The sequence below is a fragment of the Streptacidiphilus sp. EB129 genome, from assembly GCF_041262645.1.
Lineage (GTDB): Bacteria > Actinomycetota > Actinomycetes > Streptomycetales > Streptomycetaceae > Streptacidiphilus.
On record NZ_JBGCCS010000007.1, the window covers coordinates 57,213 to 170,400 of the forward strand.

Annotated in this window: 106 protein-coding genes (2 of these 106 only partly in view); 43 read left to right on the forward strand and 63 right to left on the reverse strand. The window is 71.5% G+C overall.

Annotated elements, in window-relative coordinates; all coding sequences use genetic code 11:
• Positions 1 to 168 carry the final stretch of a PHP domain-containing protein gene (locus tag ABH925_RS11000; RefSeq protein ID WP_370147186.1) on the forward strand. 681 nt of this gene lie to the left of the window's left edge, so only the last 168 of its 849 coding nucleotides appear in the window; the start codon falls outside the window, past its left edge; the stop codon is at positions 166 to 168.
• Between the two features lie 96 nt (positions 169 to 264).
• Here the strand turns inward: ABH925_RS11000 and ABH925_RS11005 are convergent, their stop codons facing one another.
• Together ABH925_RS11005 and ABH925_RS11010 are read right to left on the reverse strand one after the other, a co-directional pair.
• Complete coding sequence (locus tag ABH925_RS11005) at positions 265 to 858, reverse strand: suppressor of fused domain protein (RefSeq protein WP_370147187.1); 594 nt, start codon at positions 856 to 858, stop codon at positions 265 to 267.
• 11 nt (positions 859 to 869) lie between these two features.
• A complete protein-coding gene (locus ABH925_RS11010; protein ID WP_370147188.1) occupies positions 870 to 1,829 on the reverse strand; it encodes a DMT family transporter in 960 nt (319 codons plus the stop codon).
• Between the two features lie 131 nt (positions 1,830 to 1,960).
• Between ABH925_RS11010 and ABH925_RS11015 the strand changes: the two genes are divergently transcribed.
• From ABH925_RS11015 to ABH925_RS11030, 4 genes are all read left to right on the forward strand, one after another.
• Positions 1,961 to 2,539: a hypothetical protein gene (locus ABH925_RS11015; protein ID WP_370147441.1), complete on the forward strand. Its 579-nt coding sequence runs from the start codon at positions 1,961 to 1,963 to the stop codon at positions 2,537 to 2,539.
• Between the two features lie 162 nt (positions 2,540 to 2,701).
• Positions 2,702 to 4,003, forward strand: a complete 1,302-nt coding sequence (locus ABH925_RS11020) for a magnesium transporter MgtE N-terminal domain-containing protein (RefSeq protein WP_370147189.1) — start codon at positions 2,702 to 2,704, stop codon at positions 4,001 to 4,003.
• Positions 3,993 to 4,601, forward strand: a complete 609-nt coding sequence (locus tag ABH925_RS11025; RefSeq protein WP_370147190.1) for a DUF1003 domain-containing protein — start codon at positions 3,993 to 3,995, stop codon at positions 4,599 to 4,601. Before ABH925_RS11020 ends, ABH925_RS11025 begins: the two co-directional genes overlap by 11 nt.
• A 102-nt stretch (positions 4,602 to 4,703) precedes the next feature.
• Complete coding sequence (locus ABH925_RS11030) at positions 4,704 to 5,858, forward strand: Mrp/NBP35 family ATP-binding protein (protein ID WP_370147191.1); 1,155 nt, start codon at positions 4,704 to 4,706, stop codon at positions 5,856 to 5,858.
• Positions 5,859 to 5,889: 31 nt separating this feature from the next.
• On the opposite strand, the gene ABH925_RS11035 is transcribed toward ABH925_RS11030, so the two are convergent.
• The 4 genes from ABH925_RS11035 to sigE form a co-directional block, all read right to left on the reverse strand.
• Positions 5,890 to 6,552: a hypothetical protein gene (locus tag ABH925_RS11035; protein ID WP_370147192.1), complete on the reverse strand. Its 663-nt coding sequence runs from the start codon at positions 6,550 to 6,552 to the stop codon at positions 5,890 to 5,892.
• A gap of 143 nt (positions 6,553 to 6,695) precedes the next feature.
• Positions 6,696 to 7,145 carry a sec-independent translocase gene (locus ABH925_RS11040; RefSeq protein ID WP_370147193.1) on the reverse strand — a complete coding sequence of 150 codons (450 nt, stop codon included), beginning with the start codon at positions 7,143 to 7,145 and terminating at the stop codon, positions 6,696 to 6,698.
• A 185-nt stretch (positions 7,146 to 7,330) separates the two neighbouring features.
• A complete protein-coding gene (locus ABH925_RS11045) occupies positions 7,331 to 8,350 on the reverse strand; it encodes a zf-HC2 domain-containing protein (protein WP_370147194.1) in 1,020 nt (339 codons plus the stop codon).
• On the reverse strand, positions 8,347 to 9,045 hold the full coding sequence (sigE, locus tag ABH925_RS11050; RefSeq protein ID WP_370147195.1) for an RNA polymerase sigma factor SigE: 699 nt from the start codon (positions 9,043 to 9,045) through the stop codon (positions 8,347 to 8,349). Before sigE ends, ABH925_RS11045 begins: the two co-directional genes overlap by 4 nt.
• 318 nt (positions 9,046 to 9,363) lie before the next feature.
• Here sigE and ABH925_RS11055 point away from each other — a divergent pair, with 318 nt between their 5' ends.
• The gene (locus tag ABH925_RS11055; RefSeq protein ID WP_370147442.1) at positions 9,364 to 10,038 is read left to right on the forward strand and encodes an O-methyltransferase; all 675 of its coding nucleotides are present in this window, start codon (positions 9,364 to 9,366) and stop codon (positions 10,036 to 10,038) included.
• A 122-nt stretch (positions 10,039 to 10,160) separates the two neighbouring features.
• Here ABH925_RS11055 and ABH925_RS11060 read toward each other — a convergent pair whose 3' ends face one another.
• Positions 10,161 to 10,328 (reverse strand): DUF3117 domain-containing protein, encoded by a 168-nt coding sequence (locus ABH925_RS11060; protein WP_107101321.1) that lies wholly within the window; start codon positions 10,326 to 10,328, stop codon positions 10,161 to 10,163.
• Between the two features lie 333 nt (positions 10,329 to 10,661).
• Here ABH925_RS11060 and ABH925_RS11065 point away from each other — a divergent pair, with 333 nt between their 5' ends.
• Positions 10,662 to 11,465 (forward strand): enoyl-CoA hydratase-related protein, encoded by an 804-nt coding sequence (locus ABH925_RS11065; protein WP_370147196.1) that lies wholly within the window; start codon positions 10,662 to 10,664, stop codon positions 11,463 to 11,465.
• A gap of 67 nt (positions 11,466 to 11,532) precedes the next feature.
• Here ABH925_RS11065 and ABH925_RS11070 read toward each other — a convergent pair whose 3' ends face one another.
• Together ABH925_RS11070 and ABH925_RS11075 are read right to left on the reverse strand one after the other, a co-directional pair.
• Positions 11,533 to 12,102, reverse strand: coding sequence for a DNA-3-methyladenine glycosylase I (locus ABH925_RS11070; protein ID WP_370147197.1), 570 nt, complete (start codon positions 12,100 to 12,102; stop codon positions 11,533 to 11,535).
• A complete protein-coding gene (locus ABH925_RS11075; RefSeq protein WP_370147198.1) occupies positions 12,099 to 12,554 on the reverse strand; it encodes a DivIVA domain-containing protein in 456 nt (151 codons plus the stop codon). The genes ABH925_RS11070 and ABH925_RS11075 overlap by 4 nt, the downstream gene beginning before the upstream one ends.
• Before the next feature lie 91 nt (positions 12,555 to 12,645).
• Here ABH925_RS11075 and folP point away from each other — a divergent pair, with 91 nt between their 5' ends.
• Complete coding sequence (folP, locus tag ABH925_RS11080; RefSeq protein ID WP_370147199.1) at positions 12,646 to 13,509, forward strand: dihydropteroate synthase; 864 nt, start codon at positions 12,646 to 12,648, stop codon at positions 13,507 to 13,509.
• A 68-nt stretch (positions 13,510 to 13,577) separates the two neighbouring features.
• Here folP and ABH925_RS11085 read toward each other — a convergent pair whose 3' ends face one another.
• On the reverse strand, positions 13,578 to 14,354 hold the full coding sequence (locus ABH925_RS11085) for a TIGR00730 family Rossman fold protein (protein WP_370147200.1): 777 nt from the start codon (positions 14,352 to 14,354) through the stop codon (positions 13,578 to 13,580).
• 56 nt (positions 14,355 to 14,410) lie between these two features.
• Positions 14,411 to 15,514: a succinyl-diaminopimelate desuccinylase gene (gene dapE, locus ABH925_RS11090; protein ID WP_370147201.1), complete on the reverse strand. Its 1,104-nt coding sequence runs from the start codon at positions 15,512 to 15,514 to the stop codon at positions 14,411 to 14,413.
• Between the two features lie 200 nt (positions 15,515 to 15,714).
• Between dapE and ABH925_RS11095 the strand changes: the two genes are divergently transcribed.
• Together ABH925_RS11095 and ABH925_RS11100 are read left to right on the forward strand one after the other, a co-directional pair.
• Complete coding sequence (locus ABH925_RS11095) at positions 15,715 to 16,650, forward strand: hypothetical protein (protein ID WP_370147202.1); 936 nt, start codon at positions 15,715 to 15,717, stop codon at positions 16,648 to 16,650.
• Positions 16,651 to 16,977: 327 nt separating this feature from the next.
• The gene (locus tag ABH925_RS11100) at positions 16,978 to 17,694 is read left to right on the forward strand and encodes a hypothetical protein (protein WP_370147203.1); all 717 of its coding nucleotides are present in this window, start codon (positions 16,978 to 16,980) and stop codon (positions 17,692 to 17,694) included.
• Between the two features lie 304 nt (positions 17,695 to 17,998).
• Here the strand turns inward: ABH925_RS11100 and dapC are convergent, their stop codons facing one another.
• Positions 17,999 to 19,084 (reverse strand): succinyldiaminopimelate transaminase, encoded by a 1,086-nt coding sequence (gene dapC, locus ABH925_RS11105; RefSeq protein WP_370147443.1) that lies wholly within the window; start codon positions 19,082 to 19,084, stop codon positions 17,999 to 18,001.
• Positions 19,085 to 19,172: 88 nt separating this feature from the next.
• Positions 19,173 to 19,493 carry a ferredoxin gene (fdxA, locus tag ABH925_RS11110; RefSeq protein ID WP_370147204.1) on the reverse strand — a complete coding sequence of 107 codons (321 nt, stop codon included), beginning with the start codon at positions 19,491 to 19,493 and terminating at the stop codon, positions 19,173 to 19,175.
• A gap of 112 nt (positions 19,494 to 19,605) precedes the next feature.
• Between fdxA and ABH925_RS11115 the strand changes: the two genes are divergently transcribed.
• Positions 19,606 to 20,658 carry a GNAT family N-acetyltransferase gene (locus tag ABH925_RS11115; protein ID WP_370147205.1) on the forward strand — a complete coding sequence of 351 codons (1,053 nt, stop codon included), beginning with the start codon at positions 19,606 to 19,608 and terminating at the stop codon, positions 20,656 to 20,658.
• Between the two features lie 72 nt (positions 20,659 to 20,730).
• A complete protein-coding gene (locus ABH925_RS11120) occupies positions 20,731 to 21,603 on the forward strand; it encodes a transglutaminase family protein (protein ID WP_370147206.1) in 873 nt (290 codons plus the stop codon).
• 78 nt (positions 21,604 to 21,681) lie between these two features.
• On the opposite strand, the gene ABH925_RS11125 is transcribed toward ABH925_RS11120, so the two are convergent.
• From ABH925_RS11125 to ABH925_RS11150, 6 genes are all read right to left on the reverse strand, one after another.
• A complete protein-coding gene (locus ABH925_RS11125) occupies positions 21,682 to 23,079 on the reverse strand; it encodes a glycosyltransferase 87 family protein (RefSeq protein ID WP_370147207.1) in 1,398 nt (465 codons plus the stop codon).
• Positions 23,080 to 23,158: 79 nt separating this feature from the next.
• Complete coding sequence (locus ABH925_RS11130) at positions 23,159 to 23,731, reverse strand: response regulator (protein WP_370147444.1); 573 nt, start codon at positions 23,729 to 23,731, stop codon at positions 23,159 to 23,161.
• 29 nt (positions 23,732 to 23,760) lie between these two features.
• Positions 23,761 to 25,053, reverse strand: a complete 1,293-nt coding sequence (locus ABH925_RS11135; protein WP_370147208.1) for a sensor histidine kinase — start codon at positions 25,051 to 25,053, stop codon at positions 23,761 to 23,763.
• Between the two features lie 33 nt (positions 25,054 to 25,086).
• Positions 25,087 to 25,806: an ABC transporter permease gene (locus tag ABH925_RS11140; RefSeq protein ID WP_370147209.1), complete on the reverse strand. Its 720-nt coding sequence runs from the start codon at positions 25,804 to 25,806 to the stop codon at positions 25,087 to 25,089.
• Positions 25,803 to 26,795, reverse strand: a complete 993-nt coding sequence (locus tag ABH925_RS11145) for an ABC transporter ATP-binding protein (protein WP_370147210.1) — start codon at positions 26,793 to 26,795, stop codon at positions 25,803 to 25,805. The genes ABH925_RS11140 and ABH925_RS11145 overlap by 4 nt, the downstream gene beginning before the upstream one ends.
• A 179-nt stretch (positions 26,796 to 26,974) precedes the next feature.
• Positions 26,975 to 29,200 carry an alpha/beta fold hydrolase gene (locus ABH925_RS11150; protein ID WP_370147211.1) on the reverse strand — a complete coding sequence of 742 codons (2,226 nt, stop codon included), beginning with the start codon at positions 29,198 to 29,200 and terminating at the stop codon, positions 26,975 to 26,977.
• A 269-nt stretch (positions 29,201 to 29,469) separates the two neighbouring features.
• Here ABH925_RS11150 and ABH925_RS11155 point away from each other — a divergent pair, with 269 nt between their 5' ends.
• The 4 genes from ABH925_RS11155 (at position 29,470) to ABH925_RS11170 (ending at position 33,729) form a co-directional block, all read left to right on the forward strand.
• Complete coding sequence (locus ABH925_RS11155) at positions 29,470 to 29,664, forward strand: hypothetical protein (protein WP_370147212.1); 195 nt, start codon at positions 29,470 to 29,472, stop codon at positions 29,662 to 29,664.
• Between the two features lie 79 nt (positions 29,665 to 29,743).
• Positions 29,744 to 30,742 carry an N-acetyl-1-D-myo-inositol-2-amino-2-deoxy-alpha-D-glucopyranoside deacetylase gene (gene mshB, locus ABH925_RS11160; RefSeq protein WP_370147213.1) on the forward strand — a complete coding sequence of 333 codons (999 nt, stop codon included), beginning with the start codon at positions 29,744 to 29,746 and terminating at the stop codon, positions 30,740 to 30,742.
• Complete coding sequence (locus tag ABH925_RS11165) at positions 30,742 to 31,227, forward strand: DUF6113 family protein (protein WP_370147214.1); 486 nt, start codon at positions 30,742 to 30,744, stop codon at positions 31,225 to 31,227. Before mshB ends, ABH925_RS11165 begins: the two co-directional genes overlap by 1 nt.
• Before the next feature lie 303 nt (positions 31,228 to 31,530).
• Complete coding sequence (locus ABH925_RS11170; protein ID WP_370147215.1) at positions 31,531 to 33,729, forward strand: hypothetical protein; 2,199 nt, start codon at positions 31,531 to 31,533, stop codon at positions 33,727 to 33,729.
• Between the two features lie 103 nt (positions 33,730 to 33,832).
• On the opposite strand, the gene ABH925_RS11175 is transcribed toward ABH925_RS11170, so the two are convergent.
• From ABH925_RS11175 to ABH925_RS11225, 11 genes are all read right to left on the reverse strand, one after another.
• Positions 33,833 to 35,530, reverse strand: coding sequence for an ABC transporter family substrate-binding protein (locus ABH925_RS11175; RefSeq protein WP_370147217.1), 1,698 nt, complete (start codon positions 35,528 to 35,530; stop codon positions 33,833 to 33,835).
• A 67-nt stretch (positions 35,531 to 35,597) separates the two neighbouring features.
• Entirely contained in the window at positions 35,598 to 37,670 is a 2,073-nt protein-coding gene (locus ABH925_RS11180) for a dipeptide ABC transporter ATP-binding protein (RefSeq protein WP_370147218.1), read from the reverse strand.
• Positions 37,667 to 38,674, reverse strand: a complete 1,008-nt coding sequence (locus ABH925_RS11185) for an ABC transporter permease (RefSeq protein ID WP_370147220.1) — start codon at positions 38,672 to 38,674, stop codon at positions 37,667 to 37,669. Before ABH925_RS11185 ends, ABH925_RS11180 begins: the two co-directional genes overlap by 4 nt.
• Before the next feature lie 51 nt (positions 38,675 to 38,725).
• On the reverse strand, positions 38,726 to 39,691 hold the full coding sequence (locus ABH925_RS11190; protein ID WP_370147221.1) for an ABC transporter permease: 966 nt from the start codon (positions 39,689 to 39,691) through the stop codon (positions 38,726 to 38,728).
• A 573-nt stretch (positions 39,692 to 40,264) separates the two neighbouring features.
• Positions 40,265 to 41,350, reverse strand: a complete 1,086-nt coding sequence (locus ABH925_RS11195) for an ABC transporter ATP-binding protein (RefSeq protein ID WP_370147222.1) — start codon at positions 41,348 to 41,350, stop codon at positions 40,265 to 40,267.
• A complete protein-coding gene (locus tag ABH925_RS11200) occupies positions 41,343 to 42,362 on the reverse strand; it encodes an ABC transporter ATP-binding protein (protein ID WP_370147445.1) in 1,020 nt (339 codons plus the stop codon). Before ABH925_RS11200 ends, ABH925_RS11195 begins: the two co-directional genes overlap by 8 nt.
• Positions 42,363 to 42,418: 56 nt before the next feature.
• Positions 42,419 to 43,447: an ABC transporter permease gene (locus ABH925_RS11205; RefSeq protein WP_370147224.1), complete on the reverse strand. Its 1,029-nt coding sequence runs from the start codon at positions 43,445 to 43,447 to the stop codon at positions 42,419 to 42,421.
• The gene (locus tag ABH925_RS11210) at positions 43,440 to 44,363 is read right to left on the reverse strand and encodes an ABC transporter permease (protein ID WP_370147225.1); all 924 of its coding nucleotides are present in this window, start codon (positions 44,361 to 44,363) and stop codon (positions 43,440 to 43,442) included. The genes ABH925_RS11205 and ABH925_RS11210 overlap by 8 nt, the downstream gene beginning before the upstream one ends.
• Before the next feature lie 89 nt (positions 44,364 to 44,452).
• A complete protein-coding gene (locus ABH925_RS11215) occupies positions 44,453 to 46,093 on the reverse strand; it encodes an ABC transporter substrate-binding protein (protein WP_370147226.1) in 1,641 nt (546 codons plus the stop codon).
• A gap of 459 nt (positions 46,094 to 46,552) precedes the next feature.
• A complete protein-coding gene (typA, locus tag ABH925_RS11220; protein ID WP_370147228.1) occupies positions 46,553 to 48,418 on the reverse strand; it encodes a translational GTPase TypA in 1,866 nt (621 codons plus the stop codon).
• A 175-nt stretch (positions 48,419 to 48,593) separates the two neighbouring features.
• Entirely contained in the window at positions 48,594 to 50,342 is a 1,749-nt protein-coding gene (locus tag ABH925_RS11225) for an ABC transporter family substrate-binding protein (RefSeq protein WP_370147230.1), read from the reverse strand.
• A gap of 334 nt (positions 50,343 to 50,676) precedes the next feature.
• On the opposite strand from ABH925_RS11225, the gene ABH925_RS11230 reads away from it, so the two are divergent.
• From ABH925_RS11230 to ABH925_RS11245, 4 genes are all read left to right on the forward strand, one after another.
• Positions 50,677 to 51,042 (forward strand): hypothetical protein, encoded by a 366-nt coding sequence (locus ABH925_RS11230; RefSeq protein WP_370147232.1) that lies wholly within the window; start codon positions 50,677 to 50,679, stop codon positions 51,040 to 51,042.
• A gap of 76 nt (positions 51,043 to 51,118) precedes the next feature.
• The gene (locus tag ABH925_RS11235) at positions 51,119 to 51,949 is read left to right on the forward strand and encodes a hypothetical protein (protein ID WP_370147446.1); all 831 of its coding nucleotides are present in this window, start codon (positions 51,119 to 51,121) and stop codon (positions 51,947 to 51,949) included.
• 36 nt (positions 51,950 to 51,985) lie between these two features.
• Complete coding sequence (locus tag ABH925_RS11240) at positions 51,986 to 53,950, forward strand: fumarate reductase/succinate dehydrogenase flavoprotein subunit (RefSeq protein ID WP_370147233.1); 1,965 nt, start codon at positions 51,986 to 51,988, stop codon at positions 53,948 to 53,950.
• Entirely contained in the window at positions 53,947 to 54,711 is a 765-nt protein-coding gene (locus ABH925_RS11245; protein WP_370147234.1) for a succinate dehydrogenase/fumarate reductase iron-sulfur subunit, read from the forward strand. The genes ABH925_RS11240 and ABH925_RS11245 overlap by 4 nt, the downstream gene beginning before the upstream one ends.
• Positions 54,712 to 54,816: 105 nt before the next feature.
• On the opposite strand, the gene ABH925_RS11250 is transcribed toward ABH925_RS11245, so the two are convergent.
• The 3 genes from ABH925_RS11250 to ABH925_RS11260 all read right to left on the reverse strand — a co-directional run bounded on the left by ABH925_RS11250 (position 54,817) and on the right by ABH925_RS11260 (position 60,882).
• Positions 54,817 to 57,432 (reverse strand): SpoIIE family protein phosphatase, encoded by a 2,616-nt coding sequence (locus tag ABH925_RS11250; RefSeq protein ID WP_370147447.1) that lies wholly within the window; start codon positions 57,430 to 57,432, stop codon positions 54,817 to 54,819.
• Between the two features lie 242 nt (positions 57,433 to 57,674).
• On the reverse strand, positions 57,675 to 60,269 hold the full coding sequence (locus ABH925_RS11255; RefSeq protein WP_370147235.1) for a SpoIIE family protein phosphatase: 2,595 nt from the start codon (positions 60,267 to 60,269) through the stop codon (positions 57,675 to 57,677).
• A gap of 196 nt (positions 60,270 to 60,465) precedes the next feature.
• Entirely contained in the window at positions 60,466 to 60,882 is a 417-nt protein-coding gene (locus tag ABH925_RS11260) for a (deoxy)nucleoside triphosphate pyrophosphohydrolase (protein WP_370147448.1), read from the reverse strand.
• 179 nt (positions 60,883 to 61,061) lie between these two features.
• On the opposite strand from ABH925_RS11260, the gene ABH925_RS11265 reads away from it, so the two are divergent.
• The 4 genes from ABH925_RS11265 to ABH925_RS11280 all read left to right on the forward strand — a co-directional run bounded on the left by ABH925_RS11265 (position 61,062) and on the right by ABH925_RS11280 (position 65,074).
• Positions 61,062 to 61,886, forward strand: coding sequence for an isocitrate lyase/phosphoenolpyruvate mutase family protein (locus tag ABH925_RS11265; protein ID WP_370147237.1), 825 nt, complete (start codon positions 61,062 to 61,064; stop codon positions 61,884 to 61,886).
• A gap of 137 nt (positions 61,887 to 62,023) precedes the next feature.
• Positions 62,024 to 63,364 (forward strand): cytochrome P450, encoded by a 1,341-nt coding sequence (locus ABH925_RS11270; protein ID WP_370147238.1) that lies wholly within the window; start codon positions 62,024 to 62,026, stop codon positions 63,362 to 63,364.
• A gap of 144 nt (positions 63,365 to 63,508) precedes the next feature.
• Positions 63,509 to 64,429 carry a glutaminase gene (locus tag ABH925_RS11275; RefSeq protein WP_370147239.1) on the forward strand — a complete coding sequence of 307 codons (921 nt, stop codon included), beginning with the start codon at positions 63,509 to 63,511 and terminating at the stop codon, positions 64,427 to 64,429.
• Between the two features lie 63 nt (positions 64,430 to 64,492).
• The gene (locus tag ABH925_RS11280; protein WP_370147241.1) at positions 64,493 to 65,074 is read left to right on the forward strand and encodes a Uma2 family endonuclease; all 582 of its coding nucleotides are present in this window, start codon (positions 64,493 to 64,495) and stop codon (positions 65,072 to 65,074) included.
• A 21-nt stretch (positions 65,075 to 65,095) separates the two neighbouring features.
• On the opposite strand, the gene ABH925_RS11285 is transcribed toward ABH925_RS11280, so the two are convergent.
• The gene (locus ABH925_RS11285; RefSeq protein ID WP_370147242.1) at positions 65,096 to 65,797 is read right to left on the reverse strand and encodes a TetR/AcrR family transcriptional regulator; all 702 of its coding nucleotides are present in this window, start codon (positions 65,795 to 65,797) and stop codon (positions 65,096 to 65,098) included.
• Between the two features lie 123 nt (positions 65,798 to 65,920).
• On the opposite strand from ABH925_RS11285, the gene ABH925_RS11290 reads away from it, so the two are divergent.
• Positions 65,921 to 66,844 (forward strand): NAD-dependent epimerase/dehydratase family protein, encoded by a 924-nt coding sequence (locus ABH925_RS11290; RefSeq protein WP_370147243.1) that lies wholly within the window; start codon positions 65,921 to 65,923, stop codon positions 66,842 to 66,844.
• 140 nt (positions 66,845 to 66,984) lie between these two features.
• Here the strand turns inward: ABH925_RS11290 and ABH925_RS11295 are convergent, their stop codons facing one another.
• Positions 66,985 to 67,890, reverse strand: a complete 906-nt coding sequence (locus ABH925_RS11295; RefSeq protein WP_370147245.1) for a MerR family transcriptional regulator — start codon at positions 67,888 to 67,890, stop codon at positions 66,985 to 66,987.
• Between the two features lie 40 nt (positions 67,891 to 67,930).
• On the opposite strand from ABH925_RS11295, the gene ABH925_RS11300 reads away from it, so the two are divergent.
• Positions 67,931 to 69,460 carry an alpha/beta fold hydrolase gene (locus ABH925_RS11300; RefSeq protein WP_370147246.1) on the forward strand — a complete coding sequence of 510 codons (1,530 nt, stop codon included), beginning with the start codon at positions 67,931 to 67,933 and terminating at the stop codon, positions 69,458 to 69,460.
• Between the two features lie 617 nt (positions 69,461 to 70,077).
• Here ABH925_RS11300 and ABH925_RS11305 read toward each other — a convergent pair.
• The 6 genes from ABH925_RS11305 to ABH925_RS11330 all read right to left on the reverse strand — a co-directional run bounded on the left by ABH925_RS11305 (position 70,078) and on the right by ABH925_RS11330 (position 72,590).
• The gene (locus tag ABH925_RS11305) at positions 70,078 to 70,338 is read right to left on the reverse strand and encodes a hypothetical protein (protein WP_370147247.1); all 261 of its coding nucleotides are present in this window, start codon (positions 70,336 to 70,338) and stop codon (positions 70,078 to 70,080) included.
• The gene (locus ABH925_RS11310) at positions 70,335 to 70,526 is read right to left on the reverse strand and encodes a hypothetical protein (protein ID WP_370147248.1); all 192 of its coding nucleotides are present in this window, start codon (positions 70,524 to 70,526) and stop codon (positions 70,335 to 70,337) included. The genes ABH925_RS11305 and ABH925_RS11310 overlap by 4 nt, the downstream gene beginning before the upstream one ends.
• Positions 70,523 to 70,936, reverse strand: coding sequence for a hypothetical protein (locus tag ABH925_RS11315; RefSeq protein ID WP_370147249.1), 414 nt, complete (start codon positions 70,934 to 70,936; stop codon positions 70,523 to 70,525). The genes ABH925_RS11310 and ABH925_RS11315 overlap by 4 nt, the downstream gene beginning before the upstream one ends.
• Before the next feature lie 62 nt (positions 70,937 to 70,998).
• Positions 70,999 to 71,853: a helix-turn-helix domain-containing protein gene (locus ABH925_RS11320; protein ID WP_370147250.1), complete on the reverse strand. Its 855-nt coding sequence runs from the start codon at positions 71,851 to 71,853 to the stop codon at positions 70,999 to 71,001.
• A gap of 16 nt (positions 71,854 to 71,869) precedes the next feature.
• Positions 71,870 to 72,385: a DUF6879 family protein gene (locus ABH925_RS11325; RefSeq protein ID WP_370147251.1), complete on the reverse strand. Its 516-nt coding sequence runs from the start codon at positions 72,383 to 72,385 to the stop codon at positions 71,870 to 71,872.
• On the reverse strand, positions 72,366 to 72,590 hold the full coding sequence (locus tag ABH925_RS11330; protein WP_370147252.1) for a hypothetical protein: 225 nt from the start codon (positions 72,588 to 72,590) through the stop codon (positions 72,366 to 72,368). Before ABH925_RS11330 ends, ABH925_RS11325 begins: the two co-directional genes overlap by 20 nt.
• A 238-nt stretch (positions 72,591 to 72,828) precedes the next feature.
• Between ABH925_RS11330 and ABH925_RS11335 the strand changes: the two genes are divergently transcribed.
• Positions 72,829 to 73,146, forward strand: coding sequence for a DUF4236 domain-containing protein (locus ABH925_RS11335; protein ID WP_370147253.1), 318 nt, complete (start codon positions 72,829 to 72,831; stop codon positions 73,144 to 73,146).
• 411 nt (positions 73,147 to 73,557) lie between these two features.
• On the opposite strand, the gene ABH925_RS11340 is transcribed toward ABH925_RS11335, so the two are convergent.
• The 4 genes from ABH925_RS11340 to ABH925_RS11355 all read right to left on the reverse strand — a co-directional run bounded on the left by ABH925_RS11340 (position 73,558) and on the right by ABH925_RS11355 (position 74,903).
• Positions 73,558 to 73,899: a hypothetical protein gene (locus tag ABH925_RS11340; RefSeq protein WP_370147254.1), complete on the reverse strand. Its 342-nt coding sequence runs from the start codon at positions 73,897 to 73,899 to the stop codon at positions 73,558 to 73,560.
• A gap of 54 nt (positions 73,900 to 73,953) precedes the next feature.
• A complete protein-coding gene (locus tag ABH925_RS11345; protein WP_370147255.1) occupies positions 73,954 to 74,223 on the reverse strand; it encodes a Txe/YoeB family addiction module toxin in 270 nt (89 codons plus the stop codon).
• Positions 74,220 to 74,483 (reverse strand): type II toxin-antitoxin system Phd/YefM family antitoxin, encoded by a 264-nt coding sequence (locus tag ABH925_RS11350; protein WP_370147256.1) that lies wholly within the window; start codon positions 74,481 to 74,483, stop codon positions 74,220 to 74,222. Before ABH925_RS11350 ends, ABH925_RS11345 begins: the two co-directional genes overlap by 4 nt.
• A 111-nt stretch (positions 74,484 to 74,594) precedes the next feature.
• Entirely contained in the window at positions 74,595 to 74,903 is a 309-nt protein-coding gene (locus ABH925_RS11355; protein ID WP_370147257.1) for a hypothetical protein, read from the reverse strand.
• Between the two features lie 16 nt (positions 74,904 to 74,919).
• Between ABH925_RS11355 and ABH925_RS11360 the strand changes: the two genes are divergently transcribed.
• Positions 74,920 to 76,017: an integrase core domain-containing protein gene (locus ABH925_RS11360; protein WP_370147258.1), complete on the forward strand. Its 1,098-nt coding sequence runs from the start codon at positions 74,920 to 74,922 to the stop codon at positions 76,015 to 76,017.
• 226 nt (positions 76,018 to 76,243) lie between these two features.
• Here ABH925_RS11360 and ychF read toward each other — a convergent pair whose 3' ends face one another.
• Positions 76,244 to 77,317, reverse strand: coding sequence for a redox-regulated ATPase YchF (gene ychF / locus ABH925_RS11365; protein WP_370147259.1), 1,074 nt, complete (start codon positions 77,315 to 77,317; stop codon positions 76,244 to 76,246).
• A gap of 203 nt (positions 77,318 to 77,520) precedes the next feature.
• Between ychF and ABH925_RS11370 the strand changes: the two genes are divergently transcribed.
• A complete protein-coding gene (locus tag ABH925_RS11370) occupies positions 77,521 to 78,045 on the forward strand; it encodes a DUF6542 domain-containing protein (protein WP_370147260.1) in 525 nt (174 codons plus the stop codon).
• On the opposite strand, the gene ppgK is transcribed toward ABH925_RS11370, so the two are convergent.
• Positions 78,042 to 78,824 carry a polyphosphate--glucose phosphotransferase gene (ppgK, locus tag ABH925_RS11375; RefSeq protein WP_370147261.1) on the reverse strand — a complete coding sequence of 261 codons (783 nt, stop codon included), beginning with the start codon at positions 78,822 to 78,824 and terminating at the stop codon, positions 78,042 to 78,044. The genes ABH925_RS11370 and ppgK overlap by 4 nt on opposite strands.
• A 92-nt stretch (positions 78,825 to 78,916) precedes the next feature.
• Positions 78,917 to 79,900, reverse strand: coding sequence for a 4-hydroxy-3-methylbut-2-enyl diphosphate reductase (locus ABH925_RS11380; protein WP_370147262.1), 984 nt, complete (start codon positions 79,898 to 79,900; stop codon positions 78,917 to 78,919).
• Between the two features lie 173 nt (positions 79,901 to 80,073).
• Here ABH925_RS11380 and xseA point away from each other — a divergent pair, with 173 nt between their 5' ends.
• The 3 genes from xseA to ABH925_RS11395 all read left to right on the forward strand — a co-directional run bounded on the left by xseA (position 80,074) and on the right by ABH925_RS11395 (position 82,371).
• On the forward strand, positions 80,074 to 81,282 hold the full coding sequence (gene xseA / locus ABH925_RS11385) for an exodeoxyribonuclease VII large subunit (RefSeq protein ID WP_370147263.1): 1,209 nt from the start codon (positions 80,074 to 80,076) through the stop codon (positions 81,280 to 81,282).
• Positions 81,283 to 81,347: 65 nt separating this feature from the next.
• Positions 81,348 to 81,662 (forward strand): exodeoxyribonuclease VII small subunit, encoded by a 315-nt coding sequence (locus ABH925_RS11390; protein WP_370147264.1) that lies wholly within the window; start codon positions 81,348 to 81,350, stop codon positions 81,660 to 81,662.
• Positions 81,663 to 81,771: 109 nt separating this feature from the next.
• The gene (locus tag ABH925_RS11395; protein ID WP_370147265.1) at positions 81,772 to 82,371 is read left to right on the forward strand and encodes a malonic semialdehyde reductase; all 600 of its coding nucleotides are present in this window, start codon (positions 81,772 to 81,774) and stop codon (positions 82,369 to 82,371) included.
• 136 nt (positions 82,372 to 82,507) lie between these two features.
• Here the strand turns inward: ABH925_RS11395 and ABH925_RS11400 are convergent, their stop codons facing one another.
• Positions 82,508 to 83,077, reverse strand: coding sequence for a DUF4245 domain-containing protein (locus tag ABH925_RS11400; protein WP_370147266.1), 570 nt, complete (start codon positions 83,075 to 83,077; stop codon positions 82,508 to 82,510).
• Positions 83,078 to 83,216: 139 nt separating this feature from the next.
• On the opposite strand from ABH925_RS11400, the gene glpX reads away from it, so the two are divergent.
• Complete coding sequence (gene glpX / locus ABH925_RS11405) at positions 83,217 to 84,257, forward strand: class II fructose-bisphosphatase (RefSeq protein ID WP_370147267.1); 1,041 nt, start codon at positions 83,217 to 83,219, stop codon at positions 84,255 to 84,257.
• 24 nt (positions 84,258 to 84,281) lie between these two features.
• Here glpX and ABH925_RS11410 read toward each other — a convergent pair whose 3' ends face one another.
• Positions 84,282 to 84,653, reverse strand: a complete 372-nt coding sequence (locus ABH925_RS11410) for a WhiB family transcriptional regulator (RefSeq protein WP_370147269.1) — start codon at positions 84,651 to 84,653, stop codon at positions 84,282 to 84,284.
• Positions 84,654 to 84,785: 132 nt separating this feature from the next.
• The gene (locus tag ABH925_RS11415; RefSeq protein WP_370147270.1) at positions 84,786 to 85,472 is read right to left on the reverse strand and encodes a DUF1707 domain-containing protein; all 687 of its coding nucleotides are present in this window, start codon (positions 85,470 to 85,472) and stop codon (positions 84,786 to 84,788) included.
• Between the two features lie 107 nt (positions 85,473 to 85,579).
• On the opposite strand from ABH925_RS11415, the gene ABH925_RS11420 reads away from it, so the two are divergent.
• Positions 85,580 to 87,238: a fumarate hydratase gene (locus ABH925_RS11420; protein ID WP_370147271.1), complete on the forward strand. Its 1,659-nt coding sequence runs from the start codon at positions 85,580 to 85,582 to the stop codon at positions 87,236 to 87,238.
• Between the two features lie 96 nt (positions 87,239 to 87,334).
• Positions 87,335 to 88,738, forward strand: a complete 1,404-nt coding sequence (locus ABH925_RS11425; RefSeq protein ID WP_370147272.1) for a class II fumarate hydratase — start codon at positions 87,335 to 87,337, stop codon at positions 88,736 to 88,738.
• An 80-nt stretch (positions 88,739 to 88,818) separates the two neighbouring features.
• On the opposite strand, the gene ABH925_RS11430 is transcribed toward ABH925_RS11425, so the two are convergent.
• From ABH925_RS11430 to ABH925_RS11440, 3 genes are all read right to left on the reverse strand, one after another.
• The gene (locus tag ABH925_RS11430) at positions 88,819 to 90,882 is read right to left on the reverse strand and encodes a glycosyl hydrolase family 18 protein (RefSeq protein ID WP_370147273.1); all 2,064 of its coding nucleotides are present in this window, start codon (positions 90,880 to 90,882) and stop codon (positions 88,819 to 88,821) included.
• Positions 90,883 to 91,016: 134 nt separating this feature from the next.
• Positions 91,017 to 92,459, reverse strand: a complete 1,443-nt coding sequence (locus ABH925_RS11435) for an MFS transporter (protein WP_370147274.1) — start codon at positions 92,457 to 92,459, stop codon at positions 91,017 to 91,019.
• A gap of 180 nt (positions 92,460 to 92,639) precedes the next feature.
• A complete protein-coding gene (locus ABH925_RS11440) occupies positions 92,640 to 94,565 on the reverse strand; it encodes a putative Ig domain-containing protein (RefSeq protein WP_370147275.1) in 1,926 nt (641 codons plus the stop codon).
• 666 nt (positions 94,566 to 95,231) lie between these two features.
• Here ABH925_RS11440 and ABH925_RS11445 point away from each other — a divergent pair.
• Entirely contained in the window at positions 95,232 to 96,869 is a 1,638-nt protein-coding gene (locus ABH925_RS11445) for a multicopper oxidase family protein (protein ID WP_370147276.1), read from the forward strand.
• An 84-nt stretch (positions 96,870 to 96,953) separates the two neighbouring features.
• On the opposite strand, the gene ABH925_RS11450 is transcribed toward ABH925_RS11445, so the two are convergent.
• On the reverse strand, positions 96,954 to 97,403 hold the full coding sequence (locus ABH925_RS11450) for a MarR family winged helix-turn-helix transcriptional regulator (protein WP_370147277.1): 450 nt from the start codon (positions 97,401 to 97,403) through the stop codon (positions 96,954 to 96,956).
• Positions 97,404 to 97,454: 51 nt separating this feature from the next.
• On the opposite strand from ABH925_RS11450, the gene ABH925_RS11455 reads away from it, so the two are divergent.
• Positions 97,455 to 98,078, forward strand: a complete 624-nt coding sequence (locus tag ABH925_RS11455) for a TIGR03086 family metal-binding protein (protein WP_370147278.1) — start codon at positions 97,455 to 97,457, stop codon at positions 98,076 to 98,078.
• Between the two features lie 21 nt (positions 98,079 to 98,099).
• On the opposite strand, the gene ABH925_RS11460 is transcribed toward ABH925_RS11455, so the two are convergent.
• Both ABH925_RS11460 and ABH925_RS11465 read right to left on the reverse strand, forming a co-directional pair.
• A complete protein-coding gene (locus ABH925_RS11460) occupies positions 98,100 to 99,065 on the reverse strand; it encodes a pirin family protein (RefSeq protein ID WP_370147279.1) in 966 nt (321 codons plus the stop codon).
• A gap of 82 nt (positions 99,066 to 99,147) precedes the next feature.
• Positions 99,148 to 100,083, reverse strand: a complete 936-nt coding sequence (locus ABH925_RS11465; protein ID WP_370147280.1) for a LysR substrate-binding domain-containing protein — start codon at positions 100,081 to 100,083, stop codon at positions 99,148 to 99,150.
• A gap of 127 nt (positions 100,084 to 100,210) precedes the next feature.
• Between ABH925_RS11465 and ABH925_RS11470 the strand changes: the two genes are divergently transcribed.
• Positions 100,211 to 100,765, forward strand: coding sequence for a peroxiredoxin (locus tag ABH925_RS11470; protein ID WP_370147281.1), 555 nt, complete (start codon positions 100,211 to 100,213; stop codon positions 100,763 to 100,765).
• 4 nt (positions 100,766 to 100,769) lie between these two features.
• Positions 100,770 to 101,297, forward strand: a complete 528-nt coding sequence (locus ABH925_RS11475; RefSeq protein WP_370147282.1) for an alkyl hydroperoxide reductase — start codon at positions 100,770 to 100,772, stop codon at positions 101,295 to 101,297.
• Between the two features lie 57 nt (positions 101,298 to 101,354).
• Here ABH925_RS11475 and ABH925_RS11480 read toward each other — a convergent pair whose 3' ends face one another.
• From ABH925_RS11480 to ABH925_RS11495, 4 genes are all read right to left on the reverse strand, one after another.
• Entirely contained in the window at positions 101,355 to 102,659 is a 1,305-nt protein-coding gene (locus ABH925_RS11480; protein ID WP_370147283.1) for an AI-2E family transporter, read from the reverse strand.
• A 349-nt stretch (positions 102,660 to 103,008) separates the two neighbouring features.
• Complete coding sequence (locus tag ABH925_RS11485; protein ID WP_370147284.1) at positions 103,009 to 103,698, reverse strand: lytic transglycosylase domain-containing protein; 690 nt, start codon at positions 103,696 to 103,698, stop codon at positions 103,009 to 103,011.
• A gap of 468 nt (positions 103,699 to 104,166) precedes the next feature.
• Positions 104,167 to 105,498, reverse strand: a complete 1,332-nt coding sequence (locus ABH925_RS11490; RefSeq protein ID WP_370147285.1) for a PhoH family protein — start codon at positions 105,496 to 105,498, stop codon at positions 104,167 to 104,169.
• A gap of 182 nt (positions 105,499 to 105,680) precedes the next feature.
• A complete protein-coding gene (locus tag ABH925_RS11495; protein WP_370147286.1) occupies positions 105,681 to 106,472 on the reverse strand; it encodes an isoprenyl transferase in 792 nt (263 codons plus the stop codon).
• Positions 106,473 to 106,602: 130 nt separating this feature from the next.
• Here ABH925_RS11495 and mgrA point away from each other — a divergent pair, with 130 nt between their 5' ends.
• Complete coding sequence (gene mgrA, locus ABH925_RS11500; protein ID WP_370147287.1) at positions 106,603 to 107,640, forward strand: L-glyceraldehyde 3-phosphate reductase; 1,038 nt, start codon at positions 106,603 to 106,605, stop codon at positions 107,638 to 107,640.
• Positions 107,641 to 107,852: 212 nt separating this feature from the next.
• Positions 107,853 to 109,382: a chitinase gene (locus tag ABH925_RS11505; RefSeq protein WP_370147288.1), complete on the forward strand. Its 1,530-nt coding sequence runs from the start codon at positions 107,853 to 107,855 to the stop codon at positions 109,380 to 109,382.
• Between the two features lie 6 nt (positions 109,383 to 109,388).
• Here ABH925_RS11505 and ABH925_RS11510 read toward each other — a convergent pair whose 3' ends face one another.
• Together ABH925_RS11510 and ABH925_RS11515 are read right to left on the reverse strand one after the other, a co-directional pair.
• Positions 109,389 to 110,048, reverse strand: a complete 660-nt coding sequence (locus tag ABH925_RS11510; RefSeq protein ID WP_370147289.1) for a prepilin peptidase — start codon at positions 110,046 to 110,048, stop codon at positions 109,389 to 109,391.
• A 56-nt stretch (positions 110,049 to 110,104) separates the two neighbouring features.
• The gene (locus ABH925_RS11515) at positions 110,105 to 110,503 is read right to left on the reverse strand and encodes a RidA family protein (protein ID WP_370147449.1); all 399 of its coding nucleotides are present in this window, start codon (positions 110,501 to 110,503) and stop codon (positions 110,105 to 110,107) included.
• Positions 110,504 to 110,611: 108 nt separating this feature from the next.
• Here ABH925_RS11515 and ABH925_RS11520 point away from each other — a divergent pair, with 108 nt between their 5' ends.
• Both ABH925_RS11520 and ABH925_RS11525 read left to right on the forward strand, forming a co-directional pair.
• Complete coding sequence (locus ABH925_RS11520; protein ID WP_370147290.1) at positions 110,612 to 111,871, forward strand: alanine racemase; 1,260 nt, start codon at positions 110,612 to 110,614, stop codon at positions 111,869 to 111,871.
• On the forward strand, positions 111,871 to 113,188 hold the 5' portion of the coding sequence (locus tag ABH925_RS11525) for an amidohydrolase family protein (protein ID WP_370147291.1). Its footprint extends 317 nt past the window's final position; the window shows 1,318 of its 1,635 coding nt (coding positions 1-1,318); the start codon lies at positions 111,871 to 111,873; its stop codon lies off the right edge, out of view. The genes ABH925_RS11520 and ABH925_RS11525 overlap by 1 nt, the downstream gene beginning before the upstream one ends.

Here is a 113,188-nt window from a genome sequence, read left to right on the forward strand (position 1 = left end):
CGTGCGCGACTGCGCGGACTCGCGGACGAGCTGGGGCTGCTGGCCACCGGCTCCAGCGACTACCACGGCGCACGAAAGTCGGTCCGGCTGGGCGCGAACACCACTCCCCCGGCCGTCTACGAGGCCCTGGTCGCCCAGGCCACCGGCCGCGCGCCGATCACCGGCTGACCCCGCCCGGCCCGGACGCCGACCGCAGCCGCGCACACAACGGGGCCGCGTACACAACGAGGCCGCACAGAAGCTGATGCCCGGAGCGGCGCGCCGTCAGCCGAGCGGGACGGTGCGGCGCAGCGGGTCGCGGAGGTCGGTGCCGTGCCGGAGCCAGCGCTCCTGGAGTTCGGCCGCGCCGTGCACCCGCTTGTGCGCGGCCTCGTTCGGCGTCATCGGCAGCAGCGGCAGGAACCGTACCGGCTCGGCGGGCTCCGGCAGCTCCAGGTCCTCGACCAGGCCGCCCGGCTCGGCCACCAGGAAGGCGGTGAACGGCGCGTCCGGCCACAGCGGCTGCCCCAGGTCCAGTGACGCCCCCGGGGCCACCACCAGGCCCTCGACCTGCGGTGACGCGGCCAGTGTGGCCAGCGTCCTGAGCACCTCGTCACGGCCGCCGCGCACGGTGAACACCAGCTCGGCGCGGGGGCCGCGGAGCGGGTCGACGACGACGGCGGTCGGGTCGGCCATCGGTGCGGCGGACATGCCCAGCGTGGCGTAGCGGACCAGCCCGTCGGAGCCGGGGAAGCGCAGCACCTCGATCCGGTCCGCCCCCAGGAAGGTCACCGAGGCACGGCCCTCCGGCTCTCCGAAGGTGCTGATCAGGCGTGCCTCGACGGCGGCGAGGACTTCGTCGGTGGGAACGTGGGCCATGAGGCAGAAGCCTACGACCTGCGCTGGCCCCGGATCACAAAGGCCAGCCCGAGCAGCACGATGGCCACCGCCGGGTACACCGCGACCGGCGGCGTCTGCCCCAGCCAGACCGCCGCGATCAGGGTCGCGCCGGGGGTCTCCAGCAGGATCGCGCTGGAGACCAGCGAGGGGCCGAGGGTGCGCACCACCCGGTTGCTGAGGGAGTGGCCGAGGAACTGCGCCGCCGCGGTGAGGAGTGCGATCTGCCACCAGGCGGTGCTGCTCCAGCCGCCGAGGGCGGTGCCGGTGCCGAGGCAGACGACCAGCAGCACCAGGGCCGTGGTCGCGTAGCAGACGAAGGTGTAGGCCGTGGTGCTGACGGTCCGTCGGACCGAGCTGCCGAGCAGGAAGTAGACCGAGGCGGCGAGGCCCGCGCCGAGCGCCAGCGCGTCCCCGGCGAGGGCGCGCGGCGAGAGGCTGAAGTCGACGCCGGTGAGCAGCAGCACCCCGGCGAAGGCGATACCGGTACCGAACCAGACCGCCTTGGGCGCGCGCTGGCCGCGCATCCGCAGGATCAGCGTGGTCCACAGCGGCGTGGTGGTGCAGAGCGCGGTGGAGGAGGCGATCGAGGTCATCCGCAGGCTGGGCAGCCACAGGGCGAAGTGCAGCGCCAGGAACGCCCCGGCGGCCAGGCTGGTCAGCAGGGTGCGGCGGCCGGCCCGGGACAGCAGCGCGCGGAGTTCCTCGCGCTGGCGCAGCAGGGCGATCGGCGAGAGCAGCCCGGTGGCGATGCAGTTGCGCCAGAACGCGATGGCCAGCACCGGCGCGGCGGTGGCGCTGATCAGCGGTGCGGAGAAGGCGACCCCGCTGACGGCGAGCGCCAGGAACAGGAAGTCGATCCGGGGAACGGTGCTGAGGTCCGGATGCGCGGAGCCGGCCGTCGGGGTCGCGGCGGACGGCGCGTCCGGCGCGGTGGCGGTGGTCTGCTGCATGGCGCTCCTCGGCGGGATCACTCCCCTCAGCGTCATGCCGGTAAGGGGCGCTCTGATGGTACGGGACTGACGACTGCGGAAGCGAGCACGGTCCGAGGCGCGGACGCCGTACGCTTCGGGCCATGAGCGAGGTGAGCGGGGAGCTGCTGGACCGGGCCCTGGTGCAGGAGGCAGCGCAGAAGTCGGGACTGCTGTGGGTGCGGGTCGCCCAGGAGCAGGGCGGCACTGACCAGCGCGGGCCGGCGTCGGGCGGGACGGTCTCGGACCGGGCGCTGTGGCAGGTGTGGCACGACGGCGCCGTCCTGGTGGTCGGCGAGGGCGCCGAACAGCCGCTGTACGGGCTGGCCGACGGACAGTCGACGGTGCTCACCGCGCGCAGCAAGGACAAGGGCGGACGCCTGGTCAGCTGGCCGGCCAGGGTCGAGGAGCTGGCCCCGGGCAGCGAGGCCTGGACCGCCGCGGTGGCCGAGCTGAAGGCCAAGCGGCTGAACTCGCCGGACCACGAGAAGGTCGCCGAGCGCTGGGCCCGGGAGTCCCGGGTGCTGCGGCTGGTGCCGGCGGGCGGCAGCGAGCAGAGCGCGGTGCGCCCGGGGTCGATGCCGGAGGGCTCGCACGCGGCGGCCCCGGTGCCGACCGGCGCCACCACCCGGCAGCCGATGCCGGCCGCACTGCCCCGGCTGCTGTTCGGCCGCCGCAAGCGCCGCGGCTGATTTCTCCCGACGGGGGCGTCGGCACCGGAACGGCCGCGGTCACATCGCCGCTGCCTGCAGCGCCGCCCTTGCGGTATGACTGTCATATCCATCAGCATCACGCTGCCCGGTAACCTGAGCGGGTCCGGCCATGGCAACGACAGGCAGCAAGGAAAGGTCGGAATGACCGGAGCGTCCTCTCGCGTGTTCGTCTCCCACCTCGCCGTGATGGCGGTCTTCGACCCCTCCGGCGACCAGGTGGGCCGGGTCCGCGATCTCGTGGTGAGCCTGCGGCTCGGCGGCAGGCCGCCGCGCGTGCTGGGCTTCGTCGTCGAGGTGGTCAGCAAGCGACGGGTGTTCCTGCCGATGAACCGGGTCACCAGCCTGGAGTCCGGCCAGGTCATCACGACCGGTGTGATCAACATGCGGCGCTTCGAGCAGCGCCCCGGTGAGACCCTGGTGCTGGCCGAGCTGCTGGACCGCAGGGTCGCCCTGGCCGCGAGCGGACCGCACGGTGAGGCCGGCGAGACGGTCACCGTGCTGGACGTGGCGATGGTGCAGACCCGGGCGCACGAGTGGGAGATCGACAAGGTCTTCGTGGAGAAGGGCGCACGGGCCCGGCTGCGCCGCAAGGGCGAGACGCTGACCCTGGACTGGTCCGCCGTCACCGGCTTCGCGCTGCGCGAGGAGGACCAGGGCGCGGCCAACCTGCTGGCCACCTTCGAGCAGCTGCGCCCCGCCGACCTGGCCAACGTGCTGCACCACCTCTCGCCCAAGCGGCGCGCCGAGGTCGCCGCCGCACTGGACGACGAGCGGCTCGCGGACGTCATGGAGGAACTGCCCGAGGACGACCAGGTGGCGATCCTCGGCGGGCTGCACCAGGAACGGGCCGCCGACGTGCTGGAGGCGATGGACCCCGACGACGCCGCCGACCTGCTCTCCGAGCTGCTCCCCGACGACGCCGAGCGGCTGCTTCAGCTGATGGAGCCGGACGAGGCCGCGCCGGTCCGACGGCTGCTCAGCTACGAGGAGCACACGGCCGGCGGGCTGATGACCACCGAGCCGATCGTGCTGGAGCCCGGCGCCACCGTCGCCGAGGCGCTGGCCCGGGTCCGGGTGGCCGACCTCAAGCCGGCCCAGGCCGCGCAGGTGTACGTCTGCCGCCCGCCGACCGAGACGCCGACCGGCATCTACCTGGGCCTGGTGCACTTCCAGCGGCTGCTGCGGGAGCCCCCGTACACGCTGCTCGGCGCGATCGTGGACGGCGACCTGGACCCGCTGTCACCGGACACCGAACTGCCCCGGATCACCAGCTACCTGGCGACCTACAACATGGTCGCCGCGCCGGTGGTGGACGCCGACGACCGGCTGCTCGGCGCGGTCACGGTCGACGACGTACTCGACCACATCCTGCCGGAGGACTGGCGCGAGGCCGCGCTGCACGGCGGGGACGCTCACGAGGGGGTGGCCGCCGATGGCCGTTGACCGTCAGCTGCGCGAACCGCGGATCCGCGAACCGCGCGAACGCCGCGAAGGCCGTCCCCGGGAGTCGGGCGGCCAGCGCACCCCCGAGCGCGACGACCGTCGCCGCGGCCGGCTCGACCAGCCGCAGCGCCGCCGCCCCCGGATGACCCTGCCCAACCCCGACTCGGAGGCCTTCGGCCGGCTGTCCGAGCGGATCGCCCGCTTCCTGGGCACCGGCCGCTTCCTGGTCTGGATGACGGTGCTCATCCTGCTCTGGGTGGTCTGGAATATCGCGGCCCCGGCGAGCTGGCGGTTCGACGAGTACCCCTTCATCTTCCTGACCCTGGTGCTGTCGCTGCAGGCCTCCTACGCCGCCCCGCTGATCCTGCTGGCGCAGAACAGGCAGGACGACCGGGACAAGGTCAACATGGAGCAGGACCGGGCCAGGGCCGACCGCACCGTCGCCGACACCGAGTACCTGACCCGGGAGGTCGCGTCGCTGCGGCAGGGCCTGGGCGAGGTCGCCACCCGCGACTTCCTCCGCTCGGAACTGCAGGTGCTGCTCAAGGAGCTGGACAACCGCTCGGCCGCGGCCGTGGACGAGGACCCGGCCGCCTGACCGGGACCACCCGCACGACCTCCGGCCGCGGCCGGTCCGCTGTGACCGGCCGCACGTCGGCAGCCGGTCTGGGCGAGCCGCACCGCGCCGTACCATCAGTGCATGGCTTCTGACACGCAGGCGACCGCTTTCGAGGAGTCCGTGCGCACGGCCCTCGGGACGGTGCAGGACCCGGAGATCCACCGGCCCATCACCGAGTTGGGGATGGTCAAGTCGGTGGAGATCGACGACGACGGCGCGGCCCGGGTCGCCGTCTACCTCACCGTCTCCGGCTGTCCCATGCGGGAGACCATCACCAGCCGGGTCACCGAGGCCGTCGGCGCCGTCCCCGGGATCACCTCGGTGGCCGTCGAGCTGGACGTGATGAGCGCCGAGCAGCGCCAGGAGCTGACCTCGATGCTGCGCGGCGGCCAGGCCGAGAAGGAGATCCCGTTCGCCAAGCCCGGCTCGCTGACCCGCGTCTACGCGGTGGCGTCCGGCAAGGGCGGGGTGGGCAAGTCCTCGGTGACGGTCAACCTCGCTGCGGCGCTGGCCGCCGACGGGCTGAAGGTCGCGGTCGTGGACGCCGACATCTACGGCCACAGCGTGCCCCGGATGCTGGGCGTGGACGGCCGTCCCACCCAGGTCGAGAACATGATCATGCCGCCGTCGGCGCACGGCGTGAAGGTCATCTCCATCGGCATGTTCACCCCCGGCAACGCCCCCGTGGTGTGGCGCGGGCCGATGCTGCACCGCGCGCTGCAGCAGTTCCTGGCCGACGTCTACTGGGGCGACCTGGACGTGCTGCTGCTCGACCTGCCCCCGGGCACCGGCGACATCGCCATCTCGGTGGCGCAGCTGGTCCCCAACGCCGAGATCCTGATCGTCACCACCCCGCAGCAGGCCGCGGCCGAGGTCGCCGAGCGCGCCGGGACGATCGCGCTGCAGACGCACCAGACCATCGTCGGCGTCATCGAGAACATGTCCGGCATGCCGTGCCCGCACTGCGGCGAGATGGTCGACGTCTTCGGCACCGGCGGCGGCCAGACCGTCTCCGACGCGCTGACCAAGGCCACCGGTACCCGGGTCCCGGTGCTGGGCAGCATCCCGATCGACGTCCGGCTCCGGCAGGGCGGCGACGAGGGGAAGCCGGTCGTGCTCTCCGACCCGGACTCCCCCGCCGGTGCGGCGCTGCGCGGCATCGCCGCCAAGCTGGGGAACCGTCAGCGCGGGCTCTCCGGCCTGTCCCTGGGCATCACCCCGCGCAACAAGTTCTGACCGCCGGAGGACCCGGACCGGGACCCGCCGCCTACTCCTCGTAGGCGGCGAGGTCGGTCACGGTGGTGAAGCCGAGGCCGTAGGCGCTGACGCCGCGTCCGTAGGCGCCCAGGTGGACCCCGGGGGCGTCACCGGCCAGCACCCAGCCGTACTCGGACTCGCGGTAGCGGAACGGCTGCGGGGTGCCGTTCACCGGCAGCGTCAGTGACGACCAGCAGGGCCCCTGCAGGTCGTCCGCCAGATCCCAGGCCAGCGCCGTCTGCTGGTCCAGCCAGTTCTGCCGGTGCTCGCGGGCCAGCGGGGTCTGCTCGGTCGCGGCCAGCAGCCCGGCCCCGGCCAGCCACGCGGCCGAGGACACCGACGTGGCCTCAAGTATCCCGGTCCCGTCGCCCAGTCGGCGGCCCGGTCGGCGGGCCACGGTGATCACCACCGCGTAGCGCCGTCCCTCCGTCTCCTCCGACTGGATCGCGGCGTAGCTGCGCACCGCGGTGTCGCCGTGGCCGATCGATCCGTAGTCCACCGCGCCGTCCGGGGAGGTGCCGACGGTGCCCAGCCAGCGGCGGCCGCTCCAGCCCTCGTCGAGGCTGTACCAGGGGAAGTCGGCGCGCAGGAACCCGTCGATCGGCACGCGGGGCGCGGGCGCGGGACGTCCCGGTTCGGTGGTGGCCGCCCCCGAGTGGCTTCTGGTGTCCATCCCGGCCCTCCTGCTTCCTGTCGGCACTGCGCAGTCGTCCGGTCGCGATCGGATCGGTGCGATCGGATCGGTGCGACCAGAACAGTCAGACCAGAACAATAGCGGGGGCGGGGGCGGCACTCCCTGAGGCGCCCTCCGCCCGGTCAGGTGGCGTCGAGATCGTACGGGGGACGCTCGTCCGCCGCGAGAGTCGGCGACTTGGCGAGCGAGGGGCCCGCCGCGGCCGGCTGGTCGGTCGCGACCTGCCCCAGCGGGTCGGCCTTGACGGCCTTCACCGCGGCCGCGGCGTCGGCGGCGTCCTTGCCGAAGCCGTTCCGCAGCTCCTTGATCTCGGACAGGCCGAACTCGTCCCCGTGCACGGCGAGCTGCTTGCGGACGAAGGTCTTGGGGTTGAGGTCCTCGAACTCGAAGTCCTTGAACTCGGGCCCCAGCTCCTTGCGGATGTCCTCCTTGGCGCTGTCCGAGAACTCGCGCACCTTGCGGACGAACCCCATCACCTCGGAGACCAGCTTGGGGAGCTTGTCCGGGCCGAAGATGACCACGGCCAGGACGATCAGCGCCACCAGCTTGAATGGGCCTATGTCGAAGAACACCGCGAAAGCTCCCCTGGGAGGTGAGTGACGACCGTCAGCGGGCACGTTGAGCGGCGCGTACCGGACCAGAGTAATCGCCAGGAGGCCCGCCGCGGGAGTCGGACGCGGTGCGGCGCCCGGACCGGCTGCGGCAGTGCGGTCGGCCGGGCAGGCGACCGGACCGCCGCACGGAACCGCGGGCCCGGCTACCGGAGCAGCGAGTGGCCGTTCCCCGCGGCGCCGACCGCGCTCGGGGTCGGTACGGCCGTCGCCGAGGCGGCCCCGGACGGGGCGTACGGGCGGCCGGAGCTGAGCTGGCTGAACGAGCCGGGCGCGTTCGCCGGGACGCCCAGCGCCAGCTGGCCGGAGCCCGCGTAGCCCGCCCTGACGCCGGCGAAACCGGCCACGGCGCCCGAGGTGTCGGCCACCGGGGTGACGTTGCCGTAGGGCTCCTCCACCGGCTGGTCCGCCGTGGTCACACCGGTGATCGCGCTGCCGAGCGCGACCGCCGCGACCGAGAACGCTCCGGCCGCGGCGAAGGCGAAGCGCCGCCCCCGGGCCGCGGACGGGCGGGAGGGTTCGCGCGCCGGGAGACCCGGCGCGCCCGGTCTACTCGGCGCCGCGCCGTCGACCGGGGCGCCGGGGGCGCGGCCGGCCCGCAGCCGGGCCGCGATCGGCGTCGGCTCGACGGCCGAGGCACCCCGCTCCGCGCGCGGGTCGACCCCGGGCACCGGGCGCTCCGCGCCCAGCGCGCCGCGGCCGAATCCGCTGCCGTGGCCGAAGGTCGCGGTCTCGCCGCCGCCGAAGACGCTGCCGCCGAACGCGCTGCCGCCGAAGGCACCGGCGCCGAAGCCGCGCCGGGGCGGGCGACCGCCCGGGGTGTTCCGCTCGTCGTCGTCCAGGGAGTCGCCGGAGTCGCCGCCGCTCCCGGCGATGGCCATCAGCCGGGACATGAACAGCATGCTGGGATCCGGCGGCAGGGCCGCCGCGAGGCGGCGCTTGATCCGGCGCTCCTCCTCGGCCCGGGCCAGGCAGGCGGCGCAGCCGGCCAGGTGCGACTGCACCCGCTCGCGGGCGTCGTGGTCCAGTTCGCCGTCGACGAAGGCGGCCATCCGGTCGCCGAGGTGCTGCTCCTCGGCCGCGACGGCCGTTCGGGCCACCCGCAGCTCCCGGAGCTCGACGACACCCTCCAGCGGCCGGGCCGCGCGGCGGGGCTGCTCGCTCACAGCGACCGCCTCCGCTCAGCGGACTCGTCGGCACTGCCGCCCGCCGGGACGAACGCGGTGTCGCCCGACTCGGCCGCCTCCGCACCCGCACGGCGCTCGCGGCCCTCGGCCGCGCCCGGGGCACGGTGCTGCAGCGCGGCACGCAGATGCGCCCGGCCGCGGTGGATCCGGCTGCGGACCGTACCGAGCTTCACGCCCAGCGTCGCGGCGATCTCCTCGTAGGAGAGCCCCTCGATGTCGCAGAGCACCACGGCGGCCCGGAACTCGGGCGCCAGGGTGTCCAGGGCCTGCTGCACGTCGGCGTCGAAGTGGGTGTCGTGGAAGTGCTGGGCCGGCGAGGGCTCACGGCTGGGCAGCCGCTCGGCGGCGTCCTCGGCCAGGGCGTCGAAGCGGATCCGCTGCTTGCGACGCACCATGTCCAGGAAGAGGTTGGTGGTGATCCGGTGCAGCCAGCCCTCGAAGGTGCCGGGGGTGTAGGTGGACAGCGAACGGAACACCCGGACGAAGACCTCCTGGGTGAGGTCCTCGGCGTCGTGCTGGTTGCCCGTCAGCCGGTAGGCGAGGCGGTACACCCTGGCGCTGTGCGTCTGGACGATCTCCTCCCAGCTGGGGGGAGTCCAGGCGGTGACCGCGCCGTCCGCGTCGAAGGAGGCGGTCTGGCTGCTCTGCGCGTTCTCGGGCGTCGACTCACTCATCACGGGCTTCGGCATCAGGGCCGGCGCGTGACCGCGAACGAGCCGCGAACGAGCGCCCCCCTCAGCCACACCTCCTCGATCGGCTCTTCTGCCAAGCAGGGCCACCACCATATCCGCCTCACCCGTCAGTACCGGATAAAAGCCAATCACCATACGACCCGCCTGCGGCGATTCGCCGGGTCACAGCGGTCGGATCCGGTCCTTCCGCGCGCCGCGCCCATTCCTCACAACGGCCCGCACCCATCTCGGGTTCCACCATGACCCACTAACCTGTGGCCAGAAATACCAGCAGCCCAGAATGACCAGCAGCCCAGAATCATCAGCGGCGGGGAACCGCAGCGCAGGGGCAGACCCAGGGAGGGACCGACCATCACCGGCTACGGGCCGTCGGATCCGGGCCTCGCCGACGCCTATGCCGTCGAGGACGAGGTGCTGCTGCGTGCCCGCAGGCAGTCCGAGCTGGCCACGGTGCGGCCGGTGTCGCCGGCCAGCGGCGCGGCGCTGCAGTTGCTGGCCGCCGCGCTCGACGCCCGGTCGGTGGCCGAGATCGGGACCGGCGCGGGCGTGTCGGGGATCTGCCTGCTGCGCGGCATGCGCCCGGACGGCATCCTCACCACCGTCGACGTCCAGCCCGGTCTGCAGCGGATGGCCCGGGAGATGTTCGCCGGCGCCGGCTTCGCCGCCAGCCGGGCCCGCTGCATCCCCGGCGCGGCGCTGGACGTCCTGCCGCGACTCGCCGACGGCCAGTACGACCTGGTCTTCTGCGACGGCGATCCGGCCGAGTCGCCGGAATATCTTGCTGAATCGTTGCGCCTACTGCGACCTGGGGGAATGGTCTGCTTCGAAGGCGCCGTCAGCGCCCTGGACACGGCGGTGTTCGAGGCGCAGAGCCATGCCGCGCGGGAGCTGGTGCGCACCGTCCGGGAGCACCGGGCCCTGCTGAGCGCGCTGCTGCCGGTCGGCGACGGGCTGCTCTGCGCGGTGCGCCGCTAGCCTGCTCGGGCCGGTCCCCCGGGAGCGCGCCGGTGCCGCGGAACGCAACTGTGGCCCTGGTTCCGTACCCACACCGGGTACGAGGCCAGAGCCACAGTCGCCTACACAGAGTCAAGGAGTCGTCAGCCGCAGGCCTTCTTCAGAGCCTCGCCGAGGGCGTCGGCCTCGTCCGGCGTCAGTTCGACCACCAGCCGTCCGCCGCCTTCGAGCGGTACTCGCATGACGATGCCCCGCCCCTCCTTGGTCACCTCGAGCGGGCCGTCGCCCGTCCGCGGCTTCATGGCCGCCATGCTCGTTCCCCTTCCTGCAACCTGCTCACCGACGCACCCACGGCCCGTCCACCGCAGGTATCGAACGCATTGATCGGAGTCCAGTATCCCGCATCGGAGGGCCCGATGACCAACATCACTGCTCTCTCCCGCCCCGGCCGACCCGCCGGGGCACTCCGAGCGCGTCGCCCGCCGTCACTCAGTTCCCTTGGCCCGGACGGCGCGCCCCGCTTCCGGCACGCGGTACGGACAACTCCGCCACGCCCTGAGACAGTGCCCTACGTCACATCCGCCAAGCGCCCGCAGATCCGTCATGCTGGCCTGGGACTACTGATCAGTAACGAGGAGATTCGCATGGCCGACACCGTGCTCTACGAGCTGCAGGACGGGCTCGCCACCGTCACCATCAACCGGCCCGAGGCGATGAACGCGCTCGACACCGCGACCAAGGTCGCCCTGCGGGACGCCATGGTCACCGCCAAGGAGGACCCCGCCGTCCGCGCGGTGCTGCTCACCGGCGCGGGCGACCGGGCCTTCTGCGTGGGCCAGGACCTCAAGGAGCACCTCGGCAAGCTGTCCGAGGCCCGCGAGTCGGGCCAGGGCCAGGCGCTCTCCACCGTGCACGAGCACTACAACCCGCTGGTCACCGCCATCGCCACGATGCCCAAGCCGGTGGTCGCCGCGATCAACGGGGTGGCCGCGGGCGCCGGTGCGGGCCTGGCCTGGGCCTGCGACTTCCGGATCCTGGCCGACCACGGCGGGTTCAACACCTCGTTCGCCGGCGTCGCGCTGACCGCCGACTCCGGGGCGTCCTGGACCCTGCCCCGGCTGGTCGGCCAGGCCAGGGCCGCCGAGCTGCTGATGTTCCCGCAGACCGTACCGGCGGCCGAGGCGCTGACGCTGGGCCTGGCGCACCGGGTGGTACCGGCCGCCGAGCTGGCCGCGACCGCGCTGGCCTTCGCCCGTACCCTCGCGGCCGGGCCGACCGTCGCCTACGCCGCGATCAAGGAGTCGCTGGCCTTCTCCTCCTCGCACTCGCTGGTCGAGACGCTGGAGAAGGAGGACGAGCTGCAGACCCGCGCGGGCGCCTCGGCGGACCACTGGATCGCGGTGCAGGCCTTCATCGCCAAGGAGAAGCCCAAGTACACCGGATCCTGAGCCATTGGAGCCTGAGCCATCGGGGCCTGAGTCACCGGGGCCTGAGTCACCGAAGCCCGAACCGCCGTCACGCGCCCCGGGCGTGACAGTCCGCCAGGTGGTCGTCGACCAGGCCGCAGGCCTGCATCAGCGCGTAGGCCGTGGTCGGGCCGACGAACCGGAAGCCGCGGCGCTTGAGCTCCTTGGCCAGCGCCGTGGACTCCGGGGTGACCGCGGGGACGTCGGCCAGGGTGCGCGGGGCCGGGCCCGGCTCCGGGGCGAACGACCAGACCAGCGTGTCCAGGCCGCCGTCCAGCGCCAGCACCGCCGTGGCGTTGGCGATGGCCGCCAGCACCTTGGCGCGGTTGCGGATGATGCCGGGGTCGGCCATCAGCCGCTCGATGTCGGCGTCCCCGTAGCGGGCCACCACGGCGGGGTCGAAGTCGGCGAAGGCCTTACGGAAGGTCTCCCGGCGGCGCAGGATGGTGATCCAGGACAGCCCGGACTGGAACGCCTCCAGGCACAGCCGCTCGTAGAGCGGCTGCTCGCCGTGGACCGGGCGGCCCCACTCCTCGTCGTGGTACGCCAGGTAGTCGGGCGCGGACAGCCCCCAGGGGCAGCGCAGCAGGCCGTCCGGGCCGGGCAGGGCCGCGCTCACCGGGGGTCCGTCCCGGCGTCGGTGACGTCCTCGGTGCCGGGCAGCACGTCCTGTCCCGGCGTCGCCGGGGGGCCGGACGCCGGCTCGAAGCCCATCCGCAGCGCCTCGAACACCGCGCTCGGCGGTGCCCCGGGCTCGGACGGCGCGGCGGCCAGCGCGGCGGAGAGGGCGGACTCCAGCTCGGCCAGCCGGATGTCACGGTGCGTCAGCTCCGCTCCGAGGCGGTCCAGCACGTCGTCCACCTCGTCCATCCGGTAGCCGCGCAGCGCCATCGGGAACCGCAGCGTGTCGACGTCCTCGCGGTGCAGCGGCCGGTGCAGCGGAAGGTGCGCGGCCAGCCGGTCCCGCTCGGCCTCCGGCAGGGCCCCGCCGCCGCCCAGCGCGACCAGCGCCGCCGCGCCGACGACCAGCACCATGACGACGACGATCAACCAGAACACAAGCCCCACCACTCCCGGCTCCCGGTGGGGGATCATGGAGACGCCCCACAGCGCCGCACCGACGGCGCTGGCCCCATCATGGCGTACGGACCTTGGAGGACGCATGGCTCTCGCGCTCGGACCGCGGGTTTTCGGTGAGGACGAGCCGGTGATCATGGCCATCGTCAACCGCACCCCGGACTCCTTCTTCGACCGGGGGGCGACCTTCGCCGACGACGCGGCCTTCGCCGCGGCGGAGCGGGCGGTGGCGGAGGGCGCGGCGATCCTGGACATCGGCGGGGTCAAGGCCGGACCGGGCGACGAGGTGACCACCGAGGAGGAGCTGCGCCGGATCGTGCCCTTCGTCGCGGAGCTGCGCAGGCGCCACCCGTCCACCGTGATCAGCGTGGACACCTGGCGGCACGAGGTCGGCGAGGCCGTCTGCGGGGTCGGCGCCGACCTGCTGAACGACGCCTGGGGCGGGGTCGACCCCCGGCTGGCCGAGGTCGCCGGCCGCTACGGCGTCGGCATCGTCTGCACCCACGCCGGCGGGGCGGAGCCGCGTACCCGGCCGCACCGGGTGGCCTACCCGGACGTGATGGGCGACATCCTGGAGCGGACCGTCGCCCTGGCCGAGCGCGCGGTGTCCCTGGGGGTCCCCAGGGACCGGGTGCTGATCGACCCGGGCCACGACTTCGGCAAGAACACCCGGCACTCGCTGGAGGCGACCCGGCGGCTGCCGGAGATGACGGCCACCGGCTGGCCGGTGCTGGTCTCGCTGTCCAACAAGGACTTCGTCGGCGAGACCCTGGACAAGCCGGTGGGCGAGCGGCTGCTGGGCACGCTGGCCACCACCGCGGTCTCGGCCTGGCTCGGTGCCCAGGTCTACCGGGTGCACCAGGTCGCCGAGACCAAGCAGGTCCTCGACATGGTCGCCGCCATCCGCGGCACCCGCCCCCCGGCGGTCGCCCGCCGCGGCCTGGCCTGACGGCGCGCCCGCACCCCGTGCGGGAGCCCCGGGGCGCGGTACGCCCCCGGGGCTCCCGCACGGCCGGGCTACTCCGGGTTGTGGGCGGGGTTCTGCACCCCGTTGCGGCGTGCGGCGTCGTCGAGGATCTTCATGGCCTCGTCGACCGAGTCGGTCAGCTGGATCAGCTCCAGGTCGGACGGCGAGGCCTTGCCCTCCCTGATCACGGTGTTGCGGACCCAGTCGACCAGGCCGGACCAGTAGTCCACGCCGAAGAGGATCACCGGGAACCGGGTCACCTTGTGCGTCTGCACCAGCGTCAGCGCCTCGAACAGCTCGTCCAGGGTGCCGAAGCCGCCCGGCAGCACCACGAAGCCCTGGGAGTACTTCACGAACATCGTCTTGCGGACGAAGAAGTACCGGAAGTTGAGTCCCAGGTCGACGTACTGGTTCAGCCCCTGCTCGAACGGCAGCTCGATGCCGAGGCCCACCGAGGTGCCCCCGGCCTCGTGCGCGCCCCGGTTCGCGGACTCCATCGCCCCCGGGCCGCCCCCGGTGATCACCGCATAGCCGGCCTCGACCAGGGCGCGTCCGATCTGCACCCCGGCGGCGTACTCCGCGGAGTCCACCGGCGTCCGGGCCGAGCCGAACACGCTGACGGCCGGCCCGAGCTCGGCCAGCGCGCCGAAACCCTCGACGAACTCGGACTGGATCCGCATGACCCGCCAGGGGTCGGTGTGCAGCCAGTCCGCGTTCTGCGCCGAGTCCAGCAGTCGCTGATCGGTGGTGCTGCTGTCGATCTGCTCACCGCGCAGCAGCACCGGGCCCCGGCGCTTCTCTGCGATCTTCTTCGGTTCAATCGTCATACCTACGGAGGGTACGACGGACGGATGACCGCCGGTGGGATCTCAGGTGACGGGCGTCAGTCCTGCAGCCAGGCCCGGATCCGCTTCTCGCACTCGGTGATCGCCGACAGCGAGCAGTGCTCCTCGCGGGTGTGGGCCAGGTTGGGGTCGCCGGGGCCGTAGTTGACCGCCGGAACGCCGAGCGCGGAGAACCGGGCCACGTCCGTCCAGCCGTACTTGGCCTGCGGGGTGGCCGAGGTGGCCTCGACGAACGCGGCGGCGGCCGGGTGCGAGAGCCCGGGCAGCGCGCCGGGGGCGGAGTCGGTGACGCGCACGTCGTAGCCCGCGAAGACCTCCCGGATGTGCGCCTCGGCCTGGGCCTCGTCGAGGTCGGGGGCGAAGCGGAAGTTGACCGTCACCGTGCAGGCGTCCGGGATGACGTTGCCGGCCACCCCGCCCTCGATCAGCACCGCGTTGAGACCCTCGTGGTACTCCAGGCCGTCGATCTCGACCAGCCTGGCCCGGTACCCCGCCAGCCGCTCCAGGATCGGGGCGGCCTTGTGGATGGCGTTGTCGCCGAGCCAGCTGCGGGCGGAGTGGGCCCGGTGGCCGCTGGTGCTGACGGTGGCCCGCATGGTGCCCTGGCAGCCGCCCTCGACCTGCGCGTTGCTGGGCTCCATCAGCACCGCGAAGTCCGCGGCGAGCCACTCGGGGTGGTTCCGGGCCAGCCGGCCGAGGCCGTTGCGGGTCGCCTCGACCTCCTCGCAGTCGTAGAAGACGAAGGTCAGGTCGCGGTTGGGGTCGGTCACACCGGCGGCGATCTTCAGCTGGACGGCGACCCCGGCCTTCATGTCGGAGGTGCCGCAGCCGTAGAGCAGGTCGCCGTCCAGCCGCGAGGGCAGGTTGTCGGCGATCGGCACGGTGTCCAGGTGGCCGGCCAGCAGTACCCGCTCGCCGCGGCCCAGCTGGGTGCGGGCGACGACGGCGTCGCCGTCCCGGTCCACGGTGAGGTGCGGCAGGGCCCGGAGGGCGGCCTCCACGGCGTCGGCGAGGGACCGCTCGTTCCCGCTCACGGAGGGCATGTCGACCAGCTGGGCGGTGAGCTCACCACCCGGCAGGGACAGGTCGAGGACCGCTCCGGGCGTCGTGGCGGAGTCGTTGGTGACGAGGCTGCGAGTCATGAGCAGCCAGGGTACGTGGTGCGCCGCACACCGGTGCCGAGAAACCGCGCCTGACGAGCCGGTCGTCGGACTCGGTAGGGTGCATCGAACACGCGAGGAGGAACCCGCCGGTGAGCCTGCAGGCGATGATGGACCAGCCCAGCCCGCCCTCTCGGAGGAGGCGCCGCGGGCGCCGTTTGGGGTGCCTCTCGTTCGCACTGATGCTGGCCGTGGTGGTCGGGGTCGGCGTGTACCTGGGCACGCACCGCGACCTGCTGCCGATCCCGGTACCCGAGGGCTGCACGGTCGACTCCGCGGACGGGACCATCGGCCTGTCGATCGAGCAGATGGACAACGCCGGCACCATCGCCGCCGTCGGCATGTCCCGCAGCCTGCCCGAGCGGGCGGTGACGATCTCGCTGGCCACCGCGATGCAGGAGTCCAAACTCATCAACCTGACCGGCGGCGACCGGGACTCGATCGGCCTGTTCCAGCAGCGCCCGTCGATGGGCTGGGGCACCCCGGACCAGATCGGCGACCCGGTCTACGCGACCAACAAGTTCCTGGACAAGCTGGTGCAGATCCAGGGCTACACCCAGCTGCCGCTGACGGTGGCGGCCCAGGACGTCCAGCACAGCGGCTTCCCGGACGCCTACGCCACGCACGAGACCGACGCCACGGTGCTGTCCGGCGCGCTCACCGGGCGGGTCCCGGCCGCGCTGAACTGCACGGTGAACAGTGTGGGAACAACCACCACCGGCTCCGTGAGCTCGGACGGGCTGCAGCCCGGGGCGAGCGCGGTGGTCCAGCGGATGCAGAAGGAGTTCGGCCGGGTGGTCGGCACGGTCCGGGCCGTCCCCAACGCCGACCCGACCGCGGCGGGAACGGCGGGGACCGGGACGGCGACGCCGGCCCGGTCGTCCTCGGCCACCCCGGCACCGGCCGGGCTGGCCCTGGACGTGACGCCGCGCGCCGGGACCGCGGCCGGCGGCTGGGCGATGGCCCAGTGGGCCGTGGCGCACTGCCAGGACCTGCACATCGCGGACGTGGAGTACGCCGGCAAGGCCTGGACCAGCAGCGACTCCACCAAGGGCTGGCAGGCCAGCACGGACGGCGCCCCGACCGGCTCGGTCCGGATCACCGTGGCGGGCCAGTAGCCCGGCGCCCTCGCGGCAGGCCTTCGCGGGCCTTCCCCGCCCGGGTTAACGACGGTGTGGCGGGTTGACCCGAACCGCCCTCGTTCGGCCCAGTGGCCCGCCGATTGCGAAGATCGCGTGTGCATGGCCGAAGGCCTGGAAACTCCGCGAGGAAACATTTCTGCACTGGCAGGGGAAATGTCCAGAATATGCAGATATTTCCCGAAAAAGATAATGCGATGCTTGGGAATTCTTTACCCGGGCCGACCGCAACCTTCTGGCTCCTGGAGCGGTATTCACCACGTCCGCCCGGCGGACTGGTCCTGTCCTCACCTCACTAGGAGCACCATGTCTCTCCCCCTCACGCGCCGGATCGTCCAGGCCGCGTTCATCGTCGCGGCCGGTGCGGTCCCCGCCGTCGCGGCGGGCGCGGCCTCCGCCATGCCGGCGCTGCCGGCGAGCGTCCCGGACCTGGGTGGGCTCAGCAGCCATCTCGACAGCGCCACCCTGGGCACCGGCGTCCAGGACGCCGCGCACCAGACCGGCATGCTGACCGGCGCCGGTGCCGCGAGCGCGGTGGGCACCGCGGTGCCCGGCGTCGCGGACACCACCGGCGGCGCGGCGGGCAAGGCCATCCCGGAGACCAACCAGCTGGCCGCCGCCACCACCGCGCAGCTGGCCGAGCTGGCGGGCTCCACCGCCAGCGCGACCGGCCCGCTGGCCGGCGCGACCGGCGGCGCGACCCGCGCGATGCCGTCCGCCCAGACGGCGAGCGGCGCGGTGCAGTCGTTCGCCCCGGAGGCCGTCCCGGCCACGGCCCCCGCCGCCGCGCCCGCCCCCGCGAGCGTGGTGCCGAACCTGCCGCTGAACTCCGCGCTTCCGGTGCAGTCGCTGCCGCTGGGCCAGGCCCAGTCCGCGCTGAACGGGGTCACCTCGGCGGCTGCCCCGGCCCCCGCGCAGCGCCTCGGCGGTCTGCCCGCTCTCGGCGGCAGCGGCGCGAGCGACCCGCTGAGCACCGTGACCCAGCTGCTGCCGCTCGGCGGCGGCCTCCCCGGTATCGGCTGAGAGCGGGCATCGGCTGAACGGACGAGGGGGTGGGGGGGGGGGGGGGGCCCCCCCCCCCCCCGGCCGGGGGGGGGGGGGGGGCCGGCCCCCCCCCCGGCGGCCCCGGGGGCGCCCCCCGGGCCCCGGGGGGGGGTGGGGGGGAGGGGCGCCCGCCCCGGGAGGACCCCCGGCCCCCTGGGCCGCCCCGGCGGGGGGGCCACCCCCTTGCGGGGGCGGGGGGGGGGGCGGGGGCGGGGGCGGGGGGGGGGGGGGCCCCGGCCCCCCCCCCACCCCCTCGTCCGTCTTGCCGCGTGCGGCCTGCCGCTCAGCCGGCGAGCCGCTGGACCGCCGCGCGGACCCGTTCGTCGGTGGCGGTGAAGGCGACCCGGACATGCGCCCGGCCCGCCTCGCCGTAGAACTCGCCCGGGGCCACCAGCACCCCGCGCTTGGCCAGGTCGGCGACGGTGTCCCAGCAGGGCTCGTCGCGGGTGGCCCAGAGGTAGAGGCTGGCCTCGGAGTGCTCGATCCGGAAGCCGTACGCCTCCAGCGCCCCGCGCAGCGCGGTACGGCGGCGGGCGTAGCGCTCGCGCTGCACGGCCACGTGCTCGCCGTCACCCAGCGCCGCGACGGTGGCCGCCTGCACCGGGGCGGGGACCATCAGGCCGCTGTGCTTGCGGATCTCCAGCAGCTCGCCCAGCACGGCCGGGTCGCCCACCAGGAACGCCGCCCGGTAGCCGGCCAGGTTGGACCGCTTGGACAGCGAGTGGACCGCCACCAGCCCCTCGTACGAGCCGCCGCAGACGTCCGGGTGCAGCACCGAGACCGGTTCGGCGTCCGGCTCCCAGCCCAGCTCCAGGTAGCACTCGTCGCTGACCACCAGCACCCCGTGCTCCCGCGCCCAGGCGACCGTGCGGCGCAGCTCGTCCACGCCGAGCACCCGTCCGGTGGGGTTGGACGGCGAGTTCAGCCAGAGCAGCCGCAGGCCGTCCGGGTCGAGCTCGCGGGGGTCGTCGTAGACCGCGTAGTCCGCGCGTGCGAGCCGGGCGCCGACCTCGTAGGTCGGGTAGGCCAGCCGCGGGTAACCGACCCGGTCACCGGGGCCCAGACCCAGCTGGGTGGGCAGCGAGGCGACCAGTTCCTTGGAGCCGACCAGCGGCAGCACATGGTGGTGCGTCAGGCCGCCTGCGCCCAGCCGCCGCTCCGCCCAGCCGACCAGGGCGTCGCGCAGCGCCGGGGTCCCCCAGACGGTCGGATAGCCGGGGCTGTCGGAGGCGGCCGCCAGGGCCGCCTGGACCAGCTCGGGCACCGGGTCCACCGGGGTGCCGACGGAGAGGTCCACGATGCCGTCCGGGTGGGCGGCGGCGGTGGCCTTGTAGGGCTCCAGCCGGTCCCAGGGGAAGGCGGGCAGCAGCCGGGAGACGCGGCGCGCCGCCCCTCCGGAGAGGGACGGCGCGGCGGCGGTGCTGTGGGGCACGTGGTTCACAGGACCAGGCCCGGAATCACTGGTTCTGCGGCGGGAGCGCCGCGATGAACGGGTGGTCCTTGTCGATCAGGCCGAGCTTGGAGGCACCGCCGGGCGAGCCGAGGTCGTCGAAGAAGTCGACGTTCGCCTTGTAGTAGTCCTTCCACTCGTCCGGGGTGTCGTCCTCGTAGAAGATGGCCTCGACCGGGCACACGGGCTCGCACGCACCGCAGTCCACGCACTCGTCGGGGTGGATGTACAAGGACCGCTTGCCCTCGTAGATGCAGTCGACGGGGCATTCCTCGATGCAGGCCTTGTCCTTCACGTCGACACAAGGCTGCGCGATGACGTAGGTCACGCTGACGTTCCTCCTCGTAGGGGCTGGCATTCGCGCAGGGAAGCGCGGCGTCGTCGATGCCCGCCCCTAGTATCGCCGTTTCAGGACGACGGTTGCACCGGAGGTAGCGGGTATGGCTGACAACACTATCGGACAAGGACGCTCGAAGATCCAGATCACCGCCGCTGACCTGGGCCGACGCGTTTCGGTGCGGCGAATTTCCGGGGTCGTCGAAGGCCGTCCGGAGTTCCGCGACGTGATCGGCGTGCTCACATCGTGGGACGAAGGGGTGCTCACCGTGGTGAATCGGGCCGGCGAGGAGGTCCACATCATGGAGAAGCTGCTGGTGGCGGGCAAGGCGGTGCCTCCGGCTCCGGTTCGCGCCGGGCGCGGGGCGGTGGCCGCGCACCGGGCGGTGGGCAGCGTGGAACTGCAGCGGATCGCCGGTCGCGGCTGGCCGCCGGTGGAGACCGCGCCGCTGGGCGGCTGGACCCTGCGGGCCTCGGCGGGCTTCACCCGGCGCGCCAACTCGGTGCTGGTGGACGGCGGCCCCGGACTGCCGCTGGAGCGGGCCCTGGAGCGGACCACCGAGTGGTACGCCGAGCGCGGCCTGTCGGCGTACCTGCAGCTCACCACCGGCGGCCCGGGCGGCGACACCGACGACTCCCTGGCCGCCGAACTGGCCGGGCGCGGCTGGACCGTCGAGGCGGAGGCGCTGCTGCAGACCGCGCCGCTGGCCCCGCTGGTGGGCTGCGCCCCGACCGACGCGGTCGTGCTGAGCCGGACCCCCGGGCCGGACTGGCTGGCGCGCTACCACCACTCCGCCGACCCGGCCACGGCCGGACCGGCACTGGCGGTGCTCTCCGGCGGACCGTCGGTCTGGTTCGCCGTCATCCCCGGCCCCGAGGGCGGTCCGGCGGGCGCCGCCGCGATCGGCCGCTGCGTGGTGGACGGCCGCTGGGCGGGCTTGGGCGCGGTCGAGGTCGCCCCCGAGCAGCGCCGCCGCGGGCTGGCCACGGCCGTCCTGGCGGCGCTCGCCAGGGCTGCCGCCGACGAGGGCGCGGACCTGGCATACCTGCAGGTGGAGGCGGACAACGAGGCCGCACTGAGGCTCTACGGGCGCTTCGGTTTCAGCACCCACCACCGCTACCACTACCGCCGCGCCCCGCAGCCGCCGGCGCGCTAGTCCACGCGGCGGACCGCGCGCCGCGGGCTGATGCCGCCGCACCCGTCCGCCGTCCGCATAGAATCCCCCGCGATGACCGAGGACAGCAGAGAGCGGTTCAGCGCCGAGGCTCGGGGCGCCGCGCCCGATCTCGCTCTGCTGTGCCTGCTGATGGGCTTCGAGGTGGACCTGGCCGTCCCGGACGCCGACGAGGCCGGTATCGACGCCTGCCTGGCGCCCGCGCGGCTGGCACTGGACCGGCTGGCGGCGCTGGCCGGGACCGCGCTGCGCGGCAGCGACAACCGCTCCCCCGCCGAGACCGCCGCGCTGCTGGCCGGCGCGCTGGCCGGGTCGGCGGACCTGCGCGGCGGGCCCGGCGTCTACCGGCGACTGGAGTCCTCGCTGCTGCACCAGGTGCTGCGCCGGGGACGCGGGCTGCCGATCACCGTCTCGGTGGTCTGGATCACCGTCGCCCGCATGCTCGACCTGCCCGTCTACGGGGTGGCCCTGCCGGGCCACTTCGTGGTCGGCGTGGGCGATCCGGACGGCGAGCATGTGCTCGCGGACCCGTTCCACGGCGGCCGGGTGCTGTCCTACCAGGACGCCGAGGCCATCACCGCCGAGGCGCGTGCTTTTGACCCCGGAGCCCGGCTGGCGCCCGAACTGCTGCGCCCCGCCGAACCGCTGGAGATGGTGCTGCGGGTGCTGGGCAACATCCGCAGCTGGGCGGCGGCCCGGCCGGAGCACGCCAGGACCCAGCTGTGGGCGACCGAGCTGTCGCTGCTGCTGCCCCGGCACCCGGCCCAGCTCCGGCTGGAGCGGGCCGAACTGATGGTGAAGACCGGCAGGTTCGTGGAGGGTGCGGCGGAGATGGACTCCTACGCGACGATCCTGGACGCCTTCGACCCGGAGTCGGCGGCCCGGGTCCGGCTGGAGGCCAAGGCCGCCCGGCACCGCCTCAACTGACCGGGCCGGGCCGGAACCGGGCAGACCAGGCCAGCCAGGCCGGCATCGAGCAGGCCGGACGACCCGGGTCGCCCGGCCTCAGCCGGAGCGCTCGCCGGCCCCGGCCAGCACCGGCTCCGAGCGGCGCCGCTGCGCCGGGATCCGTACCAGCATCGGCGAGGCGCGCCGCCTGCGGACCACCCGTACCAGCGCCGCGGCCAGCAGCAGCACTCCGAACAGCACATAGGGCGACGCCGGCGGCTGCTCCCAGGCGGGCAGCACCAGTGCCTCCCGGGGCGAGTGCGGCGCGATCCACATGCTGTAGCCGAGGAACACCGCCAGCGCCGCGGCCAGCAGCAGCCGCCAGCGCAGATGCCGCCGGGCGCGCGGGCGGCGGATCTCGGTCGCCGTCTCGGCGGCGAGCAGCACCAGCAGCGGTACGCACCAGACCCAGTGGTGGGTCCAGCTGATCGGGGAGATCAGCAACGCGGTGACCGCCGTGCAGACCACCCCCCAGGCCTCGGCGTGCGGGACGCAGCGGGCGGCCCGCGAGGTCCAGGCGGCGATGGAGAGACCGGCCACCGCGGTGACCGCCGCCAGCACCGCCCAGGACAGACCCGGGTCGGGCTCGTGCAGCAGCCTGGCCAGGGCGCCGCGCAGTGACTGGTTGTCGGAGATCTGGGTCACCCCGACCCGGTGCGAGTCGTAGAGGTAGTGCGTCCAGAAGCTCACCGAGGCGCCGGGGAGCGCGATCCAGCCGAGCAGCGCGGTGCCGAGGAAGCCGGCGAAGGAGACCAGCGCCGCCCGGGGGCGGCCGGTCAGCAGCAGGTAGACGCCGAAGACCCCGGGGGTGAGCTTGAGCCCGGTGGCGATGCCGATCAGCAGGCCCTTGCCGCGGGCGTGGTCCGGGCGGGTCAGGTCGGCCAGCACCAGGCAGGCGATGAGCAGGTTGATCTGCCCGTACTTGAGCGTGGTCCAGATCGGTTCCAGCCAGACCCCGGCGCCGACCAGCCCTATCACCGCGAGCGGTCGCACCGACCGGCGCGGCCAGTCCGCGAGCCGGAACGAGAGCCAGGCCAGCAGCCCCAGCAGTCCCAGATTGGCGCCGGTGACCAGGATCCGCAGCAGCCCGATCGAAAGGAACGATGTCGGCACGAACAGCAGGGCCGCGAAAGGCGGATAGGTGGCCGCGAGGTTGAAATGCGGAACGATCATGGTGTAAAGATTCTGGCCGTTTCGGACGGTGGCCCCCTCCGCCCGATAAACGATCATGTCGACCATGTCCACCCGGGTGGCGTGCCGCACCATCGCGTACATCGCCAGTGACATCGCCGCACCCGTGATGACCAGGGCATACACCGCGTAGGCGGGAATTCTCCGGCGCTTCACCGAGAGCAGTCCGACGCCTCGCCCTCTATTACCGAACTCTTTGCTTCGGCCGCTGGTCTGGCCTTTTACCGGCTCCAGTGCTGTCGCACCGGGTTTCTCGCGATCCACGACCCGTGCCCCCGCATCGTTTTGTGATCCGTCGTCCGCTGGATTCTAGACCAGCGGTCCCGGACGGCCCGGGCCGCGTTCAGAGCCAGCCCTTCTCGCGGGCGATCCGGACCGCCTCGGTGCGGTTGCGGGCGCCGGTCTTCTGGATGGCCGCCGACAGGTAGTTGCGCACCGTTCCCTCCGACAGGTGCAGCGCCTTCGCCACGTCCGTGTTGGCCGATCCGTCCGACGCCGCCGCGAGCACATCGCGTTCCCGCGAGGTCAGCGGGTTGGCGCCCTCGGCCAGCGCGGCCGCGGCCAGGGTCGGGTCGATCACCCGCTCGCCACGCAGCACCCGGCGTACCGCCTCCGCCAGCTGGGCCGCCGGGGCGTCCTTCACCAGGAACGCGTCCGCGCCGGCTTCCATGGCCCGGCGCAGATAGCCAGGCCGGCCGAACGTGGTGAGAATCACGATCCTGGTCGCCGGGCGCTTACGGTGCAGCTCCGCCGCGGCCTCGATCCCGGTCATTCCCGGCATCTCGATGTCCAGCAGCGCGACGTCGACCTCGTGCTCCAGCGCGGCCGCCACCACCTCGTCCCCCCGTGCCACCTGCGCGACGACGTCGATGTCACCCTCAAGCCCGAGCAGCGCGGCCAGCGCCTCCCGGACCATGCCCTGGTCTTCCGCCAGCAGAACTCTGATCACGTGTGCACGGTACCGGTCGCCGCCTCCGCCCGGTCGGGGGTGCGGCGCAGCGGCACCGAGGCGCAGAGCCGGAACCCGTGGTGCCGCGGGCCCGGGCCGGTCTCCAGCCGGCCGTCGGCGAGTTCGAGGCGCTCGGCGAGGCCGGTGAGGCCGTTTCCCGGGCTGGTGGAGCGACGGGGCCCGGCGCCGTCGTCGACGATCTCCAGCCGGAGCGAGCGGCGGCCGCCGTCCTCCAGGTACTCGGCCAGGCGGATGGTGCAGCGGTCGGCGCCGCTGTGCCGGACCACGTTGGTGACCGCCTCGCGCAGCGCCCAGCCGAGCGCGCCCTCCTCGTCCGGGCCCAGCCCCGGATGCGGGTCGGCGATGGTCGGGTCGGTGTCCGCCTCGATGTCGGCGGCGGCCAGCGCGGTGCGGGCGGCGGCGATCTCCACCGCCAGCTTGGGCCTGCGGTAGCCGCCGATGGCCTCGCGGACGTCGACCAGGGACTGCCGGCTGACCGTCTCGATGTCGGCCACCTGGGCCCGGGCCTCCTCGTAGCGCTCCTGGTCCAGGAAGCGCGAGGTGAGCTCGGACTTGAGGGTGATCAGCGAGAGCGAGTGGCCCAGCAGGTCGTGCAGGTCCCTGGCCATCCGCAGCCGCTCGTCGGAGGCGGCCAGCGCCGCCACCGCCTGCCGGGCCTCGCGCAGCTCCTGCATGGTGCGCACCAGCCGCTGCAGCCCGGTCATCCCGGCGCCGCCGAGGAAGGCGGAGACCGTGATCGGGATCAGCGCGGCCTCGTTGGTGTGCAGCAGCAGGCCGGTGACCACCACGGTCCCGGTCACCAGGCCGACCCCGTAGATGGCGAAGCGCGGGGGCAGTACCACCCCGGCCGCGACCGAGGTGTAGCTGAACAGCGCCAGCCAGTTGTCACTCAGCCCGAAGCAGCTGACCAGCGCGATCACCAGCATGGAGGCCAGCAGCACGCCGGCCGTCGGGCTCCAGCGGGCCACCTCCCCGGCGGCCTGGCGGCGCAGCACCAGGACGACGTAGCAGCCGAGGAAGGCCACCAGGCAGGTCCAGCCGGCCACCCGGGCGGCCAGGCTGTGCGGATTGACGATCAGATCGCTGACCGGATAGGCCAGGTAGATCATCCACAGCGACATCCAGCAGAGCTTCACGAACTGCTGGCGGCGGTTCTCCGGACGCATCCCGATCCGGATCTCACCGCCCCCGGACCCGCGCCCGGCCCGGGTACCGACGCCGGTCTCGCCGCCGCACAGGTCGTCCGTCGCGGACGGCTCCTGCCTCATCTCGTGGTCTCCCTTCGCACCGCGGTCGGGTCGTCAGGCCGCCTTGCGGTCCCGCTGGTACAGCCAGGCGGCCAGGGCGGCGAAGGCCACCAGGTACCCGGCCAGGCCGACGACCTGGGACAGCTGGGCCGTGGAGCCGGTCTCGATGACCTTGCCGAGCTGGTTGTAGAGGCCGACCGGAGTGTACTGGCCGATGCTCTGCATGGTGCCGGTGAGCGGGAACCAGGTACCGCCCAGGACCGCCATCAGCATGTAGCAGACCATCATCACCGGCTGCACCGAGTCGGGCGCGGCGGAGTAGCCGAGCGCCACACCCAGGGCCGAGAACACGAAGCTGCCGATCCAGATCGCGGCGACCAGGCCGATCCACTCGGTCGCGGAGAGCGAGACGCCTTCGGCGATCCCGGCCGCGAAGACCGCCAGGATGGCCAGCAGAGTGGCCGCGGAGGAGGCCAGGATCTTCGCGGTGACGTAGCCCCAGCCGGGCAGCGCGGTCAGCCGCAGCTGCCGGGTCCAGCCGCTCTTGCGCTCCAGCGAGATCCGCATCGCGGTGCTCAGCGCCGCGCCGACGGTGCCGAAGGTCGCCATCGAGACCATGAAGTAGGTCTTCGCCGACAGGCCCGGCGCCGGGGCGTTGTTCCCCCAGATCGAGACGAACATCAGGTACATCACGACCGGGTACAGCAGGGTGAAGAACAGGAAGCGCTTGTTGCGCAGGATCCGCAGGACCTCGACCTTGATCAGGGTGATCATCGTGCGTTCTCCTTCGCCAGCGCGGCGGACTCGTCGGCGGCGTCCTGCTCGCCGGTGATGGCGATGAAGGCCTGCTCCAGGCCCACGCCGGTGACTTCGAGGCCGCGCGGGTAGAACCCGGCGCGGTACAGCGCGGCGACGGTGGCGTCCGCGTCGTTGCTGCGGATCCGGACCGTGTGGCCGCTGACGTCCAGCCCGGACAGGGACGGCAGCCGGCTCAGCAGTCCCAGGTCGGGGACGCCGTCCTCCGGGTGCAGGTCGAAGGCGATCTTGCGCAGTCCGGCCCTGGCCTTGATCTCGGCGGCGGTGCCGTCGGCGATCAGGCGGCCCCGGTGCACCACCAGCACCCGGTCGGCGATGGAGTCCGCCTCCTCCAGGTAGTGGGTGGCGAAGAGCACCGTGCGGCCGGCGTCAGCCTGGGCGCGCATCACCGACCAGAAGGCCTGCCGGGCCGTCACGTCCATGCCGGTGGTGGGCTCGTCCAGGATGATCAGATCGCTGTCGCCGACGGTGGCGAGCGCGAAGCGGACCCGCTGCTCCTGGCCGCCGGAGAGCTTGTCGACCTTGCGGTCGGCGATGTCGGTGATCCCGGCGGTCTTCATGACGTCCTCGACGTCGTAGCCGCGCGGGTGGATGTCGCTGGCGAACTTCAGCATCTCGCGGACCTTGACGTCGGGCATCAGGCCGCCGCTCTGCAGCATCACCCCGACCCGGCCGTCCATGATGGCCTGCCGCGGGGTGCCGCCGAACAGGGTGATGCTGCCGGCGTCCGGGTCCTTCAGGCCGAGCAGCATGTCGATGCTGGTGGACTTGCCGGCACCGTTGGGGCCGAGGAAGGCGACGGTCTCCCCCGGGTGCAGGGTGAGGCTGATGTCGTTGACGGCCTTCACCGGGCCGAAGCTCTTGCTGACGTTGCGGAAGGCCGCGACCTCCCCGGAGCCGGGTCCCCTCAGACCCGCCCCCGTGACCTGCTCCACCGACGTGCTCATCGCCTGGCCTGCTCCCTGTCGTGCCGTTCCCGCTGACACCACCAAGACTGGCGGAGCGGCACACCCCCGGGGCAGTGCCGCGCCTCCTGACCGCGGCATGACGGATGTCATGGGCGGCACCGTGACGGCGCGGCACTTCCCCCCTGCCGGGATCCCCTCGGATCCCGGCAGATCCCCCCTCAGATCCCCAGGGACCGGCGCAGGAAGGCGACCTGAAGCAGCAGCAGGTTCTCCGCCACCTCCTCCTGCGGCGTCATATGGGTCACCCCGGACAGCGGCAGCAGCTCGTGCGGCCGTCCCGCGGCCAACAGCGCCGAGGACAGCCGCAGCGTGTGCGCGACCACCACGTTGTCGTCCGCGAGACCGTGGATCAGCTGCAGCGGGCGGGTCAGCTTCGGCGCGTCCGCCAGCAGCGAGTTCTCCGCGTACACCTCGGGACGCCGGTCCGGGTGGCCGAGGTAGCGCTCGGTGTAATGGGTGTCGTAGAGACGCCAGTCGGTCACCGGGGCGCCGGCCACGGCCGCGTGGAACACGTCCGGGCGGCGCAGCACCGCCAGCGCGGCCAGGTAGCCGCCGTAGGACCAGCCCCGGATGCCGACCCGGCCGAGGTCCAGCGGGTGCTCCTCGGCCAGCGCCTGCAGGGCCTCGACCTGGTCGTCCAGGGTGGCGCCGGCGAAGTCGAAGGCGATCGCCTTCTCCCAGCCGGGGCTGCGCCCCGGGGTGCCCCGGCCGTCCGCGACCACCACCGCGAAGCCCTGGTCGGCGAACCACTGCGAGGTGAGGTGGGCGTTCTGCGCGGCCAGCACCATCTGCCCGTGCGGGCCGCCGTAGGGGTTCATCAGCACCGGCAGCAGGCCGTCCCGGTCCCGGTCGTAGCCGGTCGGCAGCAGCACCGCGGCGGGGATGCGGCGCTTCCCGGCCAGGGTCAGCACCGGCCGGGCGGTGAGCACCGGGGTCTGCGCGAGCGAGGCGATCGTGATCGGCCCCGCACCGGCCCCGCCGCCCTCGCCGACCCCGCCGCCCTCGCCGCCCTCGCCGCCCTCGCCGCCCTCGCGGACCACGGTGACCCGCGGTCCCGGGCGGTCGAGCGCGGCGGCGGAGACCACGGTGACCGCCCCGGAGCGCACCGCCGAGTGGTACCCCGGCCGGTCGGTCACCCGGACCGGACCGGCGCCGGGGTCCTGATAGGAGATCCGGTACAGGTGCACCTCGCCCAGCTCCGGGTCGGCCGCCTGCTCGCCCGCCGCGGCGGAGACCAGCACGTCCTGCTCGCCCACGTCCAGCACGGCCCGCAACTGCAGCGCCGCCGTGCTCAGCACGGCGTCCCCCACTGCCAGCACCCGAGCGCCGTCGAGGTCCTCGATCCGGATCAGCCGCCCGTCCGGGGTCCAGGCCGGGACGCCCTGGTACGGCTCGACCCAGACCGGGTCCTGCTCGGTGTGCACGGTCGTGGTGCCACCGGTGTCGGGGTCCAGCGCCAGGGTGAGCTGCCTGCGCTGGTCCCTGGCCTGCACCAGCAGCAGCGGAGGCCCGCCCGCCGACCAGTGCACCCGGGCCAGGTACGGGTACGCCTCGCGGTCCCAGAGCGCCTCGACCCGGGAGCCGTCCAGGCCCAGCACGAAGAGCGTCACCTCGGCGTTGGCGGTGCCCGCCCGGGGGTAGGCGATCTCGGTGGCCGGGCGCTCGGGGTTCGCCGGGTCGGCGATCCACCAGCGCTGCACCGGGGTGGTGTCGGCCCGGGTGGCGAGCAGCCGGTCGCCCTCCGGGGCCCACCAGTAGCCGCGGCCGCGGTCCATCTCCTCCTGGGCGATGAACTCGGCCTGGCCCCAGGTCACCTCGCCGTCCTCGGCGCCGGAGGGACCCGCCAGGGCGCGGTCCCCGGTACCGTCCGCGCCGACGACCCGCAACTGGCCGTCGGCGGTCGCGTAGGCGATGTTGGCGCCGTCCGGCGAGGGGCGGGGGTCCAGCACCGACCCGCCGGCCTGCAGTTCACGGGTGCCGCCCCCGGCGTCCGCCGCCGCTCCGGTCAGCTCGGCCGTGAACAGCCGGCCGGACAGCGCGAAGGCCGCCAGCCGCACCTCGGCGTCGGTGGCGTAGCCGACGATGCCGGCCGACCCCTCCCGGCTGCGCTCGCGCCGGGCCCGCTCCTCGGCCGACAGTTCCTCCTCGCCGCTGTCGAGCAGCGTCGCCGGGTCGGCCGCGATCCGCTCCCCGGTTCGCCCGGACGGAGTATCGGCCGGTGGAAGATCCACCACTTGGAGCAGGTTCGCCCGTTCGGTCCCCCCGGCGGAGCGCAGGAAGACGACCCGGAGTCCGTCCGGGGACACCGTGAAGGAGCGGGGCGCACCCAGGGTGAAACGCAGGGTCCGGGAGTACTGGCGCGGGAAGCTGATCTCCGTGGTCATGACCCGACCCTAAGGGCACCCCGAGGCCCGTGGTGGGGCGCAAACGCACCTCGGCCCTCGCTCGCCCGTTCGGGCGCGTCCGCCGGTCGCCACGCCCGCGGACTTCGGCGGACATGTGCGCCCCGCTCATGCACCGATGCCCCGGCATATGCATGATGACGGAAAGTGACACCGTAGTCACTCGCCGGGTATCACCCAGGTGTACCGATACCCGCCCCGTCCTCCGGTGCGGCAGTCCCCGCCGTATCGCTGTCGAGAGGTGCGTCGCCGTGATTCTGCCCATTTCCGCCGCTGTCCTGATGCTGATCATCGTCATCCTGCTGATCAGGCGTTCCGGACTGAAGACCGTCCACGCCGTCACCTGCGCGCTGCTGGGCTTCTATCTCGCCTCCACCTCGATCGCGCAGCCGATCCACACCCTGACCACGAACGTGGCGGGGATGATCTCCGGTATCAAGCTCTGAGGCCCCGGACCGCAGCCGTTCGGCCGCCGCTCCCGGTGCCGACCGGCCGGCCGTCAGCGCCTCCCCGTACGCTGGCGCCATGACAGTCCTGCCTGACGCCCCCTCGGCGGCACGCCGCCTGCTGCTCGTCCACGCCCACCCCGACGACGAGTCCATCGGCAACGGCGCCACCATGGCCCGCTACGCCGCCGAGGGCGCCGACCGTTCCCTGGTCACCCTGGTCACCTGCACGCTGGGTGAGGAGGGCGAGGTCATCGGCGCCGAGCTGGCGCACCTCGCCGCCGACCGTGAGGACAGCCTCGGCGAGCACCGTGTCGGCGAGCTCGCGGCGGCCATGCGCGAGCTCGGGGTGACGGACCATCGCTTCCTGGGCGGGCCGGGCCGCTACCGCGACTCCGGGATGATGGGCGTGGACAGCAACCAGCGCCCCGACAGCTTCTGGCAGGCCGACCTGGACGAGGCGGCCGGCCATCTGGTCGGCGTGATCCGCGAGGTCCGCCCGCAGGTACTGGTCACCTACGACGAGAACGGCGGCTACGGCCACCCCGACCACATCCAGGCGCACCGGGTCGCGATGCGCGGCTACGAGCTGGCCGCCGACCCCGCGTTCCGGCCCGAGCTCGGCCCGGCACACGCCATCGCCAAGGTGTACTGGAACTGCGTGCCGCGCTCGGTGATCGAGGCCGGCTTCGCGGCCCTCCGCGCGGCCGGCAAGGAGTCCCCGTTCCCCGGCATCGCCAGTGCCGACGACGTACCCGGAGTGGTGGCCGACGCGGAGGTCGACGCCGCGGTCGACGGCAGCGCCTTCGTCGCGCGCAAGGCCGCCGCGATGCGCGCGCACGCCACCCAGATCGCGGTGGACGGCCCGTTCTTCGCGCTCTCCAACGACCTCGGCCAGCCGATGCCGGCCGTCGAGTACTACCGGCTGGTGCGCGGCGAGGCCGGGCCCCGGGGGGCCGACGGCCGGGAGCACGACCTCTTCGCCGGCCTGAACGGCACCGCTCCGGCCGGCACCGCACCCCTCGACGCCGCATCCGTCGGCACCGTTCCCGTCGGCACCGAAGGAGGTGTGGCGTGATGAGCACCCCTCAGGACCGGCCCCCGCAGCGGCCGGGGCGGGCGCACGTGCCCGCACCGCGCTCCGGCACCGGCGGTGTCCCGGTCGCCCCGGCCCGGCCAGGCCGGGCGGTGCGGATCGCCGCCTATCCGCTGCTCGCTGTGCTGGGCGTGCTGGTCGGACTGGCCGGCTGCTTCGTCCAGGGCCTCTGGTTCCCCGGTGGCCTGCTGCTCTCGCTCGGCGGCGCGGCGGCGCTGTTCTGCGGCGGCCGGCTGTTCACCGGCACCCGGGTGGGCGCGGCGCTGCCCGCCGTCGGCTGGTTCGCGGTGCTGCTGGTCGCCAACACCCAGCGTCCGGAGGGCGACTTCCTGCTCGCCGCGAACCTCGGCTCCTACGTCTTCCTGCTGGGCGGCATGGCCCTCGCGGTGCTGTGCGCGGCGATGCCCTCGCCGCTGCCGTTCCAGCTCGGCCGGGACACGGTCCCGGGTGACGCGGTACGGCGCTGACCCGGTAGGGTCCGTCCACCGCGGCAGGTGCCCGGGCGATGTGCCCAGGCACATACCCGGGCAAGGGGGACGACATCTGTTCACGGTGGGCGCACCGGAGCCGGGGCGACCCCAGTAAGGTGGTGCCGCAACACACGGGGGTGGTGTCGGCGGGGTGATCGAGCCCGTTGGCATCGGCCCCTTCAGGTGGCGGAAGCTCAGGTCTTTTCGAGTGCTGCCCGCCCACCGCGCCCCGGCGCGGGACCGACGATCCACAACCGCACCCTCGTCCCACAGGCGGCGGAGCGAACCGGAGCAGACGCAGTGAGCCGAGAATCTGACAATCCGTCGTCGAACCCTCCTCGCCCCGGCGCGGACGCCTACCCCTCGGGAACGCCCCCGTACGGGATTCCCAGCGACCCCTCGTTCTCCCGGGCCGGTCAGACGGGCCAGCCGCAGCAGCCGGGACAGCCCGGCCAGCCGCCGCGCCCCGCGCAGCCGCCGGCCGAGGAGACGCGTACCGAGACCACGCTGACGACCCGGATCCGGATCAACATCCCGGGCTCCCGTCCGATCCCGCCGGTGGTCGTGCGCAGCCCGATGCCCGGAGCCAACGGCGCCGAGACCGACCAGGACGGCGAGGCCGCCGGGCAGTCGGAGGCGTCCGCCCCCGGAGCGACCCGGCACCGGCACCGCTCGGACACCAGCAGCTCGCCGGTGCTCGGCGTGATGGAGTCCAGCAGCGGTACTCGCCCCTCGCTGCCGGACCTGCCCCCCGAGTGGCGTACCGACGGGGCCGCTCCGGCGTCCGCCGAGCCGGAGGCGCCCAGCACCTGGTTCGCCCCGCGCAAGAAGGCCCCCGTGGCCGCACCGGATCCCGCCCCGCAGCCGGGCGCTCAGCCCGGCACGCAGGCGGCTCCCGAACCGGCCCCCGAGCCGTACCGCTTCGGACCCACCGGCACCTCGCCCGAGCCCGCCCCGCGGCGCGCCTTCGAGCCACCGGCCTTCGAGCCGCCCGCCTTCGAGCCACCGGCCTTTGACCAGCGGAGCTTCGAGCAGCCGACGCCGCGTCAGCCCGGATACGAGCAGCCGACGTACGAGCAGCCCGGTTACGGCCAGCAGCCCTACGGCCGGCCGCCGTTCGAACAGCCGGGCTACGAGCGGCCGGCCCGCTCCCCCTTCGCTCCCCCGGTCGCGGCCGCCGCTCCGGCCGCGCCGCAGCCGGTCTACCAGCAGCAGCCCTACGGCCGGCCCGAGCAGCCGCCCGCCGCCGCAGCCCCCACCGCGCCGCCGGCCACCGCACCGCGACCGAAGCCGGCCGCGCGTCCCGCCGCCAACGGCAGCCGCCCGTCCGGGCTCAGCAGCGGCCTGGACTCCACCGCCGCGATGCCCTCGGTGCAGGCGTCACCGTCCGCGGCTCCGTCGGCCGCGCCCCCCGCGCCGCGTCCCTCGGCCGGTGACGGCTTCGCCGGCGGCACCGGCGGGGCGGGTGCGCCGCCGCGCAAGCCCCCGGCCGACGGCACCGCGGACGGCTCCGCCGCGACGTCCGGGGCCAAGGGCGCGACCAAGGGCACGACCAAGGCCAAGTCGGGCGGCCGTGCCCGGAAGCTCGCGGTCACCGGCATCGGCGTCCTGGTCATGATCTCCGGAGTGGCCTACGGGGCGGGCCTGATGCTCAATCAGTCCGACGTCCCCAAGGGCACCACCGTGCTCGGCCAGAACATCGGCGGGGACACCCGCGACGCCGCCGTGCACACCCTCGACGGCACCGTCGGCAAGCTCGCCAAGCTGCCGCTGCAACTGGTGGTCGGGGGCAGGACGGTACCGCTCGACCCCTCGGTGGCCGGGCTGACCATCGACACCAGCGCCACCGTGCAGAACGTCGCCCAGAAGAGCTACAACCCGGTCTCGGTGCTGGAGTCGCTGCGCGGCGGTGACCACCCGGCCGCCCCGGTGGTGCGGATCGACACCGACAAGCTGCGCTCCGCGCTGCAGCAGCTGGTCTCCGGCAGCGCCGGCGGCACCCGCGAGGGCAGCGTCCACTTCACCGCCGACGGCAGCGTGGTCACGGTGATGCCGCAGACCGGCCAGAGCCTGGACGTGGACGCCGCGATGACGCTGGTGGAGCAGGCCTACCAGAACCGCGCCGCGGGACGCCCGGACCAGCCGGTCACCATCCCGGTGACCACCGCCGCGCCCAAGGTCTCCGCCGCCGCGGTCACCGCTGCGGCCGACTCGATCGGCAAGTGGGCGATGAAGAACACCTTCACCATCAGGATCCACGGGGTCTCCTACTTCTACGGCAAGAAGACCTTCAGCAAGTCGCTGACCCTGCAACCGGACGCCAACGGCACGATGGTGCCGGTCTTCGACCTCGGGGCGCTGCAGAGCGCCTACGACTTCAAGAACGTCAAGATCAAGCACAACGGCACGCTCGGCCCGGTGACCCCGCAGGACATCGCCACCGCCCTGGTCCAGCTGCTGAGCAAGCCCGACGGCGACCACAGCATCACCCTCAGCTGACCCCGCTGACCCCGCTCGGCGCGCTGTCCGCCGGACAACGAGGCGCCCCCCGGACCAGGAAGGTCCGGGGGGCGCCTCGTTGCTACAACGGGTGCTGCTCAGCTCACTTGGTCCAGCCGACCTTGGTCCAGTCGGTGGTCTGGTTGCCGAAGGCACCGAAGTTGGCCAGACCGGCCTTCGCGGCGAAGATCTGCGGACGCTGGTAGAGCGGCAGGTTGACCGCCTCCTGCCAGATCATCGCGTCCGCGGCGTTGATGTCCGCGTAGTACTGGGTGGTGTCGGTGTCGCCACCGGCCTTGGCCAGCTGGGCGTCCAGCGCCGGCGAACCGAGCTGGGAGATGTTGGCGCCCGCGTTGCCCTTGTTCGGGGCCTGGTAGCTCGCCTCGGCGTTGTTCAGCGGCAGGAACGGCGGCAGCGCCGTGGCAGAGAAGATCGTCATGTCGAACTTCTCGGCGTTCAGGTCGTTGAAGAACTGCACGCCGTCCACGGAGTCGGTCGCCATCTTGACGCCGATGGCCTTGTACATGGCCGTCATCGCGGCGGCCTCCTGGGTGGCCACCGGGGTACCGGACGGGATCTTCAGCGTGAACGCCAGGTCCTGGCCGTTCTTCTGACGGAAGCCGTCGGAGCCCATCTTCCAGCCCGCCGCGTCCAGCTTGGCGCCGGCCGCGGTCTGGTCGAACTTGCCGAGGTCACCGGAGTTGTCCTGGTATCCGGCGGCGCTGGCGACCAGGAAGTGGTTGTTCAGCGGCTTGATGACCCAGGGCAGCGCGGACAGGTCGCCCTTGGCGATGGCGTTGCGGTCGATCGCCTGGAAGAGCGCCTGACGGACGTTGGGGTCGGTCAGGTTGGGGCTCTTGGCGTTGATCCAGGCCTGGCGCCAGTTGGAGCCGTAGGCCACCCTGATCGAGGTGTTCGCGACCTGCTTGGCCTGCTTGTAGATCTCGACGGACGGGCCGACGTCCTCGAAGTCGATCTCACCGGAGGCGAAGGCACCCGGGGTCGCGCTGGCGTCGAGGGTGATGAAGTGGATGGTGCTCAGCACCGGCTTGGCACCCCACCAGTTGGGGTCGGCCACCTCGGTGACGACCTTGGTGGTCGGGTTCATCGACTGCACCTTGAACGGACCGCCGGTGACCGGGATCTTGTTCTTGTAGGAGTTCTCCCAGCCGTCGACCGTGCCGATCTGGGACGCCGGGTAGAACGGGAAGAACAGACCCTTCCACTCCGAGTAGGGGCTGCTGTACGTGACCACGGCCTCGTACTGGTCCTTGCCCTGCGTCACCGAGGCGATCTGCGAGTAGCCCGCGGTGCTGGTCGCGTTGATCTTCGGGTTGGTGCCGTTCTGCATCAGCGCGTTCGCCTGGAAGTCCTTCCAGGTGATCGGCGTGCCGTCGGACCAGTGGGCCTTCGGGTTGATGTCGTAGGTGGTGACCTGCTTGCCACCCACGGTCGCCACGGTGGCGCTGGTCAGGTAGTCCGGGTTCGCCGAGAAGGTACCCGCGGCGTCCGTGGTGAACAGCTGCGGCAGCAGCGGACCCTCGGTGTCGGCGATCGACGCCTCGTTCTGGGACTCGGCGTTGTTCGAGTTCCACTGCGTGGAGTACTGGTCGACCGCGTAGTTGAACGTGCCGCCCTGCTTGAGGGTGGTCGAGTCAACCGGGTTGATGTCGTTGTCCGTGGACTTCTTCGCCACGGCAGGCGCGGCGGACTTGCCGCTGCTGCTGCAGGCCGAGGCGCTGAGGACAAGACCGGCGGACAGGGCGACGGCTGTCGCCAGCTTGACGGTGTTACGGGACAAGGCGGGTCCTCCCCTAGAGGTGTCAGTATGCAATCAGAACTGGCGTACGGCCGTCGGGCCGGCTACGTCAGACGACTTCCAGCGCCGCCGCGTAGTGGCAAGCCGCTGTGTGGTCCGCGGACATGACCTGGGACGCTGGGTCCTCGGTCCGGCACCGCTCGGCCTCCCCTTCGGAGAGTCCGAGGAACTTGGGGCAACGCGTGCGGAACCGGCAGCCGGAGGGGACGTCGGCCGGGCTCGGCAGGTCTCCGGTCAGCAGGATCCGGCGCCGTTCCCGCTCCTTGTGCGGGTCGGGCAGCGGCACGGCGGAGAGCAGTGCCTGCGTGTAGGGGTGCGAGGGGGCGTCGAAGACGGCTTCCGCGCTCCCGAGCTCGACGATCCGGCCGAGGTACATCACCGCGACACGGTCCGCGATATGCCGGATCACCGAGAGGTCATGGGCGACGAACAGGTAGCTGAGGCTCAGCTTGGCCTTGAGTTCGTCGAGCAGGTTGATCACGCCGGCCTGGATCGAGACGTCGAGCGCGGAGACCGGCTCGTCCAGCACGATCAGCTTCGGGTCGAGCGCGAGGGCGCGGGCGATGCCGATGCGCTGGCGCTGGCCGCCGGAGAACTCGGTGGGGTAGCGCTCCGCATGCTCGGGCAGCAGGCCCACCAGCGAGAGCAGCTCGGGGATCCGGGCCTGGATCCGGTCCTTGCTCCAGCCGTGGGTCTTCAGCGGCTCGGCCAGCACGTCGCCGACCGGCATCCGCGAGTCCAGCGACGCCATCGGGTCCTGGAAGACCACCTGGAGGTCACGGCGGATCTCCCGGCGCGACCTGCCGTTCAGCGACTTGGTCTCCTTGCCCAGCACGGTGACCGAACCGACCTGCTTGGTGGGCAGTTCCAGGATCTCCAGCAGGGTGGTGGTCTTGCCGCAGCCGGACTCGCCGACCAGGGCGAAGGTCTCCCCCTCGCGGATGTCGAAGGTGAGCCCGTCCACCGCGCGCACCGTGCCGACCTGGCGCTTGAACACCTGGCCCTTCAGCAGCGGGAAGTGCTTGGTCAGGTTGTCCACCCGGAGCACCTCGGTGCGCGTGGCGCGGTCCGACTGCACCGCCAGCTCCGGGAGTTCGGGAGTCGGGAACATGTTCGCCCGGGTCACCGCACCCGTGCCGATCTCGGCGGCACGGTGGCAGGCGCTCTTCAGGCCGGGCACACCGGGCACCGGCGCCAGCGGCGGCTCCACCGTGGTGCAGACGTCCACCGCGATCGGGCAGCGCGCCGCGAACGGGCAGCCCTTGGGCAGGTTCACCATGGACGGCGGGTTGCCCTCGACCGGGGTGAGCGCCTTGCGGCCACCGTCGTCCAGCCGCGGCACGGCGCTGAGCAGACCGATGGTGTAGGGCATGTGCGGCTGGTAGAAGACCTCGTCGGCGGTGCCGGACTCGACCGGCTTGCCCGCGTACATCACGGTCACCCGGTCGGCCATACCGGCCACCACCCCGAGGTCGTGAGTGATCATCAGGATGGCGGCGCCGGTGACCTCCTGGGCCTTCTTCAGCACCTCCAGCACCTGTGCCTGGATGGTCACGTCCAGGGCGGTGGTGGGCTCGTCCGCGATGATGACCTTGGGGTCGTTGGCGATCGCCATGGCGATCACCGCACGCTGCCGCATACCGCCGGAGAACTCGTGCGGGAAGCCGTCGATACGGCGCTGCGGGTCCGGGATGCCGACCAGGTCCAGCAGTTCCAGCGCCCGGGCCCGGGCGGCCTGCTTGCTGAGGTCCTGGTGGATCTGCAGCGCCTCGATCAGCTGGGTGCCGATGGAGAACACCGGGGTCAGCGCGGACAGCGGGTCCTGGAAGACCATCCCGATGTCCTTGCCGCGGATCTTGGACATCTGCGCGTCGTTGAGACCGAGGAGTTCCCGGCCTGCCAGCTTGATGGAGCCGTTGACCTCGGCGCCGTCGGGCAGCAGACCCAGGATCGAGGTCGCGGTCACCGACTTGCCGGAGCCGGACTCGCCGACGATCGCCAGGGTCTCGCCGGGGCTCAGCGCGAACTCGATCCCGCGCACGGCTCGCACCCGGCCGGACTCGCTGGGGAAGGAGACACGCAGGTCGCGGACCTCAAGGACGGGAGTGGTGGGGGTGCTCACGAGGTCAGACCTTCCTCGGTACGAACGTTCTGGCCGGTCAGGTCGAGGACCGGGGACTCGCTGTCGATCTCGTCCGCGTCGTCCTGGAGCCTGGCCTTGGACTTGGCCCCGACCGCGGTCGGGTCGAAGGCGTCCCGCAGCCCGTCCCCGATGAAGGCCACGCAGAGGCCCATCAGCACCAGGCAGGCGGCCGGCACGAAGAACATCCAGGCCGAGGTGGTGGCGTCGGGCTCGCCGGCCGCGATCAGGGTGCCCAGCGAGATGTCCGGGGCCTGGATGCCGAAGCCGAAGTAGGAGAGCGCGCTCTCGGCGAGAACGATCAGGCCGACCTGCACCGCGGCGTCCACGATCAGCAGCGAGGCCATGTTCGGCAGGATGTGACGGAAGATGATCGTCATCGGCCTGACGCCCATGTACTTGGCCGCGAGGACGAACTCCCGGTCCTTCAGCGTGTGCGTCATGCTGCGCACCACCCGACCGGTGACCATCCAGCCGAGGATCGCCAGCAGCACCACGAAGATCAGCCAGGTGCCGTGGGCGAGCTTCGGCGCGAGCATCGCCAGCAGCAGGAAGCCCGGGACGACCAGCAGCAGTTCCAGGAACCACATCAGGACGCGGTCGACCCAGCCGCCGAAGTAGCCGGCCGAGGCGCCGACGATCGCCGCGAAGAACGTCGTCAGCGGCCCGCCGATCAGACCGATGACCAGGGACTTCTGCAGACCGCGCAGGGTCTGCGCGAGAATGTCCTGGCCGGCGTGGTTGGTCCCCAGCCAGTGGTTTCCGTCCGGGGCGGTGCCCATGTTCTCAAAGTCGTTGTCGGTGTACTTCCAGTGCAGGAAGGTCGGCATCACATATGCGCCCACCACCAGCACGACCAGGATGGCGACCCCGACCAGGGCCAGCCGGTTGCGGCTGAAGCGGGCCAGCAGCAGCGCGCTGCGGCCACGGCTCTTCCGTACGACGGGGGCCGGCCCTGTGGGCGCCAGCGGGACTTGGGTAGTCATTCTCTTCTCACTCCTCGGGTGACGTGCTGGGGTTCCGGATCTGATGGTGGGTCAGGTTCGGACCCGAGGGTCGAGTGCCGCGTAGATCAGGTCGGACAGCAGGCCGGCGATCAGGACCAGCCCGGAGGTGAACACGCCGATCGCGGCGACCGCGTTGATGTCGTTGGTGTTGATCGTGTCGACCAGCCACTCGCCCATGCCGTGCCAGCCGAAGAGCTTCTCGGTGAAGGTGGCGCCGGTGAACAGCAGCACGATGTTGTAGACCAGCAGCGGCATCACCGGGATCACCGCGGTGCGCAGGCCGTGCTTGATCACGGCCTTGCGACGGGGCAGGCCCTTGGCCCGGGCGGTGCGCAGGAAGTCGCTGCCGAGCACGTCCAGCATGGTGCTGCGCTGGTAGCGGCTGAACAGGGTCATCTGCACGATCCACAGGGTGAGGGTCGGCAGGATCAGGTGTTCGAGGTTGCTCACCGCGATGGCGAAGAAGCCGTTGGCGCCGGGGTCGTACATGCCGGTGTACTGGATCGGCGAGCCCAGCCAGTTGTCCACCGTGCGGATCGTCACACCGATGACCACCACCGGGGTGGCGATGACGGCGTAGGAGAAGATCGTGGAGGCCCGGTCCGAGAACCGGTACTGCCGCAGCGCGTTCCAGGCACCGTAGACGACACCGGTCGCCGCGCCCAGGAACGTTGCCAGCAGCAGGAGTTCGGTGCTGACGAAGATGCGCTGGCTCATCTCGGTGTTGACCGAGCCGCCGTCGGCCGCGATGCCGAAGTTGCCGTGCAGCACCAGCTGCGTCAGCCAGTGCCAGTACCGCACGAAGACCGAGACCTGCGGGTCCACACCCTGCGAGTTGAGGATCTGGTAGACCGTCGCGATCGGCGGGTGCGGGTGCTTGGCCAGCAGGTTCATCTGCGGCTCAAGGGTGAGCGACGCGAGGAAGTAGACACCGCTGGAAGCGAGGAAGGTGAGGATCAGATAGTTGATCGCTCGCCGCAGTAGGAACCGCCCCATACCCGCATCCTCTGTCCGTTCAGGCGCACGGGAGATCACCTCTCCGCACGGCAACTCAAGCTCGGCTCCACCCTCGCGTGGTTCGACGGCGGAGACGGGTGACCCGTATCCGATGGCAATGCCGCCGGAGCCGCGCCGACCTGGTAGGTCGACTTGAACCCAAATCATGGCGTCGAATGGACGGCGTGACTACGGCTCATTGATGAAGTTTCCGTAACGCAGATCTGGGAGCACGATGAGTTGTCATTTGAGATTCTGTCAATTCACCGCCCGGTTTGCCCCGGTTCACCCGTCTATGCGGCTCCGATATGTGGACAGGATGCCCCTCGGCACCGGACAGACAACAGCGCGTCACGAGTGAAGGTTGAAAGTTGTGCAGCGCGTCACCCCGTCCAGTGGTGCCACAAAGCAACTTTCCCGCCCCACGATCCAACAATGCACGCGAATCTGTTACCGGCACCCCCGGTCCCTACCCGGAGCCACATCCCGGCACGCCATCGCACTCCCCCCACAAATGGCTGAACCCGCACCCCCCGAATGGGGGTGCGGGTTCAGCCGATCGGCGGGTTGGCGTCAGCCCGCGCCGACGATGTCCACGTCCTCGGCGAAGTGGCAGGCCGACTGGTGGGCCGCCGGCGTCGCCTGGCCGCGGAACACCTCGGGCACCGCGAGCAGCGGCAGCTCGACGCTGCACCGCTCCTGCGCCTTCCAGCAGCGGGTGCGGAAGCGGCAGCCCGAGGGCGGGTTGGCCGGCGAGGGGATGTCCCCCGACAGGATGATGCGCTCGCGCTGCTCGCGCCCGGACGGGTCCGGCACCGGCACCGCGGAGAGCAGCGCCTGGGTGTACGGGTGCGTCGGGTGCTCGTAGATCTCCTCGTCCGTCCCGATCTCGACCATCTTGCCCAGGTACATCACACCGACCCGGTCCGAGATGTGACGCACGATCGAGAGGTCGTGGGCGATGAACATGTACGAGAGGTCGAACTCGTTCTGCAGCTGCTCCAGCAGGTTGATCACCTGGGCCTGCACCGAGACGTCCAGGGCCGACACCGGCTCGTCCGCGATGATGATCTCGGGCTTGAGCGCGAGGCCGCGGGCGATGCCGATGCGCTGGCGCTGGCCGCCGGAGAACTGGTGCGGGTACCGGTTGATGTACTCGGGGTTGAGCCCGACCACGTCCAGCAGGTCCTGCACGGCCTTGCGGCGGTCGCCCTTGGGCGCCACCTCCGGGTGGATCTCGTACGGCTCGCCGATGATGTCGCCCACCGTCATCCGGGGGTTCAGCGAGGTGTACGGGTCCTGGAAGACCATCTGGATGTTGCGGCGGATGGCCTTCAGGGCCTTGCCGGACGCCTTGGAGATGTCCTCGCCCTTGTAGAGCACCGAGCCGCCGGTGGCCGGCTCCAGGTTCATCAGCACCTTGGCGAGGGTCGACTTGCCGCAGCCGGACTCGCCGACGATGCCCAGGGTCTCGCCCTGGTGCAGGTCGAAGGAGACGCCGTCGACGGCCTTGACCGCGCCGACCTGCTTCTTGATGACGATGCCCTGGGTCAGCGGGAAGTACTTCTCCAGGTCGCGGACCTGCAGGATCGGTTCGCCGCGGGTGACCGGAGGTACCGGTACCGCGGTCGAGGCCTCCGTGGGAGCGGTGTCAGCCATGGAGGGCTTCCTTCCAGAAGTGACAGGCGCTGCCGCGGCCCTCCAGCGGGGTGCCGTCGAGCTCGGTCACGGCGTGCAGCGGCGGGATCTCGGAGCGGCAGATCTCCTGCGCCATGGGGCAGCGCGGGTTGAAGGCGCAGCCGGAGGGGATGTGCAGCAGGTTGGGCGGGAGGCCCTTGATGGCGTAGAGCTCCTCCCCCTTCTGGTCAAGGCGCGGGATCGACTCCAGCAGACCCTTGGTGTAGGGGTGGGCCGGGCGCTTGTAGAGCTCGTGCACCGGGGCGGTCTCGACGATCCGTCCCGCGTACATGACCGCGATCTTGTCCGCGACGTCGGCGACCACGCCGAGGTCGTGGGTGATCAGGATCAGGCCCATGTTGTACTCGCGCTGGAGGTCCGCCAGCAGCTCCATCACCTGGGCCTGGACGGTGACGTCCAGGGCGGTGGTGGGCTCGTCGGCGATGATCAGGTCGGGCTCCAGGGCCAGCGCCATGGCGATCATGATGCGCTGGCGCATACCGCCGGAGAACTGGTGCGGGTACTGGTTGACCCGCTCCTTCGCGGCCGGGATCCCGACCTTCTCCATCAGCTCGATCGCCTTGAGCTTGGCGTCCTTCTTGGAGGTGCCCTTGTGCACCCGGTACATCTCGCCCAGCTGCATGCCGACGGTGTGGACCGGGTTGAGCGAGGACAGCGCATCCTGGAACACCATCGCCATCTGCGATCCGCGGATCTTGCGGCGTTCCTCGTTGCCGAGCTTCAGCAGGTCGCGGCCCTTGAACAGGATCTCGCCGCCGGTGACGAAGCCGGGCGGGCTGTCCAGGATGCCCATGACGGCCTGGGAGGAGACCGACTTGCCGGAGCCGGACTCGCCCAGGATGGCGAGGGTCTCGCCGGCCCGGACCGAGTAGTTGACGCCGTTGACGGCCTTGGCGACGCCGTCCCGGGTCCGGAACTCCACCTGCAGGTCCTTGACCTGCAGCAGCGGCGCGTCCACGGAGTCGGCGGTCACGGACCGGGGCGATCCGCCGGTGGCGGAGGTTGCAGTACTCACGCTTTTCGCCTCTCTCAGCGCAGCTTGGGGTCGAGAGCGTCGCGGACTGCGTCGCCGAGCATGATGAACGCCAGCACGGTGATGCTCAGTGCCGCTGCGGGGAACAGCAGCATGTGCGGCGCGTTGCGGAAGGTGTCCGAGGCCGAGGAGATGTCGATGCCCCAGGAGACCGTCGGCGGCTTGAGCCCCACCCCGAGGAAGCTCAGCGTGGCCTCCAGCGAGATGTAGGTGCCCAGGGCGATGGTGGCCACCACGATGATCGGGGCGATGGCGTTCGGCAGGATGTGACGGAGCATCATCCGGCTGTTGCTGGCGCCCAGCGCCCTGGCGGCGGTGACGTAGTCCTGCTGTTTTGCGGTGATCACCGCGCCTCGGGCGATGCGGGCGATCTGCGGCCAGCCGAGGACCACGATGAAGGCCACCACGATCCAGATCGACTGGCTCGGGATCACCGAGAGGAAGACCAGGCCGCCGAGCAGGATCGGGATGCCGAAGAAGATGTCGGCGATCCGGGAGACGACCGAGTCGAGCCAGCCTCCGAAGAAGCCCGCCAGACCGCCCAGCACCGTCCCCACCAGGGCCGCGCCCACGGTGGCGCAGACGCCCACGGTGATCGAGGCCCGGGCGCCGTAGATGGTGCGGGCGTAGACGTCGCAGCCCTGGGTGTCGTAGCCGAACGGGTGCCCGGAGGTGGGACCCAGCTGGGACTTGGACAGGTCGCACTGGAGCGGGTCGGTCGAGGTGAACAGGCCGGGCCAGAGCGCCATCACGACCAGGAACAGGATCAGCAGACCGGAGATGATGAAGATGGGGTTCCGGCGCAGGTCGCGCCAGGCGTCCTGCCACAGACTCCGGGGCGCCTCGCGGAGCTCGGCCGGCGCGACCTCCGGCTCGTCCTTGAGCCGTTCGTTCTTGATCAGGGTCTGCGCCTCCATGGTGCCGAGGTCCATCAGCCGGCTCTCGACCGCGCTCTGCATTTCCTCGTCGCCGGCGCCCGCCTCGGAGAGCGGGTCGGCTTGGTTGTACTTCTCCTGGTCAGGCATACCGGATCCTCGGGTCCAGGACCGCGTAGAGCAGGTCGACGAGCAGGTTGGCCAGCAGGAAGACGATCACCAGAATGGTCACGAAGCCGACCACGGTGTTGCTGCTCTGGCGCACGATGCCCTGGTAGAGGGTAAAGCCGACACCGTGGATGTTGAAGATCCGCTCGGTCACCAGCGCGCCACCCATCAGCGCGCCGAGGTCGGTGCCCAGGAAGGTGACCACCGGGATCAGCGAGTTCCGCAGCAGGTGGTTGACGACCACCCGGCGCCGCGGCAGGCCCTTGGCCACCGCGGTACGGACGTAGTCGGCCTTGGCGTTCTCCGCGACCGTGGTCCGGGTCAGCCGGGCGACATAGGCCAGGGACACCGAGGCGAGCACGATCCCGGGCAGGATGAACGCGCTCAGCGAGGTGTTGTCCCCGACGGTGGCGGGGAAGACGCCCCACTTCACGCCGAACAGGTACTGCAGCACATAGCCGGTGACGAAGGTGGGGATCGAGATCACGATGAGGGTCAGGATGAGCACCCCGTTGTCGGCGAACCGCCCGCGGCGCAGGCCGCTCAGCAGGCCCAGGCCGATGCCGAAGACGATCTCGATCACAAAGGCCACCGCGGTGAGCTTGAGCGTGATCGGGTACGCCGTGGCCAGCTGGTGGGTCACCGTGTCACCGGAGAACGTCGTCCCGAAGTCACCGGTGAACAGCTTGCCCATGTACTTCACGTACTGGAGCCAGAGCGGGTCGTTGAGGTTGTACTGGGCCCGGATCTGGGCCGCGACGGCCGGGTCCGGCGCCTTGTCACCGAAGAGCGCGTTCACGGGGTCGCCGAGCGCGTGGACCATGAAGAAGATCAGGAAAGTGGTCCCGATGAAGACCGGGATCATCTGGAGCAAGCGTCTGATGACGTAGCGCCCCATGAAACCTCCAGGGAGTCAGCGGGGCGGCAGCGGGATCCGGTGGGACCCTGCTGCCGCCCCGCATCGACAAGCCGTCAGTGTGGGGACGACTACTTGTTGACGGTGATCGCGGTGTAGACCGGGACGCTGAACGGGTCCAGGGTCACATTGGAGACCTTGGAGGACCAGCCCACGGTGCCGTTCTGGTACCACAGCGGGATCGCCGGGAGGTCCGTGGCCAGCAGCTTCTCGGCGCTCTGGAAGTCCTGGACCGCCTTGGTGGTGTCGGCCTCGGCGTTGGCCTGGTTCACCAGGGAGTCGAACTGCGGGTTGCTGTAGTGCGAGTCGTTCGAGCCACCGGTGGTGGTGTACACCGGCTGCAGGAAGTCCTGGATCAGCGGGTAGTCCATCTGCCAGCCGGTGCGGAACGGGCTGGTCATCTGCTTGTTGGTGATCTGGTTGCGGAAGTCCGCGAAGGTGCCGACCGGCCGGCCGACGCAGGCCTTGGTGTTGCCCATCACGTTGTTGATGCTGTTGCAGACCGCGTCCACCCACTCCTTGTGGGGGCCGTCGGCGTTGTAGCTGATGGTCAGCTGGCCGCCGGGGATGCCGCCGCCCTGCTCGATCAGCTGCTTGGCCTTGGTCGGGTTGTAGGTGCAGACGTCGCCGCAGATCCCGGCCTGGTAGCCGCCGGCCGCACCGAGGACCGGGGAGGTCCAGTCGGTGGCCGGGGTGCGGGTGTTGTTGAAGATCACCTTGGTGATCGTCGCCCGGTCGATGGCCATCGAGAGACCCTGGCGGACCAGCTTGGCGCCCGCGGTGTTCCAGTTCGCCTGGTACAGCGGGAAGGAGATGGTCTGGATGATGCCGGCCGGCTCGTTCAGGTAACGGCCGTTCAGGTCGGTCTGGATGGTCTTCAACGCGCTGTTGGGGATGCCGTTGTTGACGTCCAGGTTGCCCGACTGCAGGTCCGCGTAGGCGGCGTTGGTGTCGGTGTAGACCTTGAGGTTGATCCCGCCGTTCTTCGGCACGTTGGTGCCGGTGTAGTCCGGGTTCGGGACCAGCTGCATGTTGGAGCTCTTGGTCCACGACGAGATCTTGTACGGACCGTTGCCGATCGGCATGTTCAGGTACGCGGCGTGGTTCGTGAAGAACGACGCGGGCAGCGGGAAGAACGCCGTGTAGCCCAGGGTCTGCGGCCAGGTGGAGAACTTCTGGCTGAGCCGCACCGTGAAGGTGTTGGCGTCGACGACCTTCAGGCCGGACATGGTCTGCGCCGTGGGCGCACCAGTGGCCGGAGCGACGTTGTTGTAGCCGTCGATGTAGGCGAAGAAGCTGCCGTTGACCTGCTTGTTGGTGACCAGCGCGCCGTAGTTCCAGGCGTCCACGAAGGACGTCGCGGTGACCGCGGTGCCGTCGCTGAACTTCCAGCCGGGCTTGATCTTGACGGTCCAGTTCTGCTGGTCCGAGGAGGTGATGGAGTCCGCGACCGCGTTCTCCGCCTTGCTGGTCTTGGGGTCGTACTGGACCAGCCCGGTCATGATCATGTCCTCGACCGCGCCACCGTTGACCTCGTTGGTGTTCGCGGGCTCCAGCGGGTTCTGCGGGTCACCCCACCATGCGTTGACGACGCCACTGGCGTTCGAACCGCCCGAGCTGCCGGAGCTGCTGCTCCCGCTGCTGCAGGCAGTGGCCGCGAGGGCGATCACAATCGCGCCGACGGCGAACTTGGCTTGCGTGGCTCCACGCATGGACGTGCCTCCTCAGAACGTGCATTCCGGTCGTTCCGTGCGCTCGGCGCCCACCCCTGGGAGCCCTGCGCGCTGTCGCTCGTGAGCCCGCGCCGTAGGCAGCGGACCCCGTGACCCGAGCGTCGTGATACCTACTATCTGTCACTGTCGGCGATGCATATGACCAATTGACATCTCGTTTTGATCACACGCCTGTGATGCATATCTCGCAACCTGGGCATGGCCAGGTGGGTGCAAGAACCCACCAAACGGACAGCATCGACCGGCTAGACGCATCCTGTCACCGATATCCGTACCATCTCGCTCTGACACACGGCCGGGGGATCGTTACCTGGAGTGAGCGAACAGGGGTACGAAAAAACCGCCGGGCGGCACCTCCGAAGAGGCGCCGCCCGGCGGCCGGGAAGTTCCGAGGGATCAGCCCCGAGGGATCAGCCCTGAGGGATCAGCCCCGAGGGATCAGCCCTTGTTGCGACCGCGCTGGCGGCCACGGGTCTGCGCGTCCAGGATGACCTTGCGGATGCGCACGGTCTCCGGGGTGACCTCGATGCACTCGTCCTCGCGACAGAACTCCAGCGACTGCTCCAGCGAGAGCTTGCGCGGCGGCACCAGGTTCTCGGTGGTGTCGGAGGAGGCCGCCCGCATGTTGGTGAGCTTCTTCTCCTTGGTGATGTTGACGTCCATGTCGTCGGAGCGCGAGTTCTCTCCGATGATCATGCCCTCGTACACCTCGGTGGTCGGCTCGACGAAGATCACGCCGCGCTCCTGGAGGCCCATCATCGCGAACGGCGTCACGACGCCCGCGCGGTCGGCGACCAGCGAACCGTTGTTGCGCATCCGCAGCTCGCCGAACCACGGCTCGTGGCCCTCGAAGATGCTGTGCGCGATACCGGTACCGCGGGTGTCGGTCAGGAACTGGGTGCGGAAGCCGATCAGGCCGCGGGACGGGACCACGAACTCCATCCGGACCCAGCCGGAGCCGTGGTTCGTCATGGTCTCCATCCGGCCCTTGCGGACCGCCATGAGCTGGGTGATCGCACCCAGGTACTCCTCGGGCGCGTCGATCGTCATCCGCTCGACCGGCTCGTGCAGCTTGCCGTTGATCTCCTTGGTGACCACCTGCGGCTTGCCGACGGTCAGCTCGAACATCTCCCGGCGCATGGTCTCGACCAGGATCGCCAGCGCCAGCTCGCCACGGCCCTGGACCTCCCAGGCGTCCGGACGCTCGGTCGGCAGGACCCGGAGCGAGACGTTGCCGATCAGCTCCTTGTCCAGGCGGTCCTTCACCATGCGGGCGGTGAGCTTGTGGCCCTTGCCGCCCTTGCCGACGATCGGCGAGGTGTTGGTGCCGATGGTCATCGAGATGGCCGGCTCGTCCACCGTGATCAGCGGCAGCGCGACCGGGTTCTCCAGGTCGGCCAGGGTCTCGCCGATCATGATGTCCGGGATACCGGCGATGGCGCAGATGTCACCGGGGCCGGCCATCTCGGCCGGCTTGCGGGTGAGCGCCTCGGTCATCAGCAGCTCGGTGACCTTGACCTGCTTGATCGTGCCGTCCCGCTGGATCCAGGCGACCTGCTGACCCTTGCGGATCTCGCCCTCCTCGACCCGGCAGAGCGCGATACGGCCGAGGAAGTTGTCGGCGTCCAGGTTGGTGACGTGGGCCTGGAGCGGCGCGCCCTCGGTGTAGGTCGGGGCCGGGACGGACGACAGGATCGTGGAGAAGAACGGCTCCAGCGAGTCGCTGTCGGCCGGGACCGTGCCGTTCTCCGGCTTGGTCATCGAGGCCACACCGTCACGCGCGCAGGCGTAGACGATGGGGAACTCGATCTGCTCCTCGGTCGCGTCCAGGTCCAGGAACAGGTCATAGGTCTCGTTGATGACCTCGTCGATCCGGGAGTCCGGGCGGTCCGTCTTGTTGATGCACAGGATGACCGGCAGGTTCGCGGTCAGCGCCTTGCGCAGCACGAAGCGGGTCTGCGGCAGCGGGCCCTCGGAGGCGTCGACCAGCAGCACGACCGCGTCGACCATGGACAGGCCGCGCTCGACCTCACCACCGAAGTCGGCGTGGCCGGGGGTGTCGATGATGTTGATGGTCACCACGTCGCCGCCACCCTTGGGGTGGTACTTGACCGCGGTGTTCTTGGCGAGAATGGTGATGCCCTTCTCGCGCTCCAGGTCGTTCGAGTCCATCATTCGGTCGTCGAGGTGCTGGTGAGCGGCGAAGGCACCCGCCTGCTTGAGCATGGCGTCGACCAGGGTGGTCTTGCCGTGGTCGACGTGAGCGACGATGGCGACGTTGCGGATGTCATTTCGCGTGGGCATACGGGGGTGAATCTCCCGGGTCGTGGGGCGTGGTAACCGCCGTCACGACGCCGACCCTCCCGAGTCGTCCGCGCCACCTGCCGCCGGTCCACCTGCCGGGCACCACATGCCACGGCTTACCCCTATGGTACGTGGCCGGGTGGTGGAGCTCGCACCCCGAGGTCTCTCTCGCCCGTTACACCTTGGTGAACCCCATGTCCTGGAACCGCGGGGTGGCGAAGCCGAAGGCCCCCGCACCGACCACCGAGGTCCGCACCGCGACCAGTTCCGGGCGCTGGAACAGCGGCAGCGACGGGGCCTGCTGCCAGATCCTGGTGTCGGCCTGGTCCGCGAGCGAGGCCGCCTGCCCGGGGTCGAGCGCGGCCACGGCCTGGGTCAGCAGCCGGTCGATCTCGTCGGTGCCGGTGCCGGACAGGTTCTGACCGTTCATCAGCGAACCGTCCGCCCCGATCTGGGGCTTCGCGTAGAGCGGACGCTGGTCGGCGACCGGGAAGGCCGAGGCCGGCCAGCTGAACAGGGCGAGGTCGAAGTCTCCGGCGGTGACGTGGTCGGCGAAGAAGGAGTCGCCGGCCACTGCCCGGGTGGTGACCCTGACCCCGGCCCGGGCCAGCTGGGCGGTCAGCAGGGCGGAGATTCCGGTGTCGGTGGCCGAGCCCGAACGGGTGAGCAGGGTGAGCGCGGGCGCGCGGCCGTCCCTGCCCCGGACCTGTCCGCCGCCGGTGCCGAGGGCGGAGCTGTCGTCCTGGTAGCCCTGCTGGTCGGCCATGACCAGGTGGTTACCCAGCGGCACGGCCGGCAGGCCGAGCGGGGTGAGCACCGCGGCGGCGATCCGGCCCCGGTCCACCGCCCTGGCCACGGCGCGGCGCAGGTCCGGGTCGGCCAGCGGGCCGCTGCCGCCGTTCATGGTCAGCTGCAGGAAGGACGGCGCCGAGGCGCGGTGCAGCGCGACCCCGGGCAGCGCCGAGGCCTGGGTCAGCACGGCCGGGCCGCCGTCCTCGACCGCGCGGCTGAGGTCGGCGACGTCCAGGGTGCCGGCCCGCAGCCCGGCCGCGCGGGCGGCCGGGGCGACCGCGCCGAAGCTGATCGCGTCCAGCCGGGCCGGAGCCCCCCACCAGCGCGGATTGCGCACCACGGTGACCGAGCCACCGGCCCCGTTCGGGTCGGCCGGCTGCACCGAGGTCAGCGTGAACGGCCCGGCGTCGGCGGCGAGCCGGGTTCGCGAGCCGTCGTTGAAGGCGGCCGGGCCGCTCATCGCCGGGGCCGGGTAGAGCGGGGCGAAGAGCTGCTTCCAGGGCGCGTAGGGGGTGGCGAAGGTGACCTCGACGTCGTGCGGGGTGGCCCCCTGGCGGATGGCCCCGATGCTGTCGTACCCGTCGGTACGGGCGGTCCAGTAGGCCGAGTCCCTGCCGTTCAGCGCCTTCCACTGGGCGGTGAAGTCGGCGGCCGACAGCGGCCTGCCGTCGGTCCACACCGCCTTGGGGTTGAGGTGGTAGACGATGGTCTGCGGCCGCTCCGAGGTCTGCTCGACGCCGGTGAGGTAGTCCGGGTCCGGGGTTGCGGCCGCGTGCGCGTCCAGGGTGAACAGGGTGGGCAGCACGGCCTGGTCGACCAGGGCGGTGGCGTCGGTGGCGTCGGCCTGGAAGGCGTTCAGGGTGGTGGGCACGGCGTCGACGGCCCAGCGCAGGGTGCCCCCCTGGGCCGTCCTGGCCCGGTCGGCCGAGACCACGTCGGTGGCCCTGGGCGCGGGTCCGCCCCCGGCGCAGGCGGCCAGGGCCACCCCGAGGGCCGCGCAGACCGCCACGGCGAGCGTCCCGTACGGGCGACGGGCCGGCAGCGCGCCACCGTCCGGACCAACGGAGCCGCCGGCGGGGCCGTCCGGACCAACCGAGCCGCCGGCGGGGCCGTCGAGGGGACTGATGGGCACTGGCTGGACCTTCCGCGCGGCTCGGGCTCGGTGCTTCGGCGAGGGGCAGGTGCTGCTCCGTGCTGCTCCGTGCGCCTCTGTTGTGCTCCTTCAAGGGCAACTGAAGGGCAAACGGCGGCGCCCACCGGTCCGACACGGCCGACCCGTGCCGGGCGTCACCCGTTCAGGGCAGCGGTCGCGGTGCGGACGGGGCGCGCGACGATCGTGAAATCCCGCCAATCCTGCACAGCCCCTTCCCAGACGTATGTGATCAGGGCCACACTCGCTTCCGCACAACCGTCTGACGGCACATCAGAACTGTTGATCAGTACGACGCGCGGAGGTGAGCCGACCCATGCCCGCAGACAGCACAGCCAGCACCAGCACCACAGCCAGCCCCAGCAGCAGCCCAGGCACCGCCGACAGAACCGTCGAGCCGCTGGCCGAGGCCAGGCGCTGCCTGGACGACCTCGACCGGGCCCTGCGCGCGTCCTGGGCCCGCCACGGCGCGGGCAGCGCGCTGGACGTCCGCCGGGTCCGTGCCGACCTGGCGCACCTGCGGGAGAGCTTCGACGTGCTGTGCGCGTCCAGCACCGGCTCGACCGCCCCCACGGTGCGGGTGCGGCCCGGTCCTGACGTGATCGAGATCCCGGACACCCCGTACGACCCGGCGATGTGGCACGACGCCGACGACGAAGGCATCGGCTGCCGACACAGCTAGGGCCCCCGCGCCCGGCCAGTGCAGCCACCAGCAGGAGGAGCAGACAAGCGTGACCACCGAGATCCGGCCCCCGGAGATCCCCGCGCAGAGCCCGGAACCGTCAGGGCCGGCCAGTCGGGGGGTCCACTCCCCCGGCCGGGCCGCCATCACCGCCCGCCATCTCCGCACCGACCGCTGGTGGGTTCCCCAACTCGCCACCGCGCTGGGGCTGCTGGCCTTCATCGGGTACTCCACCTGGCGGGCGTTCTGGGGGGTGCACACCGCCTACTACGCCCCGTACGTCTCGCCGTTCTACTCGCCCTGCCTCGCCTCGAACTGCCCGACGATGCAGGGTGGGGCCGACTGGGCGCTGTTCGGCAGCTGGTGGCGGCTCTCCCCGGCGCTGATCGTGCTGATCTTCCCGCTCGGCTTCCGGATGACCTGCTACTACTACCGCAAGGCCTACTACCGGGCGTTCTGGTCCTCGCCCCCGGCCTGCGCGGTCGCCGAGCCGCACGCCTCGTACAGCGGTGAGACCCGGTTCCCGCTGGTGCTGCAGAACATCCACCGCTACTTCTTCTACTTCGCGATCGTGGTCGCCGGGATCCTGACCTACGACGCCGTCCTGGGCTTCCGCAACCACGCGGGGCAGTGGGGCCACGCCGGTCTCGGGACCCTGGTGCTGCTCGCCAACATCGGGCTGATCTGGGCGTACACGCTCTCCTGCCACTCCTGCCGGCACATCGTCGGCGGGCGGCTGAAGCACTTCTCCAAGCATCCCGTGCGGTACCGGATGTGGACCGTCGTCGGCCGGCTGAACGCCCGGCACATGCAGCTCGCCTGGGCGTCGCTGATCAGCGTCGGCGTCGCCGACCTGTACGTGTACCTGCTCGCCAGCGGAGCCTTCACCGACCCCCGCCTCTTCTAGACCCCCCGCCTCTTTGAGACAAGGACTGAACCAGATATGACCGAGGTGGAGCGCCACACGTACGACGTGGTCGTGGTCGGAGCCGGCGGCGCGGGGCTGCGCGCCGCGATCGAGGCCCGCGAGCAGGGCATGCGTACCGCGATCATCTGCAAGTCGCTCTTCGGCAAGGCCCACACGGTGATGGCCGAGGGCGGCATCGCGGCCAGCATGGGCAACGTCAACTCCGACGACAACTGGCAGACGCACTTCCGCGACACCATGCGCGGCGGCAAGTTCCTGAACCACTGGCGAATGGCCGAACTGCACGCCCAGGAGGCGCCGGACCGGGTCTGGGAGCTGGAGACCTGGGGCGCACTGTTCGACCGCACCAAGGACGGCCGGATCTCGCAGCGCAACTTCGGCGGCCACGAGTACCCCCGGCTCGCCCACGTCGGCGACCGCACCGGGCTGGAGCTGATCCGCACCCTGCAGCAGAAGGTGGTCAGCCTGCAGCAGGACGACTTCAAGGACTACGGCGACTACGAGGCCCGGATCAAAGTCTTCCAGGAGTACACCGTCACCCGGGTCTTGAAGAGTCGCAGCCTGAAGGACGACGACCAGGTCAGCGGGGTGTTCGGCTACCAGCGCGAGTCCGGGCGGTTCTTCACCATCGAGGCCCCGGCCGTGGTGCTGGCCACCGGCGGCATCGGCAAGTCCTTCAAGGTGACCTCCAACTCCTGGGAGTACACCGGCGACGGCCACGCGCTGGCGCTGCTGGCCGGGGCGAACCTGCTGAACATGGAGTTCGTGCAGTTCCACCCGACCGGCATGGTCTGGCCGCCCTCGGTCAAGGGCATCCTGGTCACCGAGTCGGTCCGGGGCGACGGCGGGGTGCTGCGCAACAGCGAGGGCAAGCGCTTCATGTTCGACTACGTCCCGGACGTCTTCAAGGAGAAGTACGCCGAGAGCGAGGCCGAGGGCGACCGCTGGTACGCCGACCAGGCCAACAACCGCCGCCCGCCCGAGCTGCTGCCCCGCGACGAGGTCGCCCGCGCCATCAACTCCGAGGTCAAGGCCGGTCGCGGCACCCCGCACGGCGGGGTCTACCTGGACGTCTCGACCCGGCTTCCGGCCGAGGAGATCCGGCGCCGGCTGCCCTCCATGCACCACCAGTTCAAGGAACTCGCCGACGTCGACATCACCGCTGAGCCGATGGAGGTCGGCCCGACCTGCCACTACGTGATGGGTGGCGTCGAGGTCGACCCGGACACCGCTGCGGCCTCGGTCCCCGGCCTGTTCGCGGCCGGTGAGGTGGCCGGCGGGATGCACGGCTCCAACCGGCTCGGCGGCAACTCGCTCTCCGACCTGCTGGTCTTCGGCCGCCGCGCCGGACTGCACGCGGCGCTCTACGCCGCGGCCCGGACCGAGCGCCCGGGCCTGGACGAGGAGCAGATCAGCGCCGCCGCGGCCGAGGCGCTCGCGCCGTTCGAGTCGTCCGTCGAAGGGCCGACGGAGAACCCGTACACGCTGCACCAGGAACTCCAGCAGACCATGAACGACCTGGTCGGCATCATCCGGCGGGAGGGCGAGATGGCCGAGGCGCTGCAGCGCCTGTCCGGGCTGCGCGAGCGCGCGGAGCGGGCCGTGGTCGAGGGCCACCGGCAGTTCAACCCGGGCTGGCACCTGGCTCTGGACCTGCGCAACATGCTGCTGGTGTCCGAGTGCGTGGCCCGCGCGGCGCTGGAGCGCACCGAGAGCCGCGGCGGACACACCCGCGAGGACCACCCGGAGATGGACAGCGCCTGGCGGAAGGTCAACCTGATCTGCTCGCTGGCCGACAAACCGTCGGCGGACGGCCAGATCGCCCTGCAACGCAAGGACAATCCGCCGATCCGGGCGGACCTGCTCGCCCTGTTCGGCGCGGACGAGCTGAAGAAGTACCTCACCGACGCCGAACTCCCGGGCGCGGAGATCCCCACCCAGCGCACCACCACCGACGTCCCGGACGGAGCCGAGCAGTGAGCTACCTGGCCAACTTCCGCGTGTGGCGCGGCGACTCCTCGGGCGGCGCACTGGAGCCCTTCGAGGTCGAGGTGAACGAGGGCGAGGTGGTCCTGGACATCGTGCACCGGCTGCAGGCCACCCAGGCCCCCGACCTCGCGGTCCGCTGGAACTGCAAGGCGGGCAAGTGCGGCTCCTGCAGCGCCGAGATCAACGGCCGGCCCCGGCTGATGTGCATGACCCGGATGTCCACGCTGCCGCCGGACGAGCCGGTCACGATCACCCCGATGCGGACCTTCCCGGTCCTGCGGGACCTGGTCACCGACGTGTCCTTCAACTACACCAAGGCGCGCGAGGTCCCGTCCTTCATCCCGCCGCAGGGGCTGGCGCCGGGCGAGTACCGGATGCAGCAGGCGGACGTGAACCGCTCGCAGGAGTTCCGGAAGTGCATCGAGTGCTTCCTCTGCCAGAACACCTGCCATGTGGTCCGCGACCACGAGGACAACAAGCCGTCCTTCTCCGGACCGCGCTTCCTGATGCGGGTCGCCGAGCTGGACATGCACCCGCTGGACGCGGCCGAGGAGAGCGGGCTTGACCGCAAGCGCACCGCCCAGGAGGAGCACGGGCTGGGCATGTGCAACATCACCAAGTGCTGCACCGAGGTGTGCCCGGAGCACATCAAGATCACCGACAACGCTTTGATCCCCCTGAAGGAACGCGCCGTCGACCGCAAGTACGATCCTCTGGTCTGGCTCGGTTCCAAGATCATGCGCCGCAAGTAGCAGGATCTGCACGCGGCCGGCCGTGCACCTGCCTAGGGGCGCGGGGAACTGCGCTGCCAGCCCTCTACGGAGGTGCATGGTTGACAGCGCAGTTCCCCGCGCCCCTTAGGCGTTGCGGGGCAGGCCCAGTTCGAACCAGACGGTTTTGCCTGTCGGCGTTCGCCGACTTCCCCAGCGGTCGGCCAGCAGGCTGACCAGCTGCAGCCCGCGACCCCCCTCGTCGGTGTCGCGGGCCCGCCGCTGCCGGGGCTGGGCGTAGCCGTTGTCCCAGACCTCGCAGACCAGCGTGGTGTCCCGGAGCAGCCGCAGCCTGATGTCGCCCCGGCCGTGCCGCAGGGCGTTCGTGGCCAGCTCGCTGACGAGCAGTTCGGTGGTGTCGATCAGGTCGTCCAGCCCCCGCGACAGCAGCCAGGCGCAGGCCAGCTCGCGGGCCCGGGCCACCGAGGTGGGCTCGGACGGCAGGGTCCAGTCGCCGACCGCGTCCTCCGGCAGGGCGTGCACCCTGGCCATCAGCAGGGCGATGTCGTCCTCGCCGTGGTGCGGGTCCAGCGCGGTGAGCAGGTGGTCGCAGAGGTTCTCCAGCGGCCGGGGCGGCCCGGACAGGGTGGCCCGCAGTGCCGAGAGCCCCTCCTCCAGCTGGTGCTTGCGGGACTCGACCAGGCCGTCGGTGTAGAGGCCGAGCAGCGCGCCGTCCGGGATCTCCATCGTCACCTCCTCGAACGGCTCGCCGCCGACGCCGAGTGGCAGTCCCGGCGGGACGTCCAGCATCAGCGCCTCGTCGCCGGGGATCACCAGCACCGGCGGCAGGTGCCCGGCGTTGGCGAAGGTGCAGCGCCGGGTGACCGCGTCGTACACCGCGTAGACGCAGGTGGCCAGGTAGAGCTCGACCCGGTCCGAGTCGTCGGCCTCGCCCGCGTTGGAGTCGCCGTCGCCGAGCCCGCTGGCGATCTCGTCCAGCGCTGTCAGGACCTCCGCCGGGTCGAGGTCCAGCATCGCCAGGGTCCGTACCGCGGTCCGCAGTTGACCCATGGCGACGGCGGCCCGCAGGCCGCGGCCCATGACGTCGCCGATCACCAGCGCGGTGCGGTTGCCGGGTAGCTGGATGACGTCGAACCAGTCGCCGCCGATCTCGGTGCCGCTGCTGCCGGGACGGTAGCGGCAGGCGATCTCCAGGCCCGAGGCGGCCGGGTTGCCCGGGGGCAGCAGGCTGCGCTGCAGGATCAGCGCCCGCTCGTGCTCCCGCCGGTAGAGCCGGGCGTTGTCGATGCAGACGGCGGCCCTGGCGACCAGCTCGGTGGCGATGGCCACGTCCCGGGCGTCGAAGGGCTCGCTGCCCTTGGCCCGGGACAGCTGGACCAGGCCGAGCACGGTGTCCCTGGCCACCATCGGCACGATCACGGTGCTGTGGATCATCGGGTCCGGGTCGGGGTTGCCGGGACCGGTCAGGGTGACGCTGCGTCCGGTCCGCAGCGCCTTGGCGTACGGGGAGCGCGGCGGGTAGCAGAAGGTGCCGCCGATCTCGGCGCGCGGCCCCTGGTGCTGCGGTTCCGGGTGCAGCATCGCGGTGTGCGCGAGCGTGCTGGCGGAGGCGACCCGGCGCAGCTCGCCGGCCCCGTCGGCGCGGCCCAGCTGCAGCCCGAGGCCGGGGTCGGTGTCGGCGGCGAGGACGCCGGTGTAGAGGTCGACGGCGGCGACGTCGCAGAAGCCGGGGACGGTGACGTCCAGCAGCTCCTTGGCGGTGGTCTCCAGGTCGAGGGTGGAGCCGATGTGCGCGCCGGCCTCGTTCAGCAGGGCCAGGCTGCGCCGGGCGCTGGCGGCCTCGCGTTCGGCGCGCTGGCGGCCGGTGACGTCGATGACCTGACCGGCCACGCCCATCGGGCGGTTGTTGGTGCTGAGCAGCCGGTAGAGCGAGATGGACCAGCGGCGACGGCCCGGCCTGGCCGGCACCGAGCCGTTGAAGCGCAGGTCGACGACCGGGTCACCGGTGGTCATCACCGCGTGCAGGGCCTGCTGCAGCCGCTCCGCCTCGGGGCGGGGCACCAGGTCGGCGATGGTCAGGCCGTGGAGGTCGTCGGGTTCCATCCCGAGGCCCTCGGCGAAGCTCTCGTTGACCCGCTGCACGGTGAAGTCGCGGTCGAAGAGCACGAATCCGGTCGGCGCCTGGCCGAACACCGCCTCGGAGGCGGCCAGGTCGGTCTCGATCCGGCGCAGTTTGCGCATGTCCACGGCCATGCAGACGACGCCGCCGCGGCCGTCCTCGCCCCTGGCGGGCATCAGGTAGAGCTCGGCGATGCTGTCCCGGCCGTCGCTGTCGCGGTACGGGGCGGTGCCGACCCACTCCTGCCCGGCCAGGATCTCGGTCATCCGCTCCCGGCCCCGGAGCCACAGCTCGCGCGGGGCGAAGGTGGTGATCGGGTCGCAGCCGACCGCCTCCTCGGCGGGCACGCCGAAGAACTCGGCGGCACGGTCGCTCCACTGGCTGATCAGCCCGTCCGGACCGATCGCGAAGGCGGCGACGCGTATGTAGTCGTAGATGGACCCCGGCTCGCCGTGGCCCCAGTGCTCCACGGACTCGGGGTCCGCGGCGAGTACGGGCAGGCGGATCTCGCCGGAGGGACGGGGAAAGGCGGATTGCTCCGCCGGTGCCCGCGCCGGCCCCCGGTCATGGTCGGTGAGCCCTGGGTCCGTCCCGCTGCCCAGAGACGCCCCGTGTGTCGGCATCTCGCTCAACTGCCCGAGTCCTCCAGCCGTCTACCCCTGGATGTCGCTGTGTCCGAGTATTCATCATGTCGCTGTGCAGGCACACGCCCCAGGAGTAACCAACATCAAATCGAGGTAAGGAATTGCCCTATCCGTGTCACCTCATGCCGGGTTTCCGCCCGACTGGGGCACCTTTCTGTCATCCTCCGGCAGCCTGACTGTCATCCTCCGACACCGCACCCCCCGGCAGAACACCAGTACGGCTACGGCAGCTCCTGTTCGAACCAGACCACCTTGCCATCCCCCTCGGCCCTGGTCCCCCAGCGCTTCGCGAGCCGGTGCACCAGTTGCAGCCCCCGGCCGCCCTCGTCGGTCCCGGCCGACTCGCGCTCGCGCGGCGGGTCCGGCAGCGGGTCGGCGACCTCGACCAGCAGCGTCCGACTGCGCGTCAGACGCAGGCCGATCGGCGCCTCCGAGTACCGGACCGCGTTGGTGACCAGCTCGCTCACCAGGAGCTCGGTGGTGTCCAGCAGGGTCGACAGATCCCATTCGGCCAGCGTCGCCCGGACCAGCCGCCGTGCGCCGGAGGCGGCCGTCGGCTCGGCCGGCAGGGTCCAGGACGCGGTGCTGGTCAGCGGCGGGGCCGCGCCGCCCAGCCGGGCCACCAGCAGCGCCACGTCGTCCGGTTCCTGCCCGCGCTCCAGGGTGTCCACCACCCGGTCGCAGACCTCCTCGACCGACGAATACGGGTGTTCGAGTACCGCGCACAGCCGCTTGGTGCCCACGTCGATGTCCTCCGTCCGCGACTCCACCAGCCCGTCCGTGTAGAGGACCAGCAGGCTGTCCTTGGGCACCGTCAGCTCCACCGAGGCGAACGGCACCCCGCCCACCCCCAGCGGCGTACCCGACGGCAGGTCCAGCAGCCGCACCCCGGTCCGCGCCTCGACCAGCACCGGCGCGGTGTGGCCGGCCTTGGCCAGCACCAGCCGCCGGGTGCCGGGGTCGTACACCGCGTAGACGCAGGTGGCGATCAGCGCCTCGTCCGGGCCCTGGGCCAGGTCGTCGGCCAGGTCGTGGACGTGCTGCAGCAGCACGGCCGGCGGCAGGTCGAGCCCGGCCAGGGTGCGTACCGCGGTACGCAGCCGTCCCATCGTCGCCGCCGCCCGCAGGCCGTGGCCCATCACGTCGCCGACCACCAGCGCCACCCGGTCACCGGGCAGCGGGATCACGTCGAACCAGTCCCCGCCGACCTCGGTACCGCTGCTGCCGGGGACGTAGCGGTAGCCGATCTCCACGCCCGGCAGCTGCGGCACCGTCTGCGGCAGCAGGCTGCGCTGCAGCATCAGCGCGGCGGCCCGCTCGCGGGCGTACAGCCGGGCGTTGTCCAGGGACGCCCCGGCCCGGTCCGCCAGCTCCCCGGCGAAGGCCAGCTCGTCCCGGTCGAAACCCTCGCGCCGCCCGGCCCGGCTGAGCACCATCAGGCCCAGCACGATGCCGCGTGCCCGCAGCGGCACCACCAGCATCGAGTGCACGCCCAGCGCGTACGCCGCGCGGATCCGGGGGTCGTCGGAGTCACTGGTGTCCTCCAGCCGGTCCGGGGAGTCCAGCAGTTCGGCCACGCCGGTGCGCAGCACCCGGGCGAACATCGAGTCCTCGGTCATGGTGATCCGCGCGCCCGGGGTCATCATCACGTCCGGGGTCGACCCCGGCTGGGCCGCCGCCGTCCCGGTCATCACCAGCGGGGTGAGCCGGCTGTGCGGATGCCGGGGCAGGTCGTCGCCGTCCGCGACCGCCTGCAGCAGGGCCACCCCGGAGTAGTCCGCCAGCGCCGGGACCAGTGCGGCCGCCAGCTCGCGGGCGATCCGCCCGGCGTCCAGCAGGTCGCCGATCCGGGTGCCCAGCTCGTTGAGCAGCGCCAGCCGACGGCGGGCCTGTTCCACCTTGGCGACGGCGCGGTAGCGGTCGGTGACGTCCATGATCATGCCGGTGACCCCGAGGATCCGGCCGGCCCGGTCGTGCAGCCGCGAGTACGAGACCGAGCGGAAACCCGGCTTGCGCGGGTTGGGCCCGGCGACGGTCAGGTCGATCACCGGCTCCCCCGAGGCCAGCACCTGGCGCTGGATCGCGGTCACCTCGTCGGCGGACTGCTCGGGCAGCGCCTCGCCGCTGGTACGGCCGATGTGGTCCTGCACCGACAGGCCGTTCATCCGGGCCAGCGTCTCGTTGACCCGGACATAGCGCAGCCGCCGGTCGAACACCGCGATGCCCAGCGGCGACTGCTCGAACAGCGCGTCCTGCACCGCGAGGTCGTGCTCGACCGCGTTGAGCTTGTCCGCGTCCGCCAGCCGGACCAGCAGGAACGGCACCCCGTCGCCGTCCACGAGCAGCGACAGCCGGGCGTCCAGCACCACCTTGGTGTCGTCCCGGTTCAGCAGCTCGACCGGGCCGCGCCAGCCGCCCTCACGGAGCACATGGGCGATCACCTCCCTGCCCTCCCGCAGCCGGTCCGGATCATCGCCGACCAGCGCCTCCAGGCCTCGTCCGACCAGGGTCTCGCTGGGCCAGCCGAGCAGTTCCTCGGCGGCCGGGCTCCAGAGCACGATCCGCCCGGAGGTGTCCAGCATCACGATGGCCACCCGGACCACGTCCAGCAGGCTGCCCGAGCGGGAGCCGCTCATCGGCTCCGGCCCCGGCTCCCCCGCCAGGGCGTCCGGGAACGGCGGCGGTGGGGAGGAGCGCGGCGACCCGGGCACCACCGAGCCCGCCGCGGGCGCCTGCGGACCGCGCCGGGCGACAGCCCCGCGACGCAGCCGCGCACGGGCGGCGGCGGTGCTCGGCCTGCGGCGGCGCTCCCTCACGTACTCCCCGTCCAGCTCGGGTCACGGACGGCCGCCCTGCGGGTCCCACGGGACCCGCTCGCGGTTCCTGGGCAGCCGGATACTGACATACCCTCTCAAACCTCGTCGTACCGCGCCGTCCGGGTCAAGTTGCCGACGTCACCTTTTTCGGCCCGCCCGCGGCTTCTCCGTCCGCCTGAGGCCTCTGCCCGCCCGGTCAGCGTCCCGCGAGCAGCCGGGCGAGGTACGGCAGGGCGAAGCGGTCCTGCTCCAGCCAGTCCACCGAGTGCAGCTCCACCAGGGTGAGCCAGCGCAGCTCGGAATGATCCTCCAGCGGCTCGGGGACGCCGGAGAGCAGTTCGGCGGTCCAGATCTGCAGCTCCAGACCCGCCCGGACCGGCCACGCGCCGGGGATCCGGGCCAGCACCCTGGCCTCCACCCCCAGTTCCTCGCGCAGCTCCCGCACCAGCGCCTGCGGCACCGTCTCCCCCGGCTCCGCCTTCCCGCCCGGGAACTCCCAGCGGCCGGCCAGCTCGGCCGGGGCGCTGCGCCGCGCGGCCAGTACCCGTCCCCGGTCCAGCACCGCACCGCCGACCACGACCCGCGGCGCCTCGGCCCGCCGCTCGTCCTCCAGCCCGTCCTCCTGCCGCCGGTCGGCCCGCCGTTGTCCGTTCGGCCGCTGCCCGTCCGGCCGCTGCCCGTCCCGCCCCTGTCCTGCGCCGCTGTACTCCGTCACGGGGGCGAGCCTAGACGGATCGACCAGGTCCGATCATCGCCAGCGCGGGCCGCCGCCGGTCTGATTCGATGGGTGCCATGACTGTTGATCAGGACAAGGCCCAGATATTCCGCGCCCTGCACGATTCCGCCGCGCCGCTGGCCCTGGCCAATGCCTGGGACGCCGCGAGCGCCCGGCTGGTGCAGCAGGCCGGTGCCCCCGCCGTCGCCACCACCAGCGCCGGCGTCGCCTGGGGCCTCGGCGCCGCCGACGGCAACCGGCTGGACCGCGACCAGGCGGTGGCACTGATCGCCCGGGTCGCCGCCGCGGTCACCGTCCCGGTGACGGCCGACATCGAGAGCGGCTTCGGCGCCACCCCCGCCGACGTCGCGGACACCGTCACCGCGGTGATCGCCGCCGGAGCGGTGGGCGTCAACATCGAGGACGGCGCCGACGACCGCAGCGGGCTGCGCCCCGTCGCCGAGCAGGCCGAACGGCTCGCCGCGGCCCGCGCCGCAGCGGACGCGACCGGTGTGGCGCTCTACATCAACGCGCGGATCGACACCTACCTCCGCGCGGTGGGCGAGCCGGCGAACCGGCTCCAGGAGACGGTGGACCGCGCGACCGCCTATCTCGCGGCCGGCGCCGACGGCATCTTCGCCCCCGGGGTCACCGACCCGGCGACCATCGCCGCCCTGACCGCGGCCATCGACGCCCCGCTGAACATCCTGGCCGGCCCGGGCGCCCCCTCGGTACCGGAGCTCGCCAAGCTCGGTGTGGCCCGCGTCAGCCTCGGCTCCGCCGTCGCCGAGGCCGCGTACGCGGTGGTCCGCAACGCCACCGCCGAACTCCTCGCCACCGGCACCTACGACGCCGTCTCCGACGCGCTCCCCTACGGCGACCTCAACTCCCTGATGTCCTGATCCCGTTCGCCGGATTCTGCCAATCTCCGTCCCTCGACGGCCAAGCCTGTCCCGGTAGTTGACTGTTCGGTAAGTTGTTGGGGCCGGGGAACCGATCTCGACGGCTCGGTCCTGGGGAGGGCCGGGGAGGGGACAGCATGACGACCACCGAGCAGGCCAAAGCCACCACCGACGCCACCACCGACCAGGCCGGCACCGCAGACCCGACGCACCGGGCCGATGATCCGCTGATCAACGACCTTGGCTTCAAGGCCGCCCAGCACGCCCGCTACACCGAGCTGCGCGAGCGCGGTCCGGTGCAGCGGGTGCGGCAGCCCAACGGGCTCGACCTCTACCTGGTCCTCGACTACGAGCTCGGCCGGACCGCGCTGATGCACCCGGACCTGGTCAAGGACCCGGAGGTGGCCCGAGCCGCACTGGACGCGGCCGGCGTCACCAGCTACCAGGGCCGTGGCCGGGGCCTGGGCGCCAACATGCTGATGGCCGACCCGCCCGACCACGCCCGCCTGCGCGGCCCGGTGGCCCGCTCGTTCACCCCGCGCCGGGTCGAGGCGCTGCGGCCCCGGATCCAGCAGATCGCGGACGAGCTGATCGACGCGATGGCGGCCAAGGCGGCGGCCGGGGAACCCCTGGAGCTGGTCGAGGACTTCACCGCGCCGCTGCCGGTGATGGTGATCTGCGAGCTGCTCGGCGTTCCGCTGGACGCCAGGGACGACTTCCGCCGCTGGACCCTCGCCGCCGTCTCCGGCGCCTCGGCCACCCCCTCGGCCGCCCAGCGCGAGGGCTCGCTCGCGCTGAACCAGTACTTCGCCCGGCTGATCGCCGCGAAGCAGACGGCGGAGACGCCCGGCGAGGACCTGCTGTCGGCGCTGATCGAGCTGAACCGGGAGGACGCCGACGCCCTCAACGACGAGGAACTGCTCGGCACCGCCGTGATCCTGCTGATCGCCGGCCACGAGACCACGGTCAACCTGCTCGGCAACGCGATGGCCGCGCTGCTGGACGCACCCGACCAGGCGGCGCTGCTGCGCGAGCGGCCGGAACTGCTGCCGGCGGCGGTCGAGGAGTTCCTGCGCTTCGACGCGCCCGTCGACCAGACCCCGCTGCGCTTCGCCGCGCGCGACGTCGAGCTCGGCGGCGTGCTGATCCCCGAGGGCAGCGCGGTCACCGTCTCGCTGGGCGCCATCGGCCGCGACCCGGCGACGGGAGCGGGTGAGGGCCGTCTGGACGTGACCCGCACCGACGGCAGGCATCTGTCCTTCGGCCACGGCATCCACTACTGCGTCGGCGCACCGCTGGCCCGGCTGGAGGGCGTGGTCGCTCTCGGCACGCTGCTGCGGCGGCTGCCCGGCCTGGAGCCGGCCGGCGCGTACGCCGAACTGTCCTGGACCCCCGGCGGCATCATGCACGGGCCGGTCTCCCTGCCGGTCACGCTGGCCCAGCCGGTCAGGCCGGCCCAGCCCACCGAGGCTCCGTAGCGCCGGCGCACCGCCTCGGAGCCCGGGCGTCGGACCGCCCGGGCTCCGTCGCGCACCGGGCCGGCCGTCACCGGCACCACTGTCGTCACGGGCACCACTGTCGCCACCGGCACCACTGTCGTCACGGGCACCACTGTCGTCACAATGGACGCCGTGGACTACCAGCAGCTCCTGAGTGACGCGATGGCCGCCGCCCGCCGCACCGTGGGCACGGGGCGGGTCGCCGACTACATCCCCGCCCTCGCCGCCGCCGACCCGGACGCCTTCGGCATGGCGCTGGCCACCGTCGAGGGCGAGGTGTTCGGGGTCGGCGCCTGGGAGCAGCCGTTCTCGATCCAGAGCATCTCCAAGCTGTTCACCCTGGCACTGGTGCTCGCCGAGGGCGGCGACGCCGTGTGGCAGCGCGTGGGCCGCGAGCCCTCCGGCAACCCGTTCAACTCCCTGGTCCAGCTGGAGACCGAGCAGGGCATCCCGCGCAACCCCTTCATCAACGCCGGCGCCATCGTGGTCACCGACCACCTGCACAGCCTCACCGGCGGCGCCGCCCACGCGGTCCGCGAGTTCCTGCGCGCGGAATCGGGCAACCCGATGCTGGGCACCGACTGGGAGGTGGCCGCCTCGGAGACCGAGCACGGCCACCGCAACGCCGCGCTGGCCCACTTCATCGCCAGCCACGGCAACCTGCTGAACCCGGTCGAGACGGTCCTCGACGAGTACTACGCGCACTGCGCGATCGCGGCGAGCTGCGCCGACCTGGCCCTGGCCGGACGGTTCCTGGCCCGCTACGGGCTCCGCGCCGACGACACCCGCCTGCTGTCGCGCAGCGATGCCAAGCGGGTCAACGCCGTCCTGCTGACCTGCGGGACCTACGACGCCGCAGGCGAGTTCGCGTTCCGGGTCGGCCTGCCGGGCAAGAGCGGAGTCGGCGGAGGCGTGCTCGCCATCCTCCCGGGACGGGCCGCGCTCTGCGCCTGGGGCCCCGGCCTGGACCGGGCCGGCAACTCCGTCGGCGCGGTCGCGGCCCTGGACGCCTTCACCACCGCCTCAGGCCTGTCGGTCTTCTGAGCCGTCCGTGCCGCCGCCGACGATCTCGTGGCTCCGACCTCCCCGAGTCGCTACCGTTGAGCCATGACCGCACTCCCCGACTGGATGCGCCCGCCGCGCGCGGAAGGCTGGTTCGCGGAGGACCTGGACCGCCTCCCCGAGGCGCCCCGCCACACCGAGCTCATCGACGGAGCACTCGTCTTCCTGATGTCGCCCCAGCGCTGGTGGCACGGCCACCTGGTCACGATGCTCACCGTCGCCCTCATGGAGCAGGCACCCGCCGATGTCAGGGTCGGGCGCGAGATGACCATCAGACTCGATCAGCGCAACCGGCCCGAGCCGGACCTGCTGGTGACGACGGCCGGCTTCGACGGTGACCGCACCTGGTTCGCGCCGGAGGAGGTACGACTGGTGGTCGAGGTGGTCTCCCCCGAATCCGCCCATCGGGACCGCACCGTCAAACTCCGCAAGTACGCGGAGGCCGGTATCCCGCACTACTGGTGCATCGAGGACGAGGACGGCGCACCCGTCGTCCACGTGTACGAACTCGACGAGCCGACCGCCGCCTACGCACCGGCCGGCATCTTCAGAGGCTCGCTCCTCCGTCCGGTGCCCTTCGAGATCAGCCTCGACCTGCAGAAGCTCGCCCCGCCCGGACGCGTCTGAGGCCCCACGGGCGGCGTTGGTCTAGTGCGGGCCGGACGGCAGTCCGGCCAGGTCGGCCATCATGCTCATCTGGTGGTCGAAGTACTCCCGGCGCGCCTCGATGGTGGTCCCGGTGCGGCCGAACACCTCAAAGCTGACCAGTCCGAACAGGTGGACCCAGCCGGCGAACACCCGCGCCAGCAGCTCCTCGGGGATCTCGCCGGGCTGCTGGTCGATCAGCCCGCGCAGGTCGACCCGGACCGCCTCGGGCAGCGGCGCGGACGGCGGGAGCGGGTCCGTCCGTTCCTGCGCCGCCTCGGCCGCGATCCCGGCCAGCAGCAGGACCACGGCCGAGGCCGGCGCACTGGTGCCCTGCGGCGCCGCGTACCCGGGCACCGGACTGCCGTAGAGCAGGCCGTACTCGGCCGGGTGGGCCAGCGCCCACTCCCGCACGGAGTGCCCCACCGCCAGCCAGCGCCCGCGGGTGTCCGCCCGGGGCACCCGGGCGTCGGCCTCCCCCGCGGCGGCGGCGAGTGCCTCGTACGCCTCCATGATCAGCGCGGTCAGCAGGTCGTCCCTGCTCGGGAAGTAGCGGTAGAGCGCCGAGGCGACCACCCCCATGTCCCTGGCCACTCCGCGCAGCGACAGGTTGGCCCCGTCGGCCGCCAGGCGCCGGCGCGCCACGGCCTTGATCTCCTCGGTCATCTCGGAGCGGACCCGGGCGCGAAGTGACGGTGCTGACATGCCCCCATCCTCCCACAGTCAGAGAACGCCATCCCATTCGGAGAACACTGTTCTTGACTCAGTGCAGTGTCCACTTGTACGGTATTGCCATTCGAGAACACCGTTCTCTCATTGGAGTCGATCATGTCCCTTCATGTCATCGTCGGAGCCGGCCCCGTCGGCTCGGCCACGGCCCTGCTGCTGGCCGAGCGGGGGGACGAGGTCCGGCTGATCACCCGCAGCGGCTCCGGGCCGGAACACCCCGGCGTCGAACGCGTGAAGGCCGACGCCACCGACCCGGAGGCCCTGATCCGCCTGGCCACCCGGGCCACCGCCCTGTACCACTGCGCCCAGCCCGCCTACCACCGCTGGGCGGCCGAGTTCCCGGCGCTGAACGCGAGCATCCTGCGCGCCGCCGAGGCGACCGGCGCGGTCCTGGTCAGCATCGGCAACCTCTACCTGTACGGCCAGGTGGACGGCCCGATGACCGAAGACCTGCCGGCCCGCCCGAACTCGGTGAAGGGCCGGGTCCGGGCCGAGCTCTGGGCCGCCCAGCTCGCCGCCCACGACGCCGGCCGCATCCGCGCGGCCGAGATCCGCGGCTCCGACTACCTCGGCGCCGGCGTGGTGTCCTCCTTCACCGTCATGGTTCTGCCCGCCGTCCTGCGCGGCCGCCGCGCCCTCGCCCCCGCCGACGTCGACTCGCCGCACAGCTGGACCTACACCGGCGACATGGCCCGCGCCCTCGTCGCCGTCGCCGACGACGAGTCGGCCTGGGGCCGCGCCTGGCACGCGCCGACCCCGCCGCCCCGGTCCATCCGCCAACTGGCCGACCTCGCCGCCACGATGGCCGACGCCCCCGCCGCCCGGACCGGCCGGATGCCCACCGCCCTGCTCCGCCTCGCCGGCCTCTTCAGCGCTGACGCCCGGGAAATCCCCGAGGTCCGCTACCAGTTCGACCACCCGTTCGTCCTGGACTCCACCCAGGCCCAGCAGGCCTTCGGCCTCACACCCACGCCCACCGAGGACGCCCTCCGCGAGACCGTCATGGCTGCAAACAGCGCCTGACGCAGCCCGGTCCACGGCGATGCGGCCGGTCACAGGTCGTCAGAGCCATTCGCCGGGTGAAGCGGTGGCGCGGCCCAGGAGCGAGGTGCCGGCGACGACGGCCGTACTCGGACCCCGAACGTCGGGGCGGTGCGCGCGCGTCAGTTCCCGGCCAGCTGCGCGGCGAGCGCGGAGCTGAGCCAGGTGTTGACGGCGCCGAGAGTCGGGGCCGGGGTCACCTCACCGGCGAGCGCCCAGTAGCGGCGCATCGCCGGGTGGTCCCCGGCCGCCAGGTCACGACCGAGGTCGCGGCGGAAATCGGGGGTGTCGCGGCGGTCGTGGGCACGGGCGTGGGCGGCCACGAAGCAGTCGAGCGCCTCGCCTGCGGCAGGGTCGCGCCCGGCGAGGAGCGCGGGCGCGGTCAAGTCGTAGGCCTCGCGCAGGCCGTCGTAGAGCACGTCCGGCCGGGGCGGCGAGGGACGGTGGTCGACCAGGCAGGCGTCGTCGGCGACACGGGTCAGCTCGTGCAGACCGGCGAAGGCCAGCACCTGCGCAGGGACGGGCTGCTCCGGCAGCGGTGGCACGGCCGCCTCAACGATCGAGGTGACCAGCCGTGTGGGGAGCCGCAGTGGCAGTAGCCGGCGCCAGTACCGGACCATCGTGTCCGTGCTGGGCGGCGTGCCGAGCGCGCCGACCAGGCGCAGCAGTTCGGCGCGCTCGCCCGGCGCGGCCTCGTGCAGCAACCGCAGCGCCGCCTCCCGCCACCGCAACGCGTCCAGCTCGGCCCCGAGGCTGTCCAACTGCCGCGCCACGATGTCCCCGAGGCCGTTCTCCCCCAGCCCGTCCGCGACGACGCGCGCGATCTGCGGCAGCGGCACGTCCAGCGCCCGCAGCGAACGGATCAGCCGCAACCGCTCCAACGCCTCCGGCGCGTACCGGCGGTGCCCACCACTGCTCCGGTCGGCCTCGGGCAGCAGCCCCTGGTCGGAGTAGAAGCGCACCGCCTTCACGCTCACCCCGGCGCGTTCGGCAAGCTCACCGATGCTCAGCAGCTCGTGTGGCAGCAAGACTTGAACCTCCCGTTAGGGGAGTTCCTACGGTATCCGCATGCGAAACGACCACGACATCACGACGGCGTTCATCCTGGCCTCCGGTCCGTTCACGGGCGGGCTGCTGTGGGATCGGGTGGGCGAGAAGCTGCGGGAGGCGGGAACGGAGGTGCACGCCGCGACGCTGACGGGCACCGGCGGCGAGGGGCCGCCGGCTGAGAAGGACGAGGGCGAGGTGGATCTGGAGACCCACATCGCCGATCTGGTCCGGCTGATCGACGGCGCCGCCGCTCCGGAGGTGGTGCTCGTCGGGCACGACTACGCCATCCACCCCGTGCTCGGCGCCGCACAGGAGCGCGTGGAGCGGGTGGCCCGGATCGTCTACCTCGACTGCGGACTGCCGCAGGACGGGGACCTGCCGCTCGCACTGGTGCCCGACACCGACGTGCATGCCTTGCTGCGGGAGCGGCCGGACGCGGCCGTGCCCGCGCCCGCGCCCGGGGAATGGCGGAAGTGGGGCGACACGACCGGCCTGTCCGGCGCGGATCTGGAGCGGCTCTCGGTGCTGGCCGCGCCGCAGCCCGGCCGCACGCTCACCCAGCCCCTGCGGCTGACCGGCGCACTGTCGGGCGTCCCGACCAGCGGGATCCTGTGCACGGAGGCCGGGCTCAGCATCCGGCTCGTGCAGCAGATGGTGACCTCGGGCATGCCACAGTTCCAGGCCCTGGCCGACCCACACGTGGGCTTCTTCGAGCTGGTGACGGGACACTGGCCGATGCTCTCCCGCCCGGACGAGCTGGCGGCGACCCTGCTGCGCGCCGCCGCAGGCGATGGCCACCGGCTCAGCCCGGCGACTGGCCGGCCGTTCCAGGGGCGCCCGTTTCTGCTGGACGTACCGGAGGCGGCGCGGGAACGCGTCGGCCGCGTCGACCTGCACCTGCCGGACGCCGCCACGCCGGAGGATCCGCGTCCCGCGATCCTCTTCGTCCACGGCGGCCCGCTCCCGAGGGACCTGGTGCCCGCGCCCAGGGACTGGCCGCTCTACGTCGGCTACGCCCGCCTCGCCGCGAGCGAGGGCGTCGTCGGCGCGGTCGTGGCGCACGGGCTGCACGCCCCATCCGACTATCCGGCGGCTGCGGTGGACGTCGCCGAGGCGCTGGAGCTGCTGCGCGCCGATCCGCGCGTCGACGCGGACCGGATCGCGCTCTGGTGCTTCTCCGGCGGCGGCCTGTTGCTGGCCGACCTGCTCGCCGCTCCCGCGCCCTGGCTGCGCTGCGTCGCCGCCAGCTACCCGGTGCTCGCGCCTTTGGCCGGCTGGATCGGCGTCGACCCTCGCTTCGCGCCGACGGCGATGCTGCCCAAGGCGAGCCGCATGCCGATCGTGCTGACCCGGGTGGGGCAGGAGAACCCGGAGATCGCGGCGACCGTCACGGCGTTCCTCACGGCCGCGGCGGACTGCGGCGCGGCGCTGGAGCTCGTGGACGTGCCGGACGCCGGGCATGGCTTCGACGTGCACGACCCGACGGAGGAGACCCGGGCCGCCGTGCGGCGCGCGCTGGCGGCGGTCATCGGGCACCTGCACGGCTGAACCCCGGAACCACCGAAGCCGGATTCTCATCCGGTCTTCATACGACGGGGGCGGGCAGCGGGTATCAGCCGGATGTCCAGGCAGTTCGCAGTACAGGGCAGGCGAGGCGAGGACCATGGGACCGTATGGACCTCTTCGAATCCGCGGCGACGGGACCCACGGCGACGGGCTCAACCCCCTTGGCCAGGTTGGTACTGGCCTGGGGGCGCCGCGTGACACTTGGCGTCACAGCCCGGGCCGAGTTGCATGGCGATCCACAAGGCGCCGTACAAGGCGGCGGCCGTGAGGACCACGCCGATGATGAGCAACCCCCAGCAGCCGCAGCCCTGGCGTCGAGCTGGTGTCCGTGCGGCTCGCGCCATGGTTCCCCCCGGCTGGTGTCCTGGCCACAGGATGACGCTGATGCTGCCGGAGCGGAACCAGGCCTGAGCAGCGTCGAGAATCCGGCCGTTCAGTGCCGCGAGGAGTCAGCAGACTGTGGTGATCGGGCCCGCTCGTGCCGCGGCCGGCGCAATCGACTCCGCACCGTTCCCGCTGGGCTGCAATTCTTGAGGCCAACCTCTGCAGTCGGCCGTCCCACCCACTGCCTCCACGACTCGGGCGGCAGTCTCAGCGGCTCAGGCGATCACGAGGTTCGGCACTGTGGGCCGAAACGACCAGGGTCTCTTCGACGCGGCGCGAGCCCGCTGCAGGAACGGGGCCGCACACGCCCGGCAGTACCTGAGCTCATAGCCCGGCCCGGACGCCGCCTCCACATGCCCGACGGGGATCGTCGCGGCCTGCTGCTCGCACCGGTCGCAGTACCGGCGCATCCACCCCGACTCCCACTGCAGGGCGTTGAGGAACGCCTCGTCATCCGGATACAGGTCGATGGTCACCGCGGTTCGCCAGCGGGCTGGCCGGCGCTGCCCGCGGACCGGCGCCGCAGGAGCTGCAGGAACCGCGGATACGTGGTGGGTGTGATGGCGCCGCGCTCGGCCGTCCGCTTGAGGGTCGCGAGCTCCCGCTCTTCGGCGGCGGTGAGCGGCTGCACGATCTGCTCCGTCGTCAGGTCAGGGGCGTTCACGGGGTCACCTCCGCCAGGTCGGCGACGAGGCGGAGCAGGTCTTCGACGGTGCCGGTCAACGCCGATGCGAGGAGCAGCAGCTCGGCCGGGGCGACGGTGGACAGGTCGGCCTGCCGGGCGCGTTCGAGATCGTGGCGGGCGACTCCGACCCGGAAGTCCTGGGCGGGCGTCAGCGTTGGTTTGGTGGTGACAGGTTCGGTCAGTGGCACGGGAACCCCCAGGTGTTTGGGACAGGCGGCCACCGGCCAGCCCAGACGGCCGCCGTCCCGGTCGCCGGTGTAGATGTGGCCGGCAGCGGTCAGGGGAGCCGTCGTGGTGCCGCAGGTGATGCAGGCTTCGCCGTGCAGGCGGGCGAGCAGAGCATCGTCCACCGGCAGCGCAAGCGTGGAGGGGCTCACTGAATCCGCCATGCCACCGACGGTAGAGATGGCCGGAATCCAGCCTCAATGGATGTGTGGCAACTTGCGCACGCTCACCCCAGCGCCTGAATCGCCGCCCCAATCAACCGACGGGCGTTCCCGCCGTACCTGGCCAGCGCCGCCAGGTCGGCGAACGTCTGCCCATACATGGCAACCTCATGCGGCTGCGTCACGGTCAGGTGGGCGGAGACCAACTCGACGTTCACCTGCTCGTCGTCGTACACCGTGAACGACTCCACGGGCCAGCCGGCACCGCGCCGCGCTCCCATCGGGATCACGCCCAAACTGACAGAAGGCAGCAGCGCCACTTGGACCAGGTGACCGAGTTGGGCCCCCATGGTGTCGACGTCGCCGATGACTGTGCGCAGCACCCACTCTTCCACCAGGATCGCGAAGCGGTGATCTTTCGATCGCAGGATGTTCTGGCGTGCCATCCGCACAGCCACGGCCTCAGCAACGTCATCGTGGACCCCGCGCAGGGACACGATCGTGTTCAGCACAGCCGTGCTGTACGCCTCGGTCTGCAGCAGCCCCGGGATCACCCACGACTGGTAGATGCGGAAGCGCCGCGTTCGCTCGAACAGTGGCCGCACGCTCTCCTGTGCCTGCCTCAGGCCAGCACGCTCAAGACGGCGCCACTCCACATACATGCCGTCGATGCCACGGGCGGTGGCGATCAGATCAGCGGCACGCCCCGGCACGCCGCAATGCAGCGTCCACGCCCTCAGGTCGCCATCCGACGGGGTCATCCTGCCGTGCTCGATGCGGGAGCACTTCGACTCGTGCCAGCCGCACAGCGCGGCCAGCGCCCGCGCAGTGATGCCGGCGTCGAGCCGGATCTCGCGGAGGCGCTGGCCGAGGGCCCGTCTGGCCTGCTCGATGCTGGACGCTGGTACGAGTGGTGACACGGTCCCAAACTGTCGGCTAGGCGGGCCGGTAGTCGTCGTGGTCGATGGCTCGCTCCCAGACCGCCTCGAACGCCGAGACGCAGAGCTTCACCACGGCCGGATCGCTGGTTACCTCTTCGCTGACGAAGTCGCCGTCACCGTTGAAGTGGTGGACCATCACGATGCTGTCGTCGATGGCCCAGAAGTCGTTCCCGGGCAGGGCGATGTCCGTGGCCCGCTGACGCGGAAGCCAGCGCACCCGCTCGCCTGCCGCCGTGTTGGTGAACGTGACGTCGTACTCGAAGCGGATGTACTCGCTGACCGGCTCGGAGACGATACGTGCCCGCCGTACGTCGATGCCTCGCGCAGTCGTATCCGCCATGGTCTGCAGCCAGGGCCGCCACCATGACGCACGGTCGGAGGGGTCAAGTCGATGGCCGGCTCTCCAAGCGATGAGCAGCGGGTCGTCGAGCATGTAGCCGTCTCGCATCTCCAGATGGACCGCTGAACGCTCGCAGGTGCGTAGCAGGTGCTCAAGCGTCGGAGCCGCCATCGTTGACCTCCGGGAAGAACTGCATCATCCGCCGGGGGAATTCGATCACGGTCTCATGCTCAGGGATGTCGATTTCGGCGAGTCGCTCGGGGTCGGTGATCTTCCAGCCCTGGAGCACGTAGTTGCCGGACACGTCGTCGAGGTACACGGTCGGGGACTTGCCGTCGGGGCTTTCGGGGTCCTTGCCGAGCTTGTGCAGTGTCATGGCTGTGCCTCTCTCGGTCGGGAGGTGCTGTGACCGAGCTTGCACGCTCCGCTGTCGAGATCGCCATGAGTATGCGGAAACGTGCGGGTCGGATCCGGGCTACCGCTCCCCGTGACGCCGGCCGGACGAAACATAACGGCGGTACTGCTGGGACTCTGCGTATCGGCATGGCAACGTTCCGACGCGGCGTCACATGCCCCTGTCACGCTGGCGACCCGAAACCAGCCCAGGGGGCGCAATGGGACTCAGCTACCGCGAATCCTTCACAGCTGGACCATTCCGCGTCACCGCATCGAAGTCAGGCATCAGCTACTCCGCCGGAGTCAAAGGAGCACGTGTCACCAAGCGGGCCAACGGGAAGGTGCAGACCACGCTGTCGGCACCCGGTACCGGCCTGCGCTACACCACCGACGGCAGCAAGGCCAGGGCGCGTCCGCAACGGCAGGCAGCCGCGGCGGCGCCGAGCCCGCAGGTACGCGGCGCCGCCACGACGAGGTACTCCAGCAGGCATGGCGTGACAGCGACACTGCGCTGCCCCTGCACAGCCCGGATGTGAGCACGTCCGGTGCGATGACGCTCGCGGGGATCATGACGCAGCTCGCGGAACCCGATCGCGGAGTACAAGGTGGTGTACCGCTGGTCGGTGTCTGAGCGTCTCGGCCACACCAACGTGGCCATGACACTCAACACCTACGCCCACCTGTTCCCGGAGTCGGCAGAGAAGACGAGGGCAGCCATCGGCGCCGCCTTTGCGGCGCCGAGTGCCCCCTCAGTGCCCGAGGCTGGATAAAGATCAAGGTTCGTACAGGTCAGCGCGATCTCATTTGATCGTTTAGACGTTGAAGCGGAACATTCGGGGCACCGCAGTCACCTGCGGAAACGCCCGTTCCGGCCGAAATATCCAGCACGGATCCAGCACCGTCGACGATGCCGCGAGAAGCCCGCCGGGTAGGTCACGGATGCGAGATCAGCCCTTGCGTGCACAGAGCCGATCCAGGCCGGTCAGGGCGAGGTCACGGCGGCGTTCAGCGCGTAGCTCCTGCGTGAATCCCGCCCCGGAGTAGCAGGCCAGCACGGTGTCCCGGGTGTCGTAGCCCTTGCTTGCGAACAACTCGCGGGCGCATTCGAGCCGTTGCACATGACTGTGCCTGATCACCACGCCCAACTTGGCCTCGCCCAGGGACAGGATCCTGCGTGGTGCGTTCGAGTCCCGGCCCGCGAGTACGACCACGTCGATCTCGATCTGGCTGCGCGCAGCCCAATCATTGACCACGCCGGATCCGACTTCGGCCGGGAGGAGGACCACCACCAACAGGGAGTGGCCCCTTTGGCGTGCACGCTGTCCTGCTCCGGCGGCCGCACCTCAGCGATCGGCGTAGTGGCCGTAGACGCGGGCAATCTCCAATACGTCACCGTTCACCCGGTAGACGAGCCGGTGCTCCTCGGTGATGCGCCGCGAGCACCAACCCTTCAGTGCGCCCTTCAGCATCTCGGGCTTCCCTAGGCCGTCGCCGTCATCCGGGTTTCGCTGGATGTCCGCGATCAGGAGGTTCACGCGCTTGAGGGTGCGCCGGTCGGTCATGGCCCACTGCGCGTACTGCTCCCATGCGCGAGTGGAGAACATGACCTTCACGCCGCCGTCGTCTCCGGGTCGATCAGGTCGCGCACGGTGCCGCGCCCAGTCTCCAACTCGGCAACGGACTCCATCAACTCAGCGGCGGTGCGCGCATTGCTGAGCAGGTACATGGTCTCCGTCCACGCTTCGTAGTCCGACTCCGCCATGAGAACCGCGTTCCCCTGCTTGGAGGCGATCCTCACCGGCGCGTGATCATCGTTGACCTTCTTGAGTAGCGGGAAGAAGTCCCGCCGCGCCTCGGTTCCAGTGATCGTCATTAGTGTCGCCCCTTTCGCGTCGACCTGCTCCTCACATTGTACCGAAAACCGTACATCAGTAGTACGGAATTCGGTACGCTAACTTCCAGGGCCAAGGGGATACGGCGCCGGTCAGCGGCCGGGGCGGCGGCCAGTGCGTTTGGCCCGGGCGCGTCGGGCTGCGGCGCCCCGGCTCAGCGGCCCGTTCGCGAGGGCCTGGAGGCGGGCGAGGCCCTCGCGGTCGGGATGGGCGGAGGCCTGGGCGAGGGCGATGGCCTCGCGCACCTCGGCGACGCCCTGGGCGCGAGCTGTCTCGACGAAGCCTTCCCTGCCCGAGGCGTCCAGAAGCAGTAGCAGGCCGTCGGCGAGGAGCAGCCCGTGTCCGTGCCGAGAATGCCGTCCGCGCAGGTCACCCACAAGGCCGATGGTCCCAACCAGCACGGCATGATGATCGACTGTGCTACTGCGACTCGCCTACCTTGCCGTGACCAACGCCTTCGCTGTGCTGCGGCTGCTTCCGATGAGCGGCCGCGACAAGTACGCCGAGATCCTCGCCCTGCGCCACCAGATCAGCATTCTGCAACGGCAACTCGGACCAGATAGAGCGAAGTTCACGCCTGAAGACCGTGCCTTCCTCGCCGCGCTCCTTCACCCTCTGCCCAGCGAGGTCCTGCGCCGGCTAAAACTGATCGTGCGACCCGACACCGTGCTGCGGTGGCACCGCGATCTGATGAGGCAGCGGCACGCGAACGCCTCCCAGCCCAAACGCCCCGGCCGACCCCGCACCGCGCGCTCTATCCGCCTACTGGTCCTTCGCCTTGTCCGCGAGAACCCGTCCTGGGGCTACCGACGCATCCACGGCGAACTCGCCACCCTCGGCATCAAAATCGCCGCCTCCACCGTGTGGGAGATCCTCAAGACCGAAGGCATCGACCCGACCCCCGACCGAAGAGCCACCACCTGGGCCGACTTCCTGCACTCCCAGGCCAACGCCCTGCTCGCCTGCGACTTCATCGAGACCGTCACCCTGACCGGAAAGCGCCAGTACATACTCGCCGTCATAGAACACGCCACCCGCCGTGTTCGTGTCCTGGGCACCACCGCACATCCCACCGCCGCCTGGGTCACCCAGACCGCGAAGAACTTGGCCATGGACCTGGAGGACGCCGGAGCCACCGTCAAGTACCTCATCCGGGACCGGGACGCGAAGTTCCCCGCCCTGTTCGACCAAGTCCTCTCCGACGCCGGGGTCGAGACCGTACTCAGCGGCGTCCGCGTCCCACGCATGAACTCGATCATGGAACGCTGGGTACGCAGCCTCCGCCGCGAACTCCTGGACCGCACCCTCATCTGGAACGAGGCCCATTTACGCCACGCCCTGCACGAGTACGAGCAGTTCTACAACCAGCACCGAACCCACCGCTCACTCCACGCGGCAGCACCCCTGCGCGCCCTACCCGAACCCATCACCGAACCCGGGCAAATCGCACACCTCGACATACGCAGCCATGACCGCCTCGGCGGCATCCTGCACGAATACCGACATGCCGCCTGACCTGCATGGACGGGAATTTTCGGCACGAACAGCGTCAATGTCCAGCACATATCCAGCACCGTCGGGATGACGAGGGGTGATGACGTGGGACGAAACTGCTGACGGAGCGTCACTTTATCCAGCACCTATCCAGCACGGGCGGCGGAACGGGGCTCGTTGGCATATGCCTAAACCCATCCCCACCTGCCAGTTTGGCGAATCGCCACCACCCGTGCTACGGCGGGCGCTAAACGTTGAAGCGGAACTCCACGACGTCGCCGTCCTGCATGACGTACTCCTTGCCCTCGATGCGGGACTTGCCCTTGGCGCGGGCCTCGGGGATGGAGCCGCAGGCGACGAGGTCCTCGAAGGAGACGATCTCGGCCTTGATGAAGCCCTTCTGGAAGTCGGTGTGGATCACACCGGCGGCCTCCGGGGCGGTGGCGCCCTTCTTGATGGTCCAGGCGCGGACCTCCTTGGGGCCGGCCGTGAGGTAGGTCTGCAGGCCGAGGGTCTCGAAGCCGACCCGGCCGAGGGTGGCCATGCCGGCCTCCTCCTGGCCCATGGACTGGAGGAGTTCGAGGGCCTCGTCCTCGTCCATGCCGATCAGCTCGGACTCGATCTTCGCGTTGAGGAAGATCGCCTCGGCCGGGGCGACCAGGGCGCGCTGGGCGTTCTTGAAGTCCTCGTCCGTCAGCTCCTCCTCGTCCACGTTGAAGACGTAGAGGAAGGGCTTGGTGGTGAGCAGGTGCAGCTCGCGGACCGACTCCTTGTCGAAGCCGGCCTCGAAGAGGGTCTTGCCGGACTCCAGGACGGCCTGCGCGGCCTCGGCGGCCTTGAGGGTCGCCGCGGACTCCTTCTTGAGCCGGGACTCCTTCTGCAGCCGCGGCAGCACCTTCTCGATGGACTGCAGGTCGGCCAGGATCAGCTCGGTGTTGATGGTCTCGATGTCGTCCTTGGGCGAGACCTTGCCGTCGACGTGGACCACGTCCGGGTCCTCGAACGCCCGGATGACCTGGCAGATCGCGTCGGACTCGCGGATGTTCGCGAGGAACTTGTTGCCCAGGCCCTCGCCGACGCTCGCGCCCCGGACGATGCCGGCGATGTCGACGAAGTCCACCGTCGCCGGCAGCACCCGCTGCGAGCCGAAGATCTTCGCCAGTACCGCCAGGCGGGTGTCCGGCACACCGACCACACCGACGTTGGGCTCGATCGTCGCGAACGGGTAGTTGGCGGCCAGCACGTCGTTCTTGGTCAGGGCGTTGAACAGGGTGGACTTGCCGACGTTCGGCAGACCGACGATTCCGATGGAGAGCGACATGTGGCGAAGTCCTGGAGGGGAAGGGGCAGCGCGGGGCGCGGCGGCGGAGACGGGAACGGTGCCCCAGTCTACGGAGGTTCCGCCGAGTGCAGCGACACGCCGGGGCGGCCGGGCAATCGGGTGACACCGGACAACGCCCGGCGTGTCCGTCACCCTGAGTGGCGTTCATCCGACCGTACGTTGGTCTCGTGGAGTACCGACGCATGTCCGACCCGCGCCTCACCGACCGCCCCGTCGCCGCCGCCGTGCCCGGGCGTCCCGCCGCCGTGCCCGGTCCGGCGCGCTCCCCCGAGCCCCGGGGCGGCGGCACCGTCCGCCCGCCGCAGCGGCCCGCGCCGCGTCCCGGCGGCGTCCGCACCCCGCACCGGCTCACCGCGGTGGGCAGCGGCGTGGTGATGCTGGCAGCCACCTTCCTGGGCGGGGCGGCCGACTACTGGCTGTTCGACGGGAGCGGCTACGTGCTCGGCCTGGTCTACCTGGCCGCCTGCTTCCAGGTCGCGGTCCGGGTGCGCCCGGTGGACCTGGCGGCGGCGCCGATCAGCGGGCCGATCGCCTTCGCGATCACCCTGCTGGTGGTGCAGACCGCCCCCACCCCGGGCTGGACCGGGGAGCTGATCGGCCTGGCCACGGCGCTGGCCCTGCAGGCGGGCTGGCTGTTCGCCGGCACCATCCTGGCCGCCCTGATCGTGCTCGCCCGGCACATCGCCCTGAACCGGGGGCGGCGCTAGGCCGGGCGCCCGGCCGATTTCGCCGCCGCCATCGCGGCGCCCACGATCCCGGCGTCGTTCTGCAGCCCGGCCGGCACGATCTCGGCCCGGAGCGGCTTCAGCAACGGCAGGAACTTGTCCGCCTTACGGCTGACCCCGCCGCCGATGATGATCAGCTGCGGCGAGAAGAGCTGCTCCACCACCGCGAAGTAGTCGTCCAGCCGCCCGGCCCACTCCGACCAGCTCCAGTCGTGGTGCTCCTTGGCAGCGGAGGAGGCATGCTTCTCCGCGTCCTTGCCGTGCAGTTCCAGGTGCCCCAGCTCGGTGTTGGGCACCAGCACGCCGTCCGAGAACAGCGCGCTGCCGATCCCGGTGCCCAGGGTGAGCAGCAGCACCACACCGCTCCGGCCCTTGCCCGCGCCGTAGGCGACCTCGGCCATTCCGGCCGCGTCGGCGTCGTTGACCAGGGCCACCGGCATCCCCAGGCCCTCGGCGAACATGGTCGCGGCGTCCAGGCCGATCCAGCCCTTGTCGACATTGGCCGCACTCAGGGTGTGGCCGTCCACGACCACACCCGGGAAGGTCAGCCCGACCGGGCCGTTCCAGTCGAAGTGGCCGACCACCTCGCGGACCGCCTCCAGCACCGCCTTGGGCTCGGAGGGCTGCGGGGTGAGCACCTTGTGCCGTTCCTGGGCGAGTTCGCCCCGTTCCAGATCGGCGGGCGCACCCTTGATGCCCGAACCGCCGATGTCCACACCGAAGACCTGGGCACTGGATACCTTGGCACTGGAGGCGTTCACGCTGGAGCTCCCCTGTTCGTCGTTGAACCGGTCGAATCGTTCAGTCGGTCGTCAACGTCCGTTCTACCCGCTCCAGTTGCCCGCCGCTCGCCCTACCCGTCGATCGGTCGGCCGGCGGCCTCCGCGCGCAGGTCCCGGCGCAGCTCCTTGGGCAGCGAGAACTGCAGGTGCTCCTCGGTGGTGCGGACCGTCTCGACGTCGCCGAAGCCGCGCTCGGCCAGCCAGGCCAGCACCTCCTCGACCAGGATCTCCGGCACCGAGGCGCCGCTGGTCAGGCCGACCGTGCCGACGCCCTCCAGCCAGGCCTCGTCGATCTCGTCGGCGAAGTCGACCAGGTAGGCGGCCCTGGCGCCGGCCTCCAGGGAGACCTCGACCAGGCGCACCGAGTTGGAGGAGTTGCGCGAGCCGACCACGATCACCAGGTCGCACTCGGCGGCGATCTGCTTGATCACCACCTGCCGGTTCTGCGTGGCGTAGCAGATGTCGTCGCTCGGCGGGCTGGTCAGCAGCGGGAAGCGGGTCTTCAGCGCACCGACGGTGGCCATCGCCTCGTCCACGGAGAGGGTGGTCTGCGACAGCCACACCACCTTGGACTCGTCGCGGACCCGGACCTGCTCGACGTCCTTGGGGCCGTCCACCAGATGGGTGCGCTCGGGCGCCTCCCCCATGGTGCCGATGACCTCCTCGTGGCCCTCGTGGCCGATCAGCAGGATGTCGTAGTCCTCCTCGGCGTACCGCAGCGCTTCCTTGTGCACCTTGGTGACCAGCGGGCAGGTCGCGTCGATGGTGGCGAGCTTGCCTGCCTTCGCCTCGTCGTGGACGGAGGGGGCGACGCCGTGGGCGGAGAAGACCACGATGTTGCCCTCGGGGACCTCCTCGGTCGCACTGACGAAGATGACGCCCTTCTTCTCCAGGGTCTGCACGACGTACTTGTTGTGCACGATCTCGTTGCGCACGTAGATGGGGGCCCCGTACTGCTCCAGGGCCTTCTCCACGGCGATGACGGCTCGGTCGACGCCTGCGCAGTATCCGCGCGGGGCGGCGAGCAGGACACGGCGGGAAGCGGTAGCAGACATGCCCTCAAGCCTACCGGCAGAAGGGGTACCGTCCCCGGGGCGGACACCCTATGGGGCCCTATGGGCGGTATGCCGGCAGGCCGTCTCCTGCGCGCCGCCCGCCGGCCCTCCGTACCGCGTGGCCACACGCACGGTCAGGCCGCCGTGTCGGACCCTGCCGTTAGGCTCGGCGCATGGCCCTCGACACCTCGGCGGAAGCCCCCATCCCGGTCGGCCGGGTCTCCCAGCTCATCGGCGGCTGGATCAACCGCCTCGGCGCGGTCTGGGTGGAGGGACAGATCACCCAGCTCAGCCGCCGCCCGGGGGCCGGTGTGGTGTTCCTGACGCTGCGTGACCCGTCCGAGGACGTCTCGCTCTCGGTCACCTGCTACCGCTCGGTCTTCGACCCGGTGGCGGAGCTGGTCACCGAGGGCTCCCGGGTGGTGCTGCACGCCAGGCCCGAGTGGTATGGCCCGCGCGGCACGCTGTCGCTGCGCGCCGCCGAGATCCGGCTGATAGGGCTCGGCGACCTGCTGGCCCGGCTGGAGCTGCTGAAGCGCACCCTCGGCGCGGAGGGTTTGTTCGCCGCCGAGCGCAAGCGGCCGCTGCCGTTCCTGCCGCAGTGCGTCGGCCTGGTGACCGGACGCGCCTCGGCGGCGGAGCGCGACGTGCTGCAGAACGCGCGGCGGCGCTGGCCGGCCGTGCGTTTCGAGGTGCGCAACGTCCCGGTGCAGGGGGTGCACGCGGTCCCCGAGCTGATCGCCGCGATCAAGGAGCTGGACGAGCGCCCGGAGGTCGACGTGATCATCGTCGCCCGCGGCGGCGGCAGCGTCGAGGACCTGCTGCCCTTCTCCGACGAGCAGCTGGTCCGCGCCGTCTCGGCGGCCCGGACGCCGGTGGTCAGCGCGATCGGCCACGAGCCGGACCAGCCGCTGCTGGACTACGTCGCCGACCTGCGCGCCTCCACCCCCACCGACGCCGCGAAGCGGGTCGTCCCGGACGTCAGGGAGGAGCTGGCCCGGGTGCACGGCCTGCGCGACCGGGCCCGCTGGGGCGTACGGGCCCGGCTCGACCGGGAGCGCTCCGGGCTCGACGCCGTCCGCAGCCGCCCGGTGCTGGCCGCGCCGTACCGGATGGTGGACGAGCGCGGGGCGGAGGTCGCGGCCCTGCTGCACCGCTCCCGGCGGAACCTGGACCACCGCCTGGAGCGGGCCGCGTCCGAGCTGTCGCACACCCTGGCCCGGGTGGTGGCGCTGTCGCCGGCCGCGACCCTGCAGCGCGGGTACGCCGTACTGCAGCGCGAGGACGGCGCGGTGGTCCGCGATCCGGCGCAGGTCTCCGCCGGAGAGCCGCTGCGCGCGCGGGTCGCCGAGGGCGAGCTGACCGTGACGGTCACCGAGTAGAGCCGTCACCGAGGGTCGGCGCACCGTCACCTGAGTTGTCAGCGGCTGCGCATAGGCTGGCGGGCATGGCGAAGCAGACGGAGAACGGCCCGACCACGGGGGACACCCCGCTCGACGACACCGCGGCGGACATGCCGCACGACGCGCTCGGTTACGAGCAGGCCAGGGACGCCCTGCTGGAGGTCGTCCGCAAGCTGGAGAACGGGGGCACCTCACTGGAGGAGTCCCTGGCGCTGTGGGAGCGCGGGGAGCACCTGGCCCAGGTCTGCGAGCGCTGGCTGGACGGCGCCAGGGCGCGCCTGGACGCCGCGCTCGCGGCCGACGGGGCGAAGCCGGGCGGGCAGCCCGCGGGCTCCGACCGGCCTGGTGCCGAGGAGTGAGTGATCCAGATCACTCCTGAGATCTCTGCGTTGGAAATAGTTGAAGGTTCACCTATGTTGATGGAGGCAAGCGGCACTCGGCCGCCCCAGGACATCACCGAGGTTAACCATGACTGACGCTCTCGTTCTCGACGCCGCCGCCCAGGACCTGCTGTTCCGCGAGGCCCGTACCGCGAACACCTTCACCGACGAGCCGGTCACCGACGAGCAGATCCAGGCCGTCTACGACCTGGTCAAGTACGCGCCGACCGCCTTCAACCAGCAGCCGCTGCGGGTCGTCCTGGTGCGCTCCCCCGAGGCCCGCGAGCGCCTGGTCGCCCACATGTCGGACGGCAACAAGGCGAAGACCCAGTCCGCCCCGCTGGTCGCGGTGCTGGCCACCGACCACGAGTTCCACGAGGAGCTGCCCAAGCTCTTCCCGGCCTTCCCGCAGGCCAAGGACGTCTTCTTCTCCGAGCGCCCGGTCCGTGAGGCCGCCGGTTCCTTCAACGCCTCGCTGCAGATCGGCTACTTCATCCTGGGCATCCGCGCCGCCGGCCTGGCCGCGGGCCCGATGACCGGCTTCGACCGCGACGGGATCAACAAGGAGTTCTTCGCCGACGGCGACCACGAGGTCCTGGCCGTCGTGAACATCGGCAAGCCCGGCGCCGACGCCTGGTTCCCCCGCAGCCCGCGCCTGGAGTACGACGAGGTCGTCACCACCGTCTGACCCCGGCGCCTGCCCGCCGTCCGCACCCCCGCGGACGCCGCAAAGCCCCGACCGCCGCCCCCCGGCGCGGTCGGGGCTTTCGCGTTCCGTCCGGCGTGTCCGGCACAGCGTGTACCGTCCGGCGCACGGACCGCGCTCAGTGCAGCGTCGCCGCGAACTGCTCCAGCTGCGCGAAGCTCTCCGTGCCGGTCAGCGCCGTGGTCTCGGTGCCGGTCCGCAGCACCAGCGCGCGGTAGCGGTCGCCCTGGTAGTGGCTCCAGACCTGGCCGCCCACGGTGCTGGTGCCGGACTCCTTCACGCCGTTGGTGGTCGCGTCGGCGAGGAACGCCGCCTCCGGGCCGTTGCTCTGCCGGATCGCGACGTACTGCCCGCCGGCGTCGATGAAGCCCAGCGTCCACTGGGCGTTCTGCGGATCGCCGCCGTCGAAGCCGACCGCCGTGGCGTTCCAGCCGCTGGGCAGCTCCTTGGGCGCCAGCAGCGGGTAGGGGGCCGCGCGCTGGGCGGTGTCCAGCGCCACCTGGTACTCGACCGGATGCACGCCGTTACCGCCGCTGTGCGGCACGAACAGGTAGATGACCAGCCCGGCAGCCATCACCGCGATCAGCGACAGGACCATGTCCCGGACTGACTTGCCGGCCATGCCCGGACGCTTCTGCGTCGTCGTGGGTGCCGTTCCGGTCTGCGCCGCCGCGTTCTCTGTAGCCACCCCACCATGGTGGACCATGGCCCCGCCGCCCCCGCGCACCGGGGCGCACGTGCCCCACGCCACAGACATTTCCGCAGGTCGCCGGTACGATCACAGGACCCTCATCCGGCCGTCGTCGTACAGAGAGGTACGGAATTCGATGACCGAGCAGCACCAGCACAACCTTCCATCGTCCCTGGAGGTCGCCCCCGAGGCGCCCGACCGCAACCTTGCACTGGAGCTGGTCCGGGTCACCGAGGCCGCGGCGATGGCCGCCGGTCGCTGGGTCGGACGTGGCGACAAGAACGGCGCGGACGGCGCCGCCGTGCGCGCGATGCGCACCCTTGTGCACACCGTGTCCATGAACGGCGTCGTGGTCATCGGCGAGGGCGAGAAGGACGACGCCCCGATGCTCTTCAACGGCGAGCGGATCGGTGACGGCACCGGCCCCGAGTGCGACGTCGCCGTCGACCCGGTGGACGGCACCACCCTGACCGCCAAGGGCATGCCCAACGCGGTCGCGGTCCTGGCCGTGGCCGACCGGGGCACCATGTTCGACCCCAGCGCCGTCTTCTACATGGACAAGCTGGTGGCCGGGCCCGAGGCGGCCGGCCAGGTCGACATCAGCGCGCCGGCCGAGCACAACATCCGCGCCGTCGCCCGGGCCAAGGGCTGCGCGCCCGAGGACGTCACCGTGGTACTGCTGGACCGTCCCCGGCACGACGACCTGGCGGCCGAGATCCGGGCCACCGGCGCGCGGATCAAGTTCATCTCCGACGGCGACGTGGCCGGTGCGGTCATGGCCGTCCGCGAGGGCACCGGCGTAGACCTGCTGCTCGGCGTCGGCGGGACCCCGGAGGGCATCATCGCGGCCTGCGCCATAAAGTGCCTGGGCGGTGTCATCCAGGGCCGGCTGTGGCCCAAGGACGAGGCGGAGCGCCGCAAGGCGCTGGACGCCGGACACGACCTGGACCGGGTGCTGCACACCAACGACCTGGTCAGCGGCGAGAACGTGTTCTTCGTCGCCACCGGTATCACCGACGGCGAGCTGCTGCGCGGCGTCCACTACAAGTCGGAGACCGCGACCACCAGTTCACTGGTGATGCGCTCCAAGAGCGGCACCATCCGGCAGATCGACAGCACGCACAGGCTGTCCAAGCTCCGGGCCTACAGCGCCATCGACTTCGACCGGGCTCGCTAGGCTCCCCCCGGAGCGGCGCCGGGCTCAGCCCGCCGCCGCGACCTGGGCGCCGACCCGCGCCGCCTCCCGGAGCTCCTGCTCCCGGCGGCGGCGCCGGGCCAGCACCACCCGGCGCTCGGCGGCGGTCAGCCCGCCCCACACCCCGTACGGTTCCGGCTGCAGCAGCGCGTGCTCGCGGCACTCCAGCAGCACCGGGCAGCGTGCGCAGACCCGTTTGGCGCGCTCCTCGCGGGCCAGCCGCGCGGCGGTCGGCTCCTTCGAGGGTGCGAAGAACAACCCGGCCTCGTCCCGGCGGCAGGCCGCGCCGGAATGCCAGGGGTTGTCATCCGTGGGCCCGCGCCGTGCAGGGACGTGTGAACGGTTCTCGTCCAGACGGGCTTCTATCGGATGAAGCACAGCGCACTCCTGACGACAGCTCGGCGAGGGCACACACCGGCTGTGAAGCCAGGCGGTGTGTGCCCAGACCTACCCCGTCGCAACCGGATTCATGCATGCCACACGGAGCCGATCAACGGACTGTCAGGGTGCTCAACCCTCAAGGTACTTGCGGGCCTTGGCGGCCAGTTTGCCGAACCTGCGCGGCTTCGCCTCGACGCCGCCGAACACCGCCTTGCCCCGGACGGTCACCACCGGGGCGCCCGGTTCGGCGCCCTCCTGCTGGCGCACCTCGAAGCCGCCGAAGATCCCCGCCCCGCCGCCGCGCAGCGTCACATGCGGAGGGACCCTGATCTCGATCCCGCCGAAGACCGCCTTGCAGTCGATCACCAGCTCCGGCGCGTCGAAGGTCGCCTCGGTCAGGTCGATCTCCACGCCGCCGAAGACCGCCACCGCCCGCAGCGAGCGGCCCGCCCGGAACCGGCCCTTGCGCTCGGCCCCGCCGAAGATCGCCACCAAGTCGTCGGGCTGGGTGGCGGGCTGCGGGCCGGAGTCCGGCTCCCGCCGCGCGGCCGGGTTCGCGGACCGGTGCGAGGGCAGGTCCCGGGTCAGCGGCGCCAGCTCGCCGTGGGTCTTCGCCGCGTACACCGCGTCGATCCGTTCGGAGTGCTCCTCCGCGGACAGCCGGCCCTCGGCGAAGGCCTCGCGCAGCGCCTCGGCGACCCGCTCGCGGTCCGCGTCCGAGGCCCTGAGGTGATCGGCCGGATCGGCGTACGGCTGAGCGGTCGGCCGGGTGTCCTGCGGCTTCTTCAGGGGGTCCGGCAGCGAGGAGTTGTCCACAGGGTGAGGATAGTCACCCGCCCACCGCGACCGACAGTCCCGATCAGTACCCTGGGGAAGGTTCCGCCACGGCTGCCGGAACTGTCGCCGATGATTGAGGACCCGCCATGCCCGACTTCGCCTACACCGACCTGCTGCCGCTCGGCGCGGACCCCACCCCGTACCGGCTGCTGACCACCGAGGGCGTCAGCACCTTCGAGGCGAACGGGCGGCGGTTCCTGCAGGTGGAGCCGGAGGCGCTGCGGCTGCTCACCGCCGAGGCGATGCACGACATCTCGCACCTGCTGCGCCCGGCACACCTGACCCAGCTGCGCCGCATCCTGGACGACCCCGAGGCCAGCCCCAACGACCGCTTCGTGGCGCTGGACCTGCTGAAGAACGCCAACATCGCGGCCGGCGGCGTGCTGCCGATGTGCCAGGACACCGGCACCGCGATCGTCATGGGCAAGCGCGGCCAGAACGTGCTCACCTCCGGCCAGGACGAGGCGGCGGTCTCCCGCGGCATCTTCGACGCCTACACCAGGCTCAACCTGCGCTACTCGCAGATGGCCCCGCTGACCATGTGGGACGAGAAGAACACCGGCAGCAACCTGCCTGCCCAGATCGAGCTCTACGCGACCGACGGGGACGCGTACAAGTTCCTGTTCATGGCGAAGGGCGGCGGCAGCGCCAACAAGTCGTACCTCTACCAGGAGACCAAGGCGATCCTCAACGAGGCGTCGATGATGACCTTCCTGGAACAGAAGATCCGCTCGCTGGGCACCGCCGCCTGCCCGCCCTACCACCTCGCCATCGTGGTCGGCGGGACCAGTGCCGAGTTCGCGCTGAAGACCGCCAAGTACGCCTCGGCGCACTACCTGGACACCCTGCCCACCGAGGGTTCGGCCACCGGCCACGGCTTCCGCGACCTGGAGCTGGAGGCCAAGGTCCACGAGCTGACCCAGAAGATCGGCATCGGCGCGCAGTTCGGCGGCAAGTACTTCTGCCACGACGTCCGGGTGATCCGGCTGCCGCGTCACGGCGCCTCGCTGCCGGTGGCCATGGCGGTGTCCTGCTCCGCCGACCGCCAGGCGCTGGGCAAGATCACCGCCGAGGGCGTCTTCCTGGAGCAGTTGGAGAGCGACCCGGCCAGGTACCTGCCGGAGACCACCGAGGACCACCTGGACGACCAGGTGGTCCGGATCGACCTGGACCAGCCGATGTCCACCATCCGCGCCGAACTGTCGAAGTACCCGGTCAAGACCCGGCTCTCGCTCACCGGCACCCTGGTGGTGGCCCGCGACATCGCCCACGCCAAGATCAAGGAGCGGCTGGACGCCGGCGAGGGCATGCCGCAGTACCTCAGGGACCACCCGGTCTACTACGCCGGCCCGGCGAAGACCCCCGAGGGCTACGCCTCCGGCTCCTTCGGCCCGACCACGGCCGGGCGGATGGACTCCTACGTCGACCAGTTCCAGGCGGCCGGCGGCTCGATGGTGATGCTGGCCAAGGGCAACCGCTCGCAGCAGGTCACCGACGCCTGCGCCAAGCACGGCGGCTTCTACCTCGGCTCCATCGGCGGCCCGGCCGCGCGGCTGGCCCTGGACTGCATCAAGAAGGTCGAGGTGCTGGAGTACGCGGAGCTGGGCATGGAGGCGGTCTGGCGGATCGAGGTCGAGGACTTCCCGGCCTTCGTCGTGGTCGACGACAAGGGCAACGACTTCTTCGCCGAGCCCGGCCCGGCCCAGCCGCTGATCACCAGCATCCCGGTCCGCCCCGGGCAGTAGTCCGGCGGTCCGCGCTTTCCACGCCGCTCCGCCGGTCAGCCCGACGGTGGAGCGGCGCGGCACCCCGGGCGGTCCGTGACGGCGCAGTATTGATCCATGAGCGACAGTACAGATCAGCAGGCGTACCGGATCGAGCACGACTCGATGGGTGAGGTGCGGGTCCCGGCGGGGGCGAAGTGGGGGGCGCAGACGCAGCGGGCGGTGCAGAACTTCCCGGTGTCCGGCCAGCGGCTGGAGTCCGCGCACATCCACGCGCTGGCGCGGATCAAGGCGGCGGCCGCGCGGGTCAACGCCGAGCTCGGCGTGCTGGAGCCGGCGACGGCGGAGGCCGTCGCCATGGCGGCCGACGAGGTCGCGGCCGGGCACTGGGACGACGAGTTCCCGGTCGACGTCTTCCAGACCGGCTCGGGCACCTCGTCCAACATGAACGCCAACGAGGTGATCGCGACCCTGGCGAGCGAGCGTCTGGGCGCACCGGTCCACCCCAACGACCATGTCAACGCCAGCCAGTCGTCCAACGACGTCTTCCCCAGCTCCATTCACATCGCGGCGACCGCCGCCGTCACCCACGACCTGCTCCCCGCGCTGGAGCATCTGGCGCTGGCCCTGGAGCACAAGGCCGCGGCCTTCGCGGACGTGGTGAAGTCGGGCCGGACCCATCTGATGGACGCCACCCCGGTGACCCTCGGTCAGGAGTTCGGCGGCTACGCGGCCCAGGTCCGCTACGGCGTGGAGCGGCTGCGGGCCACGCTGCCCCGGGTGGCCGAGCTGCCGCTGGGCGGGACGGCCGTGGGCACCGGGATCAACACCCCGCCGGGCTTCTCCTCGGCCGTGATCACCGAGGTCGCCCGGACCACCCGGCTGCCGCTGACCGAGGCCAGGAACCACTTCGAGGCGCAGGGCGCCCGGGACGGCCTGGTCGAGCTGAGCGGCCAGCTGCGGACCATCGCGGTCGGCTTCACGAAGATCGCCAACGATCTGCGCTGGATGGGGTCCGGTCCGCGCACCGGGCTGGGCGAGATCAACCTGCCGGACCTGCAACCGGGTTCCTCGATCATGCCGGGCAAGGTCAACCCGGTGGTCCCGGAGGCCGTGGTGATGGTCGCCGCGCAGGTCATGGGCAATGACGCGACGGTGGCGCTGGCCGGGGCGAGCGGGAACTTCGAACTCAATGTGATGCTGCCGGTGATCGCCCGCAACCTGCTGGAGTCGGTCCGGCTGCTGGCGAACGTGGCGCGGCTGCTGGCGGACCGCACCGTCGACGGGATCACCGCCAACACCGAGCGGCTGCGCGAGCTGGCCGAGTCCTCCCCCTCGGTGGTGACCCCGCTGAACCGCTACCTCGGCTACGAGGAGGCGGCCAAGGTCGCCAAGCAGTCGCTGGCCGAGCGGAAGACGATCCGTCAGGTGGTGCTGGAGCGCGGCTACGTGGAGCAGGGGAAGCTGACGGTGGAGCAGCTCGACGCGGCCCTGGACGTGCTGCGAATGACCCGTCCCTGACCGCAGGCCTTCGGGAGAGTGCGCGGCAGGAGACTGCGCGGTCCGGAGACCCGCGATCGGGGACGGGCGGTGCGGGGCGCCTACTGGACCGCGATGTCGTCCGCGGAGTAGGCGCCCTGGGCGTACCAGCCATGCGTGTAGACGGTGACCGAGGTGGTGCTCGCACCGGTGGTGAACGGCACGGTCAGCTTCTGCCAGGACCCGCCGGTGCTGGCCCAGGTGCTGGCCGTGGCACCGCCGCTGACGCCGAGGTAGACGTAGCTGCCGTCGACCCAGCCGCTGAGGGTGTAGGCGGTGTTCGGTTTGACCGTGATCACCTGGGTGCACTGGGCGTCGTCGGAGGAGTTCGGCGTCGCCGTCAGCGCGTAGCTGCCGCTGTGGACGGTGCCGGTCTGCACGGTGGCCGCGCTGCTCGCCGAGCAGCTCCACGGTGCCAGCGAGCCGCTCTCGAAGCCGCCGTTCACCACCGCGTTGCCGCCGGACGGCGGCGTGGTGGACGGGGGCGGAGTGGTCGGCGGGGTGGTGGTCGGCGGGGTGGTGGTGGGCGGTGTCGTGGTGGGCGGTGTCGTGGTCGGCGGCGTCGTCGTGGGCGGCGCCGTGGTGGGAGGTGTCGTGGTCGGCGGGGCGGTGCAGCCTGCAGCCGAGCCGTTGGTGTCGGTCACGGCGTCGTTGAACAGCGTCGCCGCCGGGTCCAGGTCGTACATCGAGAACATCATGGTCCCGGCCAGGCCGTTGCAGTGCAGGTAGTCTGCCGTGGCCTGGATCGACCGGGCGTCCTCACCGCTCCAGAAGTTGCTGCCGTCGTAGAAGTACGCGGCCTGGGCGGCCGGATCCCAGAAGGTGTCGGCGGGGTTGTCGACCACGCCGGTCAGCTCCTTGTACATCCGCACCCCGGCGACGCTGCCGGAGTCGGGTGCGCCGGCCGCCGGTCCGGTGGCCGTCTGGAACAGGCCGTGGTTGCTGCCGGCCGGCACCCCGGTCCAGCCCCGGTAGTAGAAGGGGATGCCCAGGGTGAGCTTGTTCGCCGGGAAGCCGCCGGGGATCCCGTACTGCGGGTCGCCGACGGTGTAGGCCTTCACCGCCTCGTCCACCGAGTACTTCTCGTTGCCCGGCGGGACCGGGGTCATCGGGTCGTTCGGTCCGGAGTAGAGCGGCGCCTGGTGGTTGGTGGGCCCGGTGGGCTCCCAGCCGCCGTGCATGTCATAGGTCATGGCGTCGCCGAAGGTCAGGTACTGGCCGATGGCGTTGGTCTCGACGTTCGCGATCTTGTCCTGGCCGGACGGCAGCGCCGCGCTGAGGGCGTAGGTCTTCCCGTCGGCCGCCCCCTGGGCGTTGAGCTCGCTGCGGAACTCGGCGAGCAGAGCGGTGTAGTTCTGCTTGTCGGCGGTGCTGGAGTGGTTGCCCACGTGCCCGCCGCCGCCCGGGTACTCCCAGTCGATGTCGAAGCCGTCGAAGATGCCCTTGCCGGTACCGGCTCCGCCGTAGCCGTTCTGCGAGGGCAGGTTGCCCTTGATGAACATGTCGATGCAGGAGGACACCAGCGCCTTGCGCGAGGCGTCGGTCGCCGCCGCGTCGGAGAAGAACTTGGAGTAGGTCCACCCGCCGATCGACAGCATGATCTTCAGGTTGGGATACTTCGCCTTCAGTTCCTGCAACTGGTGGAAGTTGCCGACGATCGGCATGTTGTACGCGTCCGACGTGCCGTTGACGCTGATGGACGAGTCGAAGGATTTCCCGTAGTCGGCGAAGGAGTCGCCGGCGCCGTCACCCGCGTTGGGGTTGTTCTCGTCCTGGGACGCGGCGGAGTCGGCCTCGAAGCAGGTGTGGCTGGTGGGATCGATGTTCTCGAAGTCGTAGATCAGGTAGTCGAGTTTGCCGGCGATGCCCTCGGTGTCGAGGTTCTTGGGGTAGAAGGCGTTCTGGTAGATCGACCACTGGTCGTAGTAGCCGATCTTCAGGCCGCCGCTGGTCGCGGCGGCGCCGGTGGTGTTGCCGACGGTGCCGGCCGAAGTGGTCGCGGCCCCGGCGGAGGTCCCGAGCAGGGACGCCGTGAGTCCGGCGAGCGCGACGGCGCAGGCCGCCGCGGTCAGGCCGAGCCTGCGCACCCGCGGTGGTCGTGGTGGCTGAATCTGGGCGCGTTGCATGGTGCGTCCTCCCAAAGTGGGGGATGAGGGGGACGGGAAGCGCATGCGCATGCTGAGGGCAGGTACCTGCCATTCAATGTGGTACAGACCAATCGAACCGTCAAGGGGTCTGGACCAATCCAGCTGACGTCCAGTCAGCGGAGGGACTGCGACGACACCTTGACGACAGCACCAGAGGACGCGACAGCATCGGAGGCATCGATCGCGACGTCGGCCGCCGGCTGCAGCGTGGCGATCCGCCGCAACGAGGCGCCACGCTGGGCGATCGACAGACCGGTCACCGCCGTACCCAGCACGAGCCAGCCCGCCGGTCCCGCCGCCATCACCACGTCGGTCAGCAGCACCGGTCCGGCGGACCTCGACACCGACTGGGCCATCCCGGCCACACCGAGATAGGCCGGCTGCGCCCGGGCCGGCGCGAGGCAGACCGCGAGTTCCCAGGAGCTCACCGAGCGCACCAGCTCCGCCACGGTGACCAGAACCGCCGCACCCAGCAGCAGGACCGAGGCCGTCAGCGCCCCTCCGGCCGCCGAGAACGCCACCAGGACGCAGCAGCCGAGCACCGCCAGCCCATAGCCGCCCACGGCCAGAGCCGCGCGGCGCGGGCTGCCGACCCGCGCCGACACCGGCATCTGGAGCAGCACCACCAGTACGGTGTTGACGATCATGAAGGCCGGGACCACCGCGTGCGGGGCCGCGGTACGGCTGACCAGCCAGAGCGGCAGGCCGACGTTGAGGATCGCGTCGTCCAGGCCCAGCGGGGTGTCGAGCAGCACGAAGAGCAGATAGCCGGGGTCCCGCCAGGGACTGGGGCCACCCCCTCGGCGTTCGCCCCGGCCGCGCCCTCGGCCCTCCGCCGCAGCATCCGTCCGCACCGCAGTGTCCGTCTGCATCGCAGCATCCGGCCGCACCGCAGTGCCCGGCCGCACCGGCGCGTCCGGCGGAGTCCGCACCTCCCGGGTGCGTCCGACCAGCGCGGCCGCGGCCAGGAAGGAGAGAGCGTCACCCAGCACCAGGGCGCCGTAGGCGTCACGGGTCCCCACCGCGAGACCCACGGCCGCGATGCCCGCGCCGATTCCGTAGCCGGCGTTCATCACGACCCGCGAGAGAGCCCGGTACGTCGCCCGCCGCTCCCCGGCCGTACGGGTGGCGAAGAGGATCTCCCAGGTCTTGGCCGCCCGGTCCGCCACGCAGATGGCGGCGACCACCGGCAGCAGCGTGCCGAAACTGCCGCACACCAGCAACAGGCAGACCGCCGCCATGCGCACCAGATGGGATCCGATCAGCAGCGAGCGCAGCCGGTGCCGCCCGGCCAGCCAGCCCGCCAGCGGCGACCCGGCGACGGCCGCGGCCCCGGCCACCCCCAGCAACAGCCCCACCTGCGCGGCGTCCAGCCCCACCACGAAGGTGAAGTACAGCACCGAGGCCGTGGACCACACCCCGGTACCGGTCCGGTCCACGAGCAGGGCCAGCAGCATGGTGCGCGCGTCACGGCCCCCCGGCGGAGTGCGCAGCTGCGCGAGCAGACCGTCCCCACCCGGCCCGCGATCCGCCCGTCCCCACACCGCGCCGCGCATCGCAGGCCCCCCTTGCCATGAAGTGTCTTGACGTCAAGACAACGAGGCAAGTCTGCCCAGCCAGATAGCTTGATGTCAAGATACTTGATGTCGACAGACATCCGCCGTGCACACCGGAACACGGCTCCGCCCCGGGAGGGTTCCCTCCCGGGGCGGAGCCGTGCGTGGTGCCGGCGTCGGTCAGCTGGCGGTCAGCGCGGTGTCGTCGATGACGAAGCTGGTCTGCAGGCTGCCGTTCTCGGTGCCGGTGAAGGTCAGCGTCACGGCCTGGCCGGCGTAGGCGGACAGGTTGACGGTCTCCAGGGCGTAGCCGGTGTTGGCGTTGAGGTTGGAGTAGGTGGCGAGGGTGGTGCTGCCGGCCTGGACCTTGAGGGTGTCGTTGGCCTTCGTGGTGGTGGTCTCGGCGGTGTCGATGTGCAGGTAGAAGCTGAGGCTGGCGCTGCACCCGGCCGGGATGGTCACCTTCTGGGCCAGCGTGTCGGTGTGGGTGGAGCCGTAGCCGTCGAGCCAGGCGTCGTAGCTGCCGGAGTGGGCGGGCTCGCTGGTGGTGTCGCTGTTGATGACGCCGGCGGTCGCGGTCCACGGCGCGGCGCTACCGGTCTCGAAGCCGGGGTTGCCGAGCTTCTGGCCGGGGCTGGAGCAACCGGCCGCACCGTTGACGGTCCAGCTGAAGGTGGTGCTGCCGGAGGCCGAGGTGGTGTCGGTGGCCTTGACCGTCACCGAGGAGGTGCCGGCCGCGGACGGGGTGCCGGTGATCAGGCCGGTGGAGGCGTTGATCGACAGGCCGGCCGGGAGACCGGTGGCCGAGTAGGTCAGCGCGGAGCTGCCCGAGTCGGACGCGCTGACCTGCAGCGAGGCCGCGGTGCCCACGGTGCCGGTCTGGGTGCCCGGGTTGGTGACGGTGACCGTGTTGCTGGTCGTGCCGCCGCCGCCGACGATCGGGTGCGAGATGGAGCAGGCGTTGGTGTCGTTCGACCAGCTGGCCTGCTCGGCGAAGGTGCCGGTGCCCATGGTGACCATGGCCGCGCCACCCGCGGTGCCGGGCGCGAGCCAGGCGCACTCGTCCGAGTTCTCCTGGCCGTTGTAGGTGGCGTCACCGGTGTGGTTGGTCCAGCCGCCGGCCGGGTTCTGGTCGGACATCATCTCGTGCCACTCGTGGCCGAGCGTCATCGTGTAGCCGTCGAGGGTGCCGGACGAGCCGTTGATGAAGCCGACGCCGCAGCCCTGGCCCTGGTCGATGTTGTACGGCTGGTTCGAGAAGGCGACGTCGCCGTACGGGGAGGACGCGGCCCCGCCGGTCAGCGTGGTGTCACCGTTCCAGTCGTGCCAGGCGCAGTAACCGGTGTTGGGGTCCTGGTAGTTGTCCGGGTCGGTGCCGTGCGGCGAGAGCACGATGTAGTACGCGTCGCGGTTCGCCGCGGCCGTGGTGTTGCCGAAGTGGCCGGCCGCGGTGATGGCCTCCTGGGCCAGCTGGTTGCCGGTCGCGTTGCTCGGCGAGGCGGCCGAGTTGTCGTACCACACGCCGGACAGCACGCCACCGGCCTGGTACGGGATGAAGTTGGCGTTCGAGGGGCAGCTGGTCGCGCCGGTCGCCACGTTGGGCCCGTCGCACCACTGGGTCAGGTCGGCGGACCACAGCTCGTTGTTGGTGCCGATGCCCTTGAACATCTGCTGCGCGGCACCCGCGGCACCGGCCGAGTCGCCCGAGAACTTCGCGTTGCCGTTGCCGTCGGTGCTCTGCGTGCCCCACTGGGTGCCGTAGAAGACCAGGTAGACCTTGGAGTGACCGCTCTGGACGCCGATGCCGTCCACGCCGCCGCCGTAGGACAGCGTCTCCGGGCCGGTCGCGGCGGTCGCCGCGTGCTGGGAGGCCGCCCACGACTTCATCTTGCTGTTCTGCTTGACCGTCGGAACCACACCGTGCCGGTAGGCGTGCTGGTTCGCGGGGCTGTACGGGTTCGCCACGGAGTGGCTCTGCGGTGCGGCCGACGAGGCAACCGCCTGGGGTGCGGCGGCGGCGATCAGTGCGCCGGTGGCTATCGACAGTGAGACGACGCCGGTGAGGGCGGCTCGTCTGGTACGGCCGTGGGCGTGGGGGGTACCCATGGTTGAGGGTTCCTCTCTCGTACTGGTTATCCGCGTGCCGGTCGGCGGCGGGGAAACCACGTGCCTGGACAGGGGGAGCGAGAGCACACCTCTGGCGCGCCGGGGACCGGCCCTATTGCTCCACGTCGCAATATCCGCACACCGGAAAGCAAACTACGGACGGCAACGGCCGTATTGCGCTGGGCAATTACCCGTGCGCAGGGCGAAGCTGTCCGCGCAGTGGGGTGCTCTCCGCGCTGACGTGCAGCTTTGGGGCTGATCCTGAGGCAAGCAGAGGAAACTGAAGAAGTGTCACCACTTTGCGGGGTGCCGATCCTCTTCGGCTTGCCGTGAAGCAAAGCAGGCTTGGTGAACGCTGGTCAACAGCCCAGTCACAGTTTCACGGCGCCCGCATGTTACTTCCCGGTAAAGTCAGCAGGTGGGGAATGGTCATCGCGCGTAGCCCACCGATCGGGGGTAATTGTCCGACCATCTGGGGGTGCGCGAGACGACCTTGATCTGCTGTGCCCGGACACGGGGGCCCAGGACCCCCGAAGCCGGCCTCTGACGCACAGCCAGCATTCAGGAAACGTATAGACGAACCCGGTTCCCTGGCGGCACAGTTGGGCAATTGTCGTGCACAGCGCGACGCCCTTCCTGAGCCGACCGACCAGAACCGGAGCACCGATGTCCGACGGCACCACCCCCACCCAGGCCGAGCACCTGCGAATACGTCGCACCAGGCGGCTGATCCATGTGGGGAGTGCGATGGCGCTGCTCCTGGCGGGAGGCCTGGGCACGCTGGCCCTGGCCGCTCCACGCGCGGCGACGCCTACTCCTCCGTCGACGGCGGCCCAGGAGCGCGGGATGACCGCCGGGGCCCCGTTCCGGGACCCCGAGGACGCGGACACGGTCACCGACCCGCACCTGACCATCACCCTGGACGCGGCGCAGACCCGGTTCGACCTGTCCGGGCGCACCGTGTGGGGCCGGTCCTACAACGGGGACTTCATCGCCCCCACCATCCACCTGGTGCCCGGTTCCAGCGTGGCCATCCACCTGGTCAACCACCTGAAGGTGGCCACCAACCTGCACTTCCACGGGCTGCACGTCTCGCCCTCGGGGCAGTCGGACGATCCCTTCCTGTGCGTGGTCCCGGGCGGTTCGACCACCTACCGGCTGGCCGTCCCCACCGACCAGCCCCTGGGCACGTTCTGGTACCACAGCCACGCCATGGGCACCACCTGCCCGGCGCCCGGAAGCCCCGATATGAGCGACATGCCGGGCATGTCGGACCCGACCGACCCGACCGCCGCATCCGGCGCGACCGCTGCCCCGGGCGACGTGGAGGACCAGATCTTCGCGGGCCTGTCCGGCGCGCTGGTCGTCGGCGACGACCGCACCCTGCTGCCGGCGGCGCTGCGTCACATCACCGTGCACACCATGGTGCTCAAGGACGTCCAGATCGACGCGTCCGGCCACATCGTCCAGAACACCGCCACGACCTCGATCAACTCCAACAACCCGACGGTACGCCTGGTCAACGGGCAGCTGCGGCCCGTGGTGTCGATGCGCCCGGGCGAGACCCAGCTGTGGCGGCTGGTCAACGCCGGGGCCGACATCTTCTACCAACCCCACCTGAACGGCTACCACTTCACCGTCATCGGCGAGGACGGCACCCCGGTCGCCAAGGTCACCACCGCCGACACGCTCCTGCTGCCCCCGGGCAAGCGCTACGACGTCCTGGTCACCGCCGACACCAGGCCCGGCCGCACCTGGCTGCAGACCACCGCCTACAGCAACGGCCCCCAGGGCGACTCCTACCCGCAGGCCAACCTGCTGCGGGTCGACGTCACCGGCCGCCCCGAGCGCCCGCTGCCCGCCGTCTCCGGCGCCATCCCGACCGCCCCCGCCGACCTGTCCGGTGCGGCGATCGCCCAGCACCGCACCGTGAACCTGTCCGAGAACGACGACGGGACCGTCTTCTACATCAACGGCAAGCAGTTCTCGATGACCAGCTCCGTCTTCGCCACCCCGGCCCGGCTGGGCACCGTGGAGGAGTGGACCATCGTCAACACCAGCGGCGAGGACCACCCCTTCCACCTGCACACCAACGCGTTCCAGGTGATGTCGGTCAACGGCACCCCGCTGCCCTACACCAACGTCCAGGACATCGTCCCGGTACCGCACGCGGTGAACGGGGTACCGGGCACGGTCGTGCTGCGCGTGGCCTTCACCGACTTCCCGGGCACGTGGATGTTCCACTGCCACATCGCCGCCCACGAGGACAACGGCATGATGAGCTACATCAACGTCATCCCCTGATCCGCACCCCGGACCTGACCCTCCCGGACCTGACGTTCCCGGACCTCGTCGCAGGCCGGGGGCGTCGGGGCCGGTCGGGCCTGCTCAGCCCAGGGTCAGGTCGGGAAGCGTCGACAGGGCGCGCAGAGCCCGCAGGAAACCGGAGCGGTCGGCGGCGGGGAGGACGGTGAGCAGCCGTTCCTCGCCGTCCTGGATCGCGGCCTGCACGGTGTCCCGCAGCAGTCGGCCCTCGGCGGTGAGCGCCAGCAGGCGCACCCGTCGGTCCATCGGGTCGGGCTCCCGGCTGATCAGCCGGCGGGCCGCGAGGTCGTCCAGCACCGCGATGATCCGGGTCTTGTCCGCGCCGATCGCCTCGGCCAGCGCCGCCTGGGTGCGGATCGGCGTCTCGTCCAGGCGCAGCAGCACCGCGTACGCCCACATGGTCAGCCCGTGGGCGTCGAGGATCGGTTGCTCGGCGGCCATCAGGGCGCGCCCCAGGGGCACGACCATCGCCGCGAGATCGGGACGGGCCGTTCCCGCCGCTTTCTCAGCCATGCCATGAACGTACCGGTTGACAATTCATAAGCATGAGCAGATCGTAAGCGTATGCCTATAAATAGGGAGCACGAGGAGTTCGACCGGCTTCGACACCTGCACGCGCGGGCGGTCCGGCACAGCGTGGCGCTGGTGGACCAGGTGACCGCGGACGACCTGCTCCGGCCGACACCCTGCGCCGCCTGGACGCTGGGCGACCTGCTCGCCCACATGACCGCCCAGCACCGGGGGTTCGCGGCTGCGGCGCTCGGTCATGGCGAGGATCTGGCCCGGTGGGCGGTGCGCCCGCTCGACCCCGACGTCGCCGCCGCGTACGGCGAGGCGGCCGAGCAGGTCATCGCCGCCTTCGCCGAAGTGACCGCCGCCGACCAGCCCTTCGCCCTTCCCGAGTTCACCCGGGCCCAGAGCTTCCCGGCCGCCCTGGCCGTCGGCTTCCACCTTCTCGACTACGTGGTGCACGGCTGGGACGTCGCCCGCGGCCTGGGGCTCCGTTACAGCGCGGACGCCGAGCTGCTGCACGCCGCACTGCCGACCGCCCTCGCCGTCCCGGACGGCGCCTTCCGGCTCGCCCCGGGCAGCCACTTCCTGCCGGCGCTGGCCACGGGCCCCGACCCGGATCCGCTCGACCGGATCCTGACCGCCCTCGGCCGGTCGCCGGACTGGCCGAACCCGTAGTGCCGGGACCATGTGCCCAGGTCAGCGCACGCGTCCGCGCGGTTTGAGCGTGCCCGGCGGGAGTTCGGGGGCGAGCAGGCGGGCGCCGTCGTAGCCGTGGACCTCGCCGAAGCGGGTGCCGGTCATCCAGTCCTCGCGGGCCTGTGAGATTTCATCAGCCGACCGTCCGACGAAGTTCCACCACATGACCAGCTTCTCCTCGAACGGCTCGCCTCCGAGCAGCAGCAGACCGCTGTCGACGTCCGCCCGGAGCGGAAGCTCGCGGCGGCCGCAGCCGAGATAGAGCATCGAGCCCGGCTCGACCCGGACGCCGGCCACCTCCGCCGAACCCGACATCACCAGCACCGCGTACTCGAAGTCCGGCTCCAGCGGGAGCCGCGCCGAGGCGCCGGCGGCGAGGGTCAGATCCGCGCCGACCAGCGGGGTGTGCACCAGGCCAGGCGAGCGCGCTCCGTCCAACTCACCCAGGATCACCGTCGCGTGCACGCCGGGCGCGGTCACCTCCGGCAGCACCGGATGGTGGTCGAAACGCGGTTCGGCGGCCCGGTGCGAGTCGGGCAGCGCGACCCAGAGCTGCGCGCCGTGCAGCCGCGGGCCGTGCTCGGCCGGGGACTGCTCGGCGTGCGCGATGGCCCGGCCCGCCGTCATCAGGCCCAGCTCGCGCGGGCGCACCGTGGCCAGGCTGCCGAGGCTGTCCCGGTGCGTCACCTCACCGTCGTGCAGCCAGCTGACGGTCTGCAGCCCGATGTGCGGATGCGGGGCGACCTGCATCCCGGGTTCGTGCTCGATGTCGTCCGGTCCGTAGTGGTCGACGAAGCACCAGGCGCCGACCATCCGCCGCCCCAGGTTCGGCAGCAGCCGCCGCACCACCGTGCTCTCCCCCAGCGGAACCTGCTTCCCCGTCAGCAGCTGGCGGACCGGCTCCGCCGACACGTCCTCGCGCCCACCGCACACCCGCGCCTGGGGCGCGGTCTCCAGGTTGCTCATGTGATCCACCGTACTGGGACGGGGCCGGACCGGCAGCAGGGCGGGCCCGGCAGCACGGCCCGGCCAACAGCCCGGCCCGCCGTCAGCCGGTCAGCCGCACCGGCAGCGGTGCCAGGGCCTCGCGCAGGGACGTCGCGAAGCGCTGGTACTCCGGGGTGCGGGCCGAGCCGGGCCGGTGGGTCAGGCCGATCCGGCGGCCCGGCGCCGGGGCGGCGAAGCGGGTGGCGGCGAGCCGGTCGCTGCGGCCGGTCTCCACATCCAGCGCGGTGGCGGGCAGCAGGGTCACCCCGAGGCCGCCGGCCACCAGCTGTACCAGCGTGGACAGCCCCGCCGCCCTGGTGGCACCCGGCTCGGCGCCGACCTCGCGGCAGAGGTCCAGCGCCTGGTCGCGCAGGCAGTGGCCCTCCTCCAGCAGCAGGATGTCCAGGTCGAGCAGCACGTCCCGGGGCACGTCCGCCCGTCCCGCCAGCGGGTGTTCGGGCGGGGTGACCAGGACGAAGTCCTCGTCGTAGAGCGCGATGTCGACCATGCCGGGCCCGCCGGGGAGGGCCAGCAGCAGCAGGTCCAGGCGCCCCGAGCCCAGCCCGTCCAGCAGCTGCGGGGTGCGCTCCTCGTGGACGTGCAGATCCAGGTCCGGGTACTGGTCCCGGGCGAGGTTGAGCACCACCGGCAGCAGGTACGGTGCGACGGTCGGGATCACCCCCAGGTGCAGCGGTCCGGTGAACGGGCGGCGGGAGGCCTCCACCTCGTCGGTGAGACGGTGCAGCTCGGCGAGCACCCCGCGGGCGTGCCCGGCCACCCGCTCCCCGAGCGGGGTGATGATGACCTTCCGGGTGGTCCGCTCGACCAGCTGCGCGCCGACGCTCTCCTCCAGCGCCGCGACGGCTCCGGACAGTGCGGGCTGGCTCATCCCGATCGCTGCGGCGGCGTCCCGGAAGTGCCGGTGCTCCACCACCGCGACGAACGCCCTGAGCTGCGCGAGCGTGGGCGGGCGGGTCTTACTGATAGCTGGCTCCAATCAACGCCGTCGAGTCTAGCTATTTCCCTGATCAGTCCGCGCCGTGCGACTGTTGATCACGTCCGCGACCTGGCGATCCCGGGGCAGAGCGGACAAATCCCTCACTCTGAGCCACAAAGGAGCGGACGTGCTCACCATCGGTGACAAGTTCCCCGAGTACGACCTGAACGCCTGCGTCGACCTCGATGCGGACAAGGCGTTCGCGCAGATCAACCACAAGTCCTACGAGGGCAAGTGGAAGATCGTCTTCTTCTGGCCGATGGACTTCACCTTCGTCTGCCCGACCGAGATCGCCGCCTTCGGCAAGCTGAACGAGGAGTTCGCGGACCGCGACGCGCAGATCCTGGGCGTCTCCGGCGACTCCGAGTACGTGCACCACGCCTGGCGCAAGGACCACAAGGACCTGCGCGACCTGCCCTTCCCGATGCTCGCGGACGTCAAGCACGAGCTGATGCGGGACTGCGGCGTCGAGGCCGAGGACGGCACCGCGCAGCGCGCCGTGTTCATCGTCGACCCGAACAACGAGATCCAGTTCGTCATGGTGACCGCCGGCTCCGTCGGCCGTAACCCCAAGGAGGTCCTGCGGGTCCTCGACGCCCTGCAGACCGACGAGCTCTGCCCCTGCAACTGGACCAAGGGCGAGAGCACCCTCGACCCGGTCGCGCTGCTCGCGGGCGAGTGACGTCATGGCTCTCGACGAACTGAAGGCCGCACTGCCCGAGTACGCCAAGGACCTCAAGCTCAACCTGGGTTCGGTGATCGGGAACTCGGACCTCCCGGCGCAGCAGCTCTGGGGCACGGTGCTGGCCTGCGCCATCGCCTCGCGCAGCGAGCGGGTGCTGGCCGAGCTGGAGCCGCAGGCGAAGGCCGAGCTCAGCGAGGCCGGCTACACCGCGGCGAAGTCCGCTGCCGCGATCATGGCCATGAACAACGTGTACTACCGGACCCTGCACCTGCTCTCCGACAAGGAGTACGGGACGATGCGGGCCGGTCTGCGGATGAACGTCATCGGCAACCCGGGGGTCGACAAGGTCGACTACGAGCTGTGGTGCCTGGCCGTCTCCGCGATCAACGGCTGCGGGCAGTGCCTGGACTCGCACGAGCAGGTGCTGCGGAAGGCGGGGGTGGAGCGGGAGACCGTCCAGGCCGCGATCCGCGTCGCCGCCGTGATCCAGGCCGTCGGCGTCACCCTTGAGGCCGAAGCCCGGATCTGAGCCTCACCACATCTGAGCCTCACCACCAGCGCCGGTATGTCACCCCACCCGTGGGGGTCATACCGGCGTTTCGGCGTCCGCGTGCGCGGCGACCAGCGCGGCCCGGACGTCCTCGCCGGCCCGGTGCCGGGCCCGGAGGTAGCCGACGGTGGTGTTGGTGCAGGCGACCAGCGGCACCGCGACCACGGCTCCGCCGATCCCGCCGACCACCGAGCCGACGGTCACCGACAGCACCACGGCGATGGGGTGCACCCGCACCGCCCGGCCCAGGATCAGCGGCTGCAGCAGGTGCCCCTCGATCTGCTGGACCGCCAGCAGCACCGCCAGCACCATCGTGGCCGTGAAGACACCGTGCGTGACCAGCCCGATCAGTACCGCGATGGTCCCGGTCACCAGCGCTCCGACCAGCGGGACGAACGCGCCGAGGAAGATCAGCACCGAGATCGGCACCGCCAGCGGCACCCCCAGCAGGTAGATGCCCACGCCGATCGAGACCGAGTCGATGAACGCCACCAGCACCGTCCCGCGGACGTAGGCGGTCAGCGTCGACCAGGCCCGCGGGCCCGCCCCGGCGATCGCCATCCGCGCGCCGGAGGGAAACAGCCGGAGCACCCAGCCCCAGATCCGCTCGCCGTCGTAGATCAGGAAGAAGGTGCAGAACGCCGCCAGGAACACCCCGGTCAGGATCTCGATCACGATGCCGACGGTGGAGAAGCCGAAGGAGGTGATCTGGTCGCTGTTGGTGCCGACGGCCTTGGACAGCTGTCCGGCGAACTGGTTGATCTGCTTGTCGGTGAGGTGCATCGGGCCGTGCGTCAGCCAGTTCCGGATCTGTGCGATACCGGTCTGGATGTGGTCGGTGACCTGGTTCGCGTTGGTGCTGACCTGCCAGCCGACGAACCAGCCCACCAGGCCGATGCCGACCAGGCCGCCGACGAAGGTGAGCGCCGCGGCCAGCGCCCGGGGCAGCCCGTGCCGTCGCAGCCAGGTGACCGTCGGCTGCAGCAGCGCGCTGATCAGCAGCGCCGCGATGAAGGCGAGGGCCACGATCCGCAGCGTCTTGACCACCTGGAACAGCACATACAGACCGGCCACCACGATCAGCAGCCGCCAGACCGTCTCGGCCGCGACCCGCAGGCTCCAGGGCACCGCCTCGGCGGGGTTGCTCGGCCGGGCCGGGTAGACCGGATCCGGGACGGTCATCGCGACCGGCAGCGGCTCGTTGCGGCGCTCGGCGACCCGGACGTCCTCGACGACCGTCGTGGCGGCCTCCTCGGCCTGCTGCCGGCGTCGCTCCAGCCGGGACGAGATCCCACGCGCGACCGAGCGGCTCCAGGCCGTCGGCCTGCCGTCCCCTGACATCCCTGCTCCGCCCCTTCGCCCGCCAGTGCCTGCCTGCGTGCCCCGCTTGCCGTGCGCAACGAACGGTACTCGCTGAGCGGAGGCGGCGTGGGCGCGGGGCCGGGCGGTGCGGGCACGGGAAGGGGTGGGCGCGGTCCCGGGGTCTGCGGACCGGACCGGACTGCCGATAAGAAAATCGGGCGATTCTTCGCTTTACGGGTTTAGAGGACGATGAGCCTGGGGACGACCCTGTGCGAGGCCGCTCCGCACACAGCGGTCTTTCCGTGGGAGAAGTATGAAGCCCCCGATCGGACAGGGATCGGGGGCTTCAACACGTGCTGTCGGCGCCGGCGGGGCGGCGTGGGCCGACTCAGTACCAGCTGTGCGCCTGCCAGAAGTCCCACGCGCCGCAGGGGCTGCCGTAGCGACTGTTCATGTAGCCGAGACCCCACTTGATCTGGGTCGCCGGGTTGGTCCGCCAGTCCGAGCCGACCGAGGCCATCTTGTCCCCGGGCAGCGCCTGGACCAGGCCGTACGCACCGGATCCGGCGTTGGTGGCGGTGTAGTTCCAGCCGCTCTCACGGGTGACGATGTTGCTGAAGCACTGGAACTGGGTCGCGTTGCCTATGATCGACTGCGCCAGCGCCTGCACCGAGCCCGGGCTGAAGGTCTGAGCCAGCGCGGCACGGGTGCTCGCACGGCTCGCCGCGGCGGCGGCGTCGTGTGCGGCCTTGGCCGCCTTGGCGGCGGCTGCCGCCTTCTCCGCGTTGGCCTTGGCCGTTGCGTCGGCTGCCGCCTTGACGCGCGCCGCCTCGGCGGCGGCCTTCTGCGCGGCGGCGGTCGCGTCAGCCTGCTGGGCGTCGGCCTGTGCAGCGACGTTGTCGCTGATGGTCTGCGCCTGCGAGCCCGACGGGATGTCGGCAAGGAGGGTGGAGCCTGCGACGTCGGCGACCGACGAGGCCGGCTTGGTGTCGCCCGAGGCGACGCCGACCACGGCTCCGACGGCAGTGACGGCGGTGGCGGAGGCCACGGCCACACCCCGAACCGAGATCCGGTTCACACGGTTTCCTTCCGGCGTCGTCCGTGAGGTGACCGCACGAACGATTTCCGCCCCTGACACTGGTCTCCCCCTGCGCTGGTCACGGGAGACACGGGCCCGGTACGACCCGGTGGGAACGGGACGCGGTTCAACTCGGGCGGCGTACGGCTGACTACCCTGTTCAGTTCTTGGAACTCCAGCACCTGGTGGGGTGCTGACTGCTTCTCAGCTTCACCCTTACGGGTGCCCGGTCATGCCGTACGCGGGGCCTGACAGAACCCACACCTTGCCCGACGCGGACGTCCCGGCGCAATTCTCAGTTGCGTGGCGAAGCTCACATGGCGTACGGGGCAGAAAGTTCTGCCGTTCCCCTGTGGGACGGCTGGGACCATGGTTACGATCGGAAAACTTTGCCCTCCGGCGACACGGCCGAGCGCCGCCACCCGCGCTACGGGCGACGGCGCTCTGACTGTGCCTCAGCTGTGCACCTCAGCTGTGAATGTCCTCCAGCATCTCGGTGACCAGCGCGGCGATCGGCGAACGCTCCGAGCGGGTGAGCGTGACGTGGGCGAAGAGGGGGTGGCCCTTGAGCTTCTCCACCACCGCCACCACTCCGTCGTAGCGGCCGACCCGCAGGTTGTCCCGCTGCGCCACGTCGTGGGTGAGCACCACCCGCGAGCCCTGGCCGATCCTGGACAGCACCGTCAGCAGGACGTTGCGTTCCAGCGACTGCGCCTCGTCCACGATCACGAAGGCGTCGTGCAGCGAGCGCCCCCGGATGTGGGTCAGCGGCAGCACTTCCAGCATCCCCCGGGAGAGCACCTCCTCGATCACGTCCGGCGTGGTCACCGCGGACAGCGTGTCGAAGACCGCCTGGGCCCAGGGGCTCATCTTCTCCGACTCGGAGCCCGGCAGGTAGCCGAGTTCCTGGCCGCCCACCGCGTACAGCGGACGGAACACCATCACCTTGCGGTGCTGCCGCCGTTCCAGCACCGCGTCGAGGCCCGCGCACAGTGCCAGCGCGGACTTCCCGGTGCCGGCCCGGCCGCCCATCGAGACGATGCCGATGTCCGGGTCCTGGAGCAGATCCAGGGCGATCCGCTGCTCGGCGCTGCGGCCGCGCAGGCCGAACACCTCGCGGTCGCCGCGGACCAGGCGCACCCTGCCGTCCGCGGTGACCCGGCCCAGGGCCTTGCCGCGCTCCGAGGTCAGCACCAGGCCGGTGTGCACCGGCAGGTCCCGGACCCCGGGGATGTCGACGGTCTCGGTGCGCTCGGCCCCGAACAGCGCGTCCACCTGCTCGCCGGAGACCGCCAGTTCGGTCATCCCGGTCCAGCCGGAGGTGATCGCCAGTTCGGCCCGGTACTCCTCCGCGAGCAGGCCCACCGAGCTGGCCTTCACCCGCATCGGCAGGTCCTTGGACACGACCGTGACGTCGTAGCCCTCTGCCTGGAGGTTGCGCGCCACCGCCAGGATGCGGCTGTCGCTGTCACCCAGCCGGTAGCCGGCCGGCAGAACGGAAGGATCGGTGTGGTTCAGCTCGACCCGGATCGTGCCACCGACCTCGCCCACCGGAATCGGGGCGTCGAGGCGGCCATACCGGACCCGGTAGTCGTCCAGCAGCCGCAGGGCCTGCCGGGCGAAGTACCCGAGTTCGGGATGGTGCCGCTTGGCCTCCAACTCGGTGACCACCACCACGGGAAGCACGACCTCGTGCTCCTCGAAGCGGGTCATCGCGTTCGGGTCGGCCAGCAGCACGCTGGTGTCGAGGACGTACGTGCGCCGGTCGTGCACACTCCGGCGGCTCTTGGAACTGACCACAGGGCCTCCCGGGCGGATGACCTGCTGTCATCCGCGGCTCACCGATCCCTCCGGCCCCGTTGGCCGAGGTCACGGTCTGGTTGGGGTATTCCCCCCGGCTCCGGATCCCATGCCACCACAGCGCCGATCTCGGTAACAAAAGGCGAACTGACGTCTCATCGCCATCAGCCGTTCAACCGCGGTCAACCGCCGTATCGGCGCTGACGGGCGGCGTAGTCGCGCAGCGCCCGGAGGAAGTCGACCTTGCGGAAGGCGGGCCAGTAGGCCTCGCAGAAGTAGAACTCGGAGTGGGCGCTCTGCCAGAGCAGGAAGCCGGACAGCCGCTGCTCACCCGAGGTGCGGATCACCAGGTCGGGGTCGGGCTGGCCGCTGGTGTAGAGGTGGCGGGCGATGTGCTCGACGTCGATCATCTGGGCCAGTTCCTCGACCGAGGTGCCCAGGGCGGCCTGCTCCTGCAGCAGCTTGCGGACCGCGTCGGCGATCTCGTGCCGGCCGCCGTAGCCGACGGCGACGTTGACCAGCAGTCCGGTGTGGTGCGCGGTGGCCTGCTCGGCGTCCTTCAGGACGGTGGCGGTCTGCTCGGGCAGCAGGTCCAGCGCGCCGACCGGGTGCACCCGCCAGTCGCCGGCGGCGGCGAGGCCGCGGACCGCCTCCTCGATGATCCGCAGCAGCGGCACCAGCTCGTCGGCGGGGCGGTTGAGGTTGTCGGTGGACAGCATCCACAGGGTGACCACCTCGACGCCCACCTCCTCGCACCAGCCGAGGAAGTCGGGGATGTTGTCGGCGCCGCTCTGGTGCCCGTCGACGGTGGACATGCCGGCCGCGCGGGCCCAGCGGCGGTTGCCGTCCAGCATCACCCCGACGTGACGCGGAACCGTGCTGCGGTCCAGGTGCGCCTCGACCCGCCGACCGTAGAGACCGTAGGTCAGCTTCCGGAGCACCGGCGTACGGCGGATCACCTTGCCCAGGTCCATGATTGTCGCGCCCCTCTGCAACTCGCCCCGGTGGGTCACCCTACTCCGGCTCGCCGACACGCGGAGCACAGGCGTCCGGCGGCGTATTGTTCAGCAGACTGACAAACTCCGCTGGAGAGGCGCTCCCCCGATGATCCCAGTTCCGTACCGGGCCGCCGAGACCCGCTACGACGGTGCGGCGGCCGGTTCGATGGCCTACCGCAGGACCGGTCGCAGCGGGCTGAAACTGCCCGAGATCTCGCTCGGCCTGTGGCACAACTTCGGCGACGACAAGCCGCTGGAGACCCAGCGGGCGATCCTGCGCCGGGCCTTCGACCTCGGTGTCACCCACTTCGACCTGGCCAACAACTACGGGCCCCCGTACGGCGCGGCGGAGGCCAACTTCGGCCGGCACCTGGCGGCCGACTTCCGCCCCTACCGGGACGAACTGGTCATCTCCACCAAGGCCGGCTACGACATGTGGCCGGGCCCGTACGGCGAGTGGGGCTCGCGGAAGTACCTGACCGCCAGCCTGGACCAGTCGCTGCGGCGGATGGGCCTGGACTACGTCGACATCTTCTACTCGCACCGGTTCGACCCGGAGACCCCGCTCGAGGAGACCATGGGCGCGCTGGCGAGCGCCGTCCAGCAGGGCAAGGCACTCTACGTCGGCATCTCCTCCTACGACGCGGAGAACACCCGTAGGGCCGTCGGCATCCTGCGCGACCTGGGCGTGCCGCTGCTGATCCACCAGCCCTCCTACTCGATGCTGAACCGCTGGATCGAGGACGACGGGCTGCTGGACGTGCTCGACGAGCACGGCGCCGGCTGCATCGGCTTCGCGCCGCTGGCCCAGGGCCTGCTGACCGACCGCTACCTGGACGGCATCCCGGCCGGCTCGCGTGCCGCACAGGGCAAGTCGCTGGACCCGGCGGCGCTGAACGAGCAGACGCTGTTCAAGCTGCGGGCGCTGAACGACATCGCCGCCAAGCGCGGCCAGTCGCTGGCACAGCTGGCGCTCAGCTGGTTGCTGCGCGACCCGCGGATGACCTCGGCGCTGATCGGGGCCTCCTCGGTGGCGCAGCTGGAGGCGAACGTCGCCGCGGTGCAGGGCGCGCCGCTGACGGCGGAGGAGCTGGCCGAGATCGACCGCTACGCGACCGACGCGGACGTCAACCTCTGGGCCTGACAGGACTCCTGACTGCTCCTGGTACAGACCGCATCCGGAAGATCCCTTCCGGATGCGGTCTGTACCTTTTTGCGGACAACTTCCCTGACCGGCGCGGGGTTAACGGGACCTTAAGCAGACTCCCGACCTCTTGACACGCCAACTGGTCTAGTCCAACTTGTGGGACAAGCGTCACTTGCTGTCTTCCCCTCCCCCACATTGAGGACAGATACATGGCATCCCCACGCCGTACCGCAGGCGCCGTCACCGCCTGTGCCACCGCACTCGGGCTCGGCATCACCGGACTGGTCGCGTTCACCGGCGGCGCCGGCGCCGCCACCGACAACCTGGTCGCCAACCCCGGCTTCGAGACCGGGACACTCGCCAACTGGAACTGCGACGCGGGCACCGCGGCCGTGGTCGGCTCGCCGGTCCACTCCGGTTCCCACGCCCTCGCCGCAACCCCCACCTCCGGCGACGACGCGCAGTGCACCCAGACCATCAGCGTCCAGCCCAACTCCGCCTACACGCTCAGTTCCTGGGTGCAGGGCCCGTACGTCTACCTGGGCGTGACCGGGACCGGGACCTCGGACGTCAGCACCTGGTCCAGCACCAGCTCCTGGAACCAGCTGAGCACCAGCTTCAGCACCGGCGCGTCGACCACCAGCGTCACCATCTACCTGCACGGCTGGTACGGCCAGTCCGTCTACAACGCGGACGACGTGGTGCTGAGCGGCGCCCCCGGCCCCGGCAGCAGCTCCACCGGCACCCCGACGCCGACGCCGACACCGACACCCACGCCCACTCCGACGCCCACCCCGACGCCCACGCCCACCCCGACCTCCACCGGCGGCACCGGCGGCGGCACCGGCAAGCACCTGGTCACCGGCTACTGGCAGGACTTCGACAACGGCGCCACCGACCAGAAGATCAGCGACGTCAACCCGGCGTACGACATCATCGCGGTCTCCTTCGCCACCGCCGACCCCAGCAACACCGGCGGGATCACCTTCTCCCTCGACCCGACCCTGCAGAGCAAGCTCGGCGGATACACCGACGCCCAGTTCAAGGCCGACATCGCCGCCAAGCACGCGGCCGGCAAGAAGGTCGTGCTCTCGGTCGGCGGCCAGAACGGCACCATCACCGTCGGCGACTCCGCCGCCGCGACCAACTTCGCCACCAGCGCCTACGCGCTGATGCAGCAGTACGGCTTCGACGGCGTCGACATCGACCTGGAGAACGGCCTCAACTCCACCTACATGGCACAGGCGCTGCACTCCCTGGCGAGCAAGGCCGGCTCCGGCTTCGTGCTCACCATGGCCCCGCAGACCATCGACATGCTCAGCGCCAGTTCCGACTACCTGGCCACCGCGCTGGCGGTCAAGGACGTCCTCACCATCGTCAACACCCAGTACTACAACTCCGGCAGCATGAACGGCTGCGACGGCGGCGTGTACTCCGAGGGCACGGTGGACTTCATCACCTCGCTGGCCTGCACCGCCATCCAGGCCGGGCTCAGCCCCAGCCAGGTCGGCATCGGCGTCCCCGCCTCCAGCAGCGCGGCGGGCAGCGGTTACGTGCAGCCGAGCGTGGTCGAGAACGCCCTGAACTGCCTCGCCAAGGCGACCAACTGCGGCAGCTACAAGCCCAGCACCCCCTGGCCGGGCATCGGCGGCGCGATGACCTGGTCGACCAACTGGGACGCCAGTAACGGCAACCAGTTCGCCTCCAACGAGGGCGCGTTCGTGCACGCCATGCCGTGACGCCGGTCAGCCGGCCGCACTGAGCGCCACCGCGGCCAGCGTTCCCAGCAGCAGGAACGGTCCGAACGGAAGCTCGTCGCGACGCCCCGCCCGGCGCGCGACGAGCTTCGCCGTTCCGTACACCCCGGCGAGCAGGAAGCCGAGGAAGACGCCCTCGGCCAGGGTCCGGAAGCCGTACCAGCCGAGTACCGCGCCGACCGTCAGCGCCAGCTTGGCGTCCCCCAGGCCGACCGGCAGGGCCAGCCCCATCAGCCAGAACAGCGCGGCCAGTGCGAGCGCCCCGGAGAGCGCGCCGAGCGCGGAGCCGGTCCTGTCCCCGGCCGCCGCGGCGGCCGCGAGCAGCAGCAGCGTCCCGGCGGCGGAGGGGTAGGTGAGCCGGTCCGGCAGCCGGTGCTCGGCCAGGTCGACCAGGGCCAGCGGGACCGCGAAGGCGGCGGCCCACAGCAGCGCGGGCAGGTGCCGGTGCGGTCCGCAGGCCGCGACCGTGCCGCCGAGGACCAGCACCGCCAGCAGCGCCACCCGCCCCCGGGACGGCGGATCGTCGGTGTACCGGGCGACGGCCCGCAGCGCGGGGCGGTGCAGCACCGCCCCGAGCGCGCAGCCCCCGAGCACCAGGAAGGCGAAGGCCCCCACCATGTCGTCGGCCCCCTCTCGACTGTGGGGCACCAGGCTAGGGCAGCCGGACCGGCAACGGGTCAGGTCCCGTGGGTGGGGTCCGCGCGTCAGCCGGTGACCGCCAGCGCGTCGATCTCCACCAGCAGTCCGGCCGGCAGGCCGACGTAGACCGTGGTCCGGGCCGGATGGCCGCCCTCGGGCAGCACCCTGGCGAACCACTCGTCGTAGACCGCGTTCAGCTCGGCGAAGTGGCCGGTGTCGGTGAGGTAGACCCGCATCATCAGCACGTCGTCCCAGCCGGAGCCGCCGGCCACCAGCACGGCCTCGACATTGCGCAGGGTCTGCTCGATCTGCTCGCGCAGCCCGGTACCGACCGGGATCGCGCTGTCGGGGTGGAAGCCGACCTGCCCGGCCACCTGCAGCAGCCCGCCCTTGGCGAGGCCCTGCGAGAAGCTGGCCGCGGGCAGCGGCGCCCGGTCGGTCTGGACGACGCGCTTGCTCATGATGTCGTTCCTCAAGATCGGTGGGACGGTGTGGACTGCTGTACGGACGCACTGCTGTGCGGCAGGATATGCAACCACCGTTGCGTCGTGTGCAATCCCCCCAGGAGCGTCATGGACCCCGCAGCACTCCAGCAGCTCGACAGCACCGTCGTCGACTGGCGCTTCAAGAGCATGCCGCCCCGGTACGAGGGCTGCACCGTCGGCGAACTGACTGCCGCCAAGCCCAGCATCTTCGACGACGGCTACCTCACCCCGCTGCTGACCCTGGACACCGACGCACTGGGCCACAACCTGCGGCTGATGGCCCGCTGGACCGCCGCCCACGGCCTCGCCTTCGCCCCGCACGGGAAGACCCCGCTGGCGCCGCAGCTCTTCCGGCGTCAGCTCGACCTCGGCGCCTGGGGCATCACCGCCGCCGTCCCCGCGCATGTGCGGATGTACCGGGCCTTCGGGGTGCGGCGGATCTTCCTGGCCAACGAGCTGGTGGACCCGGCCGCCCTCGACTGGCTCGCCGCCGAGCTCGCCGCCGACCCCGGCTTCCGCTTCGTCTGCTACGTCGACTCGGAGCGCGGTGTCGCGCTCATGGAGCAGGCCCTCGCCCACACGTCCGTGACGGTGGACGTGGTGGTCGAGCTGGGCGCCGACGGCTGCCGCACCGGCGTACGGGACCTCGGTCAGGCGCTCGGGCTGGCCCGCAGGGTCACCGAGAGCAGCAGGCTCCGCCTGGTCGGCGTCGCCGGCTACGAGGGCACCATGCCCCCGGAGCAGGTCGGCGACTGGCTCGGCTCGCTGGTCGAACTCGCCCACCGCGCCGACGCCGAAGGCCTCTTCGCCGGCACCGACGAGATCGTCGTCAGCGCCGGCGGCAGCGAGCACTTCGTCCTGGTCGCCGAGGCGCTGACCGAGGAGGCGCTGCGGCTCAGCCGGCCGGCCCTGCGGCTGCTCCGCAGTGGCGCGTACGTCACCCACGACGAGGGCCACTACGCCCGGGTGACCCCGCTGCACGAGCCGGACGAACGGCTGCGCCCGGCGCTCCGGCTCTGGGCCCAGGTCGTCTCCCGCCCCGAGCCCGGCCTCGCGCTGCTCAACGCCGGGAAGCGCGACCTCCCCTACGACCTCGGCCTGCCGGTGCCGACCCTGGTCCGCGACCCGGCCACCGGCGCGGTCCGCCCGGCCGCCGGACTGACCGTCACCAAGCTCGCCGACCAGCACGCCTTCGTCGACGTCAGGCCGGGGGCGGGCGAGCTCCAGGTCGGCGACTGGGTCGGGCTCGGCCTCTCGCACCCCTGCACGGCCTTCCAGACCTGGCAGCTCATCCCCGAGGTCGACGCGGACGGGACCGTGGTCGACCACATCCGCACCTTCTTCTGATGCCACCGCTGCTGCTGCGCGGCGCGCTGGTCGTGGACGGGACCGGCGGCGCGCCGTACCGGGCCGACACCCTGGTCGGCGCGGACGGGCGGATCGCCGCGATCCACCGCGAGACCGACCCCGGTCCGCGCCCCACCGCGCCGCAGGCCGTGGACGCCGACGGCCTCGCGCTCACCCCCGGCTTCGTCGACATGCACTCCCATTCCGACCTGGCCCTGCTCACCGACGCCGACCATCTGGCCAAGACCGCCCAGGGGGTCACCCTGGAGGTCCTGGGCCAGGACGGCCTCTCCTACGCCCCGGTCACCGACGCCACCCTGCCCGGGCTGCGCCGCCAACTCGCGGGCTGGAACGGCGAACCCGAGCGGCTGGACCCGGACTGGGCCTGGGACTGGCGCAGCGTGGGCGAGTACCTGGACCGGCTGGACCGGGGCCCGGACGGCCACGGCATCGCCGTCAACGCCGCCTACCTGGTCCCGCACGGCACGCTGCGCGCCGCCGTCCTGGGCTGGGAGGACCGCCCGGCCACCGGGCCCGAGCTGCTGCGGATGCGGCACCTGCTGGCCCAGGCGCTCAGCGAGGGCGCGGTCGGCCTCTCCGCCGGGCTCAGCTACTCCCCCGGCATGTACGCGGACACCGCCGAACTCGTCGCGCTGTGCCGCACCGTGGCCGGGTTCGGCGGCTACTTCTGCCCGCACCACCGCTCCTACGGCGCGGGCGCGCTGGCCGGCTACGCCGAGATGCTGGAGGTCGCCCGGCAGTCCGGCTGCGCCCTGCACCTGGCCCACGCCACCATGAACTTCGCCGAGAACGCGGGCCGCGCCGGGGAGCTGACCGCGCTGCTGGACGCCGCCGTCGCGGCCGGCGCCGACCTCACCCTGGACAGCTACCCCTACCTCCCCGGCTCCACCACGCTGGCCGCGCTGCTCCCCGGCTGGGCCTCGGCCGGGGGCCCCGAGCAGACCCTGCGCCGGCTCGCCGACCCGGCCGCGCTGGCGGCGCTGCGCACCACCATGGAGCTGGAGGGCTCCGACGGCTGTCACGGTGTGGTCGCCGACTGGTCCACGGTGCAGATCAGCGGGGTGCGGGCGGCGGCACTGCGGCCCGCGGTCGGCCTGACCGTCAGCCAACTCGCCCGCCGGGACGGCGTCGAGCCCTTCGCCGCCTTCGTCGCGCTGCTCCGCGACGACGCCCTGGGCACCACGATCCTGCAGCACGTGGGCCACGAGGGGAACGTCAGGGAGATCATGCGGCATCCCGCGCACACCGGCGGCAGCGACGGCCTGCTGGTCGGCGACCGTCCGCACCCGCGCGCCT

Coding starts and splice junctions, on each gene's coding strand:
- ABH925_RS11035 (WP_370147192.1), bottom strand. CDS start 6,552: ATGGACACCAGAAGCCACTCGGGGGCGGCCACCACCGAACCGGGACGT.
- ABH925_RS11140 (WP_370147209.1), bottom strand. CDS start 25,806: ATGATCACCCTGATCAAGGTCGAGGTCCTGCGGATCCTGCGCAACAAG.
- ABH925_RS11270 (WP_370147238.1), top strand. CDS start 62,024: ATGACGACCACCGAGCAGGCCAAAGCCACCACCGACGCCACCACCGAC.
- ABH925_RS11300 (WP_370147246.1), top strand. CDS start 67,931: ATGCGAAACGACCACGACATCACGACGGCGTTCATCCTGGCCTCCGGT.
- mshB (WP_370147213.1), top strand. CDS start 29,744: ATGACAGTCCTGCCTGACGCCCCCTCGGCGGCACGCCGCCTGCTGCTC.
- ABH925_RS11095 (WP_370147202.1), top strand. CDS start 15,715: ATGCTGGCCGTGGTGGTCGGGGTCGGCGTGTACCTGGGCACGCACCGC.
- xseA (WP_370147263.1), top strand. CDS start 80,074: ATGGCCCTCGACACCTCGGCGGAAGCCCCCATCCCGGTCGGCCGGGTC.
- ABH925_RS11060 (WP_107101321.1), bottom strand. CDS start 10,328: ATGGCGGCCATGAAGCCGCGGACGGGCGACGGCCCGCTCGAGGTGACC.
- ABH925_RS11010 (WP_370147188.1), bottom strand. CDS start 1,829: ATGCAGCAGACCACCGCCACCGCGCCGGACGCGCCGTCCGCCGCGACC.
- ABH925_RS11085 (WP_370147200.1), bottom strand. CDS start 14,354: ATGACGATTGAACCGAAGAAGATCGCAGAGAAGCGCCGGGGCCCGGTG.
- glpX (WP_370147267.1), top strand. CDS start 83,217: ATGACCGAGCAGCACCAGCACAACCTTCCATCGTCCCTGGAGGTCGCC.
- ABH925_RS11195 (WP_370147222.1), bottom strand. CDS start 41,350: ATGGCTGACACCGCTCCCACGGAGGCCTCGACCGCGGTACCGGTACCT.
- ABH925_RS11480 (WP_370147283.1), bottom strand. CDS start 102,659: ATGTCAGGGGACGGCAGGCCGACGGCCTGGAGCCGCTCGGTCGCGCGT.
- ABH925_RS11425 (WP_370147272.1), top strand. CDS start 87,335: ATGAGCGACAGTACAGATCAGCAGGCGTACCGGATCGAGCACGACTCG.
- ABH925_RS11440 (WP_370147275.1), bottom strand. CDS start 94,565: ATGGGTACCCCCCACGCCCACGGCCGTACCAGACGAGCCGCCCTCACC.
- ABH925_RS11250 (WP_370147447.1), bottom strand. CDS start 57,432: ATGCCGACACACGGGGCGTCTCTGGGCAGCGGGACGGACCCAGGGCTC.
- ABH925_RS11100 (WP_370147203.1), top strand. CDS start 16,978: ATGTCTCTCCCCCTCACGCGCCGGATCGTCCAGGCCGCGTTCATCGTC.
- ABH925_RS11335 (WP_370147253.1), top strand. CDS start 72,829: ATGGGACTCAGCTACCGCGAATCCTTCACAGCTGGACCATTCCGCGTC.
- ABH925_RS11265 (WP_370147237.1), top strand. CDS start 61,062: ATGACTGTTGATCAGGACAAGGCCCAGATATTCCGCGCCCTGCACGAT.
- ABH925_RS11435 (WP_370147274.1), bottom strand. CDS start 92,459: ATGCGCGGCGCGGTGTGGGGACGGGCGGATCGCGGGCCGGGTGGGGAC.
- ABH925_RS11150 (WP_370147211.1), bottom strand. CDS start 29,200: ATGACCACGGAGATCAGCTTCCCGCGCCAGTACTCCCGGACCCTGCGT.
- sigE (WP_370147195.1), bottom strand. CDS start 9,045: ATGAGTGAGTCGACGCCCGAGAACGCGCAGAGCAGCCAGACCGCCTCC.
- mgrA (WP_370147287.1), top strand. CDS start 106,603: ATGATCCCAGTTCCGTACCGGGCCGCCGAGACCCGCTACGACGGTGCG.
- ABH925_RS11455 (WP_370147278.1), top strand. CDS start 97,455: ATGCCTATAAATAGGGAGCACGAGGAGTTCGACCGGCTTCGACACCTG.
- ABH925_RS11290 (WP_370147243.1), top strand. CDS start 65,921: ATGTCCCTTCATGTCATCGTCGGAGCCGGCCCCGTCGGCTCGGCCACG.
- ABH925_RS11130 (WP_370147444.1), bottom strand. CDS start 23,731: ATGGTCCGGGAGGCGCTGGCCGCGCTGCTCGGGCTTGAGGGTGACATC.
- ABH925_RS11190 (WP_370147221.1), bottom strand. CDS start 39,691: ATGGGGCGGTTCCTACTGCGGCGAGCGATCAACTATCTGATCCTCACC.
- folP (WP_370147199.1), top strand. CDS start 12,646: ATGGCTCTCGCGCTCGGACCGCGGGTTTTCGGTGAGGACGAGCCGGTG.
- ABH925_RS11145 (WP_370147210.1), bottom strand. CDS start 26,795: ATGAGCACGTCGGTGGAGCAGGTCACGGGGGCGGGTCTGAGGGGACCC.
- ABH925_RS11475 (WP_370147282.1), top strand. CDS start 100,770: ATGGCTCTCGACGAACTGAAGGCCGCACTGCCCGAGTACGCCAAGGAC.
- ABH925_RS11495 (WP_370147286.1), bottom strand. CDS start 106,472: ATGGACCTGGGCAAGGTGATCCGCCGTACGCCGGTGCTCCGGAAGCTG.
- ABH925_RS11215 (WP_370147226.1), bottom strand. CDS start 46,093: ATGCGTGGAGCCACGCAAGCCAAGTTCGCCGTCGGCGCGATTGTGATC.
- ABH925_RS11450 (WP_370147277.1), bottom strand. CDS start 97,403: ATGGCTGAGAAAGCGGCGGGAACGGCCCGTCCCGATCTCGCGGCGATG.
- ABH925_RS11230 (WP_370147232.1), top strand. CDS start 50,677: ATGCCCGCAGACAGCACAGCCAGCACCAGCACCACAGCCAGCCCCAGC.
- ABH925_RS11460 (WP_370147279.1), bottom strand. CDS start 99,065: ATGAGCAACCTGGAGACCGCGCCCCAGGCGCGGGTGTGCGGTGGGCGC.
- ABH925_RS11275 (WP_370147239.1), top strand. CDS start 63,509: ATGGACGCCGTGGACTACCAGCAGCTCCTGAGTGACGCGATGGCCGCC.
- ABH925_RS11240 (WP_370147233.1), top strand. CDS start 51,986: ATGACCGAGGTGGAGCGCCACACGTACGACGTGGTCGTGGTCGGAGCC.
- ABH925_RS11115 (WP_370147205.1), top strand. CDS start 19,606: ATGGCTGACAACACTATCGGACAAGGACGCTCGAAGATCCAGATCACC.
- ABH925_RS11445 (WP_370147276.1), top strand. CDS start 95,232: ATGTCCGACGGCACCACCCCCACCCAGGCCGAGCACCTGCGAATACGT.
- ABH925_RS11430 (WP_370147273.1), bottom strand. CDS start 90,882: ATGCAACGCGCCCAGATTCAGCCACCACGACCACCGCGGGTGCGCAGG.
- ABH925_RS11380 (WP_370147262.1), bottom strand. CDS start 79,900: ATGTCTGCTACCGCTTCCCGCCGTGTCCTGCTCGCCGCCCCGCGCGGA.
- ABH925_RS11030 (WP_370147191.1), top strand. CDS start 4,704: ATGGCTTCTGACACGCAGGCGACCGCTTTCGAGGAGTCCGTGCGCACG.
- ABH925_RS11025 (WP_370147190.1), top strand. CDS start 3,993: ATGGCCGTTGACCGTCAGCTGCGCGAACCGCGGATCCGCGAACCGCGC.
- ABH925_RS11520 (WP_370147290.1), top strand. CDS start 110,612: ATGGACCCCGCAGCACTCCAGCAGCTCGACAGCACCGTCGTCGACTGG.
- ABH925_RS11205 (WP_370147224.1), bottom strand. CDS start 43,447: ATGCCTGACCAGGAGAAGTACAACCAAGCCGACCCGCTCTCCGAGGCG.
- ABH925_RS11185 (WP_370147220.1), bottom strand. CDS start 38,674: ATGACTACCCAAGTCCCGCTGGCGCCCACAGGGCCGGCCCCCGTCGTA.
- ABH925_RS11325 (WP_370147251.1), bottom strand. CDS start 72,385: ATGGCGGCTCCGACGCTTGAGCACCTGCTACGCACCTGCGAGCGTTCA.
- ABH925_RS11020 (WP_370147189.1), top strand. CDS start 2,702: ATGACCGGAGCGTCCTCTCGCGTGTTCGTCTCCCACCTCGCCGTGATG.
- ABH925_RS11210 (WP_370147225.1), bottom strand. CDS start 44,363: ATGGGGCGCTACGTCATCAGACGCTTGCTCCAGATGATCCCGGTCTTC.
- ABH925_RS11420 (WP_370147271.1), top strand. CDS start 85,580: ATGCCCGACTTCGCCTACACCGACCTGCTGCCGCTCGGCGCGGACCCC.
- dapE (WP_370147201.1), bottom strand. CDS start 15,514: ATGACTCGCAGCCTCGTCACCAACGACTCCGCCACGACGCCCGGAGCG.
- ABH925_RS11120 (WP_370147206.1), top strand. CDS start 20,731: ATGACCGAGGACAGCAGAGAGCGGTTCAGCGCCGAGGCTCGGGGCGCC.
- ABH925_RS11135 (WP_370147208.1), bottom strand. CDS start 25,053: ATGAGGCAGGAGCCGTCCGCGACGGACGACCTGTGCGGCGGCGAGACC.
- typA (WP_370147228.1), bottom strand. CDS start 48,418: ATGCCCACGCGAAATGACATCCGCAACGTCGCCATCGTCGCTCACGTC.
- ychF (WP_370147259.1), bottom strand. CDS start 77,317: ATGTCGCTCTCCATCGGAATCGTCGGTCTGCCGAACGTCGGCAAGTCC.
- ABH925_RS11065 (WP_370147196.1), top strand. CDS start 10,662: ATGGCCGACACCGTGCTCTACGAGCTGCAGGACGGGCTCGCCACCGTC.
- ABH925_RS11005 (WP_370147187.1), bottom strand. CDS start 858: ATGGCCCACGTTCCCACCGACGAAGTCCTCGCCGCCGTCGAGGCACGC.
- ABH925_RS11285 (WP_370147242.1), bottom strand. CDS start 65,797: ATGTCAGCACCGTCACTTCGCGCCCGGGTCCGCTCCGAGATGACCGAG.
- ABH925_RS11280 (WP_370147241.1), top strand. CDS start 64,493: ATGACCGCACTCCCCGACTGGATGCGCCCGCCGCGCGCGGAAGGCTGG.
- ABH925_RS11330 (WP_370147252.1), bottom strand. CDS start 72,590: ATGACACTGCACAAGCTCGGCAAGGACCCCGAAAGCCCCGACGGCAAG.
- ABH925_RS11505 (WP_370147288.1), top strand. CDS start 107,853: ATGGCATCCCCACGCCGTACCGCAGGCGCCGTCACCGCCTGTGCCACC.
- ABH925_RS11370 (WP_370147260.1), top strand. CDS start 77,521: ATGTCCGACCCGCGCCTCACCGACCGCCCCGTCGCCGCCGCCGTGCCC.
- ABH925_RS11315 (WP_370147249.1), bottom strand. CDS start 70,936: ATGGCGGATTCAGTGAGCCCCTCCACGCTTGCGCTGCCGGTGGACGAT.
- ABH925_RS11350 (WP_370147256.1), bottom strand. CDS start 74,483: ATGACGATCACTGGAACCGAGGCGCGGCGGGACTTCTTCCCGCTACTC.
- ABH925_RS11390 (WP_370147264.1), top strand. CDS start 81,348: ATGGCGAAGCAGACGGAGAACGGCCCGACCACGGGGGACACCCCGCTC.
- ABH925_RS11165 (WP_370147214.1), top strand. CDS start 30,742: ATGAGCACCCCTCAGGACCGGCCCCCGCAGCGGCCGGGGCGGGCGCAC.
- ABH925_RS11395 (WP_370147265.1), top strand. CDS start 81,772: ATGACTGACGCTCTCGTTCTCGACGCCGCCGCCCAGGACCTGCTGTTC.